General features: G+C 54.4%; 109 protein-coding genes, 1 tRNA gene and 1 pseudogene (2 of these 111 cut by a window edge). 56 read left to right on the top strand and 55 right to left on the bottom strand.

Annotated elements, in window-relative coordinates; translation table 11 throughout:
• The 7 genes from secY to rplQ all read left to right on the top strand — a co-directional run.
• Nucleotides 1-770 carry the 3' portion of a preprotein translocase subunit SecY gene (gene secY, locus DDZ13_RS03095; protein ID WP_110129967.1) on the top strand. Its footprint begins 742 nt before the window's first position, so the window shows 770 of its 1,512 coding nt (coding positions 743-1,512); its start codon lies off the left edge, out of view; its stop codon occupies nucleotides 768-770.
• A gap of 96 nt (nucleotides 771-866) precedes the next feature.
• Nucleotides 867-1,634 carry a type I methionyl aminopeptidase gene (gene map / locus DDZ13_RS03100; RefSeq protein WP_110129968.1) on the top strand — a complete coding sequence of 256 codons (768 nt, stop codon included), beginning with the start codon at nucleotides 867-869 and terminating at the stop codon, nucleotides 1,632-1,634.
• A 73-nt stretch (nucleotides 1,635-1,707) separates the two neighbouring features.
• Nucleotides 1,708-2,070 (top strand): 30S ribosomal protein S13, encoded by a 363-nt coding sequence (gene rpsM, locus DDZ13_RS03105; RefSeq protein WP_110129969.1) that lies wholly within the window; start codon nucleotides 1,708-1,710, stop codon nucleotides 2,068-2,070.
• A gap of 24 nt (nucleotides 2,071-2,094) precedes the next feature.
• On the top strand, nucleotides 2,095-2,607 hold the full coding sequence (rpsK, locus tag DDZ13_RS03110) for a 30S ribosomal protein S11 (RefSeq protein ID WP_110129970.1): 513 nt from the start codon (nucleotides 2,095-2,097) through the stop codon (nucleotides 2,605-2,607).
• 59 nt (nucleotides 2,608-2,666) lie between these two features.
• On the top strand, nucleotides 2,667-3,275 hold the full coding sequence (gene rpsD, locus DDZ13_RS03115) for a 30S ribosomal protein S4 (protein WP_110129971.1): 609 nt from the start codon (nucleotides 2,667-2,669) through the stop codon (nucleotides 3,273-3,275).
• 77 nt (nucleotides 3,276-3,352) lie between these two features.
• On the top strand, nucleotides 3,353-4,354 hold the full coding sequence (locus DDZ13_RS03120) for a DNA-directed RNA polymerase subunit alpha (protein WP_110129972.1): 1,002 nt from the start codon (nucleotides 3,353-3,355) through the stop codon (nucleotides 4,352-4,354).
• Nucleotides 4,355-4,386: 32 nt separating this feature from the next.
• Nucleotides 4,387-5,052, top strand: a complete 666-nt coding sequence (rplQ, locus tag DDZ13_RS15895; protein ID WP_110129973.1) for a 50S ribosomal protein L17 — start codon at nucleotides 4,387-4,389, stop codon at nucleotides 5,050-5,052.
• A 79-nt stretch (nucleotides 5,053-5,131) separates the two neighbouring features.
• Here rplQ and DDZ13_RS03130 read toward each other — a convergent pair whose 3' ends face one another.
• The 11 genes from DDZ13_RS03130 to DDZ13_RS03180 all read right to left on the bottom strand — a co-directional run bounded on the left by DDZ13_RS03130 (nucleotide 5,132) and on the right by DDZ13_RS03180 (nucleotide 19,885).
• On the bottom strand, nucleotides 5,132-5,515 hold the full coding sequence (locus tag DDZ13_RS03130; protein ID WP_158279761.1) for a DUF983 domain-containing protein: 384 nt from the start codon (nucleotides 5,513-5,515) through the stop codon (nucleotides 5,132-5,134).
• 131 nt (nucleotides 5,516-5,646) lie between these two features.
• Nucleotides 5,647-7,980 carry a glycoside hydrolase family 95 protein gene (locus tag DDZ13_RS03135; RefSeq protein WP_110129975.1) on the bottom strand — a complete coding sequence of 778 codons (2,334 nt, stop codon included), beginning with the start codon at nucleotides 7,978-7,980 and terminating at the stop codon, nucleotides 5,647-5,649.
• A 92-nt stretch (nucleotides 7,981-8,072) separates the two neighbouring features.
• Complete coding sequence (locus tag DDZ13_RS03140; protein WP_110129976.1) at nucleotides 8,073-8,690, bottom strand: CDP-alcohol phosphatidyltransferase family protein; 618 nt, start codon at nucleotides 8,688-8,690, stop codon at nucleotides 8,073-8,075.
• A gap of 1 nt (nucleotide 8,691) precedes the next feature.
• Nucleotides 8,692-9,642 carry a phosphatidate cytidylyltransferase gene (locus DDZ13_RS03145; protein WP_110129977.1) on the bottom strand — a complete coding sequence of 317 codons (951 nt, stop codon included), beginning with the start codon at nucleotides 9,640-9,642 and terminating at the stop codon, nucleotides 8,692-8,694.
• Complete coding sequence (locus DDZ13_RS03150; RefSeq protein WP_158279762.1) at nucleotides 9,626-10,270, bottom strand: lysophospholipid acyltransferase family protein; 645 nt, start codon at nucleotides 10,268-10,270, stop codon at nucleotides 9,626-9,628. Before DDZ13_RS03150 ends, DDZ13_RS03145 begins: the two co-directional genes overlap by 17 nt.
• A complete protein-coding gene (locus tag DDZ13_RS03155) occupies nucleotides 10,267-12,024 on the bottom strand; it encodes a bifunctional alpha/beta hydrolase/class I SAM-dependent methyltransferase (RefSeq protein WP_110129979.1) in 1,758 nt (585 codons plus the stop codon). The genes DDZ13_RS03150 and DDZ13_RS03155 overlap by 4 nt, the downstream gene beginning before the upstream one ends.
• Nucleotides 12,025-12,067: 43 nt before the next feature.
• A complete protein-coding gene (locus tag DDZ13_RS03160) occupies nucleotides 12,068-13,159 on the bottom strand; it encodes a sulfotransferase family protein (protein WP_110129980.1) in 1,092 nt (363 codons plus the stop codon).
• Nucleotides 13,144-13,833: a dual specificity protein phosphatase family protein gene (locus tag DDZ13_RS03165; RefSeq protein WP_110129981.1), complete on the bottom strand. Its 690-nt coding sequence runs from the start codon at nucleotides 13,831-13,833 to the stop codon at nucleotides 13,144-13,146. Before DDZ13_RS03165 ends, DDZ13_RS03160 begins: the two co-directional genes overlap by 16 nt.
• A gap of 12 nt (nucleotides 13,834-13,845) precedes the next feature.
• Nucleotides 13,846-15,699, bottom strand: a complete 1,854-nt coding sequence (locus DDZ13_RS03170; protein ID WP_110129982.1) for a DNA topoisomerase IV subunit B — start codon at nucleotides 15,697-15,699, stop codon at nucleotides 13,846-13,848.
• Nucleotides 15,700-15,738: 39 nt separating this feature from the next.
• A complete protein-coding gene (locus tag DDZ13_RS03175; protein WP_110130267.1) occupies nucleotides 15,739-16,632 on the bottom strand; it encodes a prohibitin family protein in 894 nt (297 codons plus the stop codon).
• A 79-nt stretch (nucleotides 16,633-16,711) separates the two neighbouring features.
• On the bottom strand, nucleotides 16,712-19,885 hold the full coding sequence (locus tag DDZ13_RS03180; RefSeq protein WP_110129983.1) for a CHASE domain-containing protein: 3,174 nt from the start codon (nucleotides 19,883-19,885) through the stop codon (nucleotides 16,712-16,714).
• Nucleotides 19,886-20,011: 126 nt separating this feature from the next.
• On the opposite strand from DDZ13_RS03180, the gene queG reads away from it, so the two are divergent.
• Nucleotides 20,012-21,034: a tRNA epoxyqueuosine(34) reductase QueG gene (queG, locus tag DDZ13_RS03185; RefSeq protein ID WP_110129984.1), complete on the top strand. Its 1,023-nt coding sequence runs from the start codon at nucleotides 20,012-20,014 to the stop codon at nucleotides 21,032-21,034.
• 70 nt (nucleotides 21,035-21,104) lie between these two features.
• Here queG and DDZ13_RS03190 read toward each other — a convergent pair whose 3' ends face one another.
• The 14 genes from DDZ13_RS03190 to carB all read right to left on the bottom strand — a co-directional run bounded on the left by DDZ13_RS03190 (nucleotide 21,105) and on the right by carB (nucleotide 40,611).
• Nucleotides 21,105-21,572, bottom strand: a complete 468-nt coding sequence (locus DDZ13_RS03190; protein ID WP_199221037.1) for a GAF domain-containing protein — start codon at nucleotides 21,570-21,572, stop codon at nucleotides 21,105-21,107.
• Between the two features lie 7 nt (nucleotides 21,573-21,579).
• On the bottom strand, nucleotides 21,580-22,572 hold the full coding sequence (locus DDZ13_RS03195) for a M90 family metallopeptidase (RefSeq protein ID WP_146209216.1): 993 nt from the start codon (nucleotides 22,570-22,572) through the stop codon (nucleotides 21,580-21,582).
• Nucleotides 22,573-22,634: 62 nt separating this feature from the next.
• Complete coding sequence (locus DDZ13_RS03200) at nucleotides 22,635-25,691, bottom strand: hypothetical protein (protein ID WP_110129986.1); 3,057 nt, start codon at nucleotides 25,689-25,691, stop codon at nucleotides 22,635-22,637.
• A gap of 17 nt (nucleotides 25,692-25,708) precedes the next feature.
• On the bottom strand, nucleotides 25,709-28,300 hold the full coding sequence (locus DDZ13_RS03205; protein WP_110129987.1) for a glycoside hydrolase family 2 TIM barrel-domain containing protein: 2,592 nt from the start codon (nucleotides 28,298-28,300) through the stop codon (nucleotides 25,709-25,711).
• A 41-nt stretch (nucleotides 28,301-28,341) separates the two neighbouring features.
• Nucleotides 28,342-29,349 carry a glycoside hydrolase family protein gene (locus tag DDZ13_RS03210; protein WP_110129988.1) on the bottom strand — a complete coding sequence of 336 codons (1,008 nt, stop codon included), beginning with the start codon at nucleotides 29,347-29,349 and terminating at the stop codon, nucleotides 28,342-28,344.
• A gap of 122 nt (nucleotides 29,350-29,471) precedes the next feature.
• Nucleotides 29,472-30,374, bottom strand: coding sequence for a DMT family transporter (locus tag DDZ13_RS03215; RefSeq protein ID WP_110129989.1), 903 nt, complete (start codon nucleotides 30,372-30,374; stop codon nucleotides 29,472-29,474).
• 77 nt (nucleotides 30,375-30,451) lie between these two features.
• Entirely contained in the window at nucleotides 30,452-31,135 is a 684-nt protein-coding gene (locus DDZ13_RS03220; protein WP_110129990.1) for a tetratricopeptide repeat protein, read from the bottom strand.
• Nucleotides 31,136-31,192: 57 nt separating this feature from the next.
• Entirely contained in the window at nucleotides 31,193-32,044 is an 852-nt protein-coding gene (gene purU / locus DDZ13_RS03225) for a formyltetrahydrofolate deformylase (protein WP_110129991.1), read from the bottom strand.
• 55 nt (nucleotides 32,045-32,099) lie between these two features.
• A complete protein-coding gene (locus DDZ13_RS03230; RefSeq protein WP_110129992.1) occupies nucleotides 32,100-33,125 on the bottom strand; it encodes a hypothetical protein in 1,026 nt (341 codons plus the stop codon).
• 14 nt (nucleotides 33,126-33,139) lie between these two features.
• A complete protein-coding gene (locus DDZ13_RS03235) occupies nucleotides 33,140-34,072 on the bottom strand; it encodes a ParA family protein (RefSeq protein WP_110129993.1) in 933 nt (310 codons plus the stop codon).
• Nucleotides 34,073-34,115: 43 nt separating this feature from the next.
• Entirely contained in the window at nucleotides 34,116-34,844 is a 729-nt protein-coding gene (locus DDZ13_RS03240; RefSeq protein WP_110129994.1) for a hypothetical protein, read from the bottom strand.
• 69 nt (nucleotides 34,845-34,913) lie between these two features.
• Nucleotides 34,914-35,822 (bottom strand): serine/threonine protein kinase, encoded by a 909-nt coding sequence (locus DDZ13_RS03245; RefSeq protein WP_110129995.1) that lies wholly within the window; start codon nucleotides 35,820-35,822, stop codon nucleotides 34,914-34,916.
• A 38-nt stretch (nucleotides 35,823-35,860) separates the two neighbouring features.
• The gene (locus DDZ13_RS03250; protein ID WP_110129996.1) at nucleotides 35,861-37,066 is read right to left on the bottom strand and encodes a hypothetical protein; all 1,206 of its coding nucleotides are present in this window, start codon (nucleotides 37,064-37,066) and stop codon (nucleotides 35,861-35,863) included.
• Between the two features lie 308 nt (nucleotides 37,067-37,374).
• Nucleotides 37,375-40,611: a carbamoyl-phosphate synthase large subunit gene (carB, locus tag DDZ13_RS03255; RefSeq protein ID WP_110129997.1), complete on the bottom strand. Its 3,237-nt coding sequence runs from the start codon at nucleotides 40,609-40,611 to the stop codon at nucleotides 37,375-37,377.
• Between the two features lie 131 nt (nucleotides 40,612-40,742).
• On the opposite strand from carB, the gene DDZ13_RS03260 reads away from it, so the two are divergent.
• The 6 genes from DDZ13_RS03260 (at nucleotide 40,743) to DDZ13_RS03285 (ending at nucleotide 46,124) form a co-directional block, all read left to right on the top strand.
• Nucleotides 40,743-42,347, top strand: coding sequence for a tetratricopeptide repeat protein (locus DDZ13_RS03260; protein WP_110129998.1), 1,605 nt, complete (start codon nucleotides 40,743-40,745; stop codon nucleotides 42,345-42,347).
• 104 nt (nucleotides 42,348-42,451) lie between these two features.
• On the top strand, nucleotides 42,452-43,102 hold the full coding sequence (locus DDZ13_RS03265) for a hypothetical protein (RefSeq protein WP_146209217.1): 651 nt from the start codon (nucleotides 42,452-42,454) through the stop codon (nucleotides 43,100-43,102).
• A gap of 8 nt (nucleotides 43,103-43,110) precedes the next feature.
• Nucleotides 43,111-43,593, top strand: coding sequence for a hypothetical protein (locus tag DDZ13_RS03270; RefSeq protein WP_110130000.1), 483 nt, complete (start codon nucleotides 43,111-43,113; stop codon nucleotides 43,591-43,593).
• Nucleotides 43,594-43,640: 47 nt separating this feature from the next.
• Entirely contained in the window at nucleotides 43,641-44,774 is a 1,134-nt protein-coding gene (metX, locus tag DDZ13_RS03275; RefSeq protein ID WP_110130001.1) for a homoserine O-acetyltransferase MetX, read from the top strand.
• Between the two features lie 42 nt (nucleotides 44,775-44,816).
• Nucleotides 44,817-45,431: a methionine biosynthesis protein MetW gene (locus DDZ13_RS03280; protein ID WP_110130002.1), complete on the top strand. Its 615-nt coding sequence runs from the start codon at nucleotides 44,817-44,819 to the stop codon at nucleotides 45,429-45,431.
• Between the two features lie 12 nt (nucleotides 45,432-45,443).
• Nucleotides 45,444-46,124 (top strand): hypothetical protein, encoded by a 681-nt coding sequence (locus DDZ13_RS03285; protein ID WP_110130003.1) that lies wholly within the window; start codon nucleotides 45,444-45,446, stop codon nucleotides 46,122-46,124.
• A gap of 21 nt (nucleotides 46,125-46,145) precedes the next feature.
• On the opposite strand, the gene DDZ13_RS03290 is transcribed toward DDZ13_RS03285, so the two are convergent.
• Together DDZ13_RS03290 and DDZ13_RS03295 are read right to left on the bottom strand one after the other, a co-directional pair.
• Entirely contained in the window at nucleotides 46,146-46,724 is a 579-nt protein-coding gene (locus DDZ13_RS03290; RefSeq protein WP_110130004.1) for an esterase/lipase family protein, read from the bottom strand.
• Nucleotides 46,725-46,744: 20 nt separating this feature from the next.
• Nucleotides 46,745-47,611, bottom strand: a complete 867-nt coding sequence (locus DDZ13_RS03295; protein WP_110130005.1) for a LolA-like protein — start codon at nucleotides 47,609-47,611, stop codon at nucleotides 46,745-46,747.
• A 55-nt stretch (nucleotides 47,612-47,666) separates the two neighbouring features.
• On the opposite strand from DDZ13_RS03295, the gene DDZ13_RS03300 reads away from it, so the two are divergent.
• Nucleotides 47,667-48,602 (top strand): UDP-glucuronic acid decarboxylase family protein, encoded by a 936-nt coding sequence (locus DDZ13_RS03300; protein ID WP_110130006.1) that lies wholly within the window; start codon nucleotides 47,667-47,669, stop codon nucleotides 48,600-48,602.
• A 116-nt stretch (nucleotides 48,603-48,718) separates the two neighbouring features.
• Nucleotides 48,719-48,889 (top strand): 50S ribosomal protein L33, encoded by a 171-nt coding sequence (gene rpmG / locus DDZ13_RS03305; RefSeq protein WP_110130007.1) that lies wholly within the window; start codon nucleotides 48,719-48,721, stop codon nucleotides 48,887-48,889.
• Nucleotides 48,890-48,936: 47 nt separating this feature from the next.
• On the opposite strand, the gene DDZ13_RS03310 is transcribed toward rpmG, so the two are convergent.
• Nucleotides 48,937-49,461 (bottom strand): hypothetical protein, encoded by a 525-nt coding sequence (locus DDZ13_RS03310; RefSeq protein ID WP_110130008.1) that lies wholly within the window; start codon nucleotides 49,459-49,461, stop codon nucleotides 48,937-48,939.
• A 300-nt stretch (nucleotides 49,462-49,761) separates the two neighbouring features.
• Here DDZ13_RS03310 and DDZ13_RS03315 point away from each other — a divergent pair.
• Together DDZ13_RS03315 and DDZ13_RS03320 are read left to right on the top strand one after the other, a co-directional pair.
• Nucleotides 49,762-49,844: transfer RNA gene (locus DDZ13_RS03315), tRNA-Leu, on the top strand.
• Between the two features lie 252 nt (nucleotides 49,845-50,096).
• Nucleotides 50,097-51,053 (top strand): annotated as a pseudogene (locus DDZ13_RS03320) (ammonia-forming cytochrome c nitrite reductase subunit c552); the annotation flags it as partial.
• 47 nt (nucleotides 51,054-51,100) lie between these two features.
• Here DDZ13_RS03320 and DDZ13_RS03325 read toward each other — a convergent pair.
• On the bottom strand, nucleotides 51,101-51,460 hold the full coding sequence (locus DDZ13_RS03325) for a hypothetical protein (protein WP_146209218.1): 360 nt from the start codon (nucleotides 51,458-51,460) through the stop codon (nucleotides 51,101-51,103).
• Between the two features lie 158 nt (nucleotides 51,461-51,618).
• On the opposite strand from DDZ13_RS03325, the gene DDZ13_RS03330 reads away from it, so the two are divergent.
• The 5 genes from DDZ13_RS03330 to recR all read left to right on the top strand — a co-directional run bounded on the left by DDZ13_RS03330 (nucleotide 51,619) and on the right by recR (nucleotide 54,837).
• The gene (locus DDZ13_RS03330; RefSeq protein WP_158279764.1) at nucleotides 51,619-52,695 is read left to right on the top strand and encodes a lipid A deacylase LpxR family protein; all 1,077 of its coding nucleotides are present in this window, start codon (nucleotides 51,619-51,621) and stop codon (nucleotides 52,693-52,695) included.
• Between the two features lie 62 nt (nucleotides 52,696-52,757).
• A complete protein-coding gene (locus DDZ13_RS03335; RefSeq protein ID WP_110130011.1) occupies nucleotides 52,758-53,210 on the top strand; it encodes a CBS domain-containing protein in 453 nt (150 codons plus the stop codon).
• Nucleotides 53,211-53,306: 96 nt separating this feature from the next.
• Nucleotides 53,307-53,825 (top strand): FHA domain-containing protein, encoded by a 519-nt coding sequence (locus tag DDZ13_RS03340; RefSeq protein ID WP_146209219.1) that lies wholly within the window; start codon nucleotides 53,307-53,309, stop codon nucleotides 53,823-53,825.
• A 95-nt stretch (nucleotides 53,826-53,920) separates the two neighbouring features.
• The gene (locus DDZ13_RS03345; protein ID WP_110130013.1) at nucleotides 53,921-54,232 is read left to right on the top strand and encodes a YbaB/EbfC family nucleoid-associated protein; all 312 of its coding nucleotides are present in this window, start codon (nucleotides 53,921-53,923) and stop codon (nucleotides 54,230-54,232) included.
• Between the two features lie 8 nt (nucleotides 54,233-54,240).
• A complete protein-coding gene (gene recR / locus DDZ13_RS03350; RefSeq protein WP_110130014.1) occupies nucleotides 54,241-54,837 on the top strand; it encodes a recombination mediator RecR in 597 nt (198 codons plus the stop codon).
• 506 nt (nucleotides 54,838-55,343) lie between these two features.
• Here the strand turns inward: recR and DDZ13_RS03355 are convergent.
• Entirely contained in the window at nucleotides 55,344-56,450 is a 1,107-nt protein-coding gene (locus DDZ13_RS03355) for a metallopeptidase domain-containing protein (RefSeq protein WP_110130015.1), read from the bottom strand.
• A gap of 164 nt (nucleotides 56,451-56,614) precedes the next feature.
• On the opposite strand from DDZ13_RS03355, the gene DDZ13_RS03360 reads away from it, so the two are divergent.
• The 4 genes from DDZ13_RS03360 to DDZ13_RS03375 all read left to right on the top strand — a co-directional run bounded on the left by DDZ13_RS03360 (nucleotide 56,615) and on the right by DDZ13_RS03375 (nucleotide 60,934).
• The gene (locus DDZ13_RS03360) at nucleotides 56,615-57,778 is read left to right on the top strand and encodes an aldo/keto reductase family protein (protein WP_110130016.1); all 1,164 of its coding nucleotides are present in this window, start codon (nucleotides 56,615-56,617) and stop codon (nucleotides 57,776-57,778) included.
• 2 nt (nucleotides 57,779-57,780) lie between these two features.
• Nucleotides 57,781-58,209 carry a D-ribose pyranase gene (gene rbsD / locus DDZ13_RS03365; protein WP_110130017.1) on the top strand — a complete coding sequence of 143 codons (429 nt, stop codon included), beginning with the start codon at nucleotides 57,781-57,783 and terminating at the stop codon, nucleotides 58,207-58,209.
• Nucleotides 58,210-58,353: 144 nt separating this feature from the next.
• Nucleotides 58,354-59,991, top strand: a complete 1,638-nt coding sequence (locus DDZ13_RS03370; RefSeq protein WP_110130018.1) for a sodium:solute symporter — start codon at nucleotides 58,354-58,356, stop codon at nucleotides 59,989-59,991.
• Between the two features lie 40 nt (nucleotides 59,992-60,031).
• On the top strand, nucleotides 60,032-60,934 hold the full coding sequence (locus DDZ13_RS03375) for a sugar phosphate isomerase/epimerase family protein (RefSeq protein ID WP_110130019.1): 903 nt from the start codon (nucleotides 60,032-60,034) through the stop codon (nucleotides 60,932-60,934).
• A gap of 286 nt (nucleotides 60,935-61,220) precedes the next feature.
• On the opposite strand, the gene DDZ13_RS15585 is transcribed toward DDZ13_RS03375, so the two are convergent.
• On the bottom strand, nucleotides 61,221-63,164 hold the full coding sequence (locus DDZ13_RS15585; RefSeq protein WP_199221038.1) for a sodium:solute symporter family transporter: 1,944 nt from the start codon (nucleotides 63,162-63,164) through the stop codon (nucleotides 61,221-61,223).
• Between the two features lie 296 nt (nucleotides 63,165-63,460).
• Here DDZ13_RS15585 and DDZ13_RS03390 point away from each other — a divergent pair, with 296 nt between their 5' ends.
• On the top strand, nucleotides 63,461-64,186 hold the full coding sequence (locus DDZ13_RS03390) for an SDR family oxidoreductase (RefSeq protein ID WP_110130020.1): 726 nt from the start codon (nucleotides 63,461-63,463) through the stop codon (nucleotides 64,184-64,186).
• 123 nt (nucleotides 64,187-64,309) lie between these two features.
• Here DDZ13_RS03390 and DDZ13_RS03395 read toward each other — a convergent pair whose 3' ends face one another.
• On the bottom strand, nucleotides 64,310-64,531 hold the full coding sequence (locus tag DDZ13_RS03395) for an AraC family transcriptional regulator (RefSeq protein ID WP_146209220.1): 222 nt from the start codon (nucleotides 64,529-64,531) through the stop codon (nucleotides 64,310-64,312).
• Nucleotides 64,532-64,595: 64 nt separating this feature from the next.
• Here DDZ13_RS03395 and DDZ13_RS03400 point away from each other — a divergent pair, with 64 nt between their 5' ends.
• From DDZ13_RS03400 to DDZ13_RS03475, 15 genes are all read left to right on the top strand, one after another.
• Nucleotides 64,596-65,972, top strand: coding sequence for an autotransporter-associated beta strand repeat-containing protein (locus tag DDZ13_RS03400; RefSeq protein ID WP_158279765.1), 1,377 nt, complete (start codon nucleotides 64,596-64,598; stop codon nucleotides 65,970-65,972).
• Nucleotides 65,973-66,119: 147 nt separating this feature from the next.
• Nucleotides 66,120-68,096, top strand: a complete 1,977-nt coding sequence (locus DDZ13_RS03405) for a heavy metal translocating P-type ATPase (protein ID WP_146209221.1) — start codon at nucleotides 66,120-66,122, stop codon at nucleotides 68,094-68,096.
• Between the two features lie 345 nt (nucleotides 68,097-68,441).
• Nucleotides 68,442-69,095 carry a cytochrome c3 family protein gene (locus DDZ13_RS03415; protein ID WP_110130025.1) on the top strand — a complete coding sequence of 218 codons (654 nt, stop codon included), beginning with the start codon at nucleotides 68,442-68,444 and terminating at the stop codon, nucleotides 69,093-69,095.
• 17 nt (nucleotides 69,096-69,112) lie between these two features.
• Nucleotides 69,113-72,487, top strand: coding sequence for a TAT-variant-translocated molybdopterin oxidoreductase (locus DDZ13_RS03420; RefSeq protein ID WP_110130026.1), 3,375 nt, complete (start codon nucleotides 69,113-69,115; stop codon nucleotides 72,485-72,487).
• A 27-nt stretch (nucleotides 72,488-72,514) separates the two neighbouring features.
• A complete protein-coding gene (gene nrfD, locus DDZ13_RS03425) occupies nucleotides 72,515-74,020 on the top strand; it encodes an NrfD/PsrC family molybdoenzyme membrane anchor subunit (protein WP_110130027.1) in 1,506 nt (501 codons plus the stop codon).
• Nucleotides 74,020-74,547 carry a DUF3341 domain-containing protein gene (locus tag DDZ13_RS03430; RefSeq protein ID WP_110130028.1) on the top strand — a complete coding sequence of 176 codons (528 nt, stop codon included), beginning with the start codon at nucleotides 74,020-74,022 and terminating at the stop codon, nucleotides 74,545-74,547. Before nrfD ends, DDZ13_RS03430 begins: the two co-directional genes overlap by 1 nt.
• A gap of 11 nt (nucleotides 74,548-74,558) precedes the next feature.
• Nucleotides 74,559-75,212, top strand: a complete 654-nt coding sequence (locus tag DDZ13_RS03435; protein ID WP_110130029.1) for a c-type cytochrome — start codon at nucleotides 74,559-74,561, stop codon at nucleotides 75,210-75,212.
• Nucleotides 75,213-75,217: 5 nt separating this feature from the next.
• A complete protein-coding gene (locus DDZ13_RS03440; RefSeq protein WP_110130030.1) occupies nucleotides 75,218-76,489 on the top strand; it encodes a hypothetical protein in 1,272 nt (423 codons plus the stop codon).
• A 7-nt stretch (nucleotides 76,490-76,496) separates the two neighbouring features.
• A complete protein-coding gene (locus DDZ13_RS03445) occupies nucleotides 76,497-76,772 on the top strand; it encodes a hypothetical protein (RefSeq protein ID WP_110130031.1) in 276 nt (91 codons plus the stop codon).
• Nucleotides 76,772-76,993, top strand: coding sequence for a hypothetical protein (locus DDZ13_RS03450; protein WP_110130032.1), 222 nt, complete (start codon nucleotides 76,772-76,774; stop codon nucleotides 76,991-76,993). Before DDZ13_RS03445 ends, DDZ13_RS03450 begins: the two co-directional genes overlap by 1 nt.
• Entirely contained in the window at nucleotides 76,990-78,465 is a 1,476-nt protein-coding gene (locus DDZ13_RS03455) for a cbb3-type cytochrome c oxidase subunit I (protein WP_110130033.1), read from the top strand. Before DDZ13_RS03450 ends, DDZ13_RS03455 begins: the two co-directional genes overlap by 4 nt.
• On the top strand, nucleotides 78,465-79,157 hold the full coding sequence (locus DDZ13_RS03460; protein ID WP_110130034.1) for a cbb3-type cytochrome c oxidase subunit II: 693 nt from the start codon (nucleotides 78,465-78,467) through the stop codon (nucleotides 79,155-79,157). The genes DDZ13_RS03455 and DDZ13_RS03460 overlap by 1 nt, the downstream gene beginning before the upstream one ends.
• Nucleotides 79,157-79,930 (top strand): c-type cytochrome, encoded by a 774-nt coding sequence (locus DDZ13_RS03465; RefSeq protein ID WP_110130035.1) that lies wholly within the window; start codon nucleotides 79,157-79,159, stop codon nucleotides 79,928-79,930. The genes DDZ13_RS03460 and DDZ13_RS03465 overlap by 1 nt, the downstream gene beginning before the upstream one ends.
• 128 nt (nucleotides 79,931-80,058) lie before the next feature.
• Nucleotides 80,059-81,228, top strand: a complete 1,170-nt coding sequence (locus DDZ13_RS03470) for a GAF domain-containing sensor histidine kinase (RefSeq protein ID WP_110130036.1) — start codon at nucleotides 80,059-80,061, stop codon at nucleotides 81,226-81,228.
• A 49-nt stretch (nucleotides 81,229-81,277) separates the two neighbouring features.
• Nucleotides 81,278-81,643: a DoxX family protein gene (locus DDZ13_RS03475; protein WP_110130037.1), complete on the top strand. Its 366-nt coding sequence runs from the start codon at nucleotides 81,278-81,280 to the stop codon at nucleotides 81,641-81,643.
• Here the strand turns inward: DDZ13_RS03475 and DDZ13_RS03480 are convergent.
• Genes DDZ13_RS03480 through DDZ13_RS03490 form a run of 3 tightly spaced genes read right to left on the bottom strand, consistent with a single transcriptional unit; the run spans nucleotide 81,635 to nucleotide 83,363 of the window.
• A complete protein-coding gene (locus tag DDZ13_RS03480; RefSeq protein ID WP_110130038.1) occupies nucleotides 81,635-81,970 on the bottom strand; it encodes a DoxX family protein in 336 nt (111 codons plus the stop codon). The two genes, DDZ13_RS03475 and DDZ13_RS03480, sit on opposite strands and share 9 nt — an antisense overlap.
• Nucleotides 81,967-82,179 (bottom strand): hypothetical protein, encoded by a 213-nt coding sequence (locus DDZ13_RS03485; RefSeq protein ID WP_110130039.1) that lies wholly within the window; start codon nucleotides 82,177-82,179, stop codon nucleotides 81,967-81,969. The genes DDZ13_RS03480 and DDZ13_RS03485 overlap by 4 nt, the downstream gene beginning before the upstream one ends.
• A gap of 11 nt (nucleotides 82,180-82,190) precedes the next feature.
• Complete coding sequence (locus tag DDZ13_RS03490) at nucleotides 82,191-83,363, bottom strand: FAD-binding domain-containing protein (RefSeq protein ID WP_110130040.1); 1,173 nt, start codon at nucleotides 83,361-83,363, stop codon at nucleotides 82,191-82,193.
• A 70-nt stretch (nucleotides 83,364-83,433) separates the two neighbouring features.
• On the opposite strand from DDZ13_RS03490, the gene DDZ13_RS15900 reads away from it, so the two are divergent.
• From DDZ13_RS15900 to DDZ13_RS03525, 7 genes are read left to right on the top strand one after another with little or no spacing between them, the layout of a single operon-like run.
• Nucleotides 83,434-83,592: a DUF2256 domain-containing protein gene (locus tag DDZ13_RS15900; protein WP_110130041.1), complete on the top strand. Its 159-nt coding sequence runs from the start codon at nucleotides 83,434-83,436 to the stop codon at nucleotides 83,590-83,592.
• Nucleotides 83,589-85,127, top strand: coding sequence for an FAD-binding domain-containing protein (locus DDZ13_RS03500; protein WP_110130042.1), 1,539 nt, complete (start codon nucleotides 83,589-83,591; stop codon nucleotides 85,125-85,127). Before DDZ13_RS15900 ends, DDZ13_RS03500 begins: the two co-directional genes overlap by 4 nt.
• Nucleotides 85,111-85,362 carry a TIGR03643 family protein gene (locus DDZ13_RS03505; protein ID WP_110130043.1) on the top strand — a complete coding sequence of 84 codons (252 nt, stop codon included), beginning with the start codon at nucleotides 85,111-85,113 and terminating at the stop codon, nucleotides 85,360-85,362. The genes DDZ13_RS03500 and DDZ13_RS03505 overlap by 17 nt, the downstream gene beginning before the upstream one ends.
• An 11-nt stretch (nucleotides 85,363-85,373) precedes the next feature.
• Entirely contained in the window at nucleotides 85,374-85,622 is a 249-nt protein-coding gene (locus DDZ13_RS15905) for a DUF3253 domain-containing protein (RefSeq protein ID WP_199221039.1), read from the top strand.
• A 53-nt stretch (nucleotides 85,623-85,675) separates the two neighbouring features.
• Nucleotides 85,676-86,095 carry an acyl-CoA thioesterase gene (locus tag DDZ13_RS03515; protein WP_158279766.1) on the top strand — a complete coding sequence of 140 codons (420 nt, stop codon included), beginning with the start codon at nucleotides 85,676-85,678 and terminating at the stop codon, nucleotides 86,093-86,095.
• Nucleotides 86,092-87,096 carry an ADP-ribosylglycohydrolase family protein gene (locus tag DDZ13_RS03520; protein ID WP_110130046.1) on the top strand — a complete coding sequence of 335 codons (1,005 nt, stop codon included), beginning with the start codon at nucleotides 86,092-86,094 and terminating at the stop codon, nucleotides 87,094-87,096. The genes DDZ13_RS03515 and DDZ13_RS03520 overlap by 4 nt, the downstream gene beginning before the upstream one ends.
• Before the next feature lie 47 nt (nucleotides 87,097-87,143).
• The gene (locus tag DDZ13_RS03525) at nucleotides 87,144-87,527 is read left to right on the top strand and encodes a DUF4174 domain-containing protein (RefSeq protein WP_158279767.1); all 384 of its coding nucleotides are present in this window, start codon (nucleotides 87,144-87,146) and stop codon (nucleotides 87,525-87,527) included.
• Here the strand turns inward: DDZ13_RS03525 and DDZ13_RS03530 are convergent.
• From DDZ13_RS03530 to DDZ13_RS03605, 16 genes are all read right to left on the bottom strand, one after another.
• Nucleotides 87,524-88,255 carry a type 1 glutamine amidotransferase domain-containing protein gene (locus DDZ13_RS03530; RefSeq protein WP_110130048.1) on the bottom strand — a complete coding sequence of 244 codons (732 nt, stop codon included), beginning with the start codon at nucleotides 88,253-88,255 and terminating at the stop codon, nucleotides 87,524-87,526. The two genes, DDZ13_RS03525 and DDZ13_RS03530, sit on opposite strands and share 4 nt — an antisense overlap.
• A gap of 74 nt (nucleotides 88,256-88,329) precedes the next feature.
• On the bottom strand, nucleotides 88,330-88,944 hold the full coding sequence (locus DDZ13_RS03535; RefSeq protein ID WP_110130049.1) for a peroxiredoxin-like family protein: 615 nt from the start codon (nucleotides 88,942-88,944) through the stop codon (nucleotides 88,330-88,332).
• 50 nt (nucleotides 88,945-88,994) lie between these two features.
• Entirely contained in the window at nucleotides 88,995-89,963 is a 969-nt protein-coding gene (locus DDZ13_RS03540; RefSeq protein ID WP_110130050.1) for a fatty acid desaturase family protein, read from the bottom strand.
• Between the two features lie 109 nt (nucleotides 89,964-90,072).
• Nucleotides 90,073-90,276: a cold-shock protein gene (locus DDZ13_RS03545; protein ID WP_110130051.1), complete on the bottom strand. Its 204-nt coding sequence runs from the start codon at nucleotides 90,274-90,276 to the stop codon at nucleotides 90,073-90,075.
• A 148-nt stretch (nucleotides 90,277-90,424) separates the two neighbouring features.
• Nucleotides 90,425-91,114 carry an endonuclease/exonuclease/phosphatase family protein gene (locus tag DDZ13_RS03550; RefSeq protein WP_110130052.1) on the bottom strand — a complete coding sequence of 230 codons (690 nt, stop codon included), beginning with the start codon at nucleotides 91,112-91,114 and terminating at the stop codon, nucleotides 90,425-90,427.
• Between the two features lies 1 nt (nucleotide 91,115).
• Nucleotides 91,116-93,233, bottom strand: a complete 2,118-nt coding sequence (locus DDZ13_RS03555) for a VTT domain-containing protein (RefSeq protein ID WP_110130053.1) — start codon at nucleotides 93,231-93,233, stop codon at nucleotides 91,116-91,118.
• A 158-nt stretch (nucleotides 93,234-93,391) separates the two neighbouring features.
• Nucleotides 93,392-94,018 (bottom strand): hypothetical protein, encoded by a 627-nt coding sequence (locus DDZ13_RS03560; RefSeq protein ID WP_146209222.1) that lies wholly within the window; start codon nucleotides 94,016-94,018, stop codon nucleotides 93,392-93,394.
• 379 nt (nucleotides 94,019-94,397) lie between these two features.
• Nucleotides 94,398-94,961, bottom strand: coding sequence for a peroxiredoxin-like family protein (locus tag DDZ13_RS03565; protein ID WP_110130055.1), 564 nt, complete (start codon nucleotides 94,959-94,961; stop codon nucleotides 94,398-94,400).
• Between the two features lie 113 nt (nucleotides 94,962-95,074).
• The gene (locus DDZ13_RS03570) at nucleotides 95,075-98,206 is read right to left on the bottom strand and encodes an efflux RND transporter permease subunit (protein WP_110130056.1); all 3,132 of its coding nucleotides are present in this window, start codon (nucleotides 98,204-98,206) and stop codon (nucleotides 95,075-95,077) included.
• 2 nt (nucleotides 98,207-98,208) lie between these two features.
• Nucleotides 98,209-99,432, bottom strand: coding sequence for an efflux RND transporter periplasmic adaptor subunit (locus tag DDZ13_RS03575; RefSeq protein ID WP_110130057.1), 1,224 nt, complete (start codon nucleotides 99,430-99,432; stop codon nucleotides 98,209-98,211).
• A 155-nt stretch (nucleotides 99,433-99,587) separates the two neighbouring features.
• Nucleotides 99,588-99,839 (bottom strand): hypothetical protein, encoded by a 252-nt coding sequence (locus tag DDZ13_RS03580; protein ID WP_146209223.1) that lies wholly within the window; start codon nucleotides 99,837-99,839, stop codon nucleotides 99,588-99,590.
• Between the two features lie 215 nt (nucleotides 99,840-100,054).
• Entirely contained in the window at nucleotides 100,055-100,816 is a 762-nt protein-coding gene (locus DDZ13_RS03585) for an SdiA-regulated domain-containing protein (protein WP_233246065.1), read from the bottom strand.
• Between the two features lie 165 nt (nucleotides 100,817-100,981).
• Nucleotides 100,982-101,227 (bottom strand): dodecin, encoded by a 246-nt coding sequence (locus DDZ13_RS03590; RefSeq protein ID WP_110130060.1) that lies wholly within the window; start codon nucleotides 101,225-101,227, stop codon nucleotides 100,982-100,984.
• A 178-nt stretch (nucleotides 101,228-101,405) separates the two neighbouring features.
• On the bottom strand, nucleotides 101,406-101,990 hold the full coding sequence (locus DDZ13_RS03595) for a PEP-CTERM sorting domain-containing protein (RefSeq protein ID WP_158279768.1): 585 nt from the start codon (nucleotides 101,988-101,990) through the stop codon (nucleotides 101,406-101,408).
• Nucleotides 101,991-102,169: 179 nt separating this feature from the next.
• Entirely contained in the window at nucleotides 102,170-103,006 is an 837-nt protein-coding gene (locus tag DDZ13_RS03600; RefSeq protein WP_110130062.1) for an ion transporter, read from the bottom strand.
• Between the two features lie 70 nt (nucleotides 103,007-103,076).
• On the bottom strand, nucleotides 103,077-103,379 hold the full coding sequence (locus DDZ13_RS03605; RefSeq protein ID WP_110130063.1) for a Dabb family protein: 303 nt from the start codon (nucleotides 103,377-103,379) through the stop codon (nucleotides 103,077-103,079).
• Between the two features lie 104 nt (nucleotides 103,380-103,483).
• Between DDZ13_RS03605 and DDZ13_RS03610 the strand changes: the two genes are divergently transcribed.
• The 3 genes from DDZ13_RS03610 (at nucleotide 103,484) to DDZ13_RS03620 (ending at nucleotide 106,822) form a co-directional block, all read left to right on the top strand.
• Nucleotides 103,484-104,860, top strand: a complete 1,377-nt coding sequence (locus tag DDZ13_RS03610) for an NAD-dependent succinate-semialdehyde dehydrogenase (protein WP_110130064.1) — start codon at nucleotides 103,484-103,486, stop codon at nucleotides 104,858-104,860.
• 146 nt (nucleotides 104,861-105,006) lie between these two features.
• A complete protein-coding gene (locus DDZ13_RS03615) occupies nucleotides 105,007-105,372 on the top strand; it encodes a SpoIIAA family protein (protein WP_110130065.1) in 366 nt (121 codons plus the stop codon).
• An 82-nt stretch (nucleotides 105,373-105,454) separates the two neighbouring features.
• Nucleotides 105,455-106,822: a sulfatase-like hydrolase/transferase gene (locus DDZ13_RS03620; RefSeq protein ID WP_110130066.1), complete on the top strand. Its 1,368-nt coding sequence runs from the start codon at nucleotides 105,455-105,457 to the stop codon at nucleotides 106,820-106,822.
• Nucleotides 106,823-106,847: 25 nt separating this feature from the next.
• Here DDZ13_RS03620 and DDZ13_RS03625 read toward each other — a convergent pair whose 3' ends face one another.
• Nucleotides 106,848-107,081 (bottom strand): hypothetical protein, encoded by a 234-nt coding sequence (locus tag DDZ13_RS03625; RefSeq protein ID WP_110130067.1) that lies wholly within the window; start codon nucleotides 107,079-107,081, stop codon nucleotides 106,848-106,850.
• 42 nt (nucleotides 107,082-107,123) lie between these two features.
• Here DDZ13_RS03625 and DDZ13_RS03630 point away from each other — a divergent pair, with 42 nt between their 5' ends.
• Entirely contained in the window at nucleotides 107,124-108,854 is a 1,731-nt protein-coding gene (locus DDZ13_RS03630) for a Na+/H+ antiporter NhaC family protein (RefSeq protein ID WP_110130068.1), read from the top strand.
• On the opposite strand, the gene DDZ13_RS03635 is transcribed toward DDZ13_RS03630, so the two are convergent.
• Entirely contained in the window at nucleotides 108,851-109,264 is a 414-nt protein-coding gene (locus DDZ13_RS03635) for a Dabb family protein (protein WP_110130069.1), read from the bottom strand. The two genes, DDZ13_RS03630 and DDZ13_RS03635, sit on opposite strands and share 4 nt — an antisense overlap.
• Nucleotides 109,265-109,305: 41 nt before the next feature.
• The gene (locus tag DDZ13_RS03640) at nucleotides 109,306-110,325 is read right to left on the bottom strand and encodes a zinc-binding alcohol dehydrogenase family protein (protein ID WP_110130070.1); all 1,020 of its coding nucleotides are present in this window, start codon (nucleotides 110,323-110,325) and stop codon (nucleotides 109,306-109,308) included.
• 200 nt (nucleotides 110,326-110,525) lie between these two features.
• On the opposite strand from DDZ13_RS03640, the gene DDZ13_RS03645 reads away from it, so the two are divergent.
• Nucleotides 110,526-111,101, top strand: a complete 576-nt coding sequence (locus tag DDZ13_RS03645; protein ID WP_110130271.1) for a DNA-3-methyladenine glycosylase — start codon at nucleotides 110,526-110,528, stop codon at nucleotides 111,099-111,101.
• An 18-nt stretch (nucleotides 111,102-111,119) separates the two neighbouring features.
• Here DDZ13_RS03645 and DDZ13_RS03650 read toward each other — a convergent pair whose 3' ends face one another.
• A complete protein-coding gene (locus DDZ13_RS03650) occupies nucleotides 111,120-112,220 on the bottom strand; it encodes a coiled-coil domain-containing protein (protein ID WP_110130071.1) in 1,101 nt (366 codons plus the stop codon).
• Nucleotides 112,221-113,286: 1,066 nt separating this feature from the next.
• Between DDZ13_RS03650 and DDZ13_RS03660 the strand changes: the two genes are divergently transcribed.
• Nucleotides 113,287-113,548, top strand: the start of a protein-coding gene (locus tag DDZ13_RS03660) for a PAS domain-containing sensor histidine kinase (RefSeq protein ID WP_158279769.1). Its footprint extends 1,676 nt past the window's final position; the window shows 262 of its 1,938 coding nt (coding positions 1-262); its start codon is at nucleotides 113,287-113,289; the stop codon falls past the right edge of the window.

A 113,548-nucleotide genomic window follows, 5' to 3' on the forward strand; every position in this document is an offset into this window, starting at 1 on the left:
TGGTGGCCATCACCCAGGCCCAGCGTAAGATCCCGGTCCAGTATGCGAAGCGTGTGGTCGGTCGTAAAGTCTACGGCGGACAAAGCTCCTTCCTTCCGCTCAAGGTCAATTACGCCGGTGTGATGCCTGTTATTTTCGGTAGCGCGATTTTGATGTTCCCGGCTCAAATACTGAGCTATCTCGGTTCCGCTACGGGGATGCGTTTCTTTAACGACTTTGCCGATTCGATTGCCCACGGTCGCCCGGCTTACTACATCATTTTCGGTCTTCTCATTCTGATATTCAGTTACTTCTGGGTATCGATGATGTTTAAACCCATTCAGATCGCGGATGATTTGAAGAAGAACGGTGGCTACATCCCCGGCGTTCGCCCGGGTGAGCCAACAGCAAAGTTCCTCGACTACATCATGACGCGCCTGACCTTGTTCGGTGCACTGTCACTGACACTGATCGCGCTTTTCCCCGACATTCTCCTGTACGCCTACAATGTGCCTTTCAGCGTCGCTATTTTCTTCGGCGGGACGGGTATGTTGATTACCGTTGGTGTGCTTCTCGACACCATGCGCCAGATTGAGACTTACCTGCTTCAGCGCCACTACGACGGTTTCCTGAAGAAGGGTAAAATGCGCGGTCGTTCCGCGGCCCGCACCAAGCAGATCGTCGATACCGCCGGCCTGCAGGATTTCTGGACAGCCTGGCGCCCGCTGCTCTTCATCGCGGTGGCCCTGTTCGTCCTCGGAATCGTTTCCTGGTTTTTAAATCTCGGCTAAGCCCTGCTGGCCGGACCATACGCCGAAGGAGTTCTGATTACCCGGATCTTCTTCGTTTCCCACCTGTTCTTTGATTCACCTTAGCTAAGCCGACCGATGAAATACATTCGTTCCGACGAAGAAATTCAATCGATTCGTGAAGCCTGCCAAATCGCAGCCACTGTCCTCAAGGCACTGGTCGATGCGACTGAAGCGGGAGTGACGACCTACGACTTGGATCAGCTCGGCCGCAAGCAGATTGAAGCGCTCGGTGCGCAAAGCGCCTGCCATAACTACCGCTCCGGCAATCATGTCTTTCCGGCCTACACCTGCATCTCCGTCAATGAGGAGATCGTGCATGGTATCGGCACAATGAAACGGGTCATACAACCCGGCGATGTGGTTTCACTGGACGTGGTCGTGTCTCACAACGGCTACATCGGCGACAACGCCACCACCGTATTGGTGGAGCCTGTTGCCGAAGAAAACGCGGATCTCATCGCGGCAACCCGCGAATCCCTCGATTACGCGATTACTTTCGCCCGTGCCGGAAACCGCGTGGGCGACATCTCCAACGCCGTCGAACGGTACATCAAGCGCCACAATTACGGTATCGTCCGTGATTTTGTCGGGCACGGGGTCGGCAAGACCATGCATGAGCCGCCGCAAATTCCGAATTTTGGTCGGCGCGGCAGTGGAGCGCTCCTCAAGCCCGGCATGGCCCTGGCTATCGAGCCCATGATCAATCTCGGCACCGGTAAGGTGAAATTACTGGACGACGGCTGGACTGCCGTCACACAGGACGGAAAGTCTTCCGCCCACTTCGAACACACCGTTCTCGTGACCAACGGGGACCCGGAAATTTTAACAATTCCAAAAAATTAACTTTTCAAACTAACTTAAACTGCTATTTTCCACCGCTTTCCCGTAATTCTGCGGGTCAAAACCACTTTTTATTATGCCACGTATCCTTGGAGTCGATATACCCGCCAACAAGAAGCTAGAATACTCGCTTCGTTATGTTTATGGCATCGGGCCAACACGCGCGAAAGCTGTCGTTGCGGAGTCAGGTCTCGATCCTGATCGCCGTGCCGGCGACCTCAGTGAAGAAGAGGTCAACCAGCTCGCATCCATCATCGGTGATAAGCAGTACCTCTGCGAAGGTGATCTCCGCCGCGAGCGCACTGCGAATCTCAAGCGCCTCTCTGCCATCCGCAGTGTGCGGGGCATGCGCCATATGCGCGGACTCCCGGTTCGCGGTCAACGTACCAAGACAAACGCCCGCACCCGTAAAGGTGCGATCAAGCCCGTTCGTAAGTAATTACGCACCAACCAGCTATTTCCCATGAGCGAAGAAGAAGTTAAAGCAACTGAAGAAGAAGAAAAGGTCGCCGCAGCCGCCGCCACTGAAGAAGGCGCTGAGCCTGAAAAGAAAAAAGAGGTGACTGCTGAGGACCTCCTCAAGAGCGAGCTTGATGGCGTCAAGATTCGGCGTGCCAAGGGAAGTAAGAATATTACTTCCGGCGTGGTCAATGTGCTCGCCACCTTCAACAACACAAAAGTCACGTTCACCGACGCTCGTGGTAACGTCATTTCCTGGTCCAGCGCTGGCAAGTGCAACTTCCGCGGCTCCCGCAAGTCCACTGCCTACGCCGCGCAGGTGGTGACTCAGGATGCCGGACGTGTCGCCATGTCCCACGGCATGAAGGAAGTCGTCGTCAAGCTCAAGGGCCCGGGTATGGGTCGCGACTCCGCAGTCCGTGCACTTCAATCTCTCGGTATGATCGTAACTGAAATCGTGGATGTGACTCCGGTCCCCCACAACGGTTGCCGTTCTCCGAAACGTCGTCGCGTCTAAACTGACTCTGCCAGTCAGACGCATTCAATCCTAGTTAGCAGATACAATAACAGCACACCATGGCCCGTTACACAGGACCTACAACCCGCATCAACCGTCGCTTCAGTCAGGCGATCTTTGCCCCGACTAAAGCTTTTGAGCGTAAACCGCACCCTCCCGGCCAGCACGGCCCGCGTTTGCGCCGCAAATTGAGCGAATACGCGATCGGTTTGAACGAAAAGCAGAAACTGCGCTTCATGTATGGCATGACGGAGAAGCAGTTCCGCCTCACTTTCGAAAAAGCCAAAAACACCCGTGGTGTGACTGGTGAGATTTTCCTTCAAATGTTGGAAAGTCGTCTGGACAGCGTGATCTACCGCCTGGGCTTTGCCAAGTCACGCGCGGCAGCACGTCAGTTTGTGGGTCACGGCCATATCTTGGTGAATGGTGTTAAGACCGACATCCCCAGCTTTATGGTGAAAGAGGGTGATGAGATCGAAGTGCGTGAGCGTACTTCCTCCCGTCAGCTCGCGACCCGCTGCATGGAAGAGAGCCAGGCACGCACCGTACCGGAATGGCTGTCCCTGAATGCCGATGCTTTGAAAGCAACGGTCAATCATCTTCCTTCCAGCGAAGAGACTGAAGACTCCATCAACGTTCAACTGATTGTTGAATACTACAGCCGTTAGTGTTGGCGCTCTCATGCGCACACAAGTACGGTTTTCACCATTCCAACAAAAATAGTTAATTTAACATACAGCCCATCATGCCCAAGCGCTTAGGAAAATTCGAACTTCCAAATCGTCTGGTAAAAGTCGAAGAGACTGCTACCGACACTTTTGCAACCTTCCAAGCCGAGCCGTTTGAGACCGGTTACGGCCACACGATCGGAAATTCCCTCCGTCGCGTGCTGCTCAGCTCCATCGAGGGTGCGGCCATCTCTTCCATCAAGATCGACGGGGTTCAACACGAATTCCAGAGTGTTGAAGGCATTGTTGAAGATGTCACCGACATCGTCCTCAATCTGAAAAAGGTTCTTCTGGTTTCCGAGTCCCGTGAGACTACCACACTTGTCATCGATGTGAATCGCGACGGTGTCGTCACCGCTGCGGATATTCAGGAGGATGCCAACTTCAAGGTCATCAACCCGGAGCAAGTCATTTGCACGCTCGATAAAAAGCAGCGTTTCCTCGCCGAGCTCGAAGTTCGTGTCGGTCGCGGATACTGCGCCGGTGAGGATAACAAGAAGCCGGATCAGGCTATCGGCGTGATCGCTATCGACTCACTCTTCAGCCCGGTCAAGCTCGTCAAGTATTCCGTCGAGAACACCCGTGTCGGTCAGGAGATGGACTACGACAAACTTATTCTGGAAGTGACGACCGATGGTCGCATCACTCCGGACGATGCGCTCAAGCAAAGCGCTGCCATCCTCAAGCACCACCTCGACGTCTTCGACGAAGTATCGCAGGACGACATCGAGTTCGAAAGCGAGAGCAAGGAAATCAGCGAAGAGCAAAACCGCCTGCGCAAGCTGCTCAACATGAGCGTGAACGAAATCGAACTTTCGGTGCGTGCGGCGAACTGCTTGAACAACGCCAACATCACATCGGTTGGCGAGCTTGCCATGAAGTCCGAACAGGAGATGCTGAAATACCGTAACTTCGGTAAGAAGTCTCTCAACGAAATCAAAGACAAGCTCGAACAACTCGGCCTCTCGCTGGGTATGAAGATCGACGAGCGCCTGCTTGAAAAGGGCACAGAACTTTAATCCACTATTATACGCTAGAAAGAATTTAGATAATGCGTCACGGCAAAAGAAAACACAAACTCGGCGTATCCGGTCCACACCGTTCGGCTATGATGGGCAATCTCGCGGTTGCACTCATCACTCATGGACGCATCGAGACGACACTGGCCAAGGCTAAGGCCTTACGCCCATTCATTGAAAAGATTATCACGCTGGCTAAGAAAGCCGACAAGGCCAACGATGCTGCCCGCAAGCTGCATTTCCGTCGTCTGGCGATCGCCCGTGTGCGCGATAAGAAGGCAGTCGCACAGCTCTTTGACGAGCGTGTGAGCGAATTTGTCGACCGTGCGGGTGGTTACACCCGTATCTACAAGCTCGGCCAGCGTGTCGGCGATGCGGCTGAAATGGCCCTCATCGAACTCATCGACGGTAACGACGAAGGCTACGAGAAGCCCAAGAAAAAGGCTGCGAAAAAGGCCGCCAAGAAAGCTGCGAAAAAGTCAGCGAAGAAGGCGACCAAAAAGGCCGCCAAAAAAGCAGCAAAGAAGGTTGCGAAAAAGGACGATGCCGACGCCGAAGAAGAAGCTGCCGAGGATACTTCCAAGGAAGAAGAGGCCAAGGCCGAAACTGCTGCCAAGGCAGCTGCGGCAGAAGCAACTGAAAGCAGCGAGCCGGAAGAAGCATCTGACGATTCCAAAGAGGAAAAGAAGGATAGCTAAGCGGCAATTCCTGCAAATAAAATTTCCAAAAGCGCATCCATTTGGGATGCGCTTTTTTATGGGCCAAAACTAAGCCGCTTTATTTCTCACTCCGGCTGTCCTCGTCGAGCTCTTCCGCGGTGACCCAGCAGTAAAAGCCCAGCCAAAGGCATTGCGAGTAGCGGTAGGTCAGGATGGGCATGATTGCAGATCCCAGAAAACACAAAATGATTGTGGGCCAGCCGGGGAGCCATCCGGCCCACCAAATCAGTAGCATAGGGAATAAGTAGAACCCACAGACCATCGCGTAGTTGATCGCCATTGCGCCGCTGTAAAATCCGTCCTCCCGGGTGAAATCCATTTTGCAGTGCGGGCAACTCTCGTGGCGTACAAAGAGGGTTTTCGTGATCGGGCCGACGCCGCAACGCGGGCACCTGTTCATCATCCCCCTTTTGAAGCATTCGAAGTTATTGGATAAATTCATGGCTTTGCGGGTGACTGAAGAGTGCGTTGGATAAAGTTGACCCATTTGTGGCGAAGTCCCTTTCGTTCACTGACAGGAAGAAGGAAATCCATAGGGGGCTTTTGATTGCGGTTACTAACAGATGCCGCAGGTCAATGTTTGGTCGGATGGAAATCCTCGGGGGCAAGGCGCACGGTTTCATTTTCGGACGCCTGCACACTTTTAGAAAGGCCGCCGTAAGTAACTTTAAAGGCAGGCTGCGCATGTTTGCCGGGATGGATAGTCGTATTTTTCAGCTTCCCGTTTTCCCACTCGATATCGACGGTATAGTCGCCCCGGGCGCGCAGGCCTTTGACGTGGCCATCAGGCCAGTAGCTGGATGGGAGCGCGGGCAGCAACTTGATCTCGTTGTTGTGACTGTGAAGCAGCATTTCAGCGACGGCTGCCGCAGCGCCGAAGTTGCCGTCGATCTGAAAGGGTGGGTGTGTATCCCAAAGATTATCCAAGGTCGATTTTACAAGAATGGCGTGCAGATTTTCGTAAGCTTTTTCGGCGTCACTGAGACGCGCCATCATGCCGATCGTCCATGCGCGGCTCCAACCGGTGTGAGCGCCACCATTTTGAAGGCGATATTCTATGCTCGCGAGCACCGCATCACGCATCTTCTGGTCTTCGTCGAGGTTGATCTGGTTCCCGGGATAGGCGCCGATGACGTGTGAGATGTGGCGGTGGCCCGGTTCCTTTTCACCAAACGGCATTCTCCATTCCATGAGGCGTCCGTCTTCGGCGATACGGGGCTGATAGACTTTGGGGATCAATGTTTGAATCTCCTTAACGTAGGCATCATCTTCTTTGCCCAGAGCGGTCGCTGCCTCAACATAGTCCTGAAAGACCTGCAGGATCATGAACTGGTCGAAGCTGCAGCCGGAGGAGAGCTGGCCGGCGATTTGTTCGCCCTGGTCGTTGGTATAAAGAAAGATATTCTCCGGCGATGGCGTAGGACGGGAGATCAAGCTGCCGTCGGGCCCCGGAATGAGCCAGGATTCGATAAATTCGGTCGAAGCCGTGAGAATGTCCCAATTCTCTTCAAGGACCGCCTTGTCACGATTGAAGCGGTAGTGTTCCAAAATGTGAAAGGTCAGCCATTGACCGCCGAACATCGAACCGCCCCAACGTGCCTGGGTTGCCATGGGTTTGGCGTATCCCCAAAGGTCGGTGGCGTGCGGCATGCACCAACCTTTCATGCCCATGCGCTCGGCCATTTCCCGGCCGCGGGGTTGAAAGGTGCGTATCAGGTGAAAAAGCGCCTTATGCATTTCCGACAGGTTGGTGGTTTCGGCCAGCCAGTAATTCATCTGCAAATTAATGTTCAGGTGGTAGTCCGAGTTCCACGGTGCCTTCATGTGTGGATTCCAAATCCCTTGCAAATTCGCGGGAAAGCTGTCGGGACGAGAACTGGCGATCAATAGGTAACGTCCAAACTGGAAATAGCTCTCAATCAGGTCGGGGTCGTCATGGGCGCCTTCTTTGAGCCGATTGAGTCGCTCGCCCGTAGTAAGGGACAGTAGGGAAGGGTCTGTGGTGCCAAGGTCGATTTTTACTCGATGGAAATATTTTTGGTGATCGGCGACCGCTTTCGAAGCGAGTGTTGATAGATTTCGCCCCTCTACGGCGTCGAGATCTTCAAGTGCTTTTGCCTCCCATCCTTCTGGCAGAGTCGTTCCGGGAGCATTACGATCCACATCGGTAGCTACTGAGAGCATCAAAGTGATCTCCCGGCTATCAGTGATCAGGAGGTTTTCTTTCTCCTGGCTGATTTGTCCGTCGGCCCTCGCGCGGGTACGGCTGACAAACTTCGTGCCCTTCGGGCCACTGGCCTGCTTCCTCAAGACCAAGTCACCTCCCTCAGTCGTTGCACCTTCCATCCCAACCTGCAGCGATATAGGTTGGTTCGCCGTTACGTGCACCAATACAAGATCATCCGGGTGGCTGGCCAGAACTTGCTGGGTGATGACCGTACCGTCCTTCAACTCGTAGCGGTTGCTCGCAATGCCGGTATGTAGGTTGAGTTCTCGTTCCACGCCGGATAAATCCGAGTCTGCCGGATACATTAAATTCAACCAGCCGACCAGTTGGTAGCTGTTGGGCCGCCTGCCGTCCTGAAGATATTCCTCGAAATAGCGGTCGGCCTCATGATATTTGCCCTCCGCATCGAGTTTCCGGATTTTTTCGAGATGCTCGTCGGCGTCCTTCCGGATTTTCATTTCCCCTGCGTTGGCCCAGATGGTTTCTTCGTTGATCAGTATCTTCTCGGTGGGGTAGGTGCCCCAGGGCATGGCGCCGAGGCGACCGCTGCCGACAGGGAAGGCGAGGTCCCACTTTTCGGCAGGACCATCGTCGCGAATGATCAGCGATGAGGGCGCGGCTGCACTAATGGAGATGACAAGCGCAGGCAAAGCTATGATTAGAAATGACGAACGTTTCATTTTAATTAGGTATGGTTAACTCTATTATACAGTGTTCCTTCGACTCACCCGGCTCAGCGTTTTGCGGAGGAATATCTCATGCTCGGACCGACTCAAATTTTGACCTTTTTGAGCTCCTGAAGCCCTTTGTGGATACGATTGAAAATGGTCAGAATACAGAGCATGGACAGCACAATTAACAATGGGTTCATCCATTCGATAGTGTTAGGAACGAACGCGGCGATTAACATGTAAGCGCCGATCACAAACGCGCGGTCGCTCTTGCCCATTGGCCCGTCGTAGCGACGCGATGCGCCAATACCCGCCGCCGTTAAGCCGGTAACTTCTGTGGTCACTGCCAATGTCGTAAATATCGCTGCCAGCCCCATCGAGGCTGTCGCCAGCATCCCAAGGGCAAGATAGAGCGCTGCATCGGATAACACATCGCAGAGTTCATTCAAAAAGGCCCCAAGATGGCTCTTCTGTCCGCATTCGCGGGCCAGCATCCCATCCATTGCATTGAGCGCCATGCGGATAAAAAGCAACAGGGGGTAGGCCAGATAGGCGAGGCGGCTGGCGGGCACGAAAGCCAACCACAGGCCGACGAGCAGTGATAGAAAAAACGCGAAGAGAGTTACGGCATTTGCCGTGATGCCTGCTCCTGCGAGTTGACGCACGAGTGGGCGAAGTAAATTTTGAAATCCTGTTTTGAGTTGATAGACGCTGACCATCTTAGCCTCCGTAGTAGAAGATAACGATGCGGTAGAAAACAGGTGCGGCCAAACACAGTGAATCGATCCGGTCCATAACACCGCCATGCCCTGGAATCATGGTGCCGAAATCTTTTATTCCACGATCCCGCTTGATTGCAGACATAACAATGCCACCGAGAAAGCCCATGATGCAGAGAACCAGCGAGATAAACCATGCAGCAAGCGGAGAAAAAGGGGTGGCCCACCAAAGGAGGGCACCGATGGCAGAGGTTGTGAGAACCCCGCCAAGCAAACCCTCGACTGTTTTGTTCGGGCTGAGCTTTTCCGAGATAGGCGTTTTACCGATGGACTTGCCCCAGACATACTGAAGCACGTCCGAGAGCTGCACAATCAGAACCATGAAGAAGAGAAGTTTCATGTTTTCTCCCTCATAACCCGGGATGTCGATGAGGAGCAGGGACGGACCTTGGCTCACAAAATAGACACAGATCATAAGCCCCCATTGTGTGCGGGCCGTGCGGGCCAGAAAGTCGGTGGTATCTTCGGCCAACGCGGCCCGGATCGGGATAAACATAAAGGCATAGACCGGAATGAAGATCCAGGACATGACTTCCAACTCCAACGCGATACAAAGATACTGTGCCGGTAGAATAAAAAAGAACGACCAACACAGGGCCCGATGATCCCCGCCACGTGTCGGTGTCATGGTCAGGAATTCACGCAGCGCCTGAAAGGAGATGGCGGCAAAAATGACAACGGTTCCAATTTTGCCCACAAGCATGGCGACTGCCAGCACAAGAACCATGGCCCACCAAGCATAAATCCGGGCCATCAGGTTTTGGTAGAAGGTGCCGTGGCCAGTGGGATCGAGTTTGGTTCGAAACGCTTTGGCGATGGCATGCGCTGCGCCAAGGATAACTACAGTGCCTCCGATCAGAAAAAGCAGTTCGATGTCAATTAGAGTCTGCATGGGCTCTCTGGGTGGGGTTCGGGTTCAGGTCGATGAGCGCCTTTCGTGTTCGTTGCAAAAAGTCCTCTTTTGTCTCTTCAGGCCCGAGGTAGATCGGATCTCCGATGTAGAGCATGGCAACCAATGGCAACGGAAAGCGCTCACCCTTTGGGAGGATACGAAACAGATTTTCGAGGTAAACGGGAACGAAGGCCAACTGCCTGTCACTGCTTGCGAGGTGGTGTATGCCTGGCTTGAATTCCCCGATCTCTCCGGACAAACTGCGCGTGCCTTCCGGGAAGATAATCAGGGAGGAACCTTCGCTCAGCGCTTGTTCCATTTTTTGGATTGGATTGTTTTCCCTATTCACCGCCTTGCGCGCAATTAAGATGGCTTGAAAAATTTTGAGTGAGAGGAATCGTCTCAGTTTGCCTTTCGACCAATAATCTTCGGCGGCAAGCGGACGCAGATTTGCGCGGATCTTCTTCGGGAGTGCCGCCCAGATTACGGGAAAGTCGAGATTGCTTGTGTGGTTGGAATAGAAGACCACTGGACGATTGAAATGATGTTCAGGAAAGCTGCGAACGATGCAGCCGCAAAGAACGCGTATGGCGTAGGCGATACAGTTGGATAGACGCGAAGAACTCACGACGAGGATTGAATTTCTTCTTCCTTTTCCGCAACAGAAACGGAAAATATTCCGAATGTGTCCGGCTCGGTTCTGAATTTCTTCAGCCCGACCCGGTGCACGAGTTCATCCATCTCGGCCTGCGTGCGGCGCCGCATAATCCAGGGCTTGCCGTCCCGGTTATCGCATGTGCGCGCGATGGTCTCGATCTGGGGGTGCCAGGGCTGGCTGGTGTAGATGAGGCTGCCGCCTTCTTTCAATGCTCCTGCTGCACCAGCGAGAGAGTCCTGAATAAGCGAATTCTGTGGAAACAGTTCGTAAAGCCCTGAGACGATGACGATGTCCGGTTTTGGCGATTGTTTGAGAAGTGCCTCGCGGTCAAAGGCATCACCGACTCTGTATTCGACGCCCTCGATGCCCAGCTTGGCAGCCAGCTTCGTGCCGGCTTCGACGTTGTGCGGGGTGTTATCCTGCAAGCGTGCGGTGATTTTGATATCCGGATTCGCTTTGATGGCATCGAGCACATAACGGCCGCAGCCGGTTGCGATATCGAGGATGTGAATGGATTCGCCCGATTGCGCCCGTTTTCGAATCTCATCGCTGAGGCATCTTTGCAGATTAACGCCGCGCTCCCGAATGCCGCGCCAACCAATAGCGTTGAGGTAGCCCCGGTCGATCATACGCCCGAGGATAGAGGTGCCCCGCGCCCGATTTTCGTAGACGTAGTCCAGAGAGGTGCCGGAATCGAAACCGGTTTCACAGCCGATTTTGACTCCCTTGCTCAGTCGTCCGATGCTTCGGAGAAAGCTTCGTTGCACGCCGAAATAGACTTTCTTCCACAGCGGTGGGGCGCAGCGGAGAAAATCGTATTCCCTTTGAGTGAAACTGCTCCGGTCGGCCTCAATGAGATGCTCTCGTTCCACGGGCTTCTCGAATGCGTCGAGGATGAAACGCCTTGCCTCAGCCATCGGTTCGGCCCGGTTCTTTTCATAGAGGATGGCATGGAAGAATCCGGGATACATTTTCAGCGTTTTCACCGCCGATGACAGACGCTCAAAGAATTTTCTCTGAGCGGCGTTTTTCACGACCCAGTCGTCTCCTGCAGTCAACACAAGCGTGGGCGTTTCAATGGCACCCGCATCATCAATGATACGGGTTGCGGTGTCATATAGTCCGAGTAGCACTTTGACGGAAATATCCCGGGTGATGAGGGCATCCGCATCGTAACCTTTTGCCTGCTCCGGATCGTGAGTCAGCATCTTGGATTTTACATAACTGCTGATCTTGGCCTCCGGCATGACTTTCAGAAGGAGACGCAGCCCGGGAATCGCGAGGGGAACGTAGAGTCGTATCCGGAATGCCGGAGCCGCCAGAACCATCGCCCGGATACGGGGTGCGTAATCGTGCACCCAGGCACTGGTTGTCACTGCGCCCACACTGTTCGCCAGAATGGCAATGTTCTCAATGGGGATGTTGTGCTGTTGAGAGATGAAGTTGACGAAAGCATTCAAGTCCTTGACCAAATGGTAGTAGCTCTCGGCAAATCCGCGCTTGCCCGGTGAGTGGCCGTGGCCGCGGGCATCCCAACTGAAGGCCCGGAAATCCGTGAGGCCAAGGTCCTTCACCTGCTGCTCCGCCCTGCCGGAATGTTCGTGCCCCCGGTGGACAATAATGATGGCTTTGTCGCTTGGGGCCTTTGGTTCCCATGAGCGAAAAAAGAGCTCCGTGCCGTCCCAACTTGTGAAATTCCCTTCCGATTTCTCCCATTCGCTCATGAGCCAATCGTTTTATCTGCAGGGCATGTCTAGGCAAATCAAATCAGGTGGCGTAGCCAAGTTCTTCAAACCATTTCGACCATTTGTTTTTTACCAAGGCTGCTTCTTCAGCCGATAGGGAATGAGGGTTTTTCACATAGCCTTCTGTCGCTTTTAAGTGGGCCTTGATAGCTGGTTCAGCTTCGCTGTGTCCGGAAAGGCCTGTATCTTGATAGACCTTGCCAATCGTATCCAGCGGGTTTGCTTCCAAATCCTCAAAGCGCAGTTCGGCGAAGTTGTCAGATGGGATGGCGGGGGCTTGCTCCGTGTATGCTTCCATCAAGAGGGGGTAAGTTGCGAGCACGTGCTCGACGATAGCGTTACGGCTTACCCGGTGGAACCCCCATTCCTTTTGCGCCTCATAGTAGAGATGAACGGTGGATCTAAAGACCTGATACGGATCGCGCTTGATATGGATGAACTTCGCGTCAGGGAAAAGTTCGAGTAGTATTCCTATGCGGGCGGTGTTGGCGGGGTTCTTCAATAGGAAGCGCTTCTGCTCCTTTACGAGTGATACCTTCTTCAGAAACCAAAGATAATCGCGGCGCCATTGTTCGATGAGTTCCGGCTTATTGCCATCGAACAAAATAGAATCACGAAAAATACGTTCGTTCCCTTTTGGGAAAAAGGAGACATGGTAGAACGAGAGTGGACTGGTGCTGACCAGAGCCAATTCTTCCTCCCATGCCGAACCCGCCGCCACGGCTACGTTGTCCATTAAACGCTTTTCCGGAATGGACTTTTCGAAACCTTTCTGGATGCGTTTCCCAAGGGTGAGAAAATCGTGAGGCATGGCGGCTTCTCTCAGAGTTACCGAAGCAAACTGGGGGTCCATGCTCAGCAGATTTTGCAGGTGGGTGGTTCCGCTGCGCCAGTGGCCGATAACAAACACCGGGCTTTTCGGGAGTGCCTGATGCTGAATGGCATTCCCATACTTCAGCGATTCATACCAGAAGACAGGCTGTCTCAGAAGGCAGATGCCGCCGACGCCTAAAAAACGGGGGATGTAGCGGGGCTCACACCCATAACGCGCGAACATCTTTACGAGGTTCGAAAAACTGCTGGAACTCAGCGGATGTGTCAGGACGGATGGCATCTGGCTGCGTAACGCTCGATAGTGGCTTTGGCTTCGGGGCGGATGACAATGTTGTGCCGCGCCCGTCGAAGCAGTTCAATCGCTTCTGCGGGATTATGGGCATGGCCGGCCATGATGAGATAACTCCCGGCGACAGCCGCAGTTCTTGAGTAGCCTATTTTACAGTGTATATAAACGCTGCCATGCTTCATCTGCCGGTCAATAAATTCGAGTGCAGAGTCGAGCGCCCCGTCTGAAGGTGCCGTTAAGTCGAGTATGGGAACGCTTAGGTAATCCATTTCCGTTAGTAAGCGAGGTTCGGAGAATTCAGAAGTCAGGTCGAGAATCGCAGTCACGCCTGCCTCTTTAAGCAACGGTGCTTCACCCGCATCAAGCTGCCTTCCAATCAACAGGCCTTCAAGAAGTGGGTTCCACGGGTCACAGGTTTTCGCGTAAGCCCTTCGTGACAGTTCGTGGCCTTTTAGCGTGAAAAAATGTAGGCCCTTAGCCCATCTTGCATGCTGCCCGGACTGTTTGGCATAAACACGATGCCCAATCGAAAAATACCCTACAGCAACCAGCGCAAGTGATGAAGCTGGCCAGAGTAGGACGTAGCCCCAAGGCCTGCTAAAACATGCCAGAGCGATCAGAGCCACCGTGCCAGCGAAATAGTAGGTGCCGACGCGAGGGTTCATATTAACAAGCGATTAGGCGGTCAACTCTTCCGGTTCGTCCTGTTCAATACGAAGATTTTCGATGATGAACTCCTGACGGTCCGGGGTATTTTTGCCCATGTAGAAGGCGAGCAGGTCTTTCGTGGTCATGCCTTTTGGAATGATCACCGGATCGAGGCGGATGTTCTTGCCGATGAAGTGCTGGAATTCATCAGGCGAGATTTCACCGAGACCCTTGAAGCGTGTGATTTCAGGCTTTGGTGAGAGGTCGTTAATCGCTTTTCGGCGTTCTTCATCGCTGTAGCAGTAACGAGTCTCCTTCTTGTTACGCACCCGAAAGAGGGGGGTCTGCAGGATGTGAAGGTGACCCTGCTTGATGAGTTCGGGAAAGAACTGGAGAAAGAAGGTGATCAAGAGCAGTCGGATGTGCATGCCGTCGACGTCGGCATCGGTCGCGATGACCACGTTGTTGTAGCGCAGTCCGTCGAGGCCGTCCTCGATATTGAGCGCGTCCTGTAGCAGGTTGAATTCTTCGTTCTCGTAGACGACCTTCTTGGTCAAACCGAAGGAATTGAGAGGTTTGCCTTTGAGCGAGAAGACCGCCTGTGAGTTGACATCACGAGCCTTGGTGATGGAGCCGGAAGCGGAGTCACCCTCGGTGATGAACAAGGTCGAATCGAGGCGTCCGTTCTTCTTGGTGTCCAGGTGCACGCGGCAGTCGCGTAGCTTTTTGTTGTGCACCTTGTTTTTGCGGGCGCGCTCGCGGGCCAGCTTCTGGATGCCCTTTAGCTCCTTGCGGTTGCGCTCGGAGTCCTGGATTTTGGAAAGCAGAATCTTGGCGGTCTCCGGTTCGCGGTGCAGGTAGTTGTCCAGGGCCTGCTTGATGAAGTTGTTCATGAAGGTCCGCACGGTCGGGCCTTTGGGCCCCATTTCCTGGGAACCGAGCTTGGTCTTGGTCTGCGACTCGAAGACGGGATCTTCCACCTTGATCGAGACGGCGGCACAGATGGAAGTGCGGATGTCGACCGCGTCGAAGTCCTTTTTGTAGAAATCCTTAATCGTTTTGGCCAGGGCTTCCCGGAAGGCATTCAGGTGGGTGCCCCCCATGGTGGTGTGTTGTCCGTTGACGAATGAGTAGTAGTCCTCGCCGTAGGTCTCGTTGTGGGTGAAGGCGATTTCGATGTCCTTGTCGGCGAGGTGAACGATCGGGTAGAGCGGGTCGCCGTCCAGTTTGTTCTCGAGCAGGTCCCGAAGCCCGTTGTCGGATTTAAACTTCTTGCCGTTGTAGACGATGGTCAGCCCGCTGTTGAGGTAGGCGTAGTTCCAGAGCATGTCTTCCACGAAATCGTCCCGGAAACGGATTTTGCCGAAAATATCGGGATCCGGATCGAAGCGCAGGGACGTGCCGGCTTTGGCATCCTTGGCGGCCTTGTCCTTCTTGTCCTCGTTGGTGACCTCACCCCGGACGAACTCGACGGCCCGGGTTTTGCCCTCGCGAAAGGCCTCGATACGGAATTCCGAGGAGAGGGCGTTGACCGCCTTGATGCCGACACCATTCAGGCCGACGGACTTTTTGAAGGCCTCGGAGTCGTATTTCGCACCGGTATTGATCTTGGAGGCGCAGTCCTTGAGTTTGCCGAGCGGTATGCCGCGGCCAAAGTCGCGCACGAAGACGTGGGTGCCGTCGATGTTGACCTCAATGGTCTTGCCGTGGCCCATGACAAATTCGTCGATCGAGTTGTCGATGACTTCCTTGAGGAGGATGTAGATACCGTCGTCCGGCGAGGAGCCGTCGCCCAGCTTCCCGATATACATGCCCGGGCGCAGGCGGATGTGCTCCTTCCAGTCGAGGGACTTGATGTTATCTTCGGTATAATCAGCAGACATTTCTGGCGTGTGAAGGTGTGTAAGTATGAAGGTGACGGGTTATTTCGTCAGCGGCTCGCCCATATTCATGAGCGGGAGGGGCGTGGGGGACTCTCCATTGAGAAAGTAGATCTTTGACGATTTATCCTGAGAGATGGATTTGAGGGCCTCCAATGCTTGAATTTGTACATAGGCCGGGTTTTTGGCGATGGCATCGTTGAGTTTTGTGATCTCGTAGGCTTGGGCGTCGGCCAGAGTGCGGCGTTTCTCTGCTTCCAGCTCGGCAGCGGTTTTTTCTGCCTCGGCCTGAGCAATCTTCTGTTGTTGTTCCGTGCGGAAGCGTTCCAGTTCGGCCTTTTGTTTTTCCACTTCCTGCTCCCGCTCCTTTTTGGATTCGATGGCCCGCGTAATAAATGGCGGCAGGCTGATGTCGCGAATCAGGATATCCAGGCAGATGATCCCGCGCGGTTCGAGGTAGTCGCGCATGGCCTGGAAAATTGCGGTTTGGAGGTTTTCCTGCGTCTCCTGGAGAAAGAAGTCTTCGGCCCGGACAATGCTCTTGCCCTGCTCGCGGACGACCGAACGAAGTTTCGGTTGAATTTGGACACGAACCGCATCCTCAAAGGTGCCGGTTTCCTGTAGCATACGGGGAGCATCTTCCCCGTTAATTCGGAATTTTATGCTGACATCCACAGTAGTAGTCAGTTGGTCCTGACTGGGAACACCAGCGGTTTCCTTGAGTTCTTTTTCCCGTATATCGTAAAAAGTGAACTCGTAGAGGGGATTGACGGGGATGTGTAGGCCCTCCTCATAGGGCTGGTCCTGAACTTGCCCGAAGAGCGTGGCGACTGCGACGTGGCCGGCGGGAACACTCACGAAGAAGCGCGTGCTCGCCAGAACCAGGATCGCAATGATGATAACAACGACGGTTGTGAGGACGGTTTGTTTGTTCATGGTGGCCGAGGTTGTCGCGTGTTTATTCTGTGTCACTCAGAAAGTGAATTGAACTTGAGCGAAAACCGTGCAGTCCGGATCAGCCGCGCTGAAAACGACTAATAGCATCCCGGAAGTCATTGATCTTTAGTGGCTTGCTGAGATAGTCATCCATACCGCATTCGAAGCATTTATCCCTGTCTTCATTCGTGGCGTTTGCCGTGAGTGCCACGATATAAATGGGTTTTTCGGAATGGAAGGCACTCTCGCAGGTTTCAGCCTCCAGCTGACGAATTTTCCGGGTCGTTTCGTAGCCGTCAAGTATGGGCATTTGGCAGTCCAGGAAGACGATATCGAAATGTTGGCTTTTTAGCATCTCAATAGCCTCCATGCCATTACTGGCCAAAGACACGCTGCAGCCCAGTCGGTTGAGAATCGTTTCCCCCAGCTTTTTGTTCACCTGGTTGTCGTCGACGAGCAGGACCGGGATGCTGTGAGTGGCGATTTTCTCGATCCCGTCGAGTGAAGGTGGTTTGGTGTCGGGTTTATTTTTAGCAGGAGACAGTGTCGAAAATGGTATCGATAGTGTGAATGTCGTGCCTTTCCCGAATTCGCTGGCGACCTGGATCGTGCCGTTCATGGCTTCTACAATACGCTTACAGATGGCGAGTCCCAAGCCTGTTCCTCCAAAACGGCGGGTGGTGGAGCTGTCGGCCTGAGTGAACTGTTCAAAGAGCCCTTCAATCTTATCCTCTGGGATACCAATTCCGGTATCGATAACGCGAATATTTACGGCGCCCCCGTTATCGCTCTCCGCAAAGGCCGTCCTGATCGCGATGCTTCCCTGTTCGGTGAATTTTAAAGCATTGGAAAGTAAGTTGGTGATCACCTGCCGGAGTCTGACCGGGTCTCCGATGACATGTTTCGGGAGTTGGTTTTGATGCTCAACCCTGAGATCCACCTTTTTTTGTGCCACGATCGGGCTGAAGCTGTCCGTCACAGACTTGATGTTTTCTTCCAGAGAGAATGGGATCTGTTCGAGTTCGAGCATGCCGGCCTCGATCTTGGAAAAATCGAGGATGTCATTGATGATGCTGAGCAGCGAGTTCCCCGAGCTTTGAATGAGATTAGTCCAAACCCGCTGCTCGGCAGACAGATCGCTGGTCTGCAAGAGTTCAGTGAAACCGAGGACACTGTTCATCGGAGTGCGGATCTCGTGGCTCATGGTCGCGAGGAAATTACTCTTCGCATGGTTGGCATCTTCCGCCTTAGCCTCGGCCTTCTTCCTTTCATAGACTTCCAGACGCAGGTGATTATTAGCTTCCTGTAATTCGGCGGTTCTCTGTTCGACGATCCGATTGGCATTTCTGGTCGTATTTTGCAGATTGACGACGAGGATGACGAGAAAGCAGGTGCCTAGGACGAGGCTTGCGGCGGTGGTGATGGCAGGTGCCGCCGAACTTTCATTGAAAGAACCGCCTCTGTTCCAGCCGAAGGTGAAAATTTGTCCGGCGAGGCTCATTTGTGAGACTTTCTCAAAGCTTCCGCTGATGGTGGAAGCTGCGTCCTGCTGAGTGGCATAAACGAGTGCGCCTTCGCTGATTTCAGTATCGTCGAAGATAACAAAATCAATCTGCTCGCTTCGGGCTTTCAGCATGCCGTCGAAAAATAGTTCGGTGATGAAAGGAGCGTAGCTCCAACCGATGAATGCGGCCTGTCTCTGCGCGACAGTTTGCAGGGGGAGGCCCGGCTGATACATTGGGTAGTAGATTAAGAAACCGGGGCGTTCTTCACCGTCCTGAACAAGTATAATCCGGTCCGTCATGGAGGCGTTCCCCGTGTCGCGGGCGGTGGCCCCGGCGCGCTGTCGATTGATTTCAGAAGCGACGTTTAGGCCGAGCGCCTGTTTGTTGCTCTCCAGCGGTTCGATGTAGGAAATGATATAATGCGAAAAGCCCAGTTCGTCGGCGGGTGGTGCTTCGACATTGGGAACGTTCTTTACTTGAAAATCGGCAACGCCTTCCGACCGAACACTTTCGACAAAAGCATCCACTTGGTCGCTACGGACAGGTATAATGTAGCCAATGCCGTTAATGCCAGGGTAGCGCTCACCCAGCCTCTGCTGTTGCACAAAAGATCGCCATTCATGGCGCTCCAATTTGTCCGAGTTGGCATAGAGACCGGCTGCGCTGATCAATGCGTCGGTGTAGGTGCTCAGTCGTTTGTCCACCGCTTCGGTAACATCATCAACAATCTCCGCAAATCGGGTGTTATCCAGTTTTTGGGTGCTTGTGTAGATCGTGTAATATAGAATTCCGCTCAGGAGCCAACCGGCCAGAAATATGGAACTCGGCAGAAGAAAACTCCCTTTTTTGCGAAACGTTGAAATGACCAATGAGCTGATAACGAGGGCGATGATAAACACATTTAGCGTAAGAATTTCGGAATTACCGCCTCCGAGGACCAGATCGCCCCGGCCCAGATAAGCTGCATAGGCAGCATGAGCCACAAAACCAAAACTTACCAAAGCACAACCACTACTCCCGAACCATCGCCAAGCTACCAAAAGTAGAGGCAGGGCAAGGAAAATGAGGCTGGGGCCATTCCTATGGAAGAAGATAAGGGTGAAAACACAAAAGCAGAGGAGGATGAGAAGCGTGGCCCGGATGAACCAGGAGTCGTTCAGATTTGGCTTTTTGAGATATAGGAACAGCGGCGTTATCACGAGGATACCGGTCGCATCACCGACCCACCAATTTACAATCAAGTGTGTGAAAGTGCCCATACCCCAGTCAATGCCACCCAGAAGAGTCAGGCTCGAAGCCCCGATTATGGCAGCAGGTATGGGAGCAAACAGACTGCTTGAGAGAACCCAGGCCAGGACGTTGTACTCGTGCAAGTAATCAGAGAACTTTCTGACCAGTCCCAGAATTAACCAGGCAACATAGGCTTCAACGGTATTGCCAACGGCAATAACGAGTGCACTGCCGACAGCTATGTCTGTAAAAATGTTCGCGCTGAGTGCACCGATAAGAATCCCGGGCAGAAGACTTCGCCCGCCATATGCGATCGCAGCCAGTGCGAGTCCGCTGGGTGGCCAAAGCAGAGAGACGTTTTCGTGGATTTCCGCCAGCTGAAAGCCGAGTTGGGCGGCGAGCCAGTAGAGGGCGGCGAGCGCCAAGTTTGCGGTAAAATTATTCTGCTCCAGCCAGAGCCTAAACTTTCCAGCTTGAAGCTCCGTTTCTTTGCAGAGAACTTTTGACGAAAGGGACAAAGCGCTTGATATTAAATGATGAATACTTCGAAGCTCATTGCTTGTAAACGAATTAGTATATGATCGAAATGAAACGGTATCGGAGCTAATTGTTTACAGAGATTTTAATATTCAACGTGAGCTGAAATGGCGATTGAGACGCAGAAAAATGTAGACCGGTTGAAATCACTGGCTGAAGAACTTGGTTTTCATCAGTTCGGGGTCACTGCGGTGCCACTAAAGCTTAGATCGGAATATTACGAAAAGTGGATTGATGAGGGGCAACACGGTACAATGTCATGGATGGAGCGTAATAATGACCGGCGCCTGCATCCGGAAAGTCTGATCGAAGAAGCCAGGTCGATTATCGTTGTCGCAATGAATTATTACCAACCCGATCCGGAGAGGGGATATCGGATTGCGAAATATGCCCTCGGCGATGATTACCATAATTTAATTTTCAAGCGCCTGAAAAAGCTCTGCCGGTACATGCGGGATGAGTTTGGCAGTGTACAACGCCCGTATGTCGATACCGGGCCGCTTCTGGAAAAACCGATAGCCGAAGCGGCCGGCATCGGCTGGCAGGGCAAAAGCACGATCCTTGTCGAACCCGGGCGTGGCACCTGGTCTTTCCTCGGGAATATTGTCAGCAGCCTGGACCTGCCGGCCAGCGACCCTGGCAAGGACCGCTGTGGAAGCTGTACGCGCTGCATCGATATTTGCCCGACCCGGGCCATTACCGCACCCTACCAACTCGATGCCAGAAAATGTATCTCCTATCTGACGATCGAGCATGACGGTCCGATACCGCTGGAATACCGTGAGGCGATCGCGGATCGCCTCTTCGGTTGTGATGAGTGCCTGGACGTTTGCCCCTGGAACAAGTGGGCTGTCCCGACCAACGAGGCGAAGTTCTCGCCAAGACAACTGCCTAAGCTACGGGAAATGTTATTCTGGGATGACGAAACCTTCAGGGAAAACTTTCGGGGTTCACCCATGCGGCGATTAAAACTCCACCGGTTTCGGCGCAACATCTGTGTGGTGCTTGGTAACGTCGGTGAGGCGGACGATGTCACCGCTTTGCAGTCTGTGGCGGCAGGCAGCGATGAAATGGTGAAAGAACATGCGGAATGGGCGATTGGGCGAATTCAATCGCGTTGCGGGTCCTGAACCAGTTGGGGCGATAGGGGCCGGCTTCAATGATAGGCCAAGTGGTTCTGCCCGGCGCCGGGTCGACCGGCTACGGGCAACAGGCGGCAAGTTTGCTGATGTGGAGCAACCACTGCAGGTCGGTCTCGTCGAAGGCGTTCAGTTCGGTCGAGTCAATGTCCAGCACCGCCCACAGAGCGCCACTCGAGTCCAGTATGGGCAGTACGATTTCTGATTTCGTCTCGGGCGAACAGGCAATATGGTCTTTTACCTTGGAAACATCGTTCTCGATTTGGACCTTGCGCTCCCGGATACAGGCGCCGCAGACGCCCCGGTCCGTTGTTATGGTCAAACAGCCATGTCCGCCCTGGTAGGGGCCGACCTTGAGGGTTTGCGGATCGACCAGACGGTAAAAACCCACCCAGTGAAAGTCTGTGAAGGCATGATAGAGTTCGCAACAGATGGTCGACATTCGGGCAACCGCATCGTTTTCGCCCTCGACCATCAATTCGATGGCGCGGCTGACTTTGCCGTAAGTCGCTTCTTTTCCTGTGCTCACGAGGGTCTTATGGTTTTACGGAGGCGGCAGGCTTGTGTCCGCAGCAGCTGTGTTGTGTCACGGGCTTTTGAGCAGACTCGGCCTCCGCACGCCGCTCCTTGATCAATTCGCTCAGGCTGGCAAGGCGACCCTCTGCATCCGAGCTACGCGCTTGAGCCTGCTCGACCATTTTGAGTGCTTCTTCGAATTCCCCACGCTGTGACTTCAGGTTCGCCATGATACGCAGGTCCAGGATACTCGGCTGGTAGAACTCGTCGGTCTGGGGAGGATTCAGCTCAGCGCCCCAGATGCGGGCGATCAGTTCATAGCTCTGGCGGTGCTCGTGATAGAGCTGATAGTGATTGAAAGGGTAGTAGTTGTTGCCCACAAAGAAAGTCTCGGTCATTTCTGCGAAATATTCTTTGTGGTCGGTCAGGCCGTAATGGGGTGTTTGACGACCGTTGAAAAGGGCGACCCGGTCGAACTTCCGGCTGTCGCAAAATTCCTTATACGCAGCTAAAATATCCGGGTGGTCGAAGCCAAGGAACTGATCATGATAAGCGTGGGCCAATTCATGAAGCATCACGGAAACACTATCATGCCGTTTGGCCTCACGGATCAGGGTTTCGGCTCGTGTGATCTGAACGGCACGGGCTAGAGCCGGGTCATAGCCGCGTTCGACCAGCCAATCCTTGTCCGGGTGGTAGTGGTTGTTTCCCAAAGGGTGGTTTCGGTCCAGGAAGATTGGTGTTTTCCGTAGTTGAGCGACCGGTTCCTCCGGGAGCTTCAGGGCAATCTCATGCAAGCGCTGACCGAGGATGCGGAGTGCGAGGTCGCCGGTGTCCTGATGCTTGCCGCGAAGCAAGGTGGCATCGACGTGCACAGTCCAGCCTTCGATTTGTCGGGCTTCGTATGCCACCCGGACGAGTTCGACTTTGGATTCGCTGTCTGCAGCTTGAATTGCACCGGGAAAAGCAAGCGCGGTAAAGAGGGTAAAGAGCCTGAAACGTGGAAATTTCATGAGAGTCTGAATGTTGGAAATAAGGTCGAAGTTAGTGTCCCCGTGGGATGCTGCCATACTAATTAATATGTAAAGGAGACGGACCATTCCGCATCAATTCCGGCCGGGCTTTCAAGTGTTACTTCAAGCAACCCATTTTCTTGAAGGACCAGCCCGGCTTGTACTTCGTCATCCTTCGATTGAATTTCGAGAGGCGTGTATCCGTTCGTGGCCAGGATGATTTTATAAGGCTCGTCGCTTACCACTTTGCTGATCCCGGTCAAAGTCTTCTCTTCTTCATTCCATTCCACCTTTAGCAGGTCCAGGTAACCTTGCATGATATGTCGATTTGTAGAGATGATCTGTGGGCGGTGTTGACATGCCCGCACGGATATCATGCGTGCCTCACCGGGCCGTAGTTCTTGCCGAAGGCGCGTCTCACCATTCCGCTTGCCGATAAAACGCTCATTCCAGAAGTCGTAGAGATAATACTCTTTACCGGCACTTAAGCCCAGCGCCCCTTTGACTTGAGGTCCTGAGATGTCGACAGAAATGGACTTGGCATTTGCTTTGTCGGGGTTGAATAAAGTCACCTGGTGCCAATCGGGAGTGACCTCGTAGTCGTAAACCATCGGTATGTCCGAGACGAAGGCGTCGACCGGTCGGGCACTCTTCGGTGTCTTATGATAAGGAAAAGTTCTGCTCAGATCCCAGAGGTTTTCCTCGGAAAACTGCCCGAAACTGTTGGCGAGCAGGAGCCTTCCCGAAGTGACGTAGCACATGGTGAGCACGGCCCTCAGATGGTCCCGGTTATCTGCCAACTCAAGGAGGTTCTTTGAGTCGGTGTCCAGATTGACCAAGGTCCGGTTTTTATACCAGCGCAGACCGCAGCGTGTCGCGGTCGCACCATCAAAACTATCGGTGTCATTTTCCGTGCGCATGGACGCAACGACACCTAGCGAGATGTCGGTTCCGCGCTCCATATTGCGCTCGTGCACATAGCTTTGCGGTCCGAGAATTTTATGGGGCAGCCGGAAGATGGTGCGGTAGGCTGCTGCGGTGGTCGAGTCGTCGTCCTCCATGCCTCCGGCTCTTGCCCAGCCCGAGGCGGGATAGTCAAACATCAGCCCCTTGATGCCGCCGTTTCTGAGATTGTTATAAACATCATGCAAGTGCTCGAGGAAATCCGGATCGGTGAAATCGTAGCCCCAGACGATGCGGCCGTTCCTCGTCCAGGTCTTTTCCCATGTCGTGAAGATATCGCTGTTTGTGTCGACTGGTTTTCCTTTCCAGGCATAGCGTTTGTTGAAGAGCATGTGTTCGGGGAATTGTTGCACATAGTCTTCCGAGCGGTAAGCGGTTTGGAAGTAGGTTAGTGGAATGACACCGCGTTCCGTCACAGCGCGACCCCACTTCTCCGTGGTTTCGTAGGGTTCTACGTAGCGACCGTTCTGGGTGTTGTCGCGGTCGGTGTCCTTGCGTTGCCAGTGTTCGTCGTCCCACCAGCCCTGGTGGTTGTTTGGCATGTAGGAGTCAGGGACCAAGCGGACAGCAACCCGGCTGTACTTTAGAAAGCCACTGTCCACGATGTCCTGTGCTTCCTCGACCGCGCCGAGGGAGGTGTTGTCCGCCGATTCTTGGCCGGTCATTCCACCATAGCGTTTATCCGCGGCATACCAGAGGCAGACGGTTGGAAAATCATACATACTGAGCTCAATTCCCTGAGCCTGGCGTACATGTCGGGCATATTTTTCGAGGGCGGAGAAGGGGTTGCTCCCTGTTACGTCGATGTAGAAGAGGTCCGGGGCAACGTAACGCTGGCCGGGGTCCACCCGCTTGCCGACGGGATCCGAGGCAAACAGTTGCCCCTGAAAGCTGAGCCTGGGGCGCGGACTTTTCGCGACCGGTGTCAGCTCCGCCGGCAAAAAAGCAGCGTTCCGCCCGTCGCGTAGCCAGATTTCGCTCAGATAAACGTCTTGATCCGTCGCTTTATTTGTCACCACCACCCTGAAGCTACCGGCTGCGATGGCTTCGGGGGGAAGCGGTATTTCCGCTTGTTCCACATCCTCTTTACTCTGGCCATCAAAGCGTGGGAGGGCGCGGTCTTCGATGAGCGGAACTTTTCGTATGGATCCGTTCTGTTCGAATTCCACGAAGATCGATTGAACGATGTCCGCATGGTCGCCGTGCCGTAGTCCATGCCACCATGACAAACCGAGAATGTAGGGGCGGCCCTTTTTCAGCTCGCGGGCTTCAATGACGATTTTTCCTTCGCCCTTGGCGGAGGTGGACATTTCGGAGCAGCGGAACTCGTGGTTTTCCCAACGCCGGCGCTTTTTGCCCTCGATCAATTCGATACACTCGCCGCTGCTGTATTTGCTGAGGTGTTCCCTCGGCAAGTCGAGATAACAAAGAAGGCTGTCCTTACCATCCGCACCGGCTCGCAGTTCAGTCTTTCTTGCTTGCGTGATATAAGCGAACTTTTCGAAGTCGTGGTAGCTCAGCCCGCCCATAGTGAGCTGGTGCCGCTTTGAATCCTGTACGAAAGTCAGATAGATATTATTCCTGGATTTTAGAGCGTTGGCACGGGTGAGCGGGGAGTAGAAACGCTCGCCATACTCAAGTGGTTCGCCACCGCTGAATCCGTCGATCATGGCGAAATCTTTGGAGAGATCGTAGCCGCTGTAGAGTTCGGCATCAGCCAGCGCGTAAATATCCTTCACGCGAATAATGGACTCGGTGGCATTCTGGATTCCCGCTTCAAGGCCGAAAAAATCCTGACTCGCATAAAGGGTGAACGAAAATATCAGCTCGGGTGCGCCCTTCTTTTTAAAGCTGAGATCAAGGGCAAGTCCTTCGCCCAGGGAGTTGCTTACTTCGCGCCGTGTCCAGTAGGTTTTGATGTTTTCGGAATCCGATGACCATTGATTGACCCGGAGGGATGCGTTGGCGATGACCGGTTTGGCCTCTTCCTTTTTGAAGATGTTGTAGCTGCCGCTTGAGAGGTCGAAGTCCAGTCGAACCCGATCGTTTTTCAAACTGACGACATCACCGCTCTGGATGATTTTTGGAACAGCCTCAGCGGGCGTGGATAAGACAATCAACGCCAAACTCAGGTGCAGAGTGGTGAACAACTTCATTTTTAAAGGGGCAGAACTTAATCCACCGGGGGGACGCCCTCGTCATAAACGTCGGTTGGACGGGGCGTACTGTTATCGGGAGGAAAGACCGATGCTTCGGTGCCTTCATGGGTGCGCTTCAAACGCAGTTCCTGCGATTCCCATCCCCGGACGCGGGCGGTGACGATGATCTCGCCGGACTCGCGGTTTTCATTTTTCTTAACGATATCCTCGCCCGTCGTGGCGGTCAGGATGACGCGGGCCAGGCCGTTAAATGTTTTTACAGTGCGCGATTGAAATGGCTCGTGGTTGAGCGGGTCGCCATTGTGCACGCCAAGGATGCGAGCGGGGCCCTTAATTTGGATGGAAACCCAGCGATCCGCTTTGGGGTGGAAGTTGCCGGCTTCGTCTTCGACGCGGATCGTGAGGTAAGCGAGGTCACGCTCGCGTGGATCCAGTTGGGTTTGATCTGTTTCGAAAACAAATTTCGCCGGGGTGCCGGCGGTGCGGATCACGGTTTGGGCGATTTCCTCGCCGTTCTTACGGGCGACTGCCTTGAGTTCGCCCGGAGCATAAGGGACCAGCCATTCGAGGTGGTAGGGATTCGCTTCGCTGAAACTCCGAACGCCCAACGACTGGCCATTGAGAAAAAGTTCCGCCTCGTCGCCTGTGGTGTAAGCATGTACGGGGATGACGGTGCCTTCCTTGCCCGGCCAGTTCCAATGCGGGAGAATGTGGATCATCGGTTTGTCGGTCCACTGACTCTGGTAAAAATAGTAAGTGTCTTTGGGGAAATTACAGAGATCGATTATTCCGAAGTTGCCCAGTACCCGGGGCCATCCGCCGGATTCACCGATATAGTCGAAGCCCGTCCAGCGGAACTCTCCCAGAACGTACGGAAGTGTGCTGGTCAGATGCCAGGAATCCCGGGCGTTGATGCGCACGCCCGCGTTGTCGTAAGACGATTCATACCAGGCATCGGTTTCCTGGAAGACTTCCTCTTCGGTCAGATTGGGGATCTCGTGTTGTTCTTCCCGGTAATTGGTGTGCGTGCGATACTCGCCACGCGTCTGCAGGGAGTGGGGCACTTCCGAGGCGTAGATGATCCGGTCTTTGAAGCGTTCGTGATCCTCTTCATAGAGGAAGCAGGAGCCACCTCCACCATTGTAACCGACGATATCGAGATGTTCGAGGAATCCGGTCTCGTTGGCGGTGTGGATGTGATTGATGCCAGCGGTGACGGGTCGGGTCGGCTCAAACTCGTGCACCATTTTTACCAGTTTCTGCACGGTCTCGAGTTCGCCGAATTTTTGGGCTTCCGGCACCTCATTGGCGATGCTCCACATAATCACGCTTGGGTGGTTACGGTCACGCTTCAAGTGGTCGATCAGGTCGCGTTCATGCCACTCGGTGAAATATTCATTATAGCCGTAGCGCGCCTTGCCCCGGTCATTCGGGCTGGAGACCAGCTGGCCGTCGACGAAGTTCCAGCCGCGTCGCCATTCATCAAAGGTCTCGTTGATCACGAGAAAACCCATTTTGTCGGCCATACGCATGAACTCGGGCGAATGTGGGTAGTGGGCGGTGCGTAGGGCGTTGACGCCGATGGCCTTCATCATCTTCAGGCGGCGTTCCAGAGCCTCGTCCCAGAGGGCGGTCCCCAGAGGACCCAGATCCTGGTGATTACACATGCCGCGCATGACGATCGGTTCACCATTCAGGAACATGCCTTCTTCGCGGTCGAAGCGCAGGGTGCGCACCCCGAGGGGGCTTTCGTAAATGTCGCGCACTTGGTCTCCGGTTTTCAGTGTTGTGCGTACGGTGTAGAGATTGGGAGAGTCCGGAGACCAGAGCTTTGGGCGGGGGAATCGGAAACTCTGCTTGGCAATCGCTTCACCTTTGCCGGAGACCTTAATCGTACCAGTGGTTTTGGCTAGGATTGCTCCCTCTACGGAGAAAACTTCCTGCTGTACGGTGACCTTTTGGTCTTTCGGGAGGTCATTGGTAACGGTGGTGTCTACTGCGACCGTTGCGAATTGTTCGTTGACCTCAGGCGTCCGTACGTAAGTGCCCCAGTGGTCGACATGAACCGGGTCGGTGTGCGTCAACCAGACGTGGCGGTAGATCCCGGCGCCGCCATACCAGCGAGCGGAGGGTTGGCGAGAATCGTCGACGCGCACGGCAATCACGTTGCGGCCGCCAAAATTCAAATGTGGCGTGAGTTCGTATTCCACCCCGATGTAGCCATAGGGGCGCTTGCCCAGGCGGTGTCCGTTGATCCAGACCTCGCCGTTCATGTAGATGCCATCGAACTCGATGAAAATCCTGCGGCCTTCAAGGTTTTCCGGGACCTTGAAGGCTTTGCGGTACCAACCGATCCCGGCTGGTAGGTAGCCCCCGGGGGCGCCGGCCGGAGCATTGGGATCGAAGGGGCCTTCAACACTCCAATCGTGCGGCAAATCAAGCTCCCGCCATTCCGATGCGTCGAAAAGCAATTTTTCCGCGTCAACAGGGTCTCCTTTCACAAATGACCACCCCAGGTCGAAGTTCTCCCTGCTACGCGGGGATTCAGCCGCGAAAAGGAAAGATGCCGTGAGACTTAAGAGGGCGAAAATTCGAAGTGTATTCATGTCGTTGCGTGTTTGTTGTGATCTGGAAATAGGTGTAAAAGTTAATGAGTGCAACAGGCTGGTTTATCTCTGGTGGGTGTCCATTCGTGAGCCGAATAAAATGTCCCGATGACTCGGCTGTTACCCGGCTTCATGGTCGGGAAATTTCCACCGGGCTTGCCGTCCGTATCCATCATGTTACAGGTCATAATGAAGCGTTTCAGCTCGGGGATATAGGCGATATCAGCATCCTGAATACGGTGGTTGTCCCAGTCATCTGTTTCCTCCGATCGAGGCGCGAAGGCGATGCCCAGATAGGCAAAGGGTTGGTTCAGGTCCTGGCTTTGCCATGCGATGACCTTGTAAGGAACCCCTTTGGATTCGACATCGCCGAAGAGGTAGTAAGTGCCGTCGATTTTTGTAATGGTGGCATCGCCCACTCCGTAGTGGTGGCCGCCGTCGGGGTTGGGGTCGACCGCTTTCGGGTTGACCAGCGTCCAGTCACCCAGGCCCGTCGGTGAGGTGAAATGCGCCAGGCTGGTGCCGTCCGGGCCGTGGGGAAAATTGCCGTACTCACCAAAGATGTGGAACAGCCCGTCCTCGTAAAAAACGCCGATGTCATCACATTCTTTAGCGGGAAAACTTCCACTCATTTTCCACTGGCCGTCGGATTCTGCCAGGTCGCCTGTAAAGGTATATACTTTGCCCGCTTCGTAGATATAGTAGGTGTCGCCGACTTTGACGCCGTCATCGTATTCATAATGGCGGCCAATTCTGTAATTGTCAGAGACCAGTTCCCAGTCAGCACTATCCCAGGAGAAGGATTGTGTGCGCCATAGGTGGGCCGCCTGCGGCGTATGGCTTACAATCAGGTAGTAAGGGTAGTCCGCTTCCGGTTCGACAAATAGAATTGAGTCATGGTTATTCCCCATTGCAGTGCTGAAAACCGGATTATCCGCCGGTCGTTCCCAATCCAGCCAAGGCGAATCGGGATCAACGCTTTCCGGGAGGCCCAATGCGCTTGCAGCGATCGAGACCAACGGGAGTAAGGTGAAAGTCGGTATTTTCATCAGATTAAAGCTAGGTCGTCACCCTTTGCCGGGTGGAATAACCAAGTATTAGAATTAGGAAGCCTTTCATTTCTCCGCAAGGGTTCACAGCTCTTTGTTGGCCGATAAACGCTCCGGATCGCTTAATGCTTGAAATACAGGAGTGTTATGCCGGCTAGGAGAACGATCAGACAGAGCGCTTTAGGGCGAAAGTTTTTCTCTTTGTAGAGCATCATGCCGCCGACAAAGGAGACAACAACCGCTGCCCGCCTAACAGGGGAGATGACGGAGATTAGGGCATCCTGATCGGTAATCGCTGTGAAGTAGATGAAATCGGCGGCCAAGAGTAGGACGCCAATCAGCGGGATACTCCAGCGCCATTCGAAATGCCCCCTAGGCCAAAAGCCCCTTTGCCAGCCCAAGTAGAACGGCAGCATGACCACGACCAGATAAACCGAAAACCAGGCCTGCAGGGTGGCCGGTCGGAGTCCGGTGACCTGCAAAAGATATTTATCGTAGAGCGCACTGCAGGCTCCCAGCAGTGTCGCGACGATCATGCAGCCGACCCATTTGTCCCGATGAAAGCGAATCCCCTCCAGTTTGCCGACCAGTGAGAACGCGTAAAAGGCTGCGAGCACGACGGCGATTCCCAGCCATTGCCAGCCTGCCGGCCGCTCGTGCATCAGCAGCACTGCAAGTACGATCGTCCAGAGCGGGCTGGTGGCGCGGATGGGGGAGCCGATGCTGAGTGGCAGGTGCTTGAGTGCGAAATATCCGAAGATCCATGAGGCCCCGACGAGCGTGGATTTTGCCAACAGGAGCAGGTGTTCGGCGGGCTCTAGCGGGATGACGAGGAACTGTGGGGATGGGTACGATCCCGGATGCAGGTGTGACCAAAGGATAAAGGGGAGCCAAATCAGTGCGGAAGTGACGACGCCCCAAAAAAGCACTGGGAGCACTGCGTTGTCCCGGACCGCATGCTTCTTCGCCAGATCGTAGAATCCCAGGAACAGCGCGGAACAAATACTCAGAAATATCCAGGACATCTCTTAATGTGTCAGGCCGTATCAAAGAAAAAAGCACAGGTCATGGACCTGTGCTTTGTAAGATCATGCGGTTTGCATTAACGACGCTGCTGGTAAACCTGCATACGCTGCTGCCATTGTCCGGCAGACGTGGCCTTGGCCACCTGATCGGCATAGTTTTCGAAGGCGGTTTCATCTCCCGAGACATCGGCGTCGACCGCGAGGTGGTAGGCCGCTTCAGCCCGGATCGCTTGGGGGAGTGTGTTATCAGCCGCCACGTCACGGAGTTGGGCGAGGCCGTTTTCCCCATCACCTTCATAGTAGGTGGCGAAGGCGAGTCCGATTTTGGCACGTCCAATTAGGATATCGTTTTCCAGAGCCCCCGGGACCATGGCGTAGTATTCGGCTGCGGTGGCGTAATCTTCGGCATTGTACGCATCGTCCGCCACTTGCAGCGCAGCGAGTCCACCCAAAGCCTTATCACTGTATTCCTTCGCAAAAGCTTCAAGGCTGTCGTTGGCGGACGCTTCGGCGTAGGCCGACTGAATTTTACTTTCGGCATAGGAAACATACATCTTCATGCCGTTAAAACCGATGATCAGCAGAGCAAGCACGGTGACGCAACCCGTGATGAAGCCCTTGTTTTCCATCCAGTAGAGATGGATGCGGTCCTCAAAAGAGACTTCTTCCGTTTCCTCGGTATCGATTAGATTGCGCTCATCTGCCTGCATGTCTTCGGGCAGTGTGTCGTTGTGAATTTTGTTTTTCTTTGGGCGGTTCATTGGTATGTCGAAAGAGAAGCTGTATGTGCAAGTGGCTAGGTTAAGTCTGTGACTCTCTTAGTCGAATACGACTGTCTTGTTGTTGTAAATGAGAATTCGGTTGTCGAGGTGTAGCCTGATGGCATGGGCGAATACGGTTTTTTCCAGGTCCCGGCCTTTGCGGATCAGGTCCTGAATTGCGTTTCGGTGGTTTATACGAGTGACGTCCTGATGGATGATCGGCCCTTCGTCAAGATCGGCGGTTGCGTAGTGGGCCGTGGCACCGATGAGTTTGACCCCGCGACTGTGGGCCTGGTGGTAGGGCTTGCCGCCGGCAAATGCGGGAAGAAAGGAGTGGTGGATGTTGATAACCGGGCAAGCCACCTCTTTGAGGAAGTCGTCGGAAAGCACCTGCATGTAACGGGCCATGACGACGAGTTCGCAGCCGTGCTCCCGGATTATCCTCAATTGTTCAGTTTCCGCCGCTGCCTTTGTCTCTTTCGAAGTGGGCACACAGTAGTAAGGAAGGCCGTAGCTTTCGGTATCCCCCCGCAGAATTTCGTGATTTGAAATGATGCAGCCCAGTTCGCCGGCCATCTCTCCCGCCCGAAAACGAAGAATGGCGTCATGGAAACAGTGTTCGGTTTTTGAAACGAAGAGGGCGACTTTCGGCCGGTCCGTCGAGAGCGCGACCTTGACCTCCATCCCGAGTTCTTCGTTGGCAAATTTCTTAAACGCGGCCGCTTCCTCTTCGATCTGGCCGGATGGGGCCCATTCGACACGCTGGAAAAAGATATTGGCTTCCAGATCCTTATGCTGGTCCGCGTGGTGGATGTTGCTGCCCCGTAAAAAGATCCAACTGGACACCCTCGAGACCAGCCCGGGTTGGTCGGGGCCGTAGAGAAGTGCAATGATGGTCGGTGCTTTCACGAAATTCCGAAAATGATACGCAAGCCGCGTTCAGCAACTCCTAAACTCTTTTTGACTATTCGTCCCCGAGTAGTTTTTCCAGTTCTTTATGCAGTTTGCTGTTCCGGTCGACGGTAATATCCGACAAGTCTTCGTTGATATTCTGATGCATTGAAGGGCGGAAGATGCCCATGGCCAGGTGCAACAACCAGTAAAGTATTCCTTCGGTTTGGGGGTCGTTGAGAAACATCAGCTCCCTTGAAACATAAGCACTGTCGTGCAAATTGATCATCAACTTCGGTTGGCGACGCCCAAAATAGGACAGGCACTGGAATATTTCCTCCAACAACTGTGTTTCGACGACCCGGGGCATTTTAACCGGTTTTGCACCGAAGCGGCTTTTTTTGCGCCGCCGCTCGTGGTACTCGAGGACATCGTGCAAATCGCCGGTGGAGAGTCGGTTCAGGCAGAAGGAAAGCGCTTCAGGTAAGTGGAAGCCACGATGCCCCATACGGTAGGGGAAGTATTCACAGAGGCCTTTTTCATCGCCGTGGGCGAAGACGTTTTGCAGGCTTTTACAGCTCCCCCCGATCCAGGCTTTCTCGGTCAGTCGGTCAATAAAGCCCATCAGGTCGATCAGGGTAATGACTTCTTCGGCCTGACAGAGCTCACGCATGTCGGTATCCAAATTTGCCAGCGCGATAGGGAAGTCCTGATACAGGCCGTACTCCTCCACAAAACGCATGCGCTGGGTGGCGGCCTGGGAGTCAATGTCGTCCAGACTGCCCATGTCATAGGATTCCTGCATGAAAAGCATGGTGCTCTCGCAAATTTCCAAAAGATGGGTGGCTTGTTTGAGATCGAGCTTTTCGATCTCAAGCAGTTCCTCAAAGCTCAGGTAGATGTAGCGTGCAAGCGTATCGCCTTTAATTTTGGCGGACGCGCGTGACCAGGGGCGGCAGGCTGTGTTCTTGGCAAGACAGCTGATACTCAAATCCTCGAAGGGGGACCCTTGAGCGTGGAAAACGATTTTATCCCAACGGGCCGATAGTTTTTCCAGCTCAGTCAGACTCGAATGGTCATTTTTGCCTGTCTCTACCATTAGGGCTTTTCACGCTAGGACGCGTTTGCCACGCCGGAAGATTCGCCGCCGCTGGATACACTTGCTACGGCGTTGTGCGCCAGAATTTCTTCTGCAAGATCATTGTAGTCCATGCCGACACCATCGCTCACGTCACGGCTTTCAACCAGGCAGACTGGGAGCCCGAGTGTCACTGCCCGGCGAACAATTGTGGCGTCGCGGATGCAGGTGTCGTAGATTTTCGCTTCCTGTGAAACCAGTCGTTGTTTCTTGAATTGATTGAGGCGCAGCTGCATACGCATCTTCGGCACTGCGATATCCACGTTGGCTTTGATTGAGTTGAAAATCACACCGGCGATACGGGCAAAGTTGCCCATTTCCGGGGTACGGAAGCCGGCACTGCGACGGTAAAAGAGCAGCAGCTTCTCAATCATCAGCGTAAATCCGATTAGTGAGAGCGCATCCGGGTTAGCCGGCACGTAGAGCTCGTCGGCGCTGAAAATACCGCACTGCGACGCATTCAGGATGTTGGGCGGGCAGTCATAGAGTACAAAATCGTAATCATCCTGAACCTCGCGCATCTGCTCATTGAATATGAGGTAATGGGGATTTTGCGGATTAATCCGGTATTCGTTCTCAATATCAATCAGATTGAAGGTCGTCGGCAAAAGGTCCAGGCCCGGGAGCAAGGGCTTGCCCTTGTTGTCCTGCAACACGTCCTTAACGATGATGTCTTTGATACGGTCCTGGCCGGGATCGAAGATGGAGTAAAGCGAACCGCGCTTCTCCATGTTGATCTTGTTCCAGCGCTCAATCCGCATGAGCCAGATACTGGAGTTGGACTGGGTGTCCAGATCGACCAGTAACACGCGCTTCCCCTTCTGTGCTAGGCAAGAAGCTACATTTACAATCAGGGAGGTCTTACCAACCCCGCCCTTGTAATTAATGAAGGCTAATCTACGTGGCATAAAAAATATATGATTAAATCTGAATAAGGTCTAAATCGGAAATTTAGAATTTCATGTCCAAGTCATCCACAGTTGGCAGTTCTTCGGAAAAACCAACAGAAAAGTCGCCGCTTTCCGGATCGGCATCATAAGTGCCTGTCGCTTTGGAGGAATCGGACTGGTTGGCCATGATCCGCTCGGAAACCGCCTGATCGATGTAAATTTCAGCCCAGTAACCGTTTTCGACCTCATATTCGTCCGGAACATAGCCGTACTTGTCGAGAATTTCGAGAATGAGCGACGAGTCCGGTGTTGCGCTGATGCCTTTCAACATACCGCGTTTTTCGTGCTCCTCAACTGCTTCATTGACGATGAACGGTGGCACCACTCCATCGTAGGAAGGATGCATGTCGTACAGGTCGGCCCAGCGCTTCCACTGTTCACGATCCACCGAGCGCTCTGTCCTGGAGATACCTTCGTAGTAGTACACTTTACGTCGGGTCAAGCGGCGCACCAAAGCACAGGTCTTGACGTCGTCGTGCCCGATCTCGAGCCAGTCGCCACGTCTGGGTTCATCCGCGGGGTTACGGGTTTTGGAGATGTCTTCCGGAGCCTCGAGGAAATTTTCGCCGCCGACGAAGCAGAACTTCACATCGGTCACGCCGTGGCGAAGAGCATCGAGTTTTCCCTTCCGGATGAGTTCTTCTTGATACTTTTCAGCATCATCGCGGGACGAAGCCCACATGTATTGGGTGATGGTTGTGGAAACCTTGAATTTACGTTGAATAGACATGGTTTTGTTAGGTTGGTTTTTGGGTTTAAAGTATGGGTGGTCTGTTGGTGGGTTTTACGTTCTTTGTGATTAAGATCTTTCCAGCCCGGGCATCTCCTCGATCATGTTGAGTGCAGATTGAAAACGTTCTTCTTTTTTGTAGGCCACCGCTTTGGCAATCCAAGCGTCCCATCCCGGATTGATTCCTTCGATGGACTTGCTGGGTGGTTCGACCGCCAGGGTGTGGTGCCCGGTAAGCATTCGGTAAACGATCAGCCCGACGGTGTAGAGGTTGCTCAAATGATCCGGCGCCTCGCCGGCGCGTTGTTCGGGGCTGTAATAGTCAAATGCGCTCAATAGTGCGGGCAGCGCTCGACTAAAGCCGGGAAGCGGGTCAAAGCGGGTCGGTTCCAGTTGTTGGTTAAACCGGAGCAAATGAAAGTCATCCCAGGCATGCCCGATCAGTTCGGTGACGCCCAGTTCCGCGATCTTCACGCCTTCTTCGGCGATCATGATGTTTGCCGGCTTTAGGTCGGCATGTACGACACCTTGCTCGTGGGCGTGGCCCAATCCCAGGAGCAGATAATAGATGTAGTAGCAAATTTCTTCCTCACTCAGAGCGCCCTTGTTATAGAGCATGAGATCTTCGAGCGAACGAATGGGAGTATTGTCCTCGGTTTTCTCGCCTTCGGTATATTCCATCCGCAGCCAGTAGAACATGTCCTCTTCCCCGAGATCATCGATTTTGATGATGTTGGGGTGTTTCAGTTTGGCTTGAACGGCGGCAGATTTCTTAATCGACTCGGCTGTCTCATCTTCGGAGAAGCTTTTCGGGATCACCTTTAGGGCAAAATTCTCACCGAGCATCTCGTGTTGGACCAGATAGACCTCTCCGATGGCACCTTTACCGATGAAGCTGACAACATGCAGATTGCCTATGTTCATTCCTGGCTGGAGTGAACTCAGCTCGTCTGTAAAACCCATTTCAGAGATGTTCATGATTCGTAGGCTCTTTTGAGTGATTCTAAATCGGGAGGTTAGAAGCGTTTTTTCGGCTTGCTTGGAGGTTTCACTTTCAGGTTCGTGCCAGGCTGAGGTTGTTCGTCATCCTTCTTGTCATTCGAATCAGTCTTCGGAGCCTCTTTTCGAGCTTGCGGTTTCGCCGGAGGTGGCGGCGCTTTCCGCTGAGCTTGCTCGGGGTTTGCATTGGGGCGAGCCGGCTTTGCGGGAGGTACGACATCCGGTGCCTCTGCCTGCGGAGCCGGGGATGGCTCGGGTTCTTCATTTGAGGCTTCTTGTTCAGCGAGTAGTTCGGCAACCAGTGGATCCATTTCAGGGGCGGCTGCCGGTTGTTTCGAACTAGTTGTTGAGGGTGCGGCCGCTGCTGTTTCGACGGAACCCTCGGTCTCGCTGTCGACCGCGTTGTTGATGCGTGTGAGCATGGCAAAGCTGATGTAGCAGACGAGCGCCAGTGACACAGCGTTACACAAGAACAGGGTGACATCGGGGCCAATTCCCTCAAACACATACACGATGGCAAACAACGGGACCAAGGACGGCAGCGAAACCAGTGTGTAAAGGACGGATCGGCCGGGTTTGCGTTTAGAGCCCCGGCGGTTGAATTTGATACGTTTGCAAGCGGTGAAGAAGCGGGAAAAAGGAACGACGCAGAGTGTGATCGCGACCAGGGAAATAATTAGCGCGGCGTTGGGCCCGATCACGGTCGACACGGACAAAGTCACTGAGATGAAAATTATGGCATAGAAAATACCATCAATGACGGCATCCGAAGTCTTCACCTTGTCTTTCAACTCGATTAAGCGGTTGCTGACGTAGGCGGTGGTCGCCCCCAGAATGACCCATATGAGTACGGTGAAGCTAATGGGGGCCGCATCGCTTTCGTTGCGAAGATAATTCGTGTAAAGATAGGTGGCGACAAATCCATGCATCGCCAGAACGGCGAGCACGCCAGCCAATACCTTGGCGCTTCTGACAATGCGCTGTTCAATGTCACCAATGGCTTTGCGGTAAAGCACGACGGCAGCAAATCCCGCCAGAATAAAAGTCAGTACGAAAGAACCGTAGGTGACTGCTTGAAAGGCGGAGATGCTGAGTTCACTATCCGTTTGCACTTCCGTGCCCACACCGGCGTTACCGCCTGCCCCGGACCCGGTTGTGTTACCCGACGAAGAGCCCTTTGCGACAGGGGGTATTTCTTGTAATAGTGTAGCTTTTTCTGCCATGAGGATTGTCAGAAGTTAGTGGGGCCACGTATCGATACGTGTTACATACAGTGCTATCAGGCGAGAAATACGCGGGTAAAGACACAAAATCTAAAGCTAACCTTTTTACACTTTATTAAACACGTTGACAGGCATTTAAGCCCGATACTGGGAGGGATTGGTTGATTTGCAATAATGAAGAGCAACCAATCCCTTTAATAAAGGCACTTAGTATGGAATCCCGTGGGTCCTGCCAAAGATAAAAACGAAAGGATGCATCGGGCTTCAGGGTTACGGGGCATACACAAATCGATAGCACCCGAACGTGTCTAGCTTGGATTTGCCTCTTGGCTGTAGCTCTGAATGGAACGCACATCGTAACCTTTTTCCCTGAGGGCGCGAATACCTTCAACTGCGGCTGCGCCGGCCGAGATCGTGGTCATGATACAGATATTGTGCTTCACGGCTTCCGTACGAATCTGGTTCTCGTTCTGGCGTGGCACGGTCCCCTGCGGTGTGTTAATGATGAGTGAGACCTTGTTGTTTTTGATCAGGTCGATCACATTCGGACGGCCCTCGCTGAGGCGACAGACGTGTTTCACCGAGATCCCATTCTCCTTAAACAGTTTGCCGGTGCCGGCGGTGGCAATGATGCCGAAGCCGAGTTCACTGAGGCCCTTGGCGATTTCCACGGCGCGAGCCTTGTCCGAATTCTTTACGCTGATGAAGACATCGCCGGAATCCGGCAGGCTCGGTTTGGCCGCCATTTGTGATTTGGCAAAGGCGACACCGAGATCCTTGTCGAGCCCCATGACTTCACCGGTCGAACGCATTTCCGGGCTGAGCATGACGGGGGCACCGGGGAAACGGTTGAAGGGGAAGACGGATTCTTTGACCGCCCAGTAAGGCGGAATAATTTCTTCGGTGAAACCGAGATCAGCCAGTTTTTCGCCGGCCATGACACGGGCGGCGAGCTTGGCCAGCGGCACACCGATGGCTTTGGAAACGAAAGGTACGGTTCTGGAGGCGCGCGGGTTGACTTCGATGATGTAGAGCTCGTCGTCCTTGACGGCATACTGCACATTCATCAGACCGATAACTTTGAGCTCGCGCGCCAGAGCATAGCTGGCGGTTCTGACTTTCTCCAGCATCTCCTTGGAGAGAGTGTGCGGAGGCATGACCATGGCCGCGTCACCGGAATGCACCCCGGCAAACTCCACGTGCTGCAGCATGCCGCCGATGACCGTGGTCTCGCCGTCTGAAATGCAGTCGACATCCAGCTCAAAGGCATCCTCGAGGAATTGATCGAGCAGGACGGGGGTGCCGGGAGCGGCGTCGAAGACTTCCCGGATAATACCCTTCATCTCGTCCATATCGTAAACGATGAACATGCCGCGCCCGCCGAGCACAAATGAGGGGCGGAGCAGAATGGGGAAGCCGATCTCGCCGGCCAGTTCGTAGGCTTGTTCCTGGGAGTTGGCGATCCGGTTCTTAGGTTGTTTTAAATCAACCCGGGTGAGAATCTCGCGGAAAAGGTGCCGGTCTTCGGCGGCGTCAATCATGGCAGGCGATGTGCCGATGATATTGACGCCGTGGGCTTCAAGCTCTGTCGCGAGATTGAGCGGCGTCTGGCCACCAAACTGGACGATGGCGCCGGAGCAGCCTTCCTGGAAGTAAATTTCGAGTACGTCTTCCAGGGTCAGCGGCTCGAAGAACAGTTTGTCCGAGGTGTCGTAGTCGGTCGAAACCGTTTCCGGGTTGGAGTTCACCATCACGGTTTCGTAGCCTGCCTCACGCAGTGCGAAGGAGGCGTGCACGCAGCAGTAGTCGAACTCGATACCCTGGCCGATCCGGTTCGGGCCGCCACCGAGGATCATGATCTTCTCTTTTTCGGTTTTCTTGATCTCGTTCTCGCTGCCGTAGGACGAGTAATAATAGGGTGTGAAAGCCTCGAACTCCGCAGCGCAGGTATCCACGAGCCGGAAATTGGTCATGACACCGAGTTTTTCGCGCTTCTTGCGTACGGGCTGTCGGCTGGAGCCGATGAGTTCGGAAATGAGCTGATCGCTGAAACCGGCTTCCTTGGCGGTCTGCATGAGCCCGGCGTCGATCTTGGCCAGCGTGGTGGAGCGCAGCTGTTGCTCAATCTCGACGAGTTGACGCAGTTGCTCGATGAACCACGGGTCGAGGGCGCAAAGTTCAAAAATCTCTTCGCTGCTCATCCCGTGCAGGAGCGCCTGGCGTAGCCAGAAGACGCGCTCCGAAGTCGGCACGGAGATGCCCTCGCGCACACGCTGCAGGTCATCGATTTTCTTTTCGAATTTTTTTGGCCCGACAAAGCCCTTGGCTCCGATTTCGAGTGAGCGCAGGGCCTTCTGGAAGGATTCCTTGAAGGTGCGGCCGATCGCCATGGCCTCGCCGACGGACTTCATTGCAGAGGTGAGGGTATTATCCGCCCCGGGGAACTTTTCGAAAGTGAAACGCGGAATCTTGGTGACCACGTAGTCAATGGTCGGCTCGAAGCTGGCCGGAGTCTCGCGGGTGATGTCGTTTTGCAGTTCGTCGAGGCTGTAGCCCACAGCGAGTTTTGCCGCAATTTTGGCGATGGGGAAGCCGGTAGCCTTGGAAGCCAGGGCCGAGCTGCGGGAGACGCGCGGGTTCATCTCGATCACGACCATGCGGCCGTTTTTCGGATTCACGGAGAACTGAATGTTGGAGCCGCCTGTTTCCACACCCACCTCACGGATACAAGCGAAAGATGCGTCGCGCATCAGCTGGTATTCCTTGTCGGTCAGAGTCATGGCAGGGGCGACAGTGATGGAGTCCCCCGTATGCACGCCCATGGGATCAAAGTTTTCGATCGAGCAAATAACCACGCACTGGTCCTTGTGGTCGCGCATGACCTCCATCTCGTATTCTTTCCAGCCGAGTAGACACTCTTCGACCAAGACTTCATGGGTCGGGGAGATTTCCAGGCCGGATTGCACCATGCGCTCGTACTCCTCCCGGTTGTAGGCGATCCCGCCGCCGGAGCCGCCGAGTGTGTAGCTGGGGCGAATAATGATGGGGAAGTCCCCGATTAAATCGTCAGCAGCCTTTAGGGCGTCGCCAAGGTTGTTGACCGTGGCGGAGCGGGCCACATCAAGCCCGATCTTGAGCATGGCCTGCTTGAAGATTTCCCGGGCCTCGCCCTTTTCGATGGCTTCCGGCTTCGCCCCGATCATCTGTACGCCGTATTTTTCCAGAACGCCGGCGTTAAAGAGGTCCATCGAGAGGTTGAGTCCGGTCTGCCCGCCCAGCGTGGGAAGCAGGGCGTCCGGCTTTTCCTTGTCGATAATCTTCTCCAAAGCTTCGACGGTCAGCGGCTCGATGTAGGTCACGTCGGCAAACTCCGGGTCGGTCATAATCGTCGCCGGATTGCTGTTGACCAACACTACCTTGTAACCCTCCTCACGCAGTGCTTTACAGGCTTGAGTGCCGGAATAATCGAACTCACAGGCTTGGCCAATCACGATTGGGCCCGAACCTATGATCAAAATCTTCTCAATATCAGTGCGTTTTGGCATAAAAAATTGCGCTAAAAGCTGGATGTTTTAAACGCCTATGCAAGCACGAACGCTAGCGTTGATGCGAGTTCGGGTTTTAGTGGGTCCAGAGCGCGCTTGCAAATTCCCGTTTGGTCGAAAGATTAGTAGCTATGTCCCGTAGTAAGAAGCCTGTCATCGTGGTCGCAATCTTTCTGGCGGCGCTAATGTTGCTGCCCCTCCTAATTTGGATGTTCATGAAGATCGGTAGTCCGGGCGATCCGATTCCTTCCGGGCAGACTGGTGCCGGAACGCCGACCCCCGAGCGGCAAGTCGCGGATTACGATCTTAGCCAGTTGGCCGACAAAGCAGCCAGATTGCTGGATGAAGATATCGCAGAGGCCTTGAAGAAGGGGGATCTCACGCTTGAATTTGTGGCCGGGCTGAAAAAAGAAGCGGACAAGGCCAACAGTGACATGCGCAGCGGCAAGCTTCGGCGGGCCAAAGAACGTTTTCTCTCGGTGGTGACTGCGGCTGAGAATGAACTTGCGGCCGTCGCTGCAGCGGACAAGGCACGTGCTCTCAAAGACAGCACGTATGCAGAGCTTCAGCGTCTGGAATACCTGCGTGCTTCGTTTGAGAACACCTACCGCGAGGCGGTCGAGTCTTACAATAAGGCCCTCCGCTCGCTGGAATCCGGAGCCTTTGTCCAGGCCGTGGATGAATTCGAACTTGCCGGTGCCATCCTCGGCGATCTGGAGGCGCGCTCCATTCAGCAAATTGCCAGCCTGCTTGAGGCGGCCCAGGAAGCCCTGGAGCAATATGATCTCGCTCCGGCCCGCGAAGCATTTCAGGCCGTTCTTGAGATCGACTCGGATAATCGTGACGCGACTAATGGCCAGACCATGGTGGCGGCGCTCGAAGGGATCGCGGAGGAGATCAAGGCCATCCGTGCACTGGAAACAGAGGGTAAGCTCGAGGAAGCGCTGTCCGCTTTGGACCGTCTGGCTGCCGACCATCCCAATAATCCCTTTATTAAGAATCAACGCAGCTCGCTGGAGAAACGAATCCTGCAGCGCAACTTTAACAAATTGATCGAGAGTTCGGTTGCTGCCGAGAAAGCCGGTGATCTGGGGGCAGCGATTGCCGATCTTGAAGCGGCGCTGAAATTGAAGACGGATACCGCCCAGGAAGAGCGTTTGGCTGAACTACAGAAGAAATACAAAGCCGCCCGCCTGGAGACCCTGCTCGCGGACGGCTTTCAGGCCCTTAAAGACGGTCGTTACGAAGCGGCCCGCAATTTGTACAAAGAGGCTGTCGCGCTGGACCCCAATTCCAAAGAGGCCCGCACCGGGCTGGAAAAAGCCTCCAGTCTCTATCTTGCCAACATACGCTACAGTCAGAATGTCGCCAGTGCAGAGCGTTATATCAAAGAAGGGCGCTATCCCCTGGCGGCCAAATTATTTAATCAGGCCATGACGAGCCGGCCCGCCAAGTTGGCCGCTGCGCAACTGAAGAAAGAGGAAAGCATCCGCAAGACGCTGGAGGCCCAGAGCGAGGAGGTCCCGGTTACCGTCGAATCGGATGGACGCACCTACGTCAGCATCATCGGTGTTCTGCCTCCGGATCGGTTTAAAGAAACGGACCTAAAACTCTTTCCCGATGTCTATAAAATACGGGGTACCCGCAAGGGCTACAAAGACGTGGAAAAAGAATTCAAAGTGGATGCCAGCAAAGGCAGCCAAACGGTTACCATCGAATGCAGCGAGAAGATATAAGACCGATTCGCGGAAAGTTTGAAGCCAGGCAAACTTTCATGTCTGCATTTGGCTCTACGGGCCGGGGTTTCTCACGATGTTTTATAATCCCCGGTTTTCTTCTGTTGCCAATTTTTTTGGGCGCGGCACCCGATCCGGATCTTTTTGACGGGCGAGTGAGCCAGCAAGAAGCCAGCGGTAGTTCCGCATCCGGCACAAGTGACGGGGCCGGGGCCGCAACCGCCGAAGGGGGTGGGGCGCAAACCACCGCTACGGAAAATGGGGAAACAGGGTCGAGTTCGCAGACGACATCCACCGGCGGTGAATCCTCCGAACGGGATTTGAACGAGATCGGACAGATCGGCGGTGGGCAGGAGGTCTCCGGTTCCGGCAGCAAGTCCTCGTCATCGGGTGCTTCTTCTTCAGGGCAGGACAACTCGTCCAGTATTCCTTCGGGGACAGCAGGCGGTGCCGGTGGTTCGAGCACTACGGCGAGTTCGAGCACGGCCACAGGTTCCGGCGGTTCTTCCGGCAGCGGTGAGGAGCCGCGCGATTTCAGCGAGATCGGAGGGATCAGCAGTACCGGCGAACAGGGCGTCGAAGTGAATACTTCGAAAAGCTCGCCCTCTCAGTCGACCGGTGCGACAAGCGGCCAGACCGGTAGTGCTTCCAACAATCAAACCAATCAGGGGCAAGGCACGGGTAGTGGCGGTTCTCAACCTTCCGTCGGCAGTGGTTCCGGTGACCTTGGCGATACGCTCCCATCCGGCATATGATTTCGATAATGATCAATTTCAAGGAAGCATTTTTATGCCTCCTGATGCTCTGCCTCTTGCCGCTATCAAGTCATGCAGTGCGCGTCATTGAGGCCGGCGCCATTCCGTTTACTTCCTTCCTCTCCAAGCCGGATTTTGACCAACGTTATCCGGGTAAGGAAGTTGCCGACCCGGCCAATTTGGAACCGGGCTGGTATGTCATCTATGAGCACGAATCGCTCAGTTATTACTTTGGCCCTATTCTGCTCGAATCAACGGGGCGGGACTATCTTGAACAATTGACCGAGACCGTCGATGCCGCCGTCGCTCAGCGTCCCTCGATTCAGGATTATCGGCTCGAACTCAGTTATGAGCCCAGCCAAAACAATACGTCTACGGGTTCATCAGATAGCTCTACGAGTACAAGCAATCCGAGTGGTGCGTCCGGCAGTCCGCAACCGGCACCCAAGCCAAGTATCTGGGATTTTTTCCGCCGCTTGTTCGGCTTTTAGTAAAAAGTCTCGCGATACGTCAGGGTTTAGAGGTAGAGCTGGTATCAATGAATGATTCCGAACAGACGGCCCAGATTTCCGAAGAAGGCGAGGTCGGTATTGTTGAGTATCAGGATTTTGTTTCCACCGAGCCATTTCACTTCGAGTCTGGGGGCAGTATCCCTGAACTCCGGCTGCGCTATGAAACCTACGGACACCTCAACGAGGCCAAGGATAATGCGATCCTGATCTGTCACGCCCTCACCGGCGATCATCATTGTGCTGGGGTTTACAGTATGGATGAGCGCAAACCCGGCTGGTGGAATTTTATGATCGGGCCGGGTAAGCCGATTAATACCTCGGAATATTTTGTGATTTGTTCGAACGCTCTCGGTGGCTGTCAGGGTAGCTCCGGTCCGGGGTCGATCAACCCGGAAACCGGGAAGCCCTACAATCTGGATTTTCCGAAATTGACCGTGCGCGATATGGTTCGTGCGCAATCCCAGCTCATCGATTCGCTGGGGATTGACCGCTTACACGCGGTTGTGGGTGGCAGCATGGGGGGGATGCAGACTTTCCAGTGGGCGATCGACTATCCTGATCGGGTAGGGCGCTACATCGCGCTGGCCTGTGCGGCACGGCACAATGCGCAAACCATCGCCTTCAACGATACCGGGCGGCAGGCGATCATCACTGATCCGGGTTGGCAGAACGGCAACTACACGGCCGAGAACGGTCCTGATCAGGGTCTCGCCGTCGCGCGTATGATGGCCCACATCACTTATCTCTCCGATGTGGGCCTGGAGCACAAGTTCGGACGTAAGCGCCGGGCCTCGGCCAAGGAACATTTCGATATTGAATTCGAGGTGGAGAGCTACCTGCGCTATCAGGGGCAAAGCTTTGTCACCCGTTTCGATGCCAACTCCTACCTATACCTGACCAAAGCATTGGATCGCTTCGACCTGCATGCTCCGGAATCGCTCGACGACACCCTCTCGGGAGTGACTGCCCCGGGTCTGGTGGTGGGCTTCACCTCGGACTGGCTCTATCCGCCGCAGGGGAACCGCGAACTGGTCGAGTCCCTGCTGCGACTGGGGAAGGATGCGAGCTATGCTGAACTGGCGATGGACTACGGGCACGATTCCTTCCTGGTCCGGGCGCCCAAACTTTACGATTTGATTCGAAGATTCCTGCACCGTTAAGTCCCCGCTGAAGTATTCCTTCATTCGTACAAAATTGTTTTTATGCATCCGAAAAATCCTAAAAAGCGCCAGGCTGACTTTCAGGTCATCGCCCGTTGGGTGAATAAGGGCGAGCGCGTGCTCGATTTGGGCTGCGGGCGGGGCGTCTTGCTCGAATATCTCAAGCAGACCAAGGGGGTTTATGGCGTCGGGGTGGACATTGACTTCGATAAAATCCTCAGCTGCGTGAAGCGTGGAGTTCCGGTCTATCAGGGGGATGTCAATGAGGTGCTGGCCAGTTTCCAGGATAACGCCTTTGATCGGGTTATTTTCAGCCGGACGGTGGAGCAGTTCGACGCGCCTGATGCGACCTTGCGCGAAGGCTTGCGCGTGGGAAAGCGCGTGACGGTTGGTTTTGTCAACCACGGCTTTTGGAAGAACCGTCTCAATAAAGCGGTCTGGGGTCGCCGTACGGTCAACGAAGTTTACCCCAACCCCTGGCATGCAAGCATGCCGGCCAATCCTTTTTCCGTGGCCGAATTCGAGGACTATTGTCAGATCAAAGAAATCAGTATCGGGAAACGGGTTTATCTGGCGGGGGATTGGCGCAGCGAGGGCACGCTTTTTCCTAATTTACTTGCCGGTTACGCCATATACGATTTGGCCAGTTCAAACTGAATCATCGAAAGCATGCCCAGCTCCACTGCCACTGAAGAACTGGAAACGAGCATCCAGCAATTTTACGAGCGGTATTCTGCCAAGAGGGTCGCATTGGCCGCTTTCATGGTGGGGGTCTTTACCATCGGTTTAACTTATGTTGCCTATGCAGTCACGACTATGGCTCTGGTGGGGATTATTGTTTTCGGTGTCGTCGGTTTAATCTCGGTCAATCTGACCATGATCTATGTGGTCCCACCGGCCAGAAAGCTCACGGAGTCGTGCGAGATGATTTGCATGGCGATCCGTGAGCCGTCGCGGATCAAGTCGGCCGACGATAAGGGGGTCCGGCTTGCCGATAAGGTCGGAGAAGTGCACGCGCTGAGCGGTCCGGATCTTGAAGTCTGGACCTCCAAAGTGGTGCCATATTTTATGCAGGTGCAGTCTGCGGTGGAGCCGGTGGCCCAGGCGAAGTCGGAACGAACGTTCACGCCTTCGGAGCGTCGTTACATCGAGGAGCGCCGCCGGGAAGTTCTGGAAATCGAAAAGCGCATCGAAGAAGAACGCAAAGAACTTGAGAAAGAGCGCAGAGAGCTGGAAAAGCGCAGCGCCGAGTTGCGGGAGTGGGAAAAGAAACTGAAACAAAAAGAGGCTGAAAGCGAGACAGAGGAAAAGTCAGCCGCTGGTGCCAGTCCGGAAGCGGCGCAACAGTAGCCGAACCGGCGTGGCCGATGTTCAAGTATCCCGCTGCCTGAGTGTAGCGGCGATATCCTTGAAGAGCGATTCCTGGCATAGCATGCGATGGTGCAGCGGCGCGTAGATGAGTCGATCTTCTGAACCGGGTAGCTTTGAACTGCCACTGGGGATCACCAGTAGATCAAACGGAGTGCGATAAGTGCGAATGTCGATTTGGCTCAACTTGTTAAGATCGGCATTCAGTTCACGTATAAATCGGCTGCCAAAACGCATGTCACGGGCGGCTTTTCCGGGCCAGACATGAGCCGCTAATGTGCCACGTTGTGGGCCGGAGATGTTGAAAAAATAGCGAACGCGTTCCAGACCGCCGAGGCGCTGCAGGTAATAGCGGCTGATCAGGCTGCCCATGCTGAAGCCGGCCAGGGCAAAGGGCCCCGCTTCCAATGTTCCCTCGATATAAATCCTCAGCTTTTCCGCGAGGTCGACCAGTCCTTCGGCACCATTTGCGGGCAAGAGATCAGGTGTGTAGCAACTATGCCCCTCCTCGTTGAGATAAGAGGCCATCCGGCGGAAGACTTTTCCGCTGTCCCAGATTCCGTGTACGAGAACGATTTGCATGGGATACGTACCTTGACCTTCTAGTTTCGTGATGTGGTGCGCTGACGTAAAACAGGTGTACGGTTTCTAGGTTTATTGAAAATTTGCTGGTCGATGGTCTGATTTGGCAGAATCTCTTCGAACTTAATTCTTCCGAAGGCTGCGTTTTCAGCCAGCAGGTCGATCTCGCTGGGTAACAGTACGCCGCCTGTTTTTTTGAACTTGCTTGCACGATAGTCCATGTATTCGCGCACGCCGGCCAGTTCGCCGAAACCACCCCAGCGGAGAACGAGGAATTTTTCCTGGTCGAAGTAAAACCAGCTCCGCTCGTCTTTCTTGCCGTAGCCGACCACCACATGACAGGGCCGTCCACCGACTTTGGCCGCGCCCTGGTATTGAAAAGTGTAGTCCGCGACCGTGGGCAAGACAAAGGGCTGCAGCAGCCAACGCTGGTTGGAAAAATGGATGGCTTCCTGTCCGGAATAATCTTCCGGGTCCTTCATTTCCGGCCTGACTTCCTGTCTCCAGGCCTTGAGCCCGTCAAAGACGAAGAGTTCTTTGTAGTCGCGCCCGAGATGACGCCAGGTCAGTGTTAAGTGGCGCTTACCATCTTGCAGTTCGATCAGTTCGAATTCCTTGACGCGACCTGCTTCGGTCAAACTGCCGCGTGCCAGAACATTTCGTAGCGTATCATGGGCATCCGCACCTCCGGTTACGGTGAGATAGTTTTGAATCAGCTGCCGGCTGGCCGCGTCGGTTGTGTCGGGACGGGCTTTCTTGGCTGTTTCTGGATCGGGGGGCGTTTGCTGGGCGCTCAGGGTCGCGAGGCTGCAAAGGATCAGCAGAAAAGAAGCGAAGCAGAGGGGCAGGCGGTAGCACATGGATGGGGCAAAGTTTAGGGTTTTCATGGTCTGTCAGTGAATTATGTTCCGCCGAAGCTAAATCTCAACACGATTTCATTTTATGCGTATCCTAATAACTGGCGGTGCCGGCTTTCTCGGCAGTCATCTTTCCGAGCGGCTTCTTAACGAGGGCCATGAAATTATCTGTCTCGATAATTTTTTCACCGGGCGGAAGCGTAATATCAAGCATCTGCTGGAGCACCCTGATTTTGAAATGCTTCGACATGACGTGATCGATCCCTTCAAAGTCGAGGTCGACCAGATCTACAATCTAGCCTGTCCTGCATCGCCGGTGCACTACCAGTATAATGCGATCAAGACGATCAAGACATCCGTGATGGGGGCGATCCACTGCTTGGGCTTGGCCAAGCGAACCAGAGCCCGTGTTTTCCAGGCCTCGACCTCCGAGGTTTATGGTGATCCGGACGTCCATCCCCAGCCCGAGTCCTACTGGGGCAAGGTTAATCCCATCGGGATTCGTTCCTGTTACGACGAGGGTAAGCGCTGTGCCGAAACCCTGTTTATGGACTACCATCGCCAGAACGGCGTCGATATTCGTATCGTCCGTATTTTTAACACTTACGGGCCCCGTATGTGCCCGGACGATGGCCGGGTGGTTTCCAACTTTATTGTGCAAGCCCTCCGTGGCGAGGATATCACGGTTTATGGGGAGGGGCAGCAGACCCGTTCCTTCTGCTACTGCGACGACCTTATTGAAGGTTTTGTCCGGCTGATGAACCAGGATGAGGCAATCGGACCCATGAATATCGGCAACCCGGGGGAGTTTACCATCCTCGAGTTGGCGGAGAAAGTCATCGCCCAGACCGGTAGCAAGTCGAAGATTATCCACGAAGCTCTTCCGGCCGATGACCCGCAGCAACGCCAGCCCGATATCACCGAGGCCCGCAAGGTTCTGGGCTGGGAGCCCACGGTTTCCCTGGATGAAGGATTGAAGCCGACCATCGCCTATTTCGACAAGCTTCTCAGCGAGTCCTGACCGGAAAAGCTTCCCAAGGGAGTCTTTCAGCTCGAAATTATCTGCCGAAAAAGGCTTGCACCGGGGGAGTGACTGCCTACTTTCCGCCTCTTTTCCAATTTTAACCAGTTCCAGCCATGCCCAGAGAACACATCATTTTAGAATGCACCGAAGCCCGCGGCGAGGGGAAGCCCGTCTCCCGCTACATGTCCAGCCGTGACAAGCGGAAGCAGCCCGACCGTGTTGAAAAGAAGAAATACAACAAGTTTCTTCGCCGTCACACGCTGCACCGCGAAATCAAAAACTAAGCTTCGCGCAAACTCTTTTCAAAAAGCCCGTCGGACGACGGGCTTTTTTATGCAACCGCGTCGGGGGGCCGCTCGTTTGACTCCCGGGCCAGACGGACGATACCCCAGATCGCAATACCGAGTCCGGCCAGGGCGAAGAGCGCGGATAAACCGATTGCGGCGAAAATCTTGCCCAGGAAGCTCAAAAATCCGAATTCAGAGAAGGAAAAGACACGGGGCTCAAAGCTTCCGGAAACATTAACACTCACAAGGCCGGGCTCCGGGACATCCACATAGCCGATACTGTTTTTAATGCTGTTGCCCACGGTGGAGTAAATCGATGTGTTGGGTGTGAAGGGCAGTGTTTGACCCGCTTCGTCGCGAATTGTGATCGAGACTTCGTCGGGTAGGCTTTCGGACCTGTCATAACTTTTGCCCTCGAAAACGGTTTGGTGGTCGTTCCACAAATAATAACGCGCTGACTCGCCAACCTCGAATTCGTGTGAGCCCGGAACGATAAACTGTGGTTTATTTGAATCGTCGAGGAATACGGGCAGGATGAAGGCGGCCGGGACAACGGTGATGCCGATCATGAAAATTAGTATTCCGACAATCAGAGTTGGCAGGCCTTTATTCAAATTATCGATTTTTGATGTCTTGGCGGAGTGGTTTTACTATCAAGTCTATTTCCTGGCAGCTCTGTTATGTCAAAGCCGGAAAACAAGAGCAGGGGAGCGTCTCATTGCCGCCCAGCGCTCGAAGATGGTACTTTGAAACGCTTGATCATGATGTCGTAAAATAAAACCTTCAGGGTTTTCATTTCGAATTGGTATTTCCTGGGCTTACAGACTTGCCAGCGCACTCATGGCTTGCTTGCTTTCACGTTTCCAACTGCCCGGGTGGTGGAATGGTAGACACTGGGGATTTAAAATCCCTTGGCCGAAAGGCCGTGCGGGTTCAAGTCCCGCTCCGGGCACTTCGTTGACGACGCGGGCCTCGACCCCGCATGCGGGTGGTCCGGTTTCCCGCTTTGGCGGGAACCAGTCTTGTCGCTTCGCTCGGAACAAGTCCCGCTCCGGGCAAGCACCATGACCTACGCTGAAGCGCATGCAGAACTCTTGAAAACGCCTGATGGTACCCGGGCGAGAACCAGCCGCTCTTTCCGGGAGGGTTGACGACGGAAGCGCCTAAGCTCGCCAACCAGCCGGTGCTCGATCCCATTTCCACTGCCAGAGCAAAGGATCCGCACTTTGTGGGCGAAGCGCATCCCGTCAGCTGTGTCGACTGCCACGATCCCGAAAGTATGGCCATTCGGGTCACACGACCCGCTTTTGTCAATGGGATCGCGGCGCTCGCGCGGAGCGACGATCCTGTGCCGCATCTGCCCAGTATCGAGCGCTGGCGGGACGGGCTACGTAAGATCGAGTACGACCCGAATACTATGGCGACCCGGCAGGAGATGCGTTCGTTTGCCTGCGCACAGTGCCACGTAGAATATTACTGTGCCTCGAAGGAAACATTATTTTTCCCCTGGGAGCGCGGTTTGAAGGTCGAGCAAATCGAGGCCACTTATAACAACCATGAGTTCCCGGATGGCTCTCCTTTCCTCGATTACCTGCATGGCGAAACTGGTGCGCCAACTTACAAGGCGCAACACCCCGAATTCGAGCTTTGGAGCCAAGGTATCCATGCCCGCAGTGGTGTGAGCTGCACGGACTGCCACATGCCTTACGAGCGAAAGGGCGCGGCCAAGGTCACGAGTCACTGGGTGCGTAGCCCGATGAAGAATATCAATAAGTCCTGCCAGACCTGCCATAACGTGCCGGAAGATGAACTGCGCGATCGTGTTGCCGCCATTCAGGGGCGAACCACCAAAATGATTGAGCGTTCGGCTGGAGCGGTCACGGATATGCTCGATGCGATTCTTGAGGCGCAGGCGGCAGGTGTGTCGGAAGAGGCACTTGCGCCGGCCTTGGAGTTGCAGAAGAAAGCGACCTGGCGTTTGGACTTTATCTCGAGTGAAAACTCGAAAGGGTTTCATGCTGACCAGGAAGCGGTGCGAATCCTTGCGGAGTCGATCGATTACAGTCGTCAGGCGCAAGCCATCGCCCTACGCTTGCGCGCCCCAAGTGCCCCAAAGCCGAAAGAGGCCACCGAGGCCGTCCAAGGGGTCAGCGAACTTTAACAATTGGTAAGTTCATGCGAAAATGGCTCCGGATCACCAGTTTCGGATTATTCCTCCACCTGTACCGTGATCTGCGTATTACTCCACTGCACGCCCGGCGTAGGGTTGGACCTTTGCTTTGGCGGTTCCTTGCTTGTTGAGGTGGCCTGTTGCCCGCTGCCAAAAAAGCTGGAGCGTGTGTTTTCACCGCCACCGGATGCCAAGCCAGGACCGCTTGTTTGCCAACTGGGTTTTTGCTGCAGTCGCGCCTCGGCTTCGCGCACCCAGCTCGGGCGATGGTCGACAGCGGTTTTGTTCTGACAGGCCGATAAAATGAGGATAAGCGTGAGCGCTCCGGGTAGAACAAGTACTTTGCCCGGCAACCGTCTGCCGGCCTGTCGCTCTGCGCTTGTTGCTGCAATTGCCATTTGCCTCCCTTTTGTATGAGCCCGCTTGCACCTTTCAATATTTTCCGATGTTGCCCCTGTATGATTTTCGGGGTGTGGCAGAAGCCAAAGACTTGCAGATCAATGAAGGTCGCCGGAGGCTTGCTTTATGTCCCGGAAGATCAGAAGCATGGTGTTCTATGTCTAATAAAAAGCGCGGAATTTGGACGGTTGTCTGCATTTATACATTGTTTCTTGCCGGTGCACTCGAGGGAGCCGGGGGCGGTGAACGGCCGGGTCTTATCATCCAATGGGATAACGATTTGCTAACTGGTACCGACGATGGCTATACCAACGGAGCACGGGTCGCTCACGTTCGCGAATTATCGCCGGACGGAGAGGGATTCAACCGGTTGCAGAAATTCCTGGAGAGTTTGACGGGTGTGGAGCGTGAAGGCGTCTTCGGAGATTGGCAATTTCCGGAACCCCGTATTGAACGCATCCATTATGGTGTCGGGCTGACGCAGCTCATGTTTACTCCCGGTGAACCGGAGTTTGTCAAGCCGCGCAGAGGGGAGCGACCCTACGCCGGTTGGTTGGGGCTGGAATTCTCCCTTCAGGCCAATGCGGGGCACTCTGCCAGCACGGCAACCCTTTCGGTCGGAACCACCGGGCGGCATAGCTATGCCGAGGAAAGTCAGGATTGGGTTCATCAGAATATTTCGGACAGTCTGAACTTTCAGGGATGGGCGACACAGGCCCCCTCTGAGCTTACGCTGAACCTGCACTTCGATCATAAACAGCGCATATCCTTTCTGGAGACGACTAACGACTGGCCGATACAAATTGCCGGATTTTACGAGTGGGGTGCGGCCCTGGGTAACTTTAGAACGGATACTTATCTCGGAGCGCTCGTCCGCGTCGGGCATAATCTGCCGGCCACATATACGACGCCCCGGGTTCAGCTGGGCAGTTTCACCAGTACCATCTTTTCGGAGGATTCACCTCAGGCAGGTGATTTTTCTTGTTACGGTTTTGCCTGTGCGCGCGGATATGCCGTCTTGCATGATATCTCACTGGATGGGCCTCTTTTTCGTGATTGGGAAGCGTCCGTGGATTCCGAGCCTTGGGTGGGTGAACTTGGTTTCGGTGTGGCCGCATCCTGGCGTTCGATGGAGATCAGTCTGGCCCACACCCTGCGCAGCCGGGAATTTGAGCACCAACTGAACCGGTCGCGCTTTGGTTCAGTCGTGCTACGGGTTGCAGCGCCTTTTTAGTTTGTCCGGAAGCTTAATTAACAGAGTTGCCAGCAAGCTTATTTATCCTAGTTTCATAGCTTATGCCTCTTAAGAAAGTAAACGTAACCATTCTGCTTAAAGAGAAAGGAACCACCGTATTTTGGATAAGTGACGATGCGACGGTAGATTCAGCTGTTGCTGAGATGAACCGGCATCGTGTTGGTGCGGTATTGGTAAAATCTGACGGTAAAGTCGTCGGCATTTTTACAGAACGTGATGTTTTGACCCGTATTATTGCCAGTGGGCGCGACCCCAAAACGACAACGATACGGGAAGTCATGACGGTGGACTATCAATCCATCACCAAAGAGACTTCGATCGAAGATGCGATGCAACTGATGACGGATAAGCGTGTCCGGCACTTGCCGGTTCTCGAGGGCCAGGAGGCCGTGGGTATGATTTCAATCGGTGATATTACACGCTGGCTTCTGAAGGTAAACGAAATGGAAGCGGAAAATCTTCGACGTTATATTTTTGACGAGTATCCAGGGTAGTGAGTTGGCTCGGTGGAATTACGCATATTCCGGGCGTAACAGACTGTAAATTCAGCCCGCTCGGCCGCTTAATTTGGTATTTTTATATTTTTCGGGTTGAATACTCCCGATCCTCGTCAACTTAGGTATGTATCAATGCCTAACGTTGTTGGAAATTTTATAAAAAGCTTGTTCGGTCGTAAAGACGCCGCCGCCATTGATTCTTTGGCGCCGTCGCCAACTGGTGGTTATACCGCGCCCGAGGTCTGGCTACATCCCGATTCAGAAGAACTGAAGAAGCAGACACTCCTCCAGGCCCGAAAAATCGAACAGCCGGTTTTCAGCATTGGCCGGAGAGTTTCGGATTCGGTGCACTATCCACACGACGATCCGCCGGATTTACTACTTGTGGAAAATCCGCCCTACACTTTATCCCGATCTCAGTGTGCCATTGAGGTGAGTCAGGACAAAGTGATCTTGCGGGATCTGGGCAGCCGTGCAGGAACCATGCTGGGTAAAAAAAGGCTGCGTAAAAGTGGTCGAAAGCCCAGTTCAGTGGTTGTTCCCAAGGGCTCACATTCCTTGATCCTGGGGCTGCGGGATGGTCCTTTCCGTTTTCGCCTGGAAGTTCGCTAGCGCGCAAGTTCCGGGTGGGGCAATCGGCTTGACTCGTGAATTGCCTTTGGTCGAAACTGCCGTTTCATTTTAACACTTAAAGGAAACCTTAAATTATGGCTGGAGTTGGCAAATTACTGAAACAGGCGCAGAAGATGCAAAAGCAAATGGAGGCGATCCAGGAGGAACTCGCCGAAACGATCCTGGAGGTTTCCAGCGGAGGCGGCGCCATCACTATCAAGATCAATGGCCAGGGCGACATGCAATCGATCAAGATCGATCCTGAATTTCTCAAGGAAGATGCTGAATTCGTTGAAGAAACTTTGTTGGCCGCCGTTCAGGAAGCCTCGGCCAAGGCCAAGGAAACCAGTGAAGAAGCCATGTCGGCCGTGTCCGGCGGGATGGGCGGCTTCCCCGGCCTGATGTAAATTCCGACGTGACGCCCGCCTACGAGAGCCTGCTTCAGCAGCTGAAACGCTTGCCCGGGCTGGGCTATCGCTCCGCCGAACGTATCGCGATGCATCTTCTGGTGGAGCAGCCGGAGGAGTTATCGGACCTGATTACGTCCCTTGAAGCGGCCAAATCCGCGGTGGGGCGCTGTGAGACCTGCGGCAATATCGCCGAAAGTGATCAATGCGCCATCTGCTCGGATGAGCGCCGGGACGTGACCAAAGTCTGTGTGGTCGAGCATGTGCCCGACCTGATTGCCATCGAGCGTTCGGGCGCGTGGAAGTGCGGGTACCACGTGCTCCATGGCAAGCTCTCACCCATCCACGGAGTCGGCCCGGAAAAGTTGAATTTCAAGAGCCTGGAGCAGCGCCTGGAGGCGGGGAACATTGCCGAGTTTGTGCTGGCGCTCTCCAACGATATTGAGGGCCAGGCGACTTGCCACTACATTCAGGAAGAGCTGGTCGGGGACCGGCCGATTGAAGTGACGCGTATCGGCTTTGGGCTCCCCAGTGGCGGCGGTGTGACGTTTGCCGACTCGGTCACCCTGCGGAGCGCACTGGAGTCCAGAAGGGCTTATCACTGATTCGTCCCCGTGGCCTGGCTTGCCAAAGCGGGGCTGTCCTGTGGCCCCGCTCGTAAAAACGAAAGAGCGCGTAAGACGAAACCAAACGGCAGAGGACTGCCGTATCTAAAGCGTGCATTTTAAAAGATCTAATAGGGTTGAAAATAAAGGCTCGCGCAGGACCGCTGCGCCACGGCGTAGCGGTCAGAGCGAAGACGGGCCCCCGGTCCGCACGAACATTCGTAACGCCTAGCAAGTTCTGTGCGCAGCGAGGACGCTGCTGCGCTACCTGCTTAAACCTTTTTGAAATTCATCCAAAACGTGCATCCATGTCGCCGAGCCAGTCTCTGGCTCCCCGTTTTCAAATCCTGGATTCGAAACAGAGCCTGTCCTTCAGGATGCGCGCGAATTTTGGAGGTCGCGGCGTTGCCCGGTCAGTCATGCGCCTCGGCGCACTCCTGACCGGCCGCCTTGAGCTGCTCCAAAATCGCGCAGCACAAAAAGGTCAGTCTTTTTTAGTAGTGGTATTACTTCACCGTCACTTCGATGTCGTAGCTTCCGTCCTCGTTTTTCTGTTCGACGTTCACGCGGAGCGGGGCGGATTCGTCATCAAAGCTGTCTCCGGCGTGAAAGGCGGCGTTGACCTTGTCCTCCCGCGGATGGACCGCCACGGCGTTTTGCCCGCTGGGTCGGGTGGCATCCACACTGTAAATCAGAACCCCGCCGGGCTTGGGCAGCTCCGACTCCTCCATTCGTAGCGGTTGGGCACATTCGACGACGAAGACTTTGCTCGGATTGTCCGGATCGTCAGCGGGGACAACGACCATTGAAATGCCGTCGTCTGCGTGCAGGGGAGTGAGTGTGATTTGATGCCTGCCCTCCTTTAAGTAGGTCTTACGCCCGGCCTCCAGCCAGCCGAACTTGTGACGGTGCCAGCCGATGAAGCCGTTGGCCCGTCCGGACGAAGACATGACATCCCAGGGTCCGAGGGGATTTCTCGGCGCGTCCGCGGGGACTTGGCTGGTGTAGGTATAGAGGTCGGGCAGCCCCATGCAGTGTGCGAATTCATGAGCCAGAACGTAGTAGCTCATGCTGCCCTGATTCAGGGCGACATTGATCTTTTCGCCGCGGTAGGGGATGGCCTTGTCGTCGCGTTCGCCGAAAGCGAAATTCCCCCGTCCGGGCATGCTGATCATGATATAGTCGTAGTCGAGCAGGTTGATTTCCGGATAGAGCGCGAAGGCGTCGACGAACATGTCACGGTGCCCCTCGGTCGTGGTGGGGTCGTACGCTTTATTCTCCTTCGGCATGCGCCGCCAGCCGTGGACCGGTTCGACCTCGACCGAGAATTTGCCGTAGGACTGCGCAGCGAACAGCTCTTGGAATTTTCCGTCGCCCAGCAGTTTTTTGCCCCGTTTCCGGGTGTCACCGTCTTCGGGGATATTGGGATAATCGACAAAGAGAAGCACCGCTTTCTTCGCCCCGGCGGTGGAATCGTAAATCAGGGGGTCGTTCGGTCCCTCGGTTTTGTAAACGTCGCCCTTGGTCTCGAGCGGGGGGATCGGATTCGTGCCCGCACCCGAAAACTGCAAGGTGGCGGCGATCAGTGCGGAGATGATGAGGAGTCTGAGCATGGGAAGGAGCAAAGCGACCTCGCCGGTATCGGCAACTATTAGTGTCGGATTTCCGGTTCATAAGCGGTGCATGGGAAAGGCGCAGCGTTGTATTGGGTGGTTGACTCAAGCTGAAAAAGTAAGCTACATCGGCTCAGCTTTGTTGAGACTTATCCAAGAAAAGAATGACTGAAAAAACCACTTCCTCAGAGACCTCGGGCGCACCGCTGGACCCTTCCGCGGTCAAGCAAATCAAACTGGCCAATGGCAGAAGCATGCCGGCCGCCGCTTACGGGACCTTCCACTCGGATTGGGCGCAGGACAAGATGTATGACGCCACCCTCGAAGCGATCCGGATCGGCTGGCGCCACATCGATACCGCCCGTGCCTACGAGAACGAAGATCTGGTCGGCGCTGCTTTCAAGGAAGCGATCAAGCGGGGCTACATCAGCTCGACCGACGAACTTTACGTGACAGGTAAGCTCTGGAACGGGCACATGAGCCCCAAGGATGTGGCCCCGGCGCTGGAAAACACGCTTAAGGACCTGGGCATTGACCAGATTGACTGTTACCTCAACCATTGGCCCTGGCCGAACGTGCACCCGCCGGGTTGCACGGGGGATCAAAAGAATCCGGACGCCGTGCCCTACATTCACGAAGACTTTATGGAAACCTGGGGCGAGCTGCTCAAGTTGAAGGAGGCCGGAAAAATCGTGGATCTCGGTATTTCCAACCACACCAAGGCGACCACCGAATTGCTGCTTCGTGACGTCTCGGAAAAGGATCGGCCGACGGTGAATCAAATGGAGATGCACCCCCTCTTTCAGCAGACCGAGCTCCGCCGCTACTTCGAGCTGAATGGGATCACCACCATGGGCTACATGGCGCTCGGCTCGCCGCATCGCCCGGGGCGCGATAAATTCAAGGAGCATCGCAGCGATATGGCAGATCCAGTAATCAACGAGATCGCCGATGAGCTCGGCATCTCCGCGGGTGATGTCTGTCTCGCCTGGGCCATTCAGCGTGAGAAACAGAGCGGCGGATTTGTCGCAATGTCGACCAACCCGAGCCGGATCCGGACGAATCTGAAGTGCGCTATCGAGGACTACCTGACTTCCGAGCACCTTGTGCGTATCAGCGGTGACGATACCGAGGACAATCCGGGTATCGATGCCAATAACCGTCTTATCTGGGGGCAGGTCTTCCTCTGGGAAGAGGCCGATAATGACTGGCGCGTGCTTTGGAACGACAGCCAGGTCTTTGAGACGCGCGAGAACTACCAGCGTTTCAAAGAATCCTGGGCCGAGCATCACAAGGTGCATCTCGAAACGACTTACCGCGGAGCATAAGCATGAAAGAAGTCGGATTTTTAAACGGACAGGTCGACGCAGCCCTGGCACGTCAGGGGCATATGGACTTGCTTATGGTCGTCGATGCCGGGTTCCCGGTGCCGGACCACGTCGAGCTGATCGATCTCGCCCTCAAGCCGGACACGCCGACGGTGCCCGAGGTTCTGGCGGAGCTGGCCAAAATCCATTCGGTGGAGAAGCTCGTGCTTGCCGAGGAGACCCGCCAGCACAATCCCACTTATTTTAAGAATGTCACCAGCGGTCCCTGGGAAGGTGCCGAGGTCGAGGTCATACCACACACCGAACTGAAAGTTCGCAGCCACGAAGTCAAAACCATCATCCGCACCGGCGATTTCACCGCATGGGCCAACATCATGCTGGTTTCCGGAGCCGGCGATCGCTGGAAGCTGGAAGTACCGCCGAAAGAATGATTGCCGCAAGTACCACACCGAGCGTCGCCTCGACGGCGACGGGCCTTCGCGAGCGAAGACGCCACGGCTGCTGCCCGTAACAATCTAACTAAGTCTTCCTCCCGCTTTTTCCTTAACCCCCAGTAAAAACCTATACCTCGTATTATGAGTATCTCACCCATCGATACCATCATCATTGCCGTTTATCTTGTCGGCATCATCTCACTCGGTGTCTTCGCCGGCTTTAAGAAGAACATTTCTTCGGAGGATCAATTCCTCGGCGGGCGTTCCCTCCGCTGGCCGGTGATCGGCGCGGGCTTGTTCTGTGCCAATATCTCCTCGATCCACCTCGTTGGTCTGGCTTCGTCTGGTTATCAGCACGGGATGGTCATCGGTAATTTCGAGTGGATGGCTTCCTTCTGTCTAATCCTGCTCGGCATGGTCTTCGCCCCGTTTTATTTCCGCAGCAAGATCACCACGCTGCCCGAATATGTCGAGAAGCGCTACAGCTCGGGCGCGCGGACTTTCCTGGCCGCGATCTTCATTATGTCGGCCCTGTTGGTGCATATCGGGATCAGCATGTATGCGGGGGCGAAGGTCCTGGAGGCCTTCTTCGGGATCAACTTTGTCATCTCCATTATCGGTATTTCTGTCGCGACTGCGATTTACACGATTCTGGGCGGTCTCAAGGGGGTGATGATTACCGACACGGTGCAGGCCGTCCTCTTATTGCTTGGGGCAGCACTTCTAACCTTCTTCGGGCTGCAGGCTCTCGGCGATGTCGGCATCACCAGTTGGGCGCAGCTCAAGGAGGCGGTCAAACCGGAACAACTCAGCATGATCCAGCCAATCGGCGATCCGGAAGCGGCTGGCCGGCTTGGCCTGCGCGAGTATTCCTGGTATTCCATTCTTTTCGGCTACCCGATTCTAGGTATCTGGTATTGGTGCACCGACCAGACGATCGTGCAGAAGATCCTTTCCGCTAAGACGGAAAAGGACGGGCGCGACGGTGCGATTTTTGCCGGCTTTCTTAAAATCCTGCCGGTCTTTGTTATGGTTTTGCCCGGCGTGATCGGCTACGTGCTTTTCAAGGAAAAGATCGGCGAGGACAATGATTCCACCCTCATGGTCATGATGACGGAGTTGCTGCCGGTCGGTGTGCGCGGCCTGATGGCGGCCGGCTTGTTGGCCGCCTTGATGAGCACGATTGCCGCCGCGCTTAATTCAGTCGCCACGCTGACCGCCGAGGATATTTTCAAGCGGCTGCGCCCAGAGGCAGCCGACCATGAATTGGTCAAGGTTGGCCGGATCACGGCAGCGGTTGTCATCGTGCTGGCGATGCTTTGGTCCAGCCAGGGCGCGAAGTTCGGCAGCATCTTCGAGGCGATTAATAAGATACCGATGGCTTTCGCCCCCGGTATTACCACGATTTTCTTGTTCGGCGTTTTCTGGAAACGGGGCAACCGTCAGGGCGCGATGGCAGCGCTGATGTTTAACGTGTTTATCGGGTTGATTTACCTCTGCATCGATATTCCCCTTGTTGGCACGACCCAGTGGATCAATAAGGAATTGGGCATCCCCTTCATGCAGGTCGGCTGGTATCTCTTCCTTCTCTCCAGTGTGATCTATGTGACGGTGAGTCTGCTGACACCTGCACCGGCAGCGGAAAAGACGGAGGGCCTCTGCTGGAGTCATCCGCTCGATGCCTTGCGTGGTAAACTTGAAGGCACGATCACCGATCCACGTGTCATGGCAGGTATTCTGCTGGTGATCATGATCATCCTTTATACCTTGCTGCACTGAGCCGGGAACAAATAAAAAATATCCGACCAAAGCTATTATTATGAATAATCAACTCACCCGTCGTCGTTTTCTCTCCTACGCCAGCGCCTCCGCACTTGGAGCCGCGTTTTTGCCGGCCGCTGCCTGCAAGGCGATGAGTCCGGTAGACAAGCGTTTCACCATGGGGCTCTCCCAATATTCCCTGCGCGAGCTGTTCAAGTCCGGCAGCCTCGACCCGCTGGACTACCCGCAGTTTTCCGTCGATAACTTTGGCATCAAGGCGATCGACTACTGGGAGGGTGGCCTGCCGGAGGAGAAGCTCAATGACATGGCTTACCTCGGTAAACTCCGCAGCCGTGCCGAAGCCGCCGGGTGCGATCCTTTTCTTCTGATGACTGGCGGAGTCAATGGCGCCGCCAAGAATCTGGACGGGAACAAAAAGGCGGTGCAGGCGATCAAGCGCACCCAGGCCCTCGGAGCGCGCTACCTGCGAATCTTCATGTGGACACCCGATAAAGGCGAGGAGGCCTCTGTCGCCCAGGGTGCTGTGGTGGCGATGAAACCACTGGCTGACGTCGCGGCAGCGCATGGCGTGACGCTTGTTGTCGAGCCGGGTGCCTCAAAGCGGAGCCAGAGGGGCGCGTTTCTGGCGAAAGTCTGTGGCAGCCTGAATCATCCGAATTTCCGCTTGATGCCCGATTTTGGTAAGCTACGCGGCGACATTTACGCCGGCACGAAGGCAATGTTACCTTACAGCTCGGTCATCTCCTGCAAGATGCACAGCTTCGACGCGGCGGGTAACCAGCCTGACTTTGATTACCCACGACTGATCAAGAGCATCGTGGCTTCCGACTACAAAGGCATCCTCGCCATCGAGTGGGAGGGCAAAGAGCTTGAACCCATCCCCGGCGTTCTGGCCTCGAAGAAGCTGATCGAGCGGTCGCTGGCTGCGGCTGGGGCCTGATCCGAATTCATGGATTTTCAACAAAAAGGGCGCCCCGGAAGAGGCGCCCTTTTTTGTTTAGGGGCTCCGCTCGGCGGATGCCCGCATCGCCGTTTAGGCGATGTTCTCTGTGGCTGCGCTATCACCGAGTCAGGCCCGAGACATCACCGGGGCCAGCTGCGGCTCCTGGTCGGAGGCGAGCGGAGCCCCTGCGTAGGAACCAGCAACACCGACACGGCGGAACGAATCCCAAAAGAAGGGACACCCGTGAAGGTGCCCCTTTTTTGTAAAAACTTTCGCCCGGCGCTTACCAGAAGATGATGTAGAGCGCGATCGTCAGGATAACCACCGCGATACCGGCCATCTTGGCAAAGCGGGATTCGGTCAGGTCGATCACGTCGTTGATCGGCATCTTTACCGGTTCGGCCATGGGCTTGAGAATCGTCAGGGTCAGACCTGTCGCCAGCACCGTGCCGACCGTGATGGCCATCCGGTTGAGGAATGCGATGTCCGAGGCGAAGAGCAGCAGGCCACCGTAAACGACGACGCTGGTGACGATGCCGACCACGCCGAAATAGCGGGGCGTCTTGGGCGAGAAAAAGCCGAAGATGAAGACCGCCAGAATGCCCGGGGAGATAAAGCCCTGGAATTCCTGAATGTAAGCGAAGATACTTCGGAAGGCATTGAGCTGAGGGGCAAACGAAGCGGCCAGTAGAACGAAGACAATCACCAGGGTACGGCCGACCTTCACCAGTTTGGCCTGGTTCTGTTCCTTCGTGAATTTTGCATACAAATCCATCGTCGCCAGTGTCGAAGCCGAGTTCAGCATGGAGGCCAGCGAGCTGATGACGGCACCGCAGAGTGCGGCCAGGACGAACCAGGAGATCCAAGGCATCGGCTTGATCAGGTTACGCACCAAGACGGGGAAAGCCGCGTCGTAGTCGTAGCCTTTTAGAGTGCCGGCCACCGCAACTTCAGGATTCTTGGTCTGGGCCTCGCTCACGACGGCGTTGATTTTTTCGGACACTTCCAACGCACTCATATCGGCCGGCAGTGTGACGGGAGACATGCCTGCCGCGGCGAGGTTACGCTGATAAATGCCAACTGCTTCCTCGCGGTTTACGGAGACATAATCCTCTTCCACTTTAAACAATGCGTCGGCCGATGCTTCGGCTACGACCGACTCATTAATGCTGGCCGCATTGGAGCGAAGGTCGTTGGAGAAGAGATTGAACGCCAGGATACCCGGAATGACCACGACAAAGGGGATGCAGATCTTGAGGAAGGCGGCGAAGACGATACCCCTTTGGCCCTCCGCCAGCGACTTTGCGCCCAGTGTTCGTTGCACGATAAACTGGTTCAAGCCCCAGTAGAAAAAGTTGGGGATCCAGATGCCGATCAGTAGCGCGGTCCAAGGCATATCGGGGTCGTCCGCCGGGCGCACCATGTGGAGCTTGCCGCCGGCGCCGTTCGCACCGACCACGGCTTCCGCTTCGCCTTCGACGCCGTCGTTCAGTAGCATAAACCTTTCGACCGGACCAGCTGCCTCAAGGTCCTGAACTGTCGCCTGCGAGTTGGCTACTTTAGTCAGGATCAATTCGTCGGCAGGCTTTTCACCGAGGTAATTGAATGCCAGGAACATGACGATCGCACCACCCAAAACGAGTGATCCGCCCCAGACCAGGTCCGTCCAGGCACAAGCTTTCAAGCCGCCGATGAAAACGTAGACCGCAGCCAGCAGGGCGATCGCCCAGCACATGGCGGTCAAATTACCGATTACCGGAACGTCGGCATAGTACTCGGAAACGAATTTGGCACCGGAGAAAATAACGGTCGAAGTATTGACAAAGACCAGTGTGAGAATCGCAGGGATCGACATCGCCAGTCGCGCGACTGAATCGAAGCGGTATTCAAGAAATTCAGGAATCGTGTAGATGCCCGCCTTGAGGAATTTGGGCAGGAACCAGAAGGCCACGATCACGAGGGTGATTGCCGCACACCATTCCCAGGAGGCGATGGCCAGGCCCTGCCGGTCCGCCGCGCCACCGGACATGCCGACGAATTGCTCGGTCGAGATATTCGCGGCAATCAGCGAAAAGCCAATCAACCACCATGTGAGTCCGCGTCCGGCGAGGAAGTAATCGGAAGCGCCATGCTCACTCTTCAGTTCTTCGTCGCGGCTTTTCCAGATGCCGAGACCAATGACGCCGACAACGGCGATGATAAATAGGGCTACTTCAAGTATGTTCATGTTGTTAGGATAATAAGATTTGCCTGCCCCTAGGCCGCTGTCCGGGGGTGAGGCGCTTAGGGTGTATTATAGAAAACGCTTTTTTGATACAGCACTGCTCCCGAATGTAAAGCAATGGCTTAGCCGATTTTTCGACTATGTCTCATAGTAGATCAGGCTGTCCCCGGGATTAGCTTCTATTGAATCGAACGGACTGCCCGAAACATTTTGACTTGCATCGAGAGAACCCAACAGACGAGATCATTTCAGAATCCGCATCCATCCATACTCCGCGAATTTAGAAAGATAAGAGAACCATGGCTAACGAACTCGAAGGAAAAACCGCCGCCGTCACCGGGTCGGCATCTGGAATTGGGCTTGCCAGCGCTGAAGCAATGCTGGCCGCCGGCGCAACCGTGGTCTTTGTCGACCGCGATGAAAAAGCCCTCGAAGAAATCTGCGGACGCCACGAGAAGGCTATCCCGCTCGTCTTCGACCTGCTTAATGCAGAGGAATGCAAAACGCTCCTGCCCAAGCTATTGGAGCTTGTCGGCCACCTCGATATTTTTCACGCCAACGCGGGCAGTTACATCGGCGGCGATCTGGTCGACGCCGACACCGATGCCATCGACCGGATGATGAACCTGAATTGCAACGTGGTGATGAAAAACGTCCACGACGTGCTGCCCCACATGATCGAGCGCAAGACGGGCGATATTATCGTGACCAGCTCGCTCGCCGCGCACTATCCGACTCCCTGGGAGCCGATCTATGCCTCCTCCAAATGGGCGATTGATTGCTTTATTCAGACCACCCGACGTCAGGTCTTCAAGCACGGTATCCGCGTCGGCGGTATCTCGCCCGGTCCCGTCATCACCGGATTGCTCAAGGACTGGTCACCGGAGAAACTTCAGGAGGCCAAGGATGCCGGCAGCCTCGTTGAAGCCGAGGAAATCGCCAACGTGATCATTTTCATGCTGACCCGCCCGCGCCACATGACGATCCGCGACGTCGTGATGATGCCGACGAATTTTGATCTGTAAGGCTGCGCTTGCGAAATCCTCTTCTTGAGGTTGAGCAGTGCGTTTCGCACTGCGGATCTGGGCAATGCCGAACGCACGCCTTCAGCTTTTCAGAAGTCTCCTTTAGATGGTTTTGGAAAGACACTAGGCCGGTTCACGTGCCGTATCCTCGGAGGTGCCGGTGCCATCGTCCTCGGGCGGATAGGCGCGGCGGTAACGTCTGGAAAAGTAGTGCGGCGAAAGGCCGACTTGGTGGGCGACTTCCGCCATGGTTTCGTAGTGCCCGCCTGCCAGGAACTCACGGCCTTTTTCCAACCGCCGAGTCAGGATCAGGGCGGACGGGGTCATCCCGTAGTGCTCGCGCACCCTTCATCTCGGTGCGGGCAACGCCTCCGGATCGGTTGTCGGTGATATCGTCAATCATGGTACCGTGGCTTTCAACCGCTCCGACGACTATACTTTTCCGGGAGTGATCAGTGGTTCGGGGGCGCTCATACACGACGGTTCGGTTCTACGTTTCAATGCCCCGCAAAGCTACGAAGGTCCGACCCGGATTAACAGTGGCGTGTTGGTGCTGCCCTTTGAGATCGAGCAGGGCCTCTCCAGTCAGACGAAGGTCGACATCGCTTCGGGAGCCATCTTGGATATTTCCAACAGCCCCTTGACCATCGCGGGCCTAAGTGGAGCGGGTTCCGTTTACAGCTTCAGAAACAGCAACCCCAGTGCGGGGCATCTCACGATCGATACCGCGGCCGAGCAGTTGCAGGTATTCGACGGTGTTCTTGGATCCACTTTTCCTGACTTTGCCGTTACGAAAACGGGCGAGGGGACCCTCACGCTTACTGGAGCGAATACCTACACCGGCGCGACGACAGTGAATCAGGGGCGGCTCGAATTCACCAATGGTTTGGTGGCGGCGGGGGCCGGTATCCTGGTCGCGCAAAACGGCATACTCGCCGGCGGGCAAACGATCGCCCGCAACCTGAGCAACGATGCGGAGGTCATCGCAATGGGCGAAACGCCTCTCACCCTGACGGGCGAGTTGTCGGGGACCGGTCAATTCACCGGCGATTTTGTTTTCGCCGGGACGACGCGCCCCGGGAACAGTCCCGGCTTGATGACCGTTGACGGCGATCTGGCACTCGGTGCCGGACACATTTTTGAAGTAGAGATCGGAGGCTATGAGCGCGGGACCAGCTACGATGCCGTCGACGTCAGCGGAGCGCTGGACCTGGACGGCACCCTGCGTGTTGTTCTGGTCGACGGGTTCGTCCCTGCCAAAGGCGACCGATTTCGCATTTTTACCGCGTCCTCGTACACGGGAGAGATCGCGGCATTGGATGTCGCCGGTGCGATTCTGCCGGGGCATCTTCGCTGGGACGTTTCCGAGTTGGGTACGTCTGGGGTCCTGAAGGTGCGGGGGCGGACCTTCGAGGAATGGGCGTCCGATTTTTCCGTGTCAGCCACACCTGGCGCTGATCCATTGCAGGAGGGCGTCCCTCTCTTGATAAAATACGCCCTCGGTCTCGACCCAAACGTCCGCGCCGCCCCGGCTGATCTGCCCGACTTTGCCCAGTGGTCGGAAGGTGGCTCGGATTATTTGGCCGTTCGCGTGGCACTGGATCCCCTGACGGAAGGCCTCTCCGTGACCGCTGAAATTTCCGAAGACCTTGAAAGCTGGAGTGAGAACGATGTGCTGCGAATCGAGGATACGGATAGCCTGAAGCACTTCCGAAACGTCGATCCCGTGGGCGAATACGAACGGCGGTTCATTCGTCTCCAGATTAGCCTGGAAAGTGCGCCGTAAGTTTCGGGCACTTCCCGAGGGTAATTTTCGGGATCTGCTCATGTCATCTTCAGTCTTGCATCGGTTTTAAAGCCCCATCCACTGAATGTGTGTCTGGCATGAAGCCAGCCGTTCCCCTCGTGTTCGGCGTTGGCACACAAGAAACTGATGGCTGAAAAAGATAATAAGCCCCCTGCCAATGCCGTCGTCTGCCGCACCGGGGCTGACTGCGACGACCTGGATCTGAAGCTCTCGAAATCCTGGCTGCGGATTGCGGTGGCCGGGGTCTTTGCCGGGCAGGGGATGGTTTTTTCGCTGGCGCTGAACATGACGCCTCCGAACTACGGCTCAACCGCTTACTGGCTGCTCCACGGTCTGTTGATCTTCTCGTCTCTGGTGGTGATGGGCTTTCTGGGTGGGCCGCTCTTTGCCTCAACTTGGGGGATGCTGCGTTCGCGGCGGCTGTCGATCGAGGGTTTGTTCACGCTTAGCCTGGTCGGTGCCTTTATCGGATCGCTGGCCGGTTCGCTGACGGGGAAGGGGAGTGTTTACTACGAAATTGTTTCCATCGTTATCGCGATTTACACTTTCGGGCGCATGTTGAGCCTGCGCTCCCAGGCCAAGCTCAGGGCGGAGAGCAGTCAGCTGCGGGAGCGTTTTGATCGGGCGGTTCTTCTGGACACGGAAAGCGGACCGCGCGAATTGCCGGTTGCCGAGGTGAAGAAAGGGCAGGTCGTGCGGGTGAATCCGGGAGAGCCTTTTACGCTGGATGGCAGGGTGCGTTCGGGCGTGGGCTTCGTGCGGGAAACGTCGTTGACCGGTGAACCGCTGCCGGTGGTGCGTCGGGTGGGGGATCCTGTGAGGGCCGGCACTTTTTCGGAAGACGGCAGTTTTGAAGTGGAGGTTCGGGCCGTCGCGGGGGAGCGGGAACTGGATCGTATTCTCGATACGGTGGAATCTTTCTTCGGCAGGCCTTCAGAGTTGCAACAGCAGGCCAACCGACTGGTGCAATACTTCCTGCCGATCGTCGTAACGGTTTCGTTGCTCACGGCGGTGTTTTGGAGCTTTGCCGGGACTTGGATGGATGCGGTCTTTAACAGCATGGCGGTGTTGCTGGTGGCGTGCCCCTGTGCCTTGGGCTTGGCCACGCCGGTCGCGATTTGGAACGGTTTGTATCGGATGGCACGGATGGGTTTGGTGAGTCGGGACGGGGCGCTGATTGACGGCTTGGCGCATGCCCGAAGCATCTATTTCGATAAGACCGGCACCTTGAGCGAGTCCGATATGCAGATTGGCGAAGTGCTGCTAGTGTCTGAGTGGGAGTCACGGCGCGCTGAATTACTGGCTGCGGTGGTGGCTGTCGAATCGCGGGTGAATCACCCGGTGGCCCGCGCGCTTGCCCGTCTGCTGCCGGAGGACGGGAAAACCACACCAACGATTAAAGAATTGAGATTGATTCCGGGGGCCGGGGTTGAGGCGGAGGTCGAACTTGCGGGGTCGAAGGCGCTCATTCGTATCGGCGAGGCGGGAGATCGGGCGGAGGCGCATGATAAGCTGGATCGCAAGCTACTTATGCAGGGTGGCAAACGGATCTACGTTACAGTCGATGGCCTTGCTGTAGCGGTTCTGGTATTGGCCGAGCAGGCGAGGAAAGGCCTGCCGTCCATGTGGTCGCAATTGGAGGCTCTGGGTATTCAATCAGTCGTCCTGACCGGTGATCCGGATCCGCATCTTGAGATACCTGACTCCGTGCCGGTGCGGGCCGGACTGACCTCTGCAGATAAAGCCGAAATCATTCGTCGGGCGGTTGATTCCGGTGAAATGCCTTGTTTGGTTGGGGACGGGATCAACGATGCAGCCGCTATGTCGATTGCGTCGAGCTCGATTTCCATGGGCAGCGGTACAGGACTTACGCAGTCGGCGGCAATGGGGCAACTTCAAGACGATCGCCTGGAGTGCCTGCCCGATGCAATACGGCTTGCGAGAGGAATCCACACCCGGCTGCGGGGAAATCTGATTTACGCGGCGGCATATAATATTCTGGGGATGAGTCTGGCTGTGGTGGGCTGGTTGCATCCGGTTGCGGCGGCCCTTATCATGCTGGTTTCCAGTGCCTTTGTTACCCTCCGGGCATTGCGGGCATAAGTTTTGTTTAAGAATTTATGCTAATAATCCCAATAACATTTAAACTTATGGGTAAAAAACGGTTGCCATGACAAAATCCCACCATTTTGTTTGCCCGCTTAACTAACCGATGGACGACAAAACACCTACTACTCGCAAGGCCTTTTTCCAGAAGGCCGGTCTGGCGCTTGCCGGCGCGTTTGCGCTGACGACTGCCTCAAGATCCGCTTCGCAACCTGCGAAGGGAAAGGCGGCAAATGAGTTGACGTCTGGCCCGCTCCATCGGATCCGACCGGCTCAGGGGACGGTTCAACGCAAAATCTAGCGTCTGCTTCGCAGTCCTTCGCACCGTATTTAGAGGTAGTTATGGCAAACGTATTTCCAAAGTGGGTCAACACGCTCCCGATTAAAATTATCATTGCGATCATTCTCATCAAGACGGCCGTCGTTTTGGGAGTGACCTACTATTTCACACCGAAATATACCCGTGCGGGCTACGCGCCGACGCAGCCGGTCGCATTTAGTCACGCCTTGCACGCCGGTCAGCTTGAGATCGACTGTCGCTACTGTCACACCTTCGTGGATCGCTCCGAGCACTCCAACGTGCCGGGCTCCAATGTCTGTATGAGTTGCCACAGCATGGTACAAAAAGACAGCCCGCAACTCGCTGCCGTTCGTGACAGTTATGAATCGGGAGAGCCGGTGCCCTGGGTGCGCATCCACAAGACGCCCGACTACGTTTACTTTAACCACTCCGTCCACGTAAATCGGGGCATCAGCTGTGTCGAGTGTCACGGCGAGATCCAGAAGATGGAAGTCGTGCACCACGCGAAGCCACTTTCGATGGGCTTCTGTTTGGAGTGTCACCGCAACCCGGAACAATACATCCGTCCGGTCGAAGAGGTTTACAATCTCGACTGGGAACGCCCAACCGATCCGGAATCTCTGGCCGAGCTGCACAGCTTCGTGCATGACTGGAAGGTCAATCCGCCGCAGAGCTGCTCCGGCTGCCACCGTTAAACCGACTTTTTGTTAAGATGAACGAATCCGAACTATCTGGACCACGTTACTGGAAGAGCCTCGATGATCTCGCGGAGACCCCGGCCTTCCGCGACTGGGTCGAGCGCGAATTTCCTGCCGGAGCCTCCGAGATGGAAGGCGTCAACCGTCGTCATTTCATGAAGATCATGGCGGCCTCATTTGGTCTTGCCGGCCTCGGCATGGCAGGCTGCCGCCGCCCGGAGCAAACTATTTTGCCCTACGCGAAGCAGCCGGAGAATGTCATTCCCGGCGTGCCGGTCTATTTCAGCTCCTCCATGCCTGGAGCCCATGGTAACATGCCGGTCATCGTCGAGACGCATCAGGGACGCCCGACCAAGATCGAGGGCAACCCGAGCTACAAGCCCTACGGCGGCGCGACGGATAATTACACCCAGGCCAGCATTCTCGACCTTTACGATCCCGACCGCGCCACCAAAAGCCGCGCGTCCGGTGCTACACTTTCCGATGCCGCCGTGCGCGACCGATTGACTGCGCTGAGTGAGGCTCACAGCTCGGACGGGGGCAAGGGGCTCGTTTTTCTCGCTGAGCCGAGCACGTCTCCCAGCCGTGCCCGTTTGGTCAAGGCGATCCAGGCAAAATTCCCCGAGGCGACCTGGACGGAATACGCCCCGCTTGCGGCCGCACCGACCGAGTCGGTTACTGCAAAGCAAGGCAACAAGTCGCTCCGAAGCTTGCCCAAATTTGAAGAGGCCAAGCGCGTTCTTTCCATCGATGCCGACTTCCTGGGGAAGGATGGTAACATTGCCGACTCGAAGGGCTTCAGCAAAAACCGCAAGGTTAAGGAGTCGAAAGACGCGTCCAAGATGAGCCGCCTCTATTCGGTGGAGAGTGGTATGAGCACGACCGGAGCGATGGCGGACCATCGCCTGCGTCTCTCCACCACCCAAATGGGGGCGTTCACAGCCAAGCTTGCGCTTGCGCTGGGAGTCAATCTGCCAGCCGCAGCCAAGCAAGCGGCGGACTCCCTGAAGCTCGACGCGGCATGGGTTGCCGAGTGTGCAGCCGACCTGAAGGAATATAATGGCAAGGCACTTTTGGTCGCCGGACCGCACCTTCCCGAATCCGTGCATGCGCTGGTTCTGGCCATCAACGACGCGCTTAACGCCCCGGTGAATTACGTCGAAGTGCCCACGGCGGCAGCGGGAATCGAAGCCGCGGCCGCCCGCTTGAAGCAGGGTGCCAAGACATTGTTCATCATCGGAGGCAATCCCGTTTACGACGCACCCGCTGATCTTGATTTCAAAGCGCTCATGGCCAAAGCCGATGAGAGCATTCACCTCAGCTACAGCTACAATGAGACGTCCGCCGAAGCGGATGTGCAGATTGCCCGCTCGCACTACCTGGAAAGCTGGGGCGACGGCCGTACCTACGACGGCACGCTGGTTCCGGTCCAGCCGATGATCGAGCCGCTCTTCCCGACTTTCAACGAACTGGAAGTGCTGGCCCGCCTCGCCGGAGCTGAAGTGACGGACCCTTACTCCATCGTAACCAAGACCTTTGCGGCCGAAGGAGGCAAAGACTTCAACAAGTTCCTCAGCGACGGCCTGCTGAAGGATTCGGCTTACCAGAAGCAAGCACTCTCGCTCAGCGCCGGCGATCTCGCTTCCGCTCTGATCGCAGAAGAACTGACCGCACCTGAGCTCAGCGCCGACGCGATTGAAGTTCGCTACGAGCCCAGCTCCCACGCCTACGACGGGCGCTATGCCAACAACGGCTGGCTCATGGAAGTGCCGGACAGTATGACGAAGCTGACTTGGGATAATGCCATCCTCATTAGCCCGCGTCTGGCGAAAGAACTTCAGGAAGCTCAAGGCATCCCCATTTTTCCCGGGGCCGTTCCCATGAACAAGCAGGGCGGTTTCTTTGAAGCCTCGAAGGGCACTTTACAGAAGAACAAGGCTCAGTTTAATCGAGGCAAGGAAGAGGCGGTTGTCGCTGAAATCACGCTCGATGGCCGCAAGGTCAAGGCCCCTGTCCACGTGGTGCCGGGTCTCGCGAACTACACGGTTATTCTACCGCTGGGCATGGGGCGCACGCAAGTGGGCCGTGTCGGTACCGGTGTCGGTTTTGATGCCTACCAGCTTCGCACTTCCTCCGGTATGGGCAGTGCCATTGGTGCGGCACTCAAGCTGACCAGGGAAACGTACCGCCTCGCCAACACCCAGGAGCACTGGTCGATGGAGGGCCGTGCCATCGTTCGCGAAGGTACCGCCAAGTATTACAAGGAGCATCCGAATTTCGCCAACGAGATGGGGGTCGAGTCGCACGCGCCGGCCAACTATGGTAAGGATGATAGCAAGAGCCTGCAGAAAAAAGCCACGCATCAATACCGTGGTGGCTCCGCCTACAAACACCCTGAATTTCAAGGCCCTCCGCCCAACGTAAACATTTGGAAGGGCGAAGAAGCTCAGAAGAAGTTCCCCAAGACCCAGCAATGGGGAATGGCGATCGATTTGAACAGCTGCACCGGCTGTACGGCCTGCGTCGTGGCCTGTCAGTCGGAAAACAATATTCCCATCGTGGGCAAGGATCAGGTCCTTCGCGGTCGCGAGATGCACTGGATGCGCCTCGACCGCTACTTCTCCGCCGAGGACTACAAGGCCGATGAAGTGCCGGAAGACGTGCAAGTCTCTTTCATGGGCATGCTCTGTCAGCATTGTGAAAACGCACCCTGCGAGAGTGTCTGCCCGGTCAATGCCACCGTGCACGACCGCCAAGGTCTCAACACCATGGCCTACAACCGTTGTGTGGGCACCCGTTACTGCGCCAATAACTGCCCGTATAAGGTGCGCCGCTTCAACTTCTTTGATTGGAATAAACGCGCGCCCGGCGAGCACTACAAAGGCCCCTTCGGTGAGGTCGACGAACCGGAGCTGGAAAAGATGCGTGCCAATCCGAACGTCACCGTGCGTATGCGCGGGGTAATGGAGAAGTGCACCTTCTGCACCCAGCGGATCGAGGCGGCCAAGATCGACCAGAAGTCGAAGGCCAGCGCTTCCGGAGACATCCACGTGCCGGACGGCAAGATCAAGACCGCCTGTCAGCAAGTCTGCCCGACGGATGCGATTACCTTCGGCGATATCGCTGACCCGGATTCGGAAGTTTCCAGGATTAAGGCCAGCGACCGGAACTACTCCGTGCTCGGCTACCTCAACGCCCGGCCGCGCACGACTTATCTGGCCCGCCTGCGTAATCCGAACCCGAAAATGCCGGATGCCTACAAGAAGCCTTACGCCTATGCCGCTTACAAGAAGCGCTATGGCAGTGCCTCTCAAGGATCGAAAGACAAAGGTCACGATGCGAAGGCACACGACGACAAACATCACGAGGAAGCACATCCCGCCCACTAATTTAAGAACCCGCGCGAACTGAAAGAAATGGCTACGACATCACAGGAGATGGATCCGGCACAGGCCGCCTTGCTTGAAAAGGTGGAACCGGCGGAGCTCTACGAGCAGCCTCTCGTTACCAACAACCGTGACTTTAACTGGGTCACCAACAAGATTTGCGGCATCGTCGAAGCCGGCACCCCCACATGGTGGTGGGTCTGCATGGCGGTGGCACTGGCAACCGCATCCTTCACTGGTATGGGCCTGCTCTGGCTCGTCAGCACAGGTGTCGGTGTCTGGGGCCTGGCCAATCCGATCAACTGGGGTTGGGCGATTGTTAACTTCGTTTTCTGGATCGGTATCGGTCACGCCGGAACTCTGATTTCCGCGGTGCTCTGTTTGCTGAAGCAGGGTTGGCGGACTTCGATTAACCGGGCGGCCGAAGCCATGACGATTTTCGCGGTGGTCTGTGCGGGTATCTTCCCGCTCTTCCACGTCGGCCGGGTTTGGTTTGCCTGGTGGCTCTTCCCGCTGCCCAACGCCAATGCTATTTGGCCGCAGTTCCGCTCGCCGCTGGAGTGGGACGTGTTTGCGGTTTCGACTTACGGTACCGTTTCCGTGCTCTTCTGGTATATGGGCATGATTCCCGACCTCGGCACGCTCCGCGACCGCGCGGTGCAACGCCTCAAGGCCGGCGCCTACGAAGGCGCGACCGAGTTCAAGAAGAAGTTTGCCGAAGGTTTCGATGTCTTCCGCAAGTATTTCTACGGCATTTTTGCCATGGGCTGGCGCAACGCCGGGAACCACTGGCGCAACTACGAGATGGCCTACCTCGTTCTGGCCGGCCTCTCCACGCCGCTCGTCCTTTCGGTGCATACCATCGTTTCGTTCGACTTCGCGGTTTCTCAGTTGCCCGGTTGGCATACGACCATCTTTCCGCCTTACTTCGTGGCGGGCGCGATTTTCTCCGGTTTCGGTATGGTGCTGACGCTCATGCTCCCGCTGAGGGCAATCTTCGGCTTGCACGACCTCATCACCCAGCGGCACATCGACAACATGTGTAAGATCTGCCTGGGTACCGGTTCGATCGTGGGCTACGCTTACATCATGGAGTTCTTCATCGCCTGGTATGGCGCCAACCCCTATGAGAGCTTTGCTTTTATCAATCGTGCCTTCGGCCAATACTGGTGGGCCTACATCATGATGTTCAGCTGCAACGTGTTCACTCCGCAGCTCTTCTGGTTCAAGAAGGTTCGCCAGAACTGGGCGCTGGTTTGGGTCATGTCGATCCTGATCAACGTCGGTATGTGGTTCGAGCGTTTCGTGATTACCGTGACTTCGCTGGCCAATGACTTTCTTCCCAGCTCCTGGGGTTATTACTCACCGACGATTGTCGATATCTTTACCTTCTTCGGAACTTTCGGCCTCTTCAGTGTGCTCTTCCTGCTCTTCGTCCGCTTTGCCCCGATGATGCCCATCGGCGAGGTGAAGTTTGTCATGCCGCAGGGCGATCCGCACGGCCACCACGAGGATGAGAAAGGAGGGCACCACTAATGGCAACGCACAGCATCATCGCTAGTTTCAAGGACACGCCCAGCTTCTTCCATGCCGCGGAGAAGGTGAGAGACGCCGGTTACAAGAAATGGGACACCTATTCCTCCTTCCCCGTGCACGGGATGCCTGAAGCACAGGGGCAGCCGCGCTCCAAAGTGCCGGTATTCACCTTTCTGGGCGGTGTGACCGGTTTCACGCTGGGCACCTTTATCGTCTGGTATATGGGCGCTTACGATTACCCGCTCATTGTTGGGGGTAAGCCGTTCTTCAGCCCGATCTTCCCATTTCCGATTATGTATGAACTGACCATCCTGTTGGCGGCCTTCGGCACGCTCGGTGGCATGTTTATCACCAATTTACTCCCGCAGCATCACAACCCACTTTTTGAAAGTGATACCTTCCTCGAAGTCGCGGGGGACCGTCTTGTCATTGCCATCGAATCGCGCGATCCGAAGTTCGATTCGGCTGCCACCCGGCAGTTCCTTGAGGAAATTGGCGGAACCGATATCGAGGAGGTCTCTGCATAGAGAGAAGTGTCATGAGAATTTTCCTGATTATTTTCGTTTTCATTATCGCGGCCGTTGTCTCGATCTTCGGTTTCCGTGGTTCGCTCAGCGAGAAGACTCCGATCGAAATCTTCCCGGATATGGACCGTCAGGCCCGTTACAAGCCGCAGGGAGAGAACAGCTTCTTCGAGGACGGGCGCAACGATCGCCCCATCCCGGTCAATACCGTTGCCCGAGGCAACTATCTCAATTATGAGGAAGTTTTCTCGGAAGATTTTGACGATACCGTTCTGGGCAGCACCACCTTCCTTCAGGGGAAAAACCCGGACGGCTCCTGGGTGAAGAAGCTTCCAGTTGAAGCGGACTACACACTCATCGAGTTGGGCCGTGAGAAGTATGACATCTTTTGTTCCGCATGTCACGGTGCTGCTGGCGACGGGAACGGTGTGACCAAGCCTTATGGCATTCTGGCCACATCCTACCACGACGACCGCCTTCGTAACGAAGCGGATGGTTATATTTACGATGTTATCACCAATGGTAAGGGCCTGATGTACGGCCTCAAAGATCGTCTTACTCCCGAAGAGCGTTGGGCCGTGGTCCTCTACGTGCGTGCGCTCCAACGCTCCCAGAATGCTACCGCGGAGGATGTGCCCGCCGGTGAACGCGCAGAATTAGGAATTTAAAGCCAATGAGTTCGGAATCCACACAAACAACAGGCAAAAATCCTGGCGTCATCGCTTTGATCGTAGGCCTCATTGGTCTCGCCATCGCAGGCTTTGGCTTCTACCAGGGTTGGCAGGCAAGCGAAGTCCGCCCGCTCATGAGCTGGCTCATCGGTATCGCTTTCTGGCTCGCGATCGCGGTCGGCCTGCTTTTTCTCATCCAGATTTGGTATGTGTTTCACGCCCGCTGGCCGGTGGTCATACGCCGTCAGTGTGAGCACTATCTAAGCGTCTTCCCCTGGCTTTTCCTCCTCTTTATTCCGCTCTTGCTGGTTCCCTTCCTGCATGAAAATCCCGGTCTGCTCTGGAAGTGGATGAACGGAGTTAATGCCCTCCCGGGCCATGGCACCGTCGGCGAGGACCCGCTCTACCAATGGAAGTCGCCTTACCTGAATATTGAGTTCTTCGCCATTCGGGTGGTCGTCGTCTTTGGGGTCTTCACCATCATTTCCGCTATGCTGCGGAAATGGTCTTTCGATACCGATAAGACCGGCAACATCAACAATACGCACAATGCCCGCCGCCTTTCCGCGATCGGCCTGTTTCTCTGTGCGGCTGCGGCAACCGTCGGCGCGATCGACTGGTTCAAGTCGCTGGAGTATCACTGGTTCTCCACCATGTACGGGGTCTGGTTTTTCTCCGCCAGCATGCGCGCGGCACTGGGCTTTATCCTGATCCTCTGTGTGATCCTGGCCACCCGCGGCTACCTGAAAGGTATTTTCAACCAAGCGCATCGCTACGACATTGGTTGTATGATGCTGGCCTTCACCGTTTTCTGGGCCTACATCAGCTTTTCCCAGTATTTCATTATTTATAACGCCAATATTCCGGAAGAAACCTTCTGGTATAACATGCGCGAGAAGAACTACGATGGCACGTTGAATTCCTGGTGGTGGGTGAGTATGTTACTGATCTTCGGGCAATTTCTCATCCCGTTCCTTCTCCTCCTCTGGTATAAGACCAAGGTCGTGATCTGGCGCAGTGTCGCGGTTTCCGTCTGGATATTGCTCTTCACCGTTCTCGACCTGTACTGGAATATTATTCCGGGTAAGCTGGTCGCTCCGGACCATGGTGAAGGCTATCTGGTGCGTCAGTTCTCCGTCACCGGGTACGATATTGCCGCACTGATCGGTGTCGGGGGCATTTGCATCTGGGCCATGTGCCGCAGCATTAAAAAAGCCGAACCGATTCCTATCCGTGACCCTAACATTGATAAATCTATAAATTACGCAGAGTAATCACACGATGTCGGATCAATCTTCCAGTAAATCATTTCTTCCCACCTTTCTGGGCAGTCTTGGCGCCATATTGATTTTCGCCCTGATTATCTTTTTGGCCTACCTGCCGCACCGTCCGGAGCCGATCGACCAGGCCGCCGCCGAAGAGCGCCAAGCCAAAGCGGATCAAGCCCGGGCCGAAGGGATCGCCAAAATTTCAAAATACGCCGTGAAAGGGGACGGCAGTGTCCAGATTCCCGTTGATGCGGCGATGGACCTCGTTATCGAGGATTACAATAATTAATGGATGTTTACGACTACAAGGAACTGTGGCCGATCATACTTCTCGGCGTCGCATTTTTTGTGGTTGCTGTAACCATGCTCTACTGGTCCGCCAAAAAAGGGCATCTGCGTAATTTCGATTCTCAAGCCAAGACAATTTTTACCGAAGAAGAGCCGGAAGGAGAGGTCTCCGATGCATTTCCTGACAGTCGCAAGCATTCCCGCTCAAAAGACCGCAAATGAGTAACGAGTCTCAGATTTTTTCACCGTCCACCAACCCGTATTCCTCGGCTAACGAGGCAGTGCGTGCGGAGCTAAGCGAGATTGACGCTTCGATTCGGACCGCTTCCGTCTTTTTCGTGGTTTCCGCCATCGGCTGGTTGATGATCGGTACAGTTTTCGCCCTGATGGCCGCCTTCAAGGCCCACCAGCCGGATTTCCTCGGTGCCTATGAGTTTCTGACTTTCGGTCGTGTGCGCTCCGCTCACCTCAACGCCATGGCGATGGGTTGGGGGAGTAACATCATCTTTGCGGTGGGGCTCTGGATCATGGCCCGTCTCTGCCGTGCCAAAATCGACAATAAAGGAATCCTGTTCATCGCAGGTGTCTTTTGGAATATCGGTCTCACGGTCGGTGTCTTTGGTATTCTACGCGGTGATATCACTTCCGTGGAGTGGTTGGAAATTCCGCAGTATGCCACACCGATTCTTGCGGTTTCCTACGCCTTGATCGGCGTTTGGGGGGTCATGGCTTTCCGCTTCCGCAAGGGAGATCACGTCTATGTTTCGCAGTGGTATATTCTGGCGGCACTCTTTTGGTTCCCCTGGCTTTATATCGTCGCCCAGGCCATGATCATCTGGTTTCCAGCACGCGGTGTCGTACAATCGCTGACAAACTGGTGGTTTGCGCACAATGTGCTTGGGCTCTGGTTTACGCCCATGGCCCTGGCCACCGCTTATTACCTGATTCCCAAGGTTTTGGGACGTCCGATTTACTCTTACTATCTCTCGGTACTCGGCTTCTGGGCCCTGGCGATTTTCTACAACTGGGCCGGCGTGCACCACCTTATCGGGGGTCCGATCCCCGCCTGGCTGATCTCTGCCGGGGTGGTGGCTTCTGTCATGATGGTCATTCCGGTCATTGTGGTCGGCTTGAATCACCACATGACGGTGGTCGGCCTGCACCGGGAAGTCTGGCGCAGCCCAACCCTGCGTTTTACCGTATTCGGTGCGATTTCCTACACGCTTGTCAGTCTCATCGGTTCCGCGATGGCCCTTCGCTCGGTCAATGAGATTACCCACTTTACCCACTTTACCGTTGGTCACGCCCACCACGGTGTCTATGCCTTTTTCACCATGATCATGTTCGGCGGCGTTTACTACATGATGCCGAGGCTGCTCAAGCGCGAGTGGCCTTCCGCCGGATTGATTAAGATCCACTTTTGGGGCTGTGCCATTGGTATCACCGTGATGGTGGTGGCTCTGCAAGTGGGCGGATGGATCCAGGGTGTGGAGATGAATAATCCGGAAATTCCCTTCCTCGAAACCGTCCAAAACACCATTCCATGGTTAAAAGCGCGTTCCGTCTCCGGGATTTTCCTCACCGTCGGACACATCGCGTTTGCCGTGAATTTCTTCTGGATGCTCTTTGCCGCCGGCGCGGTTCGGGCGAAATCAGGCCCGACCTTGCTGACTAAGGAAGGAGGCGCAGCTTAATGAAAAACCTACCACTTCTTTTTTGCGGTATTTTCTTCGCTCTGGCTTTCTCTTACACGGGCCTGATTGTTTCAGGTAACATTCAACTGGGCGCTCTTGAGCCGAGTACGGAAACGCTGGTTCCCTCAGACTCCGAGGTGGATGAAAACGGGCAGCCTCTCATGGTCATGCCCGAGGGCGAAACACTTTATCCGCGTAAGCCATCGGGCCTCGCAGAACAGGGTAAGAAAGTTTACATCGAAATGGGCTGCATGTACTGCCATAGCCAACAGGTGCGGCGCCGGGGCTTTGGTGCGGACATTGACCGGGGCTGGGGGCCGCGTGCAACGGTAGCACGTGACTACGTACTTCAGGACCGTGTTTTGCTTGGCACTATCCGTACAGGCCCGGACCTCGCCCACCTTGGCGGACGTTACGCCGGTGAAGCCGGCCGTGACTGGAACCACCTCCACCTTTACAATCCACAAATTGTATCCGAGGGCTCGACCATGCCGCCGTTTGCCTTTCTCTACAAAAAACAAGAGATTGTGAATAAGCCTTCCGAGAAGGCCCTCGATTTTCCGCCGGATTCCGAGTACGCACCGGAACCCGGTTACGAGATCGTACCGACCCGTCGAGCGGAAGCTCTGGTCGAATACTTGCTAAGCTTGAAAATTGATTACAGTTTGCCCGAGGCAGTCATTCCTGAGTAATGAGCGAAGATAACAAAGAACCCACCCCCGCAAATCAGGGTAAGGAATCGCTGGAAAAAGCAGCGATGCAGGATGAGCAGATGCAGGACATTCATGCTCAGCTCATTCGCGAAAAGGAAGAGCCCAGTGAAGGTTTTAGCCCGATTCCGGTCTTTCTTGTCTTTGTCATTATGGTGTTGGGCTTTTGGGGCGGTATCTATCTAGTGACCTACAGTGGTGAGTTCAGTGCCAAGGCTTTCGATCCGGATTACAAAGTGGCTTCAACTGCTCCGGTCGTGAGAGAGATTCCTCTCCCCGAAATCGGCGCCAAGGTATACCGTAACCAGTGCGCCCAGTGTCACCAGGCTGATGGTAACGGATTGGCTGGAGTGTATCCGCCCCTGGGTGGTTCCAGCTGGGTGACAGGCCACCCCGAAGTGATGGCTCGCATTCTGATCAATGGCCTGAATGGTCCAATCGAAGTAGCGGGCAACACCTATAACGGCAACATGCCGGCCTTTGGTCCCAGCGGTCTTAATTTGAAGCCCAAGGAGATTGCCGGGGTGATTACTTATGTCCGCCAGGAATGGGGCAATGAAGCGTCCGAAATGTCGGTTGAGATGATCGAGTCCTATCTCGAAGCTTACGCCAGCCGCAGCACACCCTGGCAGGCCGCCGAGCTGCGTGAAGATCTCGGTCCGGTACCGGAGCCCGCTCCGGAAGCAGAGCCGGAGGAAGATACTGAGGGCGAGGCCGAAGCTGCTGCTGAGACTGAAGTGGCTCAAGCCGGATAGAGTATATCCCGCTCAGGCCCGCAAAAGCGTATGGGCTTCTCCACTCGGCTCGTTTGCGCTGCTGAAGAAAGAGGTGAATTCCTTTGATTTTCGGTACCGTCTGCCTATTTTGGTGTCAGGGCGTATGTATGAATGAGCTAGAGCGACTGGTCGAATTATCCGAGTTCAATCTGGACTACACCGCACTGGATTCTGAGCTGGATGATTTGACCGGTCTGGCGGCACAAATTTGCGGGGCCAGGATGTCGCTGGTTAATCTTATCGACCGTTACACGCAGTGGACGGTTTCCGGTTACGGTTCCGATATAGGACAAACCCGGCGTGAGGATTCCGCCTGCCAATATACCATCGAGAAAGACACGCCACTTGAACTGAAATCGCTTCGGGAGGACGCCCGTTTCAAGGATAAAGACTATGTCTGTAGCGGCCCCGAGCTGAACTATTATTACGGTGTGCCCCTGAAAACGAAAAAGGGAGCCAGAATCGGAGCACTCTGCGTCTTGGACAAGTTTGATCTGGAGTTGAACGATGAGCAGACGCAGTTACTTGAAAAAGTCTCACATATGGTTGTTCGCCGGCTGGAATCAATCAAACGCATCCATCTTTTGGAGGAACAGCTCAACGAGGCTGTAAAGTCCAAACGAAAAGTCGGCCATGATGTGCGCGGGCCGGTCGGAGGCATTCTCGGGCTGGTTGATCTGTTGAAAAACGACTTCAAGGAACGGGGCTTGTCCGAGTTCGATGAGATGCTGACGCTGATTGAAAACAGCGGTCAGGGTGTGTTGGAACTGGCAGACAGTATTTTGACCAAGGAAGGTCGTTCCACAACGGAATACACCTGTCAAATACTGGCGGAAAAGCTGGAGCAGCTCTATGCACCACAAGCTCTGTCTAAAAAGGTCAATCTAGCTGTTGAGGCGCACGACGAGTCGAAGAGTCCGGCTCATTTCCCGCCCAAAGCACTGCTGCAGATTGGTGGGAATTTGATCAACAATGCGATCAAATTTACTCCGGAAGGTGGCTCGGTTACAGTCCGAATCTCCATGAAAGAGGATGAAGATGCCGGTGCGGAGCATCTTATCATCGAAGTGGACGACAATGGTGTCGGCATGTCGGATGATAGGATCGCCGAGATCATGCAGGGGCGCGCGGAATCGGCTCTGGGCACGGTAGGCGAACGCGGTTTCGGCCTGGGCCTCCCTTTGGTTCGGCAATTGGTGGAAAAAGAGAAAGGGCACCTCGTTTTGAAGTCCAAAGAGGGAGAGGGCTGCCACTTCACCGTGCAAATGCCAATTTAGCTCTTTCTGTAAGCTCCGGCGCGGTGCGACGTATTTATTAGGGTAATTTATGGATATTATCACTACGCTCATTCAGGTCACCATCCCACTTGGTATTATAAATGTCTGGTTGCTGCGTCGAAGTCGGCCTACCGCCTACCGTGGTGGCGCGGCATCAAACCTAAAAGAGGAATTCAGGGCCTACGGTTTGCCGGAATGGGCCTACTACACAGTCGGATTTTTCAAATTGTCCGCTGCGGCGATGCTACTGGTCGGGTTTCTTATCCCGGCGTTGGTATTGCCCGGTGCGGCTCTGATGGCAGCGCTGATGCTCGGTGCGGTGGTGATGCATGCCAAAGTCAGTGACCCGGCGATTCGTTACCTACCCGCCTTGATTATGCTAGTTCTGTCCGCCTTGCTCATTGTTCTACAATAAGCGAGTCGCCAGCCACCCGCAGAGCATCATATAAGTCGCTGCGGGAAGGCATAAAAACCAGGCATCACCGATTTTTACGCGCACACCCAGACCGCATGCCATCTGCATGGCGAGACCCGCTGCGGCAATACCGCCCAGCGACGGAATCACTAACCCTGCAAGCAGGCCGCAAGCGGCCGCTACCTGCAAAACTCCTGTCAGTTTACGAAACCTGGACAGACCGTAGCGTTGAAACTCGGCCACCATATGCGGGCTGAACAAGCAGCTGAAGCCGTAGCCGAAAAACGAAACCGCACAAACCAGCAGTAGGAAATTCTGAGCGTTCATGATTGCTCCTTCAGGTATGCTTCGAAGCGTTCAATCAGTTCGTGGTGATGCTCCGGGTTGTGGAATGAGCCTGCAGCATGGGGCGAAGGTTCGCTCACACGTTCGGGTTTGGGGAAGTGATGTACCCGGCGTGTCCCGCCTGTTTCGTAACTGACCTGATGGCCGTCACCGTTGGGCTGTGCTTGTGCGAAGATTTTCTTTTTCGGCATACTAGAAGTTTTTACGCGGGTTGCACTGCGAGCTTTTCCAGAACCTTGGGAATTGCTTTTTTGAAACGGAAGAATCCCTTCGTTGCGTGCGGGAAAAGGGTCTGATCCCACCAATGACGGGCCGTGAAGAGCTCGATATTTTCGGCAGCCAGTTCTGCCTTGAGAAGTTTGAGAATTTCCGGCCAATGGCCGATGGTTGGTTCCGCGGTTATGATTCCATCCAGTTGTTCACGCTTGGCCCATTCAACAAGCTCGCGGGGAGTTTCAAAGGTGCCTGCACCGGTCGAATTGCCCAGGGCTTTACGCCTGAACTCGACCACTTCAGGGCATATATCGAGTGCCTCGTAGTGATCCGTGGGAAAATATTTTGCCATACTTGAGGGGGTATTCTGTTCCGGTAGCCATTCCGCTGCACTCAAGTCTTCCTCGGTCAACAGCAGGCCCAGTTTCAGGCCATCCTGCGGGTGCGTGAGATCGGGCAGGGACATTGGCTTGGGTGGAGGCGCTTCATCCAGTTCGAGCGCTTCCGTGCTCAGACTTTCTTCGACGCGGAAACGTCCGCTTGTGTATTTCCGGATGTTGTCGGGACGGGCGAGGTAGGTCTTGCCCCGTGTCTGCAGGCCAGCCACCCAGCGCCAGCTAAGTGTGTTTGACGCCGGGTCGCCGTCGAGGAGGTGGCGCAGAAACCAATCAGCTCCCAGTTGCCAGGGCAGTTTCAGAGTATGAATCCAGATACTGGCGTACCACATGCGCGCGTGATTGTGCAGGTAGTTGTGGTCTAGGAGTTCCTGGTTCCAACTGTCGAAGCACTCAATCCCGGTTCGCCCCTCGATGGCTCTTTGGTAGCCAACGTGGCTGCGAAAATCCTCAAGGAGTGCAGCTCGTTCATTCAAATAGTTTTGCCAGACTGACGGGCGCATTTGCAGCCAACCTTTCCAGTAAGTACGCCAGCAGACTTCATCGATGAACTTGGACGCATCGGCTGGACTATGCTGCTCCAGTACGGCAGTCACCACCTCCCATTCGGGCAGGAGTCGGATGCGAATCCATGGTGAGAGCTTGGAGACACTTGCCTTGGTATCCGGGCCGTTGTCGTAGTTGCGCTGTACTGCGTATTCCAGGCCTGCGTCTGGGAGAAATTTGCTCAGTGCGTTGCAAGCAGCCGACTTTGTGGGTAGAAACATACTACTGTATCGTATTCAGGCCGAATTCCTGACGAATCCTTTGAAACCTCACCTTGTGTAGTTTTTATCCATGCGAATCTCCGGTAAAACCGTTGCCAAAAAGGACCTGCCGCAAAAGGAGTGTCCGGTATGTGGCCGCCCCTTTTCCTGGCGTAAGAAATGGGCCGGTTGTTGGGATTCCGTGGTTTATTGCTCGGAACGTTGTCGGCGGAACCGAAGTGCTCAATGAGCGAAGCTTTGCAGTGTGTTTGGTTTAAGCGTGACCTCAGATTGCGGGATCATGCGCCTCTGGCGCGTGCCGCGGAAACGGGGCCGGTTCTGCCGCTCTATATAATCGAACCCGAAGTGATCGAAGCGCCGGATTTTGATGCGATGCACTGGCAGTTTATCCGGGAATCTCTGAACGATTTGCAAAGGAATCTCCGAAAGGTAGGCTTGGAACTTCAAGTATTACAAGGGAACGCGGTTCAAGTATTTGCTGATTTGCATGCAGAATTCGGATTGGATGGCCTCTGGGCTCACGAAGAGACGGGAAACGCGATAACGTTTGAGCGGGACAGGGCGGTCGCGGATTGGGCCAAGCATGCCGGGCTTGCTTTCAGAGAAATTCCGCAGAACGGAGTGGTGCGGCGCCTTAAAGAGCGGGATGGCTGGGCGCGTATTTGGGAGCGGCGGATGAGTCAGGCGATTCCCGAGATGCCGGAGCAGATTTCTTCAGTCGATGGTCTTTGCCCCTCCGCAATTCCCGATGCTGCAGAGCTTGGTTTGGAAGCCTCGGACCGTGCGCTTGATCTTCGGGGCGGGGAATGCGAGGCACATCGGGTTCTCGAGAGTTTCATCAAAGGCCGGGGCGACCGATACCATCGGGAGATGAGCAGCCCGAATACGGCCTACGAAAGTTGTTCCCGGCTGAGTCCTTATCTGGCCTGGGGCTGCATTTCCATGCGCACGGTCGTGCAGAAATTGCGTGCGGCGGCCGGCGATGCCATTCCCAAGGTGGCGGCACGCTCCTTTCTTTCGCGATGCCATTGGCATTGCCACTTCATGCAAAAGCTTGAATCCGAACCGGCGATCGAGTTTCACGCCTTCAACCGTGCCTGTGATGATTTACGACCAAGGAAAGTCGATGCCGGACGCCTCGAAGCATGGCAGTCCGGACGAACAGGGTACCCTTTTGTGGATGCCTGCATGCGGGCGCTCAAGGCCCGCGGGTGGATCAACTTTCGCATGCGTGCCATGTTGGTTTCCTTTGCCAGTTATCACCTCTGGCTGGACTGGCGCCATTTTAAGGATTGGCTTGCCTGTCAGTTTATCGACTACGAGCCGGGTATTCACATCTCACAGATTCAAATGCAAAGCGGTCTGACGGGGATCAATACCCTGCGCATTTACAACCCGGTTAAGCAGGGCAAGGATCATGACCCGGAAGGTGAGTTTATTCGCCACTGGGTGCCGGAACTCAGACGGGTGGACACCACGGATATTCATGAACCGTGGAAAATGCCGGATCTCATGCAGTTGGAGTCAAGTTGTCGGCTTGGGGAAGATTATCCATACCCGATCGTGGACCATCTCGAAGCAGTCCGTCATGCTCGTGCGCAATTTTCAGTGCTGCGAAAGCGTGACGACTACTGGGAGTCTTCCAAAGAGGTGATGCGGCGCCACGGTAGCCGTAAATCATCAGAAAACCGGCGACGTCCAAAGCGGCCCAAGCGTAAGTCCGACGGGCAAACCGAGATCAGTTTGCATGACGAAGAAACATAAAAAGCTATCGGCCGGGGCTACGGACCGTGTCATCGGGATGGCATGGCAGGACCGCTGTTCGTTTGAGCGGATCGAAGATGTTTCCGGATTGACTGAACCGGAGGTAATCAAGCTGATGCGGGCGAACCTAAAGCCCTCCAGCTTCCGCCGATGGAGAAAGCGTGTGAGTGGACGTGTGACGAAGCATCGCAAGCGTTTTAAGCGATTTGAGGCCTTTAAAGGTTCCTTTGAGTAGCATTAGTGGGGATGGGGGATCGTCAGAATATACGTGCTTCCATCCTGAAGCTTCTGCAGGCCCGTCAAGAGAACGCGACGATATGTCCGAGTGAAGCGGCTCGTGATGTGTTTGATCGATCCGAATGGAGTGCCCGGATGACTCTCGTTCGAGATGTGGCGGCAGGGATGGCAAGCGAAGGGCAGATCGAATTCTGTCAAAAGGGCGAGGCGGTGGACCCGGCAACTGTCAGGGGGCCGGTACGTTTAAGGCTGAAGTGAATGGATGAGACGGAATGCGTAAGCTCAGGGTCTCGGAATCGATGGGTTCTGACATGAATCAACGTTTCGTATATCAATCAGAAGTATATTTTGACGAATTGGATGCTCTTGGTGTTCTGCATCATACCCGCTACATGCTACACCTTGAGCGAGCACAGCAAAAGTTTTTCGAGCATCTGCTCGGAGTGAACGACTTCAATGCCGAGCGCGATGAGGATATCTATGTGGTCGTGCACAGCTTGGAGACACGTTTTCGCGAACCTTTTCAAAAACCCGGTCCGATCGAGGTGGATTATGGTATCGAGCGAATTCGCAGTGGCGGGGTGACCATGGATTTCAAGATCCGCGATCCGAATGGCGGCAAACTGTACTGTGAGGGTAAACGCACGGTCTGTAAGCTTTCCGCGCAGACGCACCAGCCTGCGCCCTGGACAGAGCCCTTCCGACAAGCCATGGAGACTTACCTGAAATGAACGACCGATTACAAAATGCCATGCTGGGTGCTCTGGTGGCCGATGCAGTCTCGATGCCGGTTCACTGGTATTATGACAGGAATGCTTTGGACCGTGACTACCCGAATCTTGAAACCTATCAGGCACCGAAAAATCCGCATCCGGACAGTATTCTCTGGCGTTCCAAGTATACGCCTCGCAACAAGGACGCCGATATTCTGCACGAGCAGGCAAAATATTGGGGGCAAAAAGGCGTGCACTACCACCAGTTTCTCCCGGCCGGCGACAATACCGTAAACTTCCTGCTGGGGGCGCAACTCTACCGCTCCACGGTCGCAACCGGTAAATACGACCCGGATGCCTGGCTGGAGATCTACATCAATTCCCTGCGTACACCCGGCTGGCATGCGGATACTTACCTCGAAGAATATCACCGCGCATTTTTCGACAATCTCGCCCGGGGTAAAAAGCCTGCCGAATGCGGGATCAAAGATATACATATCGGGGGTCTTACCCCGGTTCCCTTCTTGTTGGCCGCGCTTGATGCGATTGGGGAGACTTCGCTGGATGCCGACCTTCCGACGGTCGAAGCCCATCTTGCCTTGACTCACCATGGGTCCGAGATTGCCTCAACGGGGCGCGCATTCACCCGCATGCTCCATGCACTTGCTTCCGGGACAGACCTTCGGGCGGCAATCATTGAGAACGCTTCGGAATGCGTAAGCGAGGGACAACTCGACACCTGGGCCCAATTTGAGGATCGTGATGTGGTGGGTCGTTATTTGACTACTGCCTGCTACCTTCCGGATTCGTTTACAGCCTCACTTTACCTCGCATGGAAATATCATGATGATTTCAGCGCGGGCGTGATTGCCAACGCACGTTGTGGGGGAGATAACGCGCATCGAGGTGCCGTCGTCGGGGCCTTGCTGGCAGCGGCAAACGATATTCCCGAACAGTGGTTGAAGAATCTGAAGTCTATGGAGCGTCTTCGCTGCGACACGTTGAAACCTACTTTCTGAGTATCATGCGGAAGCGAAACATCCTGCCACTCATATTCTCACTTACGATGAGTTCAGTTACCTTCGCCGAATCGAATCCCCTTGAGTCATTTCGCTGGGAGTATCGTCTCATTCTGATATACACGCCCACCGAAGAAATTGACGGAGCGCTCGCTAAACTGAAGGCTGCCGAGCCTGAAATTAAAGAGCGTCACATTCTTTGGTTTGTCTTCAGTGAAAGGGAGTCGCGGACGAATAACTCAGACCCGATTGAAGAGGACTTTCGTACTGAGGTGCTCAGGCACTATTTTGAAGACGGTGAAACAACGCAGCTTCGTCTCATTGGTAAAGACGGTGGCATTAAGGAAAAGGCGGATAAACTTATTCTGGAGCGTATATTTTCGCTCATTGATGCCATGCCAATGCGACAGGCCGAGATGAAACGCAATTAATCAAGTAGCTTGAGGATAGCTCTGGCAGTATCTGTCGCGGACGCAGGATTCTGCCCTGTAACCAAGCGCTCCGAAACCGCTACTTTGTTTTTGAAGTTATCTGCTTCGACAAATTCGGCACCGAGTTCACGAAGCTTACTCTCAAGTAAAAACGGCATTGCATCGGTCAACTGCACAGCCGCTTCCTCTTCATTGGTGAAAGCGGCGACTTTCTTGCCCTTGACCAGAGGCACTCCATCCAATTTGACACCGACAAGAGCCGCCGGACCGTGGCAGACTGCTCCGATGATGCCCCCGTTTTTATAGTGCCTGGCGATGCTCTTTCGCACCTTATTCGATTTAGGGAAGTCCCACATGGTTCCGTGCCCTCCGGCAAAGAAAATCGCGGCGTAAGCTTCGGGGTCCAGTTTGCCTAAATCATGGGTATGTACGACACCCTGAACGGCATCCAGATTGTGCCAGAACGCTTTGTTTATAGGATCTTCCAAATCGAAACTCTTGGGGTCCATGGGAGCAAAACCACCTTTGGGGCTGGCAAACTCCACTTCGTAACCCGCTTCGGTGAACACGTGCCAAGGGTGAGCCACTTCCGAAAGGTAATATCCGGTCGGTGTGTTCGTATCTCCAATCCGGTCGTGGTTGGTCACGACGATAAGAATCGGCTGGGCCGCAGTGGCACTCGCGGCGATAGATAATAAACTGATAACACGCAGAATGAGAGCTTTCATGTGTTAATTGTTAAAGCCAACCCCGCTTCTTTTCAAACGCGTTCAACCTTTATCCCGCTTGAGCAACCCGGCAATTATTCGATAGCACCCAAGAGTTCTTCGGGTGAGAGGCGCTTCTTGTAATCGGGGTTATAGTAGCGAAAGGTGATACGGCCTTCTTCGTCGCTTATAAAAACCGCGGGCACGGGCAGGAGGTGGTGTTTTTTCCCGGATGCCGCTTCGATATCGATGTCATAGCTGTCCAGCTTTGCCAAGGTGGCCTCATCCAGTTTGAAAGTCAGGCCGAAGGCAGTGGCTGCCGCCATCTCTGAATCGGAATAGAGCTCATAATTGAGGTCGGCCTCCTTTGCGTAGTCCTCAATAACCGCTGGCTTGTCGGGAGAAAGTGCGATGATCTTGTAACCTTGATTGAGTATTTTATCTTCATGCTGGCCGACAGCAGACAGGTGCTTGGTACAATAGGGGCACCAGCTTCCACGGTAGAAAATAATAACAGCCTTACCGCCTCCGAGGGCCTCTCGAAGACTGACAGGTTTGCCCGATTCGTTGGTCAAATTCACTACCGGTAGCGTGCTACCGACTTCGACCGGATTTACATTGCGTGGATCGTTCGGTACTGCCTTCGAGGAGGTCATGGCTCCGAATACGAGCACGGAGAGAAGCGCGAGGGATTTTACTTTTGTCGGCATGGGGATGAGAGTTCCGGATGCGGGTATTATTCCCTTAAGCTCCCGTATAATCAAGATACCCCAACCATCTGCTGCCGCTCGACATCCCAGACTTTGAGTCGCAGGCAACGCAGGATTTCAGACGGGCGTAGTGATGTGGTTTTTGGGGACTGTAGTTCGGGCATTTTCTCCAGCACTTCCGGTAGACGGTAAAAGGGAATTTTCGCATTCAAGTGGTGGATGTGGTGATAGCCGATATTCGCGGTGAAAAAGTGCATGATTGGACTCATTTTACAAAAACTGGAAGAGACCAGGGCAGCGCCTTCATAGGTCCAGCCGTCCTTGTCCATATAAGTTACATCCGAGAAGTTATGCTGTGCATAAAAAAGATAAGCGCCCAGTGCACTGGCGATGAAAAAGGGAAGGAAGAGGAGCAGGAAAGCGCTCATCCAGCCAAGAAAGAAAATAACCAGGGTATAAAGCGTGATGTGAAGCAGGAGTGCGATCACGGAGTCGCGGTGCGCCTTGGGGTCTTCCATTGCCGGAACAATACACATACCGAAAATAAAGACGGAGAAATAGCCGCACAGTATGGTTAAAGGATGGCGAATGGCTAAGTACTTGAATCGCTCGTTCTTAGAGGCGTTTTGGTAACGCGCGCGGGTCATGACCGGGTACGAACCAATGTGCGAACTGCGAAGTTTGGAATTATGGTTGTGGTGGTGATTGTGTGAGTGTTTCCAGATGCTGCTGGGTGTCATCGCGTAGATACCCCAGAAGCGCATAAACCAGGCGGCCGGCTTCGATTTTGCCAGAATAGCGTTGTGCTGATGGTCGTGGTAGATCACGAAAAGGCGCACGGTGAGCAGGCCTGTCAGGATGGAGGCCGGGATTTTAAGTATCCAGTAGGGCAGCAGCAGTGTTGCGGCCAACGCTGCGATATAGAGCAAGACAGTGGATACGACGACCCACCAACTGCGGGCGGTATTGTCTTTGGCGAACTCGCGGGTGGCGAGAATGAGCTCTTTTCCGGTTCTCATGAGAGTCTTTCGTATTTCGGATTCCAGTAGAAAAATTGAGTTCTACATGTTCAAAAAAGCTCCCACGCAGGACGCGAGGGAGCTGTACTTAAAAGCTGGTGAATTACGCTTACGCGGGCTTTACCTGAGATGCGCAAGGGCCTTTGGGGCCACTGCCTACTTCAAATTCGACTTTTTGGCCGTCCTCAAGTGAGGCGTAGCCGTCGACCTGGATTTCGGAGTGATGGACGAATAGGTCTTTGCTTCCGTCTTCCGGTTGGATGAATCCGTAGCCTTTTTCGGCGTCGAACCATTTTACTGTTCCTGTACTCATATACTTATTTCTTTACTGTGTAATACTGCAAAGCCTGCCGTTGTGCGGGCTCTGCAAGGTGGGGTATATCGAAGAAAAACGGGCCTGTCGCTATAAATCGAAGGTTTTTCAGAAGTTTTATCTGTAGACTGGCAGCTTTGGCGGGGATTCAGGTGCTCACTACGGCAAGGAGCGCCCGATGATCGGAAGCCCGAACTGCACCGGAGTCGTCGATTCTATGAAAATGAACGGATGTCGGGTTGCCTCGAATAGCGACACGGTCCAGAGAGAAAACGGGTCGGCGGCTGGGGAAGGTAGGGATGGTGGAAACCCATTGAAAATGTTTCCGCAATTTTCGAATCAGTCGAGTGCCGGGGCGCCATTCATTCAAATCACCCATTAGAATCTGAAGCTTGTCGCCGTGACGTTGGTCCGCTTTTGCAAGTATCTCGGAAAGTTTTTCGATTTGCTTCCAGCGCTCTGTGCCGGCCAGGCCCAAATGAGTGTTGCAAATGTCCAGAGCGCCTTCCGGGTGCTCAATGTGGAAGCGCAAGGCTTTTCGGGGCTCCAGGCCACCCAGCTCAATTTCCTGAACCTCGCTTGGCTCAATACGTGATAACAATGCAATGCCGTAAGGACCTTCTGGTTTGTCGATGGTTTTGGCGTGGACGACGCTGCAGTAGCCTAGTTCGTGGAGTGCATCGATGAAACGGATCCGATCCCGCTTCTCGTCAATCACTTCCTGTAAAGCAACGATGTCGGCATCGCTTTGTCGAATTACCTCAAGTACTGTCTTGGGTTCGTAGTTCCGTGTGCGCCCGATACAGCCGTGAATATTGTAGGTGAGAAACCGAAGCATATTATTTAAATTTCTTTTGCGCCCAAAATGCGGTGCCCAGGATCAAGCCAGCCAGAAGGAGAAAAACCAGCCACGTGTAGGGCGTGGGGTTTACGAGCGCTTTTTGAAAATGGTTCGTTGTTAAAACGACTGCTAGCAGTCCGGGAAGCATGCCGATGGCCGTGCCAACCATATAGACTTTGAAACGCAGTCCGGAGACTCCGGCCACAAGGTTGATTAAGCCGAAGGGAGCGATAGGAAGCAGTCTCAGCACAATCATCGATCCGATCCCGCGACCCCGGAGCGACTGAATAATGGTATCAATTCGCTCGCCGATGACTTTTCGCACCACGGGTTTACCAAAGTAGTGGCCAATGCCGAAAGAAGCGCCAGCGGCGAGTAGTGACCCGGAAAGGCCGCAGGCAATTGCCACCCACGAGCCGAGAGTCAGCGCGGTGGCGATAACAAGCAGGTTAAGTGGCACGGCAATTATGCCTCCAACAACAAAGATCAGAATCACGAGGGGAACCGTGCCGGGTTTTTTTTCGAATGAAGCCAGCAAGTTGGTGGCCTGCTCTTGGCTGAAACCGGATTTCCAAAACAGCGCGATTGCGAGCCCGGCAACGAGAAAGGTAACCAGCCAGGATAATATTTTGAAGCCTTTGAGATAGGGTGAGCTATGCTGGTCATGCCAATAGAGGTCGCTTTGAGCTTTAAGTGCGCCCCAAACGTTGTGGATCGGACTGATAGGCTCATCCGGATCGAGTAGTTGCGTGTCTGCCAACCGACGCTCGATATCTGACTCACAGCTGGCATTGAGAGGCTTCAATTGGTTTCCGGATTCCGGATTCAGTTCTTCGATGGTTCGAATCAAACTTTTCGTGCTTTTCAAAGAATGCTGCAGCTCTGCTTCCTGTTTGTGCAGATGCATGGCCAATAATTGTGCTTGGAGCCTTTGAATGTAGGGTTTGGGCTCGTTTTCAATAAAGGCCAGGTTCAGTTCGGTATCCACTCGCATGGACCGGTTACTGAGATTTGCCGATCCGGTTATTAGGATCCGCTGATCAACGATCATTAACTTTGCATGCACGTAGACCTGCTGTTCTTTCCCGTTCTTAATGCAGGGATAGAAACAGCGGAAACGTCCATGCTCATCGGCTTCTCTTAATTTTTCAAGCAGGCGGTTGCGCATCCTTCCCATCGTCATGTCCTCCGCCCAGCCGGCATCGTGTGTCAGCAGTATGACGATTTCCGGGCCGTCTTCTTCCGTCAGCCTGCGGCACAACGCATCAACCAGGATTTTTGAGGTCAGATACTGGTTTTCAATGTAGATGCTACGCTTGGCAGAATGAATGCAATCCAGATATAACTGTTCGATCTGCCGTATCGAAGGATAGGACTTGTATTTCGGGTAGGTGAACGCGATTGCGATATCAGTGTCCTTAAAAGCAATCGGTACCGAGTCCGGCCAGATTGCCGGACTCACGGATGCTTTAAGCTCGGGCAGGGCTTGACCCGTGGCTCGCTTCCAGCGCGCCGATGCCAGTTCGCGCAAGACGCTTGCCGCCTCGCCCGCGACGGCCGTTTGGATGTCATGGTAGGGCTGATAGGGCTTTTTTTTAGGGCTAACGCGCCGGGGGTCGTCGGCCAAATGCTCGGAGCTGTCCCAGCGCCATGCTGCAAGATCGAGTCCACCGCACATCGCCAGCGTGCCGTCGAAGATAACCAGCTTTTGATGGTGGGAGGCCCCGGCTGGCACGGAATTATCGGTAACGAGTTCAAAACGTGGATGTTTTAGCTGGCCTAGTTTAGTGAAGGGGAGCCAGTCGCGTTCGGCCATGTAGATGACCGAATAATCCCAGAGAAGGATCTTTATTTTCAGTTCGGGCTTCTCCTCCAAAACCTGAATCAAAAAGTCCACAAGTTTTGAGGGATAACCGTCATCGTCCTTTTCGTCGCGAATCATTTCCACAGTTTCGCAAAGGTCCCATGCAAGCAGAATGACTTCATGTTTTGCCGAGAGCACAGCCTCTCTAAAAGCACGAAAGTAATCCCGTCCGCTGGGCAAAAAACCACCATCGGCAACGGTGCATTGTTTCCAGCAGTTTTTATCAGGGACTAAAGTCGGGGTTGATGGCATGGTCAGAGTTTTAAGTTAAAGGAAATTGTGACCGTTAAAGAAATACCTCATATACTTATCAGAATATAAATAAGATCGCAGGATATAAACGAAAAAAGCCCCTCTCCGTAGAGAAGGGCTTTGGGTAGAATGTGACTGCGTTGCAGTTATAGTTATATTTATTCTTCCAGTGTGACCAACGAGAGCGCATCAATGACACGACCGTCGAAGAATTCGTTGTCCACATATCCGTATGCGGAGATGCGGTCACCTTCTTCAATCTGTTGGTAACCGGCGTTGTCCAGTGGATTGTACCCGAGTTCATCCGTGTCGACAGTAATCAGACGGTCGCCGGTATTCAGGCGAATCTCACGGCCATCGATATCAGAAACGGTGCCTTGTACGATGGTGCGGGAGGTGACGATCGGAGTGGATACAGTGACGGACATATCCTCTTCGTCGTCCGGGTTGGCATAGAAGTAGGTGCCGATGTTTTCAACGTAGACGCTACTTGCTTCAATGGAGGTGGTCTCGAACATATCGTCGTCGACGATACCATTAACCACAACCTTGTCGTCTTCGATCAGCTTGTAGGCGTCGTTGTCCATATCCCAGTCATCCATTTCCACGGTGACCAAGCCGTCGCCGTAATCCAGTTTGAAGGTGTCAGGCGATACGGTAGCAACTTTTCCACTCAAGCTGATCCACGTGTCGTCTGGCTTTTTGTAGGGGTTGGGTGAATCTGCCATAGTGATCATCGGCGTGCTCAATACAACAGCGCTTATGATGACTGATGGTAGTTTCATGACTATCTCCTTTCGTTTTGTATTAGCATTTTTGCGTACACCTATAAGGACAGTTTTCCGGTTTTAATGTTCATTCACAAACCGGAAAAATATAGATAAATCACTTATTAAGGAATAGATAGTCTACTTGTATTGGAGGATATTGTTCATCCTAGGGTGAAGCATTATACCCAGCATGTAGGAGTACTGATTATAAGAAAGCTTGTTCCCAAGCGCTATCCCTGCAGCAGCCTTGTGACAGAACAACCCAAGCAGCATGGTAATCGACGATGCTGTTGTGTCATCGCGACATGCAATCATTCTGCACAGATCTAGTGGCAGTTGGTCTGATTTTAACCCCTGAAGAACCAGGCCGGTTGAGGATGACAGACGGTTTCGCTTAACATTCCATCGCAGCCAGTTCCAAATATTCGGGCTGTTTGTCCACCCGTGGTGGTTTGAAGTCTCCGACAATACGACCTTCGCTGAGCAGGAAGACGCCTGGCATCTGCAGGACATCTCCCACGATGCCCTTCAGTCGCTTGCCGGGAAGGGAGCGGCTTCTGATGCCGGCCCGAACCATGCCTAGCCAGGATGCGGGACCAAGGAGTTGGCCGAGCGTAGTTCTTTCCAGACCGAAAGCGTTGTAGAGTCGGCGTTCCGGATCGCTGAACGACTCAATGTCGGATAAGTCAAAAAACGACAACAATTCTTCCGCCTGACGATCTGTGCCCATGTGTACGGCGGCAATTTGTACGCCCTCTGCCTCGATGGGTCTTCGCAGGCGCTTCAATTCGGCCAGCGATTCACGACAGTAGATGCAGTTAAAATGCCGTAGAAAGACGACCAGAGTCGGCGCTTCGTGCGAGAGCGCCTCCAGATCCCATCCGTTTTTGGAGACGATCTCCTTGACGGCGCGCTGGTAAGCAAACTCAGTTTGTTTTTCTGCAGGAAGTAATTTCATGATGTGAATGCAACGCGAAAGGAGCGCTGTACTTACACTTCCGATGCGCCATCGGTCTCTGAGCAGTCACACGGTTCGGCTTGAAGAGGTAAACCTCCTAGGCTTTCTGCTCCTTAAAACTCATCGCTGGCTGCCCGGTTGGCCCGCACCTGTTCCTGCTTGAGCAGTCGATAGACCCAGATGAAGAAGAACGGACCGAAGACGACGACAAACAAAGTCGTCGTGGTAATGCCCCCGAGTACGCCGATACTGATGGCATTCTGCGCCCCGGAACCCGGTCCGGAAGCGAAGGCCAGGGGGGAGACCCCGAGCATAAAGGTGAGCGAGGTCATCAAGATGGGGCGCAGCCTCTTCTCTGCGGCGGTGTAGGCGGCATCGTAGGTCCGCATCCCGTTTTCAAAGTTTGTCTTGGCAAACTCCACGATCAGGATGGCGTTCTTCGCGGCCAGACCGATGGTGATGAGCAGGCCAACCTGGAAATAGACATCGTTGCCCTGTCCCGTAAGCCAGGTGGAGAGCACGGCCCCGAAGATACCCAGAGGGACGACGAGCATGATTGAAATCGGCAGGGCCCAGCTCTCGTAAAGCGCTGCAAGTATGAAGAAAACGGCGAGTGCCGATACGATGTAGAGTAATGTTGTATTGGTATTGGCTTCTTTTTCCTCGTAGGAGAGTCCGGTCCAGGAAACGCCAATGCCATCGGGCAGAGTGTCGGCGATGCGTAAGACTTCGTCAAAGGCCAGGCCTGAGCTGACACCATCAACGGTGGAGCCCTTGATCTCCCGCGAGGAGGATCCATTAAAACGATTCAGTTGAGGTGGCGCCTGCGTCCACTCGCCTGTCGCAAGCTCAGCGAGCTGGACCATTTCGCCGCTTTCATTGCGGACGTACCAGTCATCAATATCCTCGGGCAACATGCGGAACGGGGCATCGGCTTGAGCGTAGACTCTTTTGATTCTGCCCTGGTCCAGGAAATCATTCACGTAGGTGCCGCCCAGTGCGGTGTTAAGGGTTCGATTGATCACCGAAATCGGCACACCGAGACTGCGCGCCTTTAGGCTGTCGACTTCAAGATTGTATTGCGGGGTATCGTTCAGCCCGTTGAAGCGAACTTGAGTGAGCAGCTTGCTTTGATTGGCCTGCTCCAGAAATTTGTTGGCGGCTTTTGCCAGTGCTTCATTGCCCAGCCCGCCTTGATCCACCAGTTGAAATTCGAATCCACTTGCTCTGCCGAGGGCGCTGACCGGGGGTGGGACGATCGGAAATATCATGGCGTCGCGAACGTTTGAAAAGGCTCCCACGGCACGTTTATTGATATCGAAAACACTGCTGCCCTCGCCGCGTTCTTTCCAATCCTTCATCTTGATGAAGGCGATTCCCACGTTCTGGGCGCGGCCCATGAAGCTGAAGCCTCCGGCGGCAAAAAGGCCTTCAACCGCTTCGGACTCTTCCTCAAGGTAGTAGTCCTCCATGACTTTTACCTTTTCCATCGTCTCTTGCAGCGATGTGCCGGGAGGGGTACTTAGAAGGGTAAACATCCGTCCCTGGTCTTCACCCGGTAAAAAGGAAGTGGGGATACGAAGAAAAATAAATGCGGCAGCCGCGATGAGCGCCAGGAAAAGCACCGGAAGGACCACGCGGTTATCCAGTAAATGGTCCATGGCCTTTTTGTGACCACGGCGCAGGGCATTGAATCCGTAGTTGAACCAGCCAAAGAAACCGTGGTCCTTACGTTGCCTGCCGGATTTAAGTAGAATTCCGCAGAGCGTCGGTGAGAGCGTGAGCGCGACGAACAGGGAGAGCGCCATTGCAATGGATATGGTCACCGAAAACTGACGGTAAATCACGCCGACGGAACCGCCGAACAGCGTCATGGGGAGAAACACCGCCCAAATGACAACCGTCGTCCCGACCAGTGCACCGGAAATTTCTTTCATGGCCGCTGCCGCCGCCTGTTTGGGCGATAGGCTACTGTCTTCCTCCAGTTTTCGTTCGACGTTTTCGGTCACGACAATGGCGTCGTCCACCAGCATGCCGATAGCGAGCACCAGAGCAAAGAGTGTGAGCACGTTGATGGAGTAACCCAAAGCAAGGAGGCAACCCAAGGTGCCGAGTAGAACGATCGGTATTGCCAGGGCGGGAATCAGAGTGGCGCGTGTGGTCTGCAGGAATACATAAATAACCAGTACGACGAGAACAATTGCCAGGCCAATGGTTGCCGCAACATTCAAGATCGAAGCCCGGATGAAAGGGGAGACATCGATCGGGTAAACCGTGACCAAACTATCCGGAATAATCGCATCGAAATCCTTCACCCGATCCTTGACCGCCTGGATGGTCTCAAGGGCATTGGCTTCGGGGGCGAGCTCAATCGCGATGCCTGAGGCGGGATTTCGGTTCCAGCGGCCGATCACGTTATAACTTTCCGCGCCGATTTCGATACGCGCGACATCAGCGAGGCGGACTTGCGACCCGTCGGGTGTGACAGTGAGCAGAATGCCCCCAAACTCCTCGGCTGTGGTGAGAAGTGACTGCGCCGTAATGGTGGCGCTGATCTGTTGCCCCTCGACGCTCGGAGTTCCGCCAATCTCACCCGTTGCCAGCTGGACATTTTGATCTTCGATCGCGCTGAGCACATCTGTGGTCGTGATGTTGAAGTTATTCATGCTCTGCGGGTTGAGCCAAACCCGCATGGCTTTCTCCGGGCCGAAAGTATTGATGCGGCCGACACCGTCGACCCGGCTCAAGGGCTCTTCCAGATTTGATGCCAAAAAGTCCGAGATGTCGTTTCGACTCAAAGAGCCGTCTTTCGAATAGAATCCGACAATGAGTGCGTAACTGTTCCCCGCTTTCTCGATGGGCACACCCAGTTCCTGAACGATGGATGGCAAGGAGGAGAGAGACTGAGACACCTTGTTTTGCGTCTGTACCTGTGCGATATCGGGATCTGTGCCGGGCTCGAAGGTAAGTGTTACCGTAGCCCGGCCAGCTGAGGAGCTCTCCGATTGGATATAGCGTACGTTATCAATACCGGTCAGGTTTTGCTCGATTACCTGAGTGACCGTATTCTCAAGGGTTTCCGCGGAAGCGCCGGGATAAGTCGCGGTGATTGAGATTTGCGGCGGTGCAATTTTCGGATACTGCTCAACCGGCAGCTGAAAGAGTGAAAACACCCCGAATCCCATGATGAAGATGGCGATGACCCAGGTGAAAATGGGCCTGGAAATGAAAAACCGTGAAAACATGTTTAGCTTTTCTCTGAGGGCTGCCCCGTAGTTTGGCCGCCGCTTTCGGCAACTTTCATTTCAAGAGCTTCCAGTTTAAGCGGAGCACCTTCCCTTAAATTCATGCGGCCCTCCACAATGACGCGGTCACCCGGTTCAAGGCCGCTGTGCACGATCCAGTGCCCCTTGTGACTCGCTCCTGTTTGAATGACCCTTTTGATTGCCGTGCTTTCCGCCGACACCAACCAGACGGATTTACTTCCATCCGGTGCGATGGTGACACTTTTTTGAGGCACCAAAATAGCCTGGCGTTGGCCCACTTCCTGGATTGAGGCCCGAACAAACAGGCCCGGGAGCAGAATACGGTCTGGGTTAGGCACCACGGATCTGAGCCGGATTGCCCCCGTCCTTGGGTCAACGGCCAGGTCGGTCGCATCCAGCGTGCCGGCTTCAGGGTAGGGCTGATCCGAATTGCCCAGATACAGGGTCACCCTGTACTTTTTGTCTTCTTCGCCTGCGGCCCTTGCGCGAAGGAGCTGCTCCTGCAGGCGGCGTGCCTCAGTCGCTGTTTGTGAAAGGTCCACATAGACAGGGTCGAGTTGTCTGACGGTAGCCATGGGAGGAGCCTGTAATGCGGTCAACAAGGCACCCCGGGTCACGGCAGAAGGCCCGATATACCCGCTGATGGGGGAACGCACTTGGGTGTAGTCCAGATTAATTTGAGCCCGCTTCACTTCGGCCTCCGCCAGACTAATTGCGGCTTGGCTCTGGTTGAGCTCGGCTTCGGCATCGTCGAACTGCTGCTGGCTGACGACATTGTTCTTCACCAGTTGCTTGAAACGTTCGTAGCGAAGCTTGGCATTGCGCAGCCGGGCGTTCGCATTTTTCAAATTGGCCTTGGCCAGTTCGAGGTCCGCTTCGTAGATGGCCGGGTCGATCTGGTAGAGTTGCTGGCCTTCCTCGACATAAGAACCTTCGTCAAAAAGACGTTCGAGGACGATCCCGCTGACTTGGGGGCGTATTTCCGCTTCTTCAAAAGCGAGTACCCGACCGGGAAGTTGATTGGTTCTTTCGATGGTAATCGGGCGCATTTCGATATAGCCAACTTCCACTTTGGGTGGCGAGCCCGCGCCGTCTGCCGATGCCTCTTGAGGGGCAGAGGGCTTCGGGGCTACGGAATCAGAGCAACCTAAAAAGGCCAACACCGCCGCAAGAAGGATAAAGTTTAGAATTTTGGTGACAGGCATGCTGAGTGTAATGAGTTAATAATGATGGAGGTAAGCCGCTTTTATGCTTTTGCTCAAGCCGTTGGTGCCTTTTTCGGTGTGAACCAATCAATGGCCGCGACGGAGTGAGGCTGTTTGGCCTAGGCTTAAAACTCAGCCGAATAGTATATTCTCCATTATGCACCCCGAAGGCTTTTTGCGATGCGCATGGCTTCTGCCTGGTCCGGTGCGATTTTGAAGAAATGATCCGGGATCTCTTTACGAAAATAAGCTTCAATCAGCAGTACGAAATCCAGATTAAGTTTGTTTGCTCCAAATGGTATAGTGCCGAGTATGTCATGCTTCGTTTTCGAGCCATAATAGTTCGTGGGCATGGTCGAGGCTTCGCTGTGTTTAACATCAAAATATCGAATGGCTGTTAAATCCACGAGTTCAACGCAGTTCTTCGGTACGGACGAGTCAGACTCTATATCAGTAAAATACTGATTTATTTCACTGATTGATACTTCCCCAACGCACTTGATGTTTATGATCCGATCAGGGACGGATATGTTATAGTCAATTGGCACGTTGAATGGAAATTGAATGTTCTCTAAAGAATCTCAATATCAGGAGCCTCCTTAATTCCCGAAGAAACATTTCTTTAAAATGCATTAAAGGCAAAAATATAGAGTTCGGACCGCGGATCGGAAATCAGGTAAATGAGTTGTCGCTCGTGATCTACGGCTATACCTTCCATTTGGTCTACATCTACGGAAAAGCTTTCAATTAGATTCTGATCACGATCTAAGACATGGATGCTTTTTGATTTGTCGCTCAATACCCAGAGCCGTTTTCGTTTCGAATCAAAACTGATACTGGAGTAGTCCTGGGCAAACTTAAGCTGACGCCTGGCCATTTCTTCCAAATCGGAATTCAATTTGATTAGTATGCCGGGCTTTTCCTGCATGATATAGAATTCAGCCGCGTCCTCGTCATAACTAAGGGCTTCGGGACCTTTGTTGTCCGAACCGGGGATGGGCACAGCTGCTTCGCGTATGATTTTCCCGTCTTTGCGGGCGATCGCTATACGGCGAGCACGTTCGTCAATAAAGGCCAAGTGTTCGGAGTCGATCGTGGTGACCCCCTCCACATCCTTGTGCTCCGTAGAAAAATGGCCCAAGGACTTCCCTTGTAAGTCGATTCGATAAATACCCCCATCGTTATCGCTCACGGTCCAAAGGCTTTGTTTGTCTTTAGACAGGCTTAGACCCGAAGGTTCAGTCACATCCAACGGATAAGCGGCTACAAAAGTGATGTTCTGGCTGGTGGAGACATGCCGTGCATCAGCGCCGGATTCCGATAATTCTTGGCAAGCGGTTAAGCCAATTAGAAAAAAAACGGCGGCAATTATTAGTTTGTTCATCGATGTTAAATGTTTAACTTGTTGCATCTCTAGAACGCAGTGATGGTGCCCGCGTTCCTCTGTTTGTGCCGCCGCAAAGTAATTTATCCAGGCAATAACCTATCACGCCACCATCCGTAGAGGGTGGGTTGGATGTGCCGCCTAATCAACAGCGTGCAAGGCTGACTAGTTCTTTTTCTCTTCGAGCGTTTCCGGGGACTCCTCCGCTTCGAGGGTAAACCCAATCTTAACACCGACTTGCCAGTGGTCGATTGAGCCATCGACAATATGCCCGCGAATCTCGCCCACTTCCATCCAGCGCATATTACGGACGGTTTCGGATGCTTTGCTCACGGCGTTTTGCGCTGCGGCTTCGATGGATTCTTTGGAGGATCCAACAAGTTCTATCTTTTTGTATACGTGATCACTCATGAATTTAAGCTAAGACAATGAGCAGGGTGACGCAAAGGTAAACTTCCCGTTGCTAAATTGCCTATTCTCAATAAGCGCACCTGTCGTCTCCGGAGAAAGGCATCTGACAAAAAAGGTCATTGACGGCACGGTAGGCAGATGCCCCGTGTCAAATCTCCACTGAATGGACAGGGGGATGTTACAGGCGTCGGGAGCGCTTGAATCCAATTGCCGACAAAAGAAGAAAAACCAGAGCCATCGCAGAAGGTTCCGGGATGTCGTCTTTGACCCGCGAGACCGCGACAACATTGGTTCCGACGATTTGTATGTTATCAATGTGAGCGGTGACGGGGTTGCCCCCGTCCTTACCTCTTATTCTGAACTTGAAGTCATCGGTGAAGGAGCCGAGTTCCCTTTCTTCAAGTGTTTTGGAGAACGTGCCCAGGGTAGGGATGCCGGTGAAGGAGCCCCAGGCGGAAATGTCTCCCAGGTCGTCGGACCACGTTCTGCCCCCGTCAGTTGAATAATCGACATAGACCAGACGTGTGGCTGTCGTTGTGTCCCACTCATAGTCGAAAGTAATGGTCACGCTGGTTGCTTGGTTGCTGTGCAAGCGGAGATCGTCGGTCATGGTCAGCAGACCTTCATCCCAGGTGCAGACAACAGCAGCTGCACCCGTGCCTTTGGTGGCATAGTTCATCGAGCCCGAACCGGCGTGTGTGTAAAGGTAAGCGCTCCCTTGCGCCGTCCAGTTACCAAGCGAGCCCTCAAATGTGTCGGTCATGAGGACATTTGCGTTAACAGAAGTGGCGAACAAGACCACAGCTGTTGATATGATTCTGAATATCATTACTTTAACTAAGATTTTGCACGAATTCCTAGTCAATGGTTTTAGGAAAAAAATATGCCTGATTTACCATTTTGTTACGCCGTTAAATCAATAGTTTCCCGGAGGAGGGATGGTTAATGGGTTTGTTGGGCGTGGTTCTGTTTTGGCAACCGATCGCCACATACTTTACAGAAGGTGGCATCGTGGTCGTGGGATTCCCACCCGCAGGCGGGACAAACATAGTCGTTGTCGGCGTCCGGGCCCTTGGGGCGTGTCATTTCGCTCGTCACGATGGCTGTGGGCACCGCGATAATGCCGTAACCGGTAATCATTATAATGGAGGCCACAAATTGGCCGAGCGGGGTGTGGGGCGAGATATCACCATAGCCGACCGTGGTTAAAGTCACGATAGCCCAATAGACGCTTTTGGGGATACTGGTAAATCCGTTTTCCGCACCTTCGATCAGATACATGAGCGAGCCGAGGATTAGTACAAGATTGACCACCGCGAAGACAAAGACGGCGATCTTGCGTGCGCTCGAGCGCATGGCCCGCATGAGCGTGTTGGCTTCGCCGATATATTTGACCAGCTTGAGAACGCGGAAGATCCGCAGTACCCGCAGCACTCTCAGTAGCATCAGGTAATGCGCTCCGGGAAGTAGAAGATCGATATAGGTCGGTAGAATCGCCAGCAAATCAACCACACCGAAGAAGCTTCGGCTGTAACGTGCCGGGCTTTCGGACACATATAGTCGTAGGGCGTATTCGATGGTGAAAAGTACCGTGATGACCCACTCCGCCACGTAAAGCGCGTTACGCATTTCCGGAGATATCGTGGGAATACTTTCCCAAAGTACGAGACCGACGCTAACGACGATGGTAATGATCAAAAAGACGTCGAAGGCCTTTTCATCCCAATGGTCCGATCGAAAGATGATGCGGCGGCACTCAGCTCTGAAACGTCCGGGCATGTGTTTAGAGAAGCTGTTCGAGAACGGGATGGCAAGGGCAAGGATGTGCGGCCCCGAACTGTTCCGGCTACTAATCTGCCACAGTGTAATCGAAGACGATAATGTCTTCGACCAGGGGCTTGAAGACGGCTTTCAGCGCTTCGTGTTCGGGGTGGGGCAGGTAGTTGTGGCGCCCGGCTTCATCGGCGAAGTCCATCAGAACGGCGTGCGTGAAGTTCTTGTTCTTCCCTTCCGGGCTGTCATTGAGCCCCCATTCGGTCGAGACGACACCGTCTACTTTATCCGGGATGGCACGGAAGAGCGCTTCGACCTCGTCGATTTGTTCTGTCGTGGCGTTGTCCTTGAACTGGATCAATAGCAAATGTCGGATCATACGTCGTATGTTGTCCTTTCCTCGGTATAAAATCAACCGGGTATCCTGTCACAAAAAAACAACGGTTCTCGACGAGCGGAGGCCGGATGTGTTAAGCTGGAACTATGTTTGCGACAGTAAATCCAGCCACAGGGGAAAAGGTCCGCGAATTCCCTGAGATTCCACCTTCGGAGTTGATCGGGATTCTGGCGAAAATGGAGACGGACCAACTTGCATGGTCAAAAAAAGCGCCGGAGGAGCGCGTCGTCCCTGTCCGGAAACTAGCTGGTAATCTGCTTGCCCAGCGTGATTCCCTCGCCCGAACCATCACCCTTGAGATGGGTAAGCCGCTCCAGCAGGCTCAGGCAGAGATCGAGAAGTGTGCCTGGGTCTGCGAGTATTATGCCGAACATGCCGTTGAGCTTCTGAAAAATAGCGAGTTGGAAGCGGGTGATGGCCGTGCCGCTTACTTACGTACGGAGCCGCTGGGAGTTATTTTGAATATTATGCCATGGAACTTTCCCTTCTGGCAGCTCTTTCGTGCGGCGATCCCCGCCGTTTCTGCGGGTAATGGAATATTGCTCAAGCATGCGTCCAACACGCCGCAGTGCGGGCTGTCGATCGAAGCGCTGTTTCAGGATGCGGGCTTTCCCCTTCATCTTTTGCGCAACGTTATGGTCAACGAAGAGGATCTTCGCTTCGCTTTCGTGCACGCGGCGGTTCAGGGCATAACTCTGACCGGCAGTACAGAGGCCGGACGCACGGTGGCGGCGAGTGCCGGCGCGCAGCTTAAGAAAACGGTTCTGGAACTGGGTGGTTCCGACCCTTATCTCATTCTTGAAGATGCCGACTTGGATCAGGCCGCCGAGGCTTGCGTGGCTTCGCGCATGATCAATAGCGGGCAATCCTGCATTGCCGCCAAGCGCTTCATTGTGGTCGGTGATGCAAAGCGCCACGAATCCTTTGTGGGGCGGATCGTCGAGCGGATACAGGCATATCCCATGTCTGATCCCGTTGATCCCGGTGCTCGACTTGGACCGCTGGCCCGTCCGAATCTGCGGGACAAACTGCACGAACAGGTGGAAGATTCGCGAGCTGCCGGCGCCGAGTTACGATTGGGCGGAGAGGTGCCGAAACGCCCGGGAAATTGGTATCCGGCCACCGTATTGGACGGCATCAAGCCGGGCATGCCTGCCTTCGACCAGGAACTTTTTGGGCCGGTTGCGGCGATCGCCCGAGTCCCCGATGAGGCGACGGCCATTGAATGGGCGAACGCCAGCAATTATGGACTCGGCGGGGCCTTATTTACAGCGGATATCAAGCGGGCCCACGAACTCGCCGCGCAACTTGCAGTCGGCTCTGTTGCCATCAACGACTTCGTCAAAAGTGATCCGCGCCAACCCTTCGGCGGAATACGAGAATCCGGTTACGGGCGGGAACTCGGTCCGCAGGGGATTTACGAGTTTTCCAACCGGAAGACCGTGGTGTATCCAGAAGATTAAAGGTTTTGCGGCTGCGTAAACTCCGTGAATGGCCTTCTCGGTCGAGCTATTTCTGCGTAGCTTTTGTTGGCATCCGGGGCGGGGTTGATGCGCTGTCAGCCCGACTTGATGGTTGCCTGGAACGATGAGAAGGGTATGCTAATATCATGCACAAGTTCCTAGCAGAAACTCAGGGAGACTTCGCTGCCGTCGAATGCTCCGAAAAACTAACGGATATCGACTTCCAGGTGATCACACCCGAACTGGAAACGCAGATCGAGGAGTATCATAAGATTGCCCTGTTTTTGGAGTTGAAGAATTTTCACGGCTGGACCGGGAGTGCTCTCTGGGCGGATACCAAGTTTGATCTGAAGCATCACAATGATTTTACCCGTATCGCTATCGTGGGGGATAAAAAATGGGAAGAATGGCTCTCGAAACTGTGGAAACCTTTTACCTCGGCAGAGCTTCGTTATTATGAAGCCTCAGAGCGGAAAATGGCGATGAGTTGGGCCTCGGGAGGTCGTTTCTGACTTGCCGGCCCGTCGCCGCGTCCAGCCCGGGCAAAGGTTTGTACTTGCCTTACCCGGTCGCCGGACAGCTTACTCTTTGATCATGAAATTGAAGGAGATGTTGCTGTGCTTGCTGGTGGCGCTTCCACTGATGGCATGTGCCGCCGGGCAAAAGCCGAACGTGGTGATTATCTATCTCGATGATGCCGGTTACGCGGATTTTCATCCCTTCGGTACGCCACCGTATCCGACGCCGCATGTGGAAGCTTTGGCAGAGCAGGGACTGCAGTTGACGCAATTTTACGTGCCGACGGCAGTATGTTCGTCTTCGAGATCGAGCTTGTTGTCCGGTTGTTATGCCGGCCGGCACCGCGTCTTTGGCGCCCATGGGCCGGGTGGCCGCGGTTTGAACCCGAAGTTTACCACGATTGCGGAAATGTTGAAGGCTGAGGGCTATGCCACCGCCCACTATGGTAAGTGGCATTGCGGGGATCGTCCCGAAACCCGGCCTATGGCCCGTGGCTTCGACAGCTCCGCCGGATTAATGATTTCGAATGATATGTGGCGCTTCAATCCAGTTTGGGCGACGCGCGTAGGTAAGGGCCCCTTACCTTATTGGGAGGATGGCAAGATTGCGATTGAGGATGTCACCCCGCACGACCAGAAGTTTCTCACCAAGTGGGCAACTGATTCTGCAGTTAAATTCATCCGTAAGCAAAAAGAGCGGCCCTTCTTCTTGTACGTCGCCCACTCGATGCCCCACGTGCCGCTATATTGCAGCGACGCTTTTCTGGGGAAATCCGGGGCGGGCCTTTATGGCGATGTGATGATGGAAATCGACTGGTCGGTGGGGCAGATTAACCAGGCGCTGAAAGATGCCGGCGTGGCGCGGGAGACGATTGTGATCTTCAGTTCGGATAACGGCCCTTGGGATGAGTTCGGGAATCATGCCGGCAAGACGCCTTTTCGTGAGCACAAGGGAACAAGCTTCGATGGCGGAACCCGCTCGCCGACGATCATCAAGTATCCTGCCGGGCTGGAATCCGGCCTTGTTATCGACCGCCCTCTTCTTACCATCGATGTGTTGCCGACACTGGCGTACTTGACGGGCGCCAGCTTGCCGGATCACGAAATCGACGGCAAAAATGTCTGGCCGGTTTTGGCGGGTGATGAAGATACACCGCACCCGCATGAGTATTATGTTTTTGAATACGGCGGACGCCTTGAGGCGGTACTGAGTCCGGATGGGCGGTGGAAGATGCATCTGCCACATCCTTACCGCCATGTTCTGGAAGCGGGGAACGACGGTCTGCGCGGAACGACAACAACGCGGCGTATCGGCTGGGCGCTTTTCGATTTGGCTGAAGATCCCTACGAAACGACCAATGTGATGGAGCGCCATCCGGAGATCGTTGAGCGCCTCAAGGCTTATGCTGACGATCACCTCGCAAAATTCTATCAGGATAAATAACGCTGAAATCCGGCTTCGGATGCTTCTAGCGCCGATACTTTTTGATGAGATTTTTCGCCCGGGCCTTAAGTGCCGGATCCGCTTTGGTACGCTTGGAAAAACTCTCCAGCGCCTGCATCACCTCTTTTGAGGTGGGTAAATTGAGAATATAGCTCTCCTCCAAGTACTCCGCCAACCACTTTAGTGTAGCTTTCCTTTTTTCGGTGCTGGTATCGGGATCGAGCAAGCGTTCAATGGCACTATTTTCCTCGTCACTCATGAATCTACTTTAAATCTGGCCTTTTCTACAGGGCAAGCGTTCATGCGTGTTCCGCGCTATCGTTTTTTCTTTCTGGCCGGATCGGTTCTTGTCAGCATGCCGGGAATGACCGGTGTGGGGCAACAGTCGAAGCGGTTCGCGGCAGGGTGGTACGTCGTCATTGGTATTCTGCTTTTTTCCCTGTTGTTGGCAGGTGAGGGCTACCCTTGGCTGGTTTTATGGCCAAGTGGAGTCGCCTTAGTAATCGTCTTCCTATTGCGCCGGGCCTTTGCCGGTTTGCTACTTGGGGCAGTTTCTGGTGCGCTCTTGCTGGCCGGAGGCGATGTCCTGGAAGCGCTTCGGATTGCCGTGGTAGATCTATTTCTGCCCATTTTTCAGTCGGACTGGAAGCTCAGTGCCATTTTATTTACCTTGATCCTTGGAGGATTCGTGGCGCTGGTCGAAGCGGGCGGTGGCCTGTTTGGTTTGTTGCATCTGGCCCTGAGGCGCAGCGGCGAGTCGCGGGTCGGAGTGCAGTTGAGCATCGTGGGTTTCGGCCTGCTGGTATTCTTTGACGGTCTCGCCAACACCATGCTGATCGGACGGCTCATGCGTTCCGTTTCGGACCGCTTTGGTATCTCGCGTGTCAAGCTGGCCTACCTGTCCGATGTCACAGGATCGGCAGTGGCCTGTGTTGCCTTTATTTCCACCTGGATTGCATTTCAGCTCTCAATGATTCGGGAAGGCTACGCCGAGGTCGGCTTGGAAGTCAGTGCGTATGCTCTCTTTTTCAAATCACTTCCGGCGAATTTCTACTGTTGGTTCGCTCTCATCACGGTACTGGTTTGTATTCTTCGTGATTTTAACCCCGGGCCGATGGGGGCGTATGAACGCGAGGCGGCGGGCAAGCCGAAAAGGGAGATTACTTCCGATGAAAGTGATGACAATCATGTCAGCCACTGGGGCATCGCAGTCGTGCCCATACTTGTGTTGGCACTTTCCATTCCGATCATGAGCTATCTGATTGGAGCCGAGAGCTGGTGGCCCGTGAATCTTTTAAAATTTGCGCAGGCTTATGCCGCTGCGGAGAGCCATGTGCCGCAGATTATGGTCGCCTCCTGTCTACTCGCAGCCGTCGTGGCGGGTATCACCTATGCACTGGCCCACTCTCGTCGAGCGGATGCCCGTATTGTCAAGAAAGGCGCATTTCGAGTCTTTCTTTCCGGTGTGCGCGACATCTCCGGTCCGGTTTGCATTCTTCTAGCGGCCTGGATGTTGGGGCGGGCCATCGCTGAGTTGGGTGCTGCCGATCTGATCGCGGGTTTACTGTCAGGTAATTTTCCGCCGGCCTTTTTCCCGCTAGCGGTCTTTCTGACCGGCGCTATTATCTCCTTTACCACCGGTACATCCTGGGGGACCATGGCCGTGCTCATGCCGCTGGCCATCCCCGTGGTCTTTTCACTGGCCGGGGGCCCGGTGGATTACACCACCACGGAACCGCTGGTTGTTGCCAGTATCGCGGCAGTTTTTAGCGGTGCGGTCTTCGGGGACCATTGCAGCCCGTTTAGTGATACCACGATAGTGGCATCCATCGCGTCCGGTGTCGAACCGGTCGACCATGTCCGCACGCAGTTGCCTTTCGCTTTGCTGGCAGCTCTGGTTGCTGGAATTGTCGGGTTTCTGCCCCTTGGGTTTGGGGTTTCACCGTTCCTTTCCCTTTCGGCCGGAGCAGTGCTTCTTTTCATCATACCCTGCTTTTTCTCCCGTCGGCTCGCATCCCGAGGTGAATTTTAGACTCCGGTCTTTGGAAGGGGCACTGAATCGTAAACGATTACCTTTTCCCAAAGATCTTTGCAGGCCTCGACAAATACGACGTGGGCCGATTCGGTCTGGTACTTTTCCTGCGCCTCAGCGGACTCGAAACTTAAAATCAGAGAGTAGGTGAAGGAATCATCCACCACGTCGCGAGTGGCCTTGGGTGCGATGCCAACGAAACGTGTCTTCGCGTATTTCGAGTCCTGCATGAATTGCTTCACCGCGGCTTCAAATTTGGCGCGATCGGATTCACTTTTTGGATTCTTCAACCAGAAATAGACGACATGTGTAAATGTCGGATCAAATTCATTGCTTTCAGCTGGATCGGCGTAGCCGCTGGCCGGAAAAATGAATGCAAATAAAAGTGCCGAGAGTAAAAATTGTTTCATAGGGTCGAATATTCTGCGGGAAACTGCCTGCCCGCAAGTTTTCAGGAGAAAAATCCATCCAAGACGTTCTTACCGATGACTCGGCCGCTTTCCTGTTCGGTGTGGGCTGTCTTGAGGTTTTCCACATTCAGTTGACCCAGATTCTTCGTGACGGTGCTGACGAGCCGGCCCTCGTCGAGCAAGCTGGAGACACGGTTGAGGAGCTCATGTTGTTTTTCCATGTCGGGGGTTTGGTGCATCGGCCGAGCAAACATGTACTCCCAACTAAAGCTGAGCGACTTTGGTTTAATTGCGTGGATGTTCAAAGTCTTCGGATCGTCGATGAGTGCGATATGGCCACGCGGCTGAATCAATTCAACAATCGCATCAAAGTGGTCCTCCGAACCGTTCAGAGAGGCAACATATCGTGGTACGGTTCCTAGTTTCTGCATTTGCTCCGTCAAAGACTCGTGATGGTTGATCACATGGTCGGCGCCCATTTTTTTGACCCATTCAACCGTTTCCGGACGTGAGGCGGTTGCGACGACCTTCAGGTCGGTGAGCTTCTGGGCTAACTGGGTCAGAATCGAGCCGACACCGCCGGCAGCGCCAATGATAAGCAATGCTTCATCGGTGCCGCCGCCCTCGCTCAGCCCGAGCGAATCAAACAGCAGTTCCCAAGCGGTGATTGCGGTAAGAGGCATGCCTGCCGCTTCGGCAAATCCAAGCGACCGGGGCTTATTTCCCACGATGCGCTCATCCACGGCGTGAAACTCTGCGTTGGTGCCTTGGCGCGTAATGTCACCCGCGTAAAAGACTTCGTCGCCGACGTGAAACAAACTTACTTCGCTGCCCGTCTCCCTTACGATCCCCGCCGCGTCATAGCCGATGACTTTACTCTCGCCTTCGGCAGGGCCCATCTGTGGACGAGTCCGGACTTTAACGTCCACCGGATTGACGGAGATACCCCTGACTTCGACCAGCAAATCCCTCGGTCCTAGGTCCGGCTTCTCGGCTTCAAGTTCAATTAGCGAATCAGGGGCACTGATCGGTCCGGTTTTCCTGTATCCTATAGCTTTCATGTCTTTTTTATCGGATGCAATTGCATCGAAAGTAGAACTGTTACATAAGATAGATCCTGTCGCAAATGCAACGCCCGGGCGGATCCCTTAAAACTTTTCCCTCCGCTACCCGTTGAGGCGGTTGACGAAGCTAAACCGGCGTTTAGTTTAGGAATGGCCGTCGGAACATGCCTGCGCACCAAAGCAAAACCCCAAAAGCGATGTCTTCTTTAACACCTGAATTCTTCCAAAGTGATCCCGTCGACTGTGCCCGTGATTTGATCGGTTGCCACTTGGGTTGGGGAGATTGTTCCGGAAGAATCGTTGAGACCGAGGCGTATCACGCTATTGGCGACGAGGCCTGCCATACTTTCATGCGGCCGTCGACGCGTCAGTTTGTCGACGAACACAAAGCCGGTGACGCTTATGTCTATCTGAACTATGGGGTGCACTGGCTCTTCAATATCGTGGTCAAAGGACCGGAGGGGGACGGTTTTGTTCTGCTTCGCGCATTGGAGCCCGTACAGGGCATCAAAGCGATGCGGCAACGGCGTGGGAATTTTCCTGACAAACTGCTGATGGCAGGTCCCGGCCGGCTCACTCAGGCGATGGGAATCGGCGGCGAGCATCACGGTCGCAGCTTTTTGGAGTGCGGGTTGGGGCAATTGGAAGCAGGCAGTGCGAGCGCCGTTGTCTCCGGGCCGCGAATCGGAATTTCCAAGGCGACAGAGTTAAACTGGCGCTTCGGTGATTCCGGTTCGAATTGCCTGAGCAGAAAGTTTCCCTCTGTCAGCTGAATGAGCCTCGGCGTGCTTTTAATCCAAGCGGATCCCCGAGTTGATCTCGTTTTGCTCAATAGAAGCTTCGCGTTCGCTGAGGTTGTTTAGCTTTTCGATCAATGTACTTTCAGCTTTTTCCACATCACGTGCACGCTCTTCCAGTTTGCGGTTTTCCTCTTCCAGTTTACGCAGCTTTGCCTCCAGTGTCTCCTCGCGTCCGTCAGTGCTGTGACTAATGGGCTGTCCGGTATCGGCTGCCGTTGTTTGTAAAAGTTCTCCCTTGAGCTGGTTAAGGTCCGTTTTCTGGGATTTGAGAATCTGTTGATCCTCGAGCAGTTGCTTTTTGAGAGATTCCAGCTCGGCTTCTTTAGCCTTCAGGGCAGCTTCGCGCTTGCGGAGTAATTCGCTGTCGGCGGCATTCTGCGACCCGTCCAGGGTGCCGGCTTTAACATCGAGATTCTCGCGCATCTGCTCCAGTTCAACTTGTACCGTCTCGACCTCGCTAAGCCGGTTGATGACGATTTCTTCCGCATCGTTCAGTTCCTTGTCGCGCCGCTTTAATTCACGGCGCTCCGATTCAATACGGGCCTTTTCGTGTGAGATTCGTTTTTGTTCCTCTGCCATGCTCTTCTCCCGCTCAAGCATGAGTTTTTTCTGCTCTTCGATGTAGCGGCGTTCGGAAGCGGTGAGTTTTCGTTCCGGCTTGCTTTTCGGCTGGGCCAGATCGATGCCACTCTTGATGAAGCAGGGGACGATGATCTGCTCCCATGCCTTTAATTCCCAGCCTTTCAGGGTGTGCGCTTCGCCGGATTGATCGAAGAGGGTCACTTTATGCTTCCCGATCGACTTGATGCGCGAGCGGTCTTTGACGATGCCCAGAAGCAACTGCTTTGACTTTTCCAGCTCCCTCGCAGGCGGGATGACCACAAGTATCGCGATGTTGACCGAGATGAGACCGACGAGTCCAAAAGCGAGTATACTGAAGATGGCACTTACGGTTAAGGCATACACCAGCCAGGCGGCGCCGAGCGAAGCGGCCCCAAGCAAAGTGGCCGCCAGGGCAACGCGCCGGGCAGAGTGGGTTTTGAGAAAACGATCAAGCGTTTTTTCGAGTTGCCTATCGGTATTTTTGGACATCCGAGATAAACATATAAGTATAGATTCCCAATATTGTCCGCCAAAAATCCCTGAAATGTGGGGTTTTAGAAACTCTTTACAAAAGAACCGTGCGGCATGTGCGCCTACTAAAAAGCCCACGGTTCACGGACCTGGGCTTTCATTACGACTATCCCGGTAAAATTAGCGGTGGCGACGCACTAAGCGACAGGCCAGCATGAATAGCGTACCAAAGAGCGCTAAGCGAGGTTCCGGTACTGATTCCAGTACGATGGAGTCGCCGTCGTTGAGGTTGTAGATTGTATCAAATGCCACACCAGGATCCAAATTAAGGGTTTCATAGCTAACATCAGGTAGGTATTACTCACGATTAACGATCAGGTTGGCTGTGTTGCCCGCTATGAGTACGTCAGTAGACGGACCATCTATGTTGCTGGCTTCCACTCTCCATGTGAAAATGACGTTATCCGTAGCATCAATTGTACTCACTGCTGCAGACCCGAGTTCCGGCAGTGTGGCAAATGAGCTACTAAGTAGAAACGCAAAATCACCACCACGTGTCGCCTGGTATACACGAGAATCCACAGAACCACCTTCACCAATTAAAAATCGGCTGACCTCCTCCCCGCGACGGTTTCTGTAAAAGTAGCTATAATTCAAAGTCCCATCATCGGCGGAAAACTGGGTGTAACCACCGGTTTACAGTAAATTGCCGGAGGCGGTTCCTTCGAACTTAAAGTTTAATCCGCTGCCGATAGGAGTGACAGTTATTGCTATAGCGGCATTGATTAAGTGGTTTAAGCTCAAAAGGAGAACGGTAATGCATGTCGTCTTATTCATGGCGGAGGCGCGAAAGTAGTAAGAGTTGTGATGCATGGGCTTTTTAAACGAGCGAGAAACAATGCCCTTACATCTCAAGATTAACTTTTTGTGTGAAATTTCCGTAATTTCACGGATTAATAGAAACGCGCACATTTCGTAATCGCCCTGAACCATGTCCTTCACGGGGGACTGTTATGGTCGCCCCGTCCCCTGCAAATACAGTTGTCAAAATCGTCCAGCGCTATCTTTATTCATGTTGGCAACTATGGCATTTGAAAATATCTCTCCCGAAGAAAAAGAAGAACTACTGGAGGGTGTCCTGAACAATGCCTATCACGGAATCGTGGCTTTGGATGCAATTCGAAATTCATCCGGCGTGGCCGAAGACTTTGTTTACATCTACGCGAATAAAAAAGCCGAACTGGCACTCGGCAAGGGACAGGATGAATTAATCGGTCACCGCTTTCTCAAACTCTTTCCCGGAATCAAAGAAGAAGGGCTTTTCGACAAATTTGTCGGAGTGCTCG

It is taken from the genome of Coraliomargarita sinensis, from assembly GCF_003185655.1.
Taxonomy (GTDB): Bacteria; Verrucomicrobiota; Verrucomicrobiia; order Opitutales; family Coraliomargaritaceae; genus Coraliomargarita_B; species Coraliomargarita_B sinensis.

Coding starts and splice junctions, on each gene's coding strand:
- DDZ13_RS03575 (WP_110130057.1), bottom strand. CDS start 99,432: ATGCCTGTCACCAAAATTCTAAACTTTATCCTTCTTGCGGCGGTGTTG.
- DDZ13_RS03520 (WP_110130046.1), top strand. CDS start 86,092: ATGAACGACCGATTACAAAATGCCATGCTGGGTGCTCTGGTGGCCGAT.
- DDZ13_RS03300 (WP_110130006.1), top strand. CDS start 47,667: ATGCGTATCCTAATAACTGGCGGTGCCGGCTTTCTCGGCAGTCATCTT.
- rpmG (WP_110130007.1), top strand. CDS start 48,719: ATGCCCAGAGAACACATCATTTTAGAATGCACCGAAGCCCGCGGCGAG.
- DDZ13_RS03530 (WP_110130048.1), bottom strand. CDS start 88,255: ATGAAAGCTCTCATTCTGCGTGTTATCAGTTTATTATCTATCGCCGCG.
- DDZ13_RS03200 (WP_110129986.1), bottom strand. CDS start 25,691: ATGAAGTTGTTCACCACTCTGCACCTGAGTTTGGCGTTGATTGTCTTA.
- DDZ13_RS03195 (WP_146209216.1), bottom strand. CDS start 22,572: ATGAAATTTCCACGTTTCAGGCTCTTTACCCTCTTTACCGCGCTTGCT.
- DDZ13_RS03250 (WP_110129996.1), bottom strand. CDS start 37,066: ATGGCAGAAAAAGCTACACTATTACAAGAAATACCCCCTGTCGCAAAG.
- DDZ13_RS03480 (WP_110130038.1), bottom strand. CDS start 81,970: ATGAACGCTCAGAATTTCCTACTGCTGGTTTGTGCGGTTTCGTTTTTC.
- DDZ13_RS03280 (WP_110130002.1), top strand. CDS start 44,817: ATGCATCCGAAAAATCCTAAAAAGCGCCAGGCTGACTTTCAGGTCATC.
- DDZ13_RS03290 (WP_110130004.1), bottom strand. CDS start 46,724: ATGCAAATCGTTCTCGTACACGGAATCTGGGACAGCGGAAAAGTCTTC.
- DDZ13_RS03355 (WP_110130015.1), bottom strand. CDS start 56,450: ATGCTCAGACTCCTCATCATCTCCGCACTGATCGCCGCCACCTTGCAG.
- DDZ13_RS03360 (WP_110130016.1), top strand. CDS start 56,615: ATGACTGAAAAAACCACTTCCTCAGAGACCTCGGGCGCACCGCTGGAC.
- DDZ13_RS03445 (WP_110130031.1), top strand. CDS start 76,497: ATGTCGGATCAATCTTCCAGTAAATCATTTCTTCCCACCTTTCTGGGC.
- DDZ13_RS03500 (WP_110130042.1), top strand. CDS start 83,589: ATGAGCGAAGCTTTGCAGTGTGTTTGGTTTAAGCGTGACCTCAGATTG.
- DDZ13_RS03160 (WP_110129980.1), bottom strand. CDS start 13,159: ATGCCATCCGTCCTGACACATCCGCTGAGTTCCAGCAGTTTTTCGAAC.
- DDZ13_RS03235 (WP_110129993.1), bottom strand. CDS start 34,072: ATGCCACGTAGATTAGCCTTCATTAATTACAAGGGCGGGGTTGGTAAG.
- DDZ13_RS15585 (WP_199221038.1), bottom strand. CDS start 63,164: ATGAACATACTTGAAGTAGCCCTATTTATCATCGCCGTTGTCGGCGTC.
- metX (WP_110130001.1), top strand. CDS start 43,641: ATGAATGATTCCGAACAGACGGCCCAGATTTCCGAAGAAGGCGAGGTC.
- DDZ13_RS03415 (WP_110130025.1), top strand. CDS start 68,442: ATGGCAAACGTATTTCCAAAGTGGGTCAACACGCTCCCGATTAAAATT.
- DDZ13_RS03585 (WP_233246065.1), bottom strand. CDS start 100,816: ATGAACAAACTAATAATTGCCGCCGTTTTTTTTCTAATTGGCTTAACC.
- DDZ13_RS03610 (WP_110130064.1), top strand. CDS start 103,484: ATGTTTGCGACAGTAAATCCAGCCACAGGGGAAAAGGTCCGCGAATTC.
- DDZ13_RS03170 (WP_110129982.1), bottom strand. CDS start 15,699: ATGTCTGCTGATTATACCGAAGATAACATCAAGTCCCTCGACTGGAAG.
- DDZ13_RS03335 (WP_110130011.1), top strand. CDS start 52,758: ATGCCTCTTAAGAAAGTAAACGTAACCATTCTGCTTAAAGAGAAAGGA.
- DDZ13_RS03330 (WP_158279764.1), top strand. CDS start 51,619: ATGTCTAATAAAAAGCGCGGAATTTGGACGGTTGTCTGCATTTATACA.
- DDZ13_RS03260 (WP_110129998.1), top strand. CDS start 40,743: ATGTCCCGTAGTAAGAAGCCTGTCATCGTGGTCGCAATCTTTCTGGCG.
- DDZ13_RS03605 (WP_110130063.1), bottom strand. CDS start 103,379: ATGATCCGACATTTGCTATTGATCCAGTTCAAGGACAACGCCACGACA.
- DDZ13_RS03430 (WP_110130028.1), top strand. CDS start 74,020: ATGGCAACGCACAGCATCATCGCTAGTTTCAAGGACACGCCCAGCTTC.
- DDZ13_RS03240 (WP_110129994.1), bottom strand. CDS start 34,844: ATGTCTATTCAACGTAAATTCAAGGTTTCCACAACCATCACCCAATAC.
- DDZ13_RS03270 (WP_110130000.1), top strand. CDS start 43,111: ATGATCAATTTCAAGGAAGCATTTTTATGCCTCCTGATGCTCTGCCTC.
- DDZ13_RS03145 (WP_110129977.1), bottom strand. CDS start 9,642: ATGCAGACTCTAATTGACATCGAACTGCTTTTTCTGATCGGAGGCACT.
- DDZ13_RS03205 (WP_110129987.1), bottom strand. CDS start 28,300: ATGAATACACTTCGAATTTTCGCCCTCTTAAGTCTCACGGCATCTTTC.
- DDZ13_RS03175 (WP_110130267.1), bottom strand. CDS start 16,632: ATGAACAAACAAACCGTCCTCACAACCGTCGTTGTTATCATCATTGCG.
- DDZ13_RS03455 (WP_110130033.1), top strand. CDS start 76,990: ATGAGTAACGAGTCTCAGATTTTTTCACCGTCCACCAACCCGTATTCC.
- carB (WP_110129997.1), bottom strand. CDS start 40,611: ATGCCAAAACGCACTGATATTGAGAAGATTTTGATCATAGGTTCGGGC.
- DDZ13_RS03485 (WP_110130039.1), bottom strand. CDS start 82,179: ATGCCGAAAAAGAAAATCTTCGCACAAGCACAGCCCAACGGTGACGGC.
- DDZ13_RS03155 (WP_110129979.1), bottom strand. CDS start 12,024: ATGAGCGAATGGGAGAAATCGGAAGGGAATTTCACAAGTTGGGACGGC.
- DDZ13_RS03130 (WP_158279761.1), bottom strand. CDS start 5,515: ATGAATTTATCCAATAACTTCGAATGCTTCAAAAGGGGGATGATGAAC.
- DDZ13_RS03470 (WP_110130036.1), top strand. CDS start 80,059: ATGAATGAGCTAGAGCGACTGGTCGAATTATCCGAGTTCAATCTGGAC.
- DDZ13_RS03620 (WP_110130066.1), top strand. CDS start 105,455: ATGAAATTGAAGGAGATGTTGCTGTGCTTGCTGGTGGCGCTTCCACTG.
- rpsM (WP_110129969.1), top strand. CDS start 1,708: ATGCCACGTATCCTTGGAGTCGATATACCCGCCAACAAGAAGCTAGAA.
- DDZ13_RS03165 (WP_110129981.1), bottom strand. CDS start 13,833: ATGAACCCTCGCGTCGGCACCTACTATTTCGCTGGCACGGTGGCTCTG.
- DDZ13_RS03285 (WP_110130003.1), top strand. CDS start 45,444: ATGCCCAGCTCCACTGCCACTGAAGAACTGGAAACGAGCATCCAGCAA.
- DDZ13_RS15900 (WP_110130041.1), top strand. CDS start 83,434: ATGCGAATCTCCGGTAAAACCGTTGCCAAAAAGGACCTGCCGCAAAAG.
- DDZ13_RS03590 (WP_110130060.1), bottom strand. CDS start 101,227: ATGAGTGATCACGTATACAAAAAGATAGAACTTGTTGGATCCTCCAAA.
- DDZ13_RS03390 (WP_110130020.1), top strand. CDS start 63,461: ATGGCTAACGAACTCGAAGGAAAAACCGCCGCCGTCACCGGGTCGGCA.
- DDZ13_RS03420 (WP_110130026.1), top strand. CDS start 69,113: ATGAACGAATCCGAACTATCTGGACCACGTTACTGGAAGAGCCTCGAT.
- DDZ13_RS03370 (WP_110130018.1), top strand. CDS start 58,354: ATGAGTATCTCACCCATCGATACCATCATCATTGCCGTTTATCTTGTC.
- DDZ13_RS03120 (WP_110129972.1), top strand. CDS start 3,353: ATGCCCAAGCGCTTAGGAAAATTCGAACTTCCAAATCGTCTGGTAAAA.
- DDZ13_RS03640 (WP_110130070.1), bottom strand. CDS start 110,325: ATGAAAGCTATAGGATACAGGAAAACCGGACCGATCAGTGCCCCTGAT.
- rpsK (WP_110129970.1), top strand. CDS start 2,095: ATGAGCGAAGAAGAAGTTAAAGCAACTGAAGAAGAAGAAAAGGTCGCC.
- DDZ13_RS03600 (WP_110130062.1), bottom strand. CDS start 103,006: ATGCCCGGACGTTTCAGAGCTGAGTGCCGCCGCATCATCTTTCGATCG.
- DDZ13_RS03440 (WP_110130030.1), top strand. CDS start 75,218: ATGAGTTCGGAATCCACACAAACAACAGGCAAAAATCCTGGCGTCATC.
- DDZ13_RS03565 (WP_110130055.1), bottom strand. CDS start 94,961: ATGAAATTACTTCCTGCAGAAAAACAAACTGAGTTTGCTTACCAGCGC.
- DDZ13_RS03245 (WP_110129995.1), bottom strand. CDS start 35,822: ATGAACATCTCTGAAATGGGTTTTACAGACGAGCTGAGTTCACTCCAG.
- DDZ13_RS03140 (WP_110129976.1), bottom strand. CDS start 8,690: ATGGTCAGCGTCTATCAACTCAAAACAGGATTTCAAAATTTACTTCGC.
- DDZ13_RS03435 (WP_110130029.1), top strand. CDS start 74,559: ATGAGAATTTTCCTGATTATTTTCGTTTTCATTATCGCGGCCGTTGTC.
- DDZ13_RS03475 (WP_110130037.1), top strand. CDS start 81,278: ATGGATATTATCACTACGCTCATTCAGGTCACCATCCCACTTGGTATT.
- DDZ13_RS03460 (WP_110130034.1), top strand. CDS start 78,465: ATGAAAAACCTACCACTTCTTTTTTGCGGTATTTTCTTCGCTCTGGCT.
- DDZ13_RS03405 (WP_146209221.1), top strand. CDS start 66,120: ATGGCTGAAAAAGATAATAAGCCCCCTGCCAATGCCGTCGTCTGCCGC.
- DDZ13_RS03555 (WP_110130053.1), bottom strand. CDS start 93,233: ATGCCATCAACCCCGACTTTAGTCCCTGATAAAAACTGCTGGAAACAA.
- DDZ13_RS03215 (WP_110129989.1), bottom strand. CDS start 30,374: ATGTCCTGGATATTTCTGAGTATTTGTTCCGCGCTGTTCCTGGGATTC.
- rplQ (WP_110129973.1), top strand. CDS start 4,387: ATGCGTCACGGCAAAAGAAAACACAAACTCGGCGTATCCGGTCCACAC.
- DDZ13_RS03295 (WP_110130005.1), bottom strand. CDS start 47,611: ATGAAAACCCTAAACTTTGCCCCATCCATGTGCTACCGCCTGCCCCTC.
- DDZ13_RS03595 (WP_158279768.1), bottom strand. CDS start 101,990: ATGACCGACACATTTGAGGGCTCGCTTGGTAACTGGACGGCGCAAGGG.
- DDZ13_RS03325 (WP_146209218.1), bottom strand. CDS start 51,460: ATGGCAATTGCAGCAACAAGCGCAGAGCGACAGGCCGGCAGACGGTTG.
- DDZ13_RS03645 (WP_110130271.1), top strand. CDS start 110,526: ATGTCTTCTTTAACACCTGAATTCTTCCAAAGTGATCCCGTCGACTGT.
- DDZ13_RS03615 (WP_110130065.1), top strand. CDS start 105,007: ATGCACAAGTTCCTAGCAGAAACTCAGGGAGACTTCGCTGCCGTCGAA.
- DDZ13_RS03515 (WP_158279766.1), top strand. CDS start 85,676: ATGAATCAACGTTTCGTATATCAATCAGAAGTATATTTTGACGAATTG.
- DDZ13_RS03220 (WP_110129990.1), bottom strand. CDS start 31,135: ATGAACCGCCCAAAGAAAAACAAAATTCACAACGACACACTGCCCGAA.
- DDZ13_RS03210 (WP_110129988.1), bottom strand. CDS start 29,349: ATGAAAATACCGACTTTCACCTTACTCCCGTTGGTCTCGATCGCTGCA.
- rbsD (WP_110130017.1), top strand. CDS start 57,781: ATGAAAGAAGTCGGATTTTTAAACGGACAGGTCGACGCAGCCCTGGCA.
- DDZ13_RS03135 (WP_110129975.1), bottom strand. CDS start 7,980: ATGAAACGTTCGTCATTTCTAATCATAGCTTTGCCTGCGCTTGTCATC.
- DDZ13_RS03560 (WP_146209222.1), bottom strand. CDS start 94,018: ATGAAACTACCATCAGTCATCATAAGCGCTGTTGTATTGAGCACGCCG.
- DDZ13_RS03465 (WP_110130035.1), top strand. CDS start 79,157: ATGAGCGAAGATAACAAAGAACCCACCCCCGCAAATCAGGGTAAGGAA.
- DDZ13_RS03230 (WP_110129992.1), bottom strand. CDS start 33,125: ATGGTAGAGACAGGCAAAAATGACCATTCGAGTCTGACTGAGCTGGAA.
- DDZ13_RS03545 (WP_110130051.1), bottom strand. CDS start 90,276: ATGAGTACAGGAACAGTAAAATGGTTCGACGCCGAAAAAGGCTACGGA.
- DDZ13_RS03345 (WP_110130013.1), top strand. CDS start 53,921: ATGGCTGGAGTTGGCAAATTACTGAAACAGGCGCAGAAGATGCAAAAG.
- DDZ13_RS03535 (WP_110130049.1), bottom strand. CDS start 88,944: ATGCCGACAAAAGTAAAATCCCTCGCGCTTCTCTCCGTGCTCGTATTC.
- DDZ13_RS03540 (WP_110130050.1), bottom strand. CDS start 89,963: ATGAGAACCGGAAAAGAGCTCATTCTCGCCACCCGCGAGTTCGCCAAA.
- DDZ13_RS03550 (WP_110130052.1), bottom strand. CDS start 91,114: ATGCTTCGGTTTCTCACCTACAATATTCACGGCTGTATCGGGCGCACA.
- DDZ13_RS03375 (WP_110130019.1), top strand. CDS start 60,032: ATGAATAATCAACTCACCCGTCGTCGTTTTCTCTCCTACGCCAGCGCC.
- DDZ13_RS03625 (WP_110130067.1), bottom strand. CDS start 107,081: ATGAGTGACGAGGAAAATAGTGCCATTGAACGCTTGCTCGATCCCGAT.
- DDZ13_RS03490 (WP_110130040.1), bottom strand. CDS start 83,363: ATGTTTCTACCCACAAAGTCGGCTGCTTGCAACGCACTGAGCAAATTT.
- DDZ13_RS03635 (WP_110130069.1), bottom strand. CDS start 109,264: ATGAAACAATTTTTACTCTCGGCACTTTTATTTGCATTCATTTTTCCG.
- map (WP_110129968.1), top strand. CDS start 867: ATGAAATACATTCGTTCCGACGAAGAAATTCAATCGATTCGTGAAGCC.
- DDZ13_RS03505 (WP_110130043.1), top strand. CDS start 85,111: ATGACGAAGAAACATAAAAAGCTATCGGCCGGGGCTACGGACCGTGTC.
- DDZ13_RS03310 (WP_110130008.1), bottom strand. CDS start 49,461: ATGATCGGCATCACCGTTGTCCCGGCCGCCTTCATCCTGCCCGTATTC.
- DDZ13_RS03570 (WP_110130056.1), bottom strand. CDS start 98,206: ATGTTTTCACGGTTTTTCATTTCCAGGCCCATTTTCACCTGGGTCATC.
- DDZ13_RS03450 (WP_110130032.1), top strand. CDS start 76,772: ATGGATGTTTACGACTACAAGGAACTGTGGCCGATCATACTTCTCGGC.
- rpsD (WP_110129971.1), top strand. CDS start 2,667: ATGGCCCGTTACACAGGACCTACAACCCGCATCAACCGTCGCTTCAGT.
- queG (WP_110129984.1), top strand. CDS start 20,012: ATGGCGATTGAGACGCAGAAAAATGTAGACCGGTTGAAATCACTGGCT.
- DDZ13_RS15905 (WP_199221039.1), top strand. CDS start 85,374: ATGGGGGATCGTCAGAATATACGTGCTTCCATCCTGAAGCTTCTGCAG.
- DDZ13_RS03525 (WP_158279767.1), top strand. CDS start 87,144: ATGAGTTCAGTTACCTTCGCCGAATCGAATCCCCTTGAGTCATTTCGC.
- nrfD (WP_110130027.1), top strand. CDS start 72,515: ATGGCTACGACATCACAGGAGATGGATCCGGCACAGGCCGCCTTGCTT.
- DDZ13_RS03630 (WP_110130068.1), top strand. CDS start 107,124: ATGCGTGTTCCGCGCTATCGTTTTTTCTTTCTGGCCGGATCGGTTCTT.
- DDZ13_RS03650 (WP_110130071.1), bottom strand. CDS start 112,220: ATGTCCAAAAATACCGATAGGCAACTCGAAAAAACGCTTGATCGTTTT.